This window comes from uncultured Brevundimonas sp. (assembly GCF_937863155.1).
GTDB lineage: Bacteria > Pseudomonadota > Alphaproteobacteria > Caulobacterales > Caulobacteraceae > Brevundimonas.
The window spans coordinates 1-111,087 of record NZ_CALMFB010000069.1 but is presented as its reverse complement, the minus strand read 5'-3'; the positions used below and the strand labels follow the sequence as shown (position 1 = coordinate 111,087).

The following is a 111,087-nucleotide window of genomic DNA, read 5'->3' as shown; positions in this document are numbered from 1 at the left end:
GCCAGGGGCGGGGCCATGAAGGTAAAGCCGTGCCTGGCGGCCGCATCCTCCAGCACCCGCCGGACCGTTCTGTTGGCCGCAACACCCCCCGCCACCACGAACATTCGGTGTTCATGCCCCTCCGCATATGCGGCCATGGCGCGTTCGGACCGTTCGGTCAGCTGGCGGGCGATGGCGCTCTGGACGGCGTCGGCCAGATCGGCGCGGTCCTGGTCCGTTTCGCAGGTCTCGACCAGGCGCGAGGCGGCCGTCTTCAGGCCGGAGAAGGAGAAGTCGCAGTCCTTGCGCCCCAAAAGGGCGCGCGGCAGGGAAAAACGCGACCCGTCGCCCGTCTGCGCCAGCCGCTCCAGCGCCGGCCCGCCCGGATAGCCCAGGTCCATGGCCTTGGCGATCTTGTCGAAGGCCTCGCCCGCCGCATCGTCGATGGTGGTGCCCAGCCGGGTCATGTCGCCGATCCCGCGCACCTCCAGCAACTGGCAATGGCCGCCCGACACCAGCAGCAGCAGGAAGGGATAGGCGATCTGCGCCCCCAGCCGGGCGGACACCGCGTGCCCCTCCAGGTGATTGACCGCGATCAGCGGCAGGCCCCGCGCCAGGGCCGCCCCCTTGGCGAAGCTGAGGCCCACCATCACCCCGCCGACCAGGCCCGGCCCGGCGGTGGCGGCGATGCCGTCCATGTCGGCGTAATCCAGCCCGGCCTGATCCAGGGCGCGGGCGGCGACGCCGGAAATCATCTCCACATGGCTGCGGGCCGCGATCTCGGGCACCACCCCGCCGAAGGCCGCATGTTCGGTGATCTGGCTGTGCACCACCGACGACAGCACCTGCGCCCCGCCCTCGGTCAGACGCACCACGGCGGCGGCGGTTTCGTCGCAGCTGGTCTCGAACCCCAGCACCGTCAGGGGCAGCGCACGCGATCCGACGACGGTTGTCGCCCCGGTCCCGCTGCTATAGTCCGCGCCTGAGTTCATCCGGGTCGAGGTAGCGACCCCCCATCCTTAGCGCAACGGCTCATGATCCCCAGCGACGGCCCCATCCGCATCGGCACCCGCCGCTCGAAACTGGCCCTGGCCCAGTCGGGCATGATGCAGCGGGCCGTCGCGGCGGCGGCCGGCCTGGCGCCCGAACGGGTCGAACTGGTCCAGATCGTCACCACGGGCGACCGGGTCCAGGACCGCCGCCTGCTGGAGATCGGCGGCAAGGCCCTGTTCACCAAGGAGATCGAGGAGGCGCTGCTGGACGGTCGCATCGATCTGGCGGTCCATTCGATGAAGGACGTGCCGGCCGAACAGCCTGCGGGCCTGATGATCGGCGCCATCCCCGAACGCGAGGATGCGCGCGACGCCTTCATCGGCCGCAACGCCGAGACCTTCGACGATCTGCCGCCGGGCGCCGTGCTGGGCACCGCCTCGCTGCGGCGACAGGCCCAGGCGCTGGCTCTCAGGCCCGACCTGAAGATCGAAATGCTGCGCGGCAATGTCGATACGCGGCTGAAGCGGCTTCAGGACGGAGATTTCGACGCCATCCTGCTGGCCGCCGCCGGACTGTCGCGCCTGGGTCTGGCCGGGGTGATCGGCCAGCGGCTGTCGCCGGACGCCTTCCTGCCCGCGCCGGGCCAGGGCGCCCTGGCCATCCAGTGCCGGGCCGAAGACGCCGATGCGCCCTGGCTGACCGCCCTGAACCATGCCGACACCGCCCTGTGCGTCGCGGCCGAGCGCGGGGCCATGACGGCGCTGGAAGGCTCGTGCCGCACGGCCATCGGCGCCCTGGGCGTCATCGCCGAAGGCCACCTGCGCCTGACCGTCGAAATGCTGGCCCCCGACGGCTCGGCCCGCTGGCGCCGCGCCGGAGAGATCGCCCCCGACGCCGGGGCGGACGCGGCCCACGACCTGGGCCTGTCGCTGGGCCAGGCCGTGCGCGACGAGGCCGGCGACCAGCGGATCCCGCTCTGAGCCCGCCCGCCCGCGTCTGGATCACCCGCGCCGAACCCGGCGCCGCACGCACCGCCGCGCGGGTGCGGACCCTGGGCCTGACGCCCGTCGTGGCGCCCCTGCTGCGGATCGAACCCCTGGCGGTCGAGACCCCGCCCACGCCGCATGACGCCCTGGTCTTCACCAGCCCCAACGGCCTCGCCGCCTGGACGGCCATCAGCCCCGACCGCGCCGCGCCCGTGCTGGCGGTCGGCGACGCCACGGCCCGCGCGGCCCAGGCGGCCGGTTTCGGCGTCGTGCGCTCGGCGGGCGGCGACCTGAACGACTTGGCCGCCCTGATCCGCTCCGATCCGGCGCTGAAGGGCGCGCGCCTGCTGCATCCGGGCGCCGAGACTCCGGCCGGCGACCTGAACGCCCTGGTCGCGGGCCATGCGACGGTGCGGGCCCTGCCGGTCTATCGTGCGGTTTCCACCGGGGCGCAGGCGCCGGACGGGTTCGACGTCGTTCTGATCCATTCCCCCCGCGCCGGACGCGCCCTGGCCGACGCCCTGTCGCCGGACCAGGCCAGGGGCCGACAGGCCTGCGCCATCTCGGCCGCCGCCGCCGCGCCTCTGACGGCCCTGCTCGCGGCCATCGCCGTCGCCGCCCGCCCGGACGAGACATCGCTTCTGGCGGCGCTTACGGCCTGTCTTGGCAAGCCGCCCGGCGCCGTATAAAGAGCCGACCTCGCGCCGGGCTTCCCGACGCACCGGGCCGCTTTAGCTCAGCCGGTAGAGCACCTCATTCGTAATGAGGGGGTCGCGTGTTCGAGTCACGCAAGCGGCACCACCTTTCCAGAGCACCACTCGCCTTGACGCCCGGCCGGGACAAGCCGGAGACGCTTCCGCTTGGGAGTTGCGTGGGTATGCGGCCGAAGGCCCTTGGCCCGCATTGCCGGTACGCGGCTGGCCGTATTCGTCATAGGCCAGGGTGAAGGTCGCCGCGCCGGTGGCGTCGGTGATGGCGATGGTCGAGCCCTGGTGGTCCTGCAGGCTCCACAACGGCGTCGAAGCCGTGTCGCCCTGATAGGCGACCAGCACCTCGTCCGGCCACGCCCCCCGGATGATGCGGTTGTTGATGGTGGTCCCGGTCGGGGCCGTCACCACGCCCGCAATCTCGTCGCCATCGTAGAGGTAACGCCCGCCGGTGGTCCCCACCATCTGGGCCAGCCGGTCCAGCGGGTCGTAGCTGAGCGTCGAGGAGCCGGTTCCCGTCAACCGGTTGGCGGCGTCGAAGGTGAAGCCCCGCGCCCCGTCGAAGGTCAGATTGCCGCGCGCATCGGACGTCGCCGCCACGCTATTGACCGTCGTCGGCTGGTTCAGGCCGTTGCGGGTGATCGCCTGGGCGTCCGGCGCCGGGGCGTACAGATAGGCCGGGTTCGACGTCTGGCGCACCACCACCTGGCTGGCGGGATTATAGCTCAGCGTCCAGGTCACGTCCGACCCCGTGCCCGCCGGGTCGTGCGACAGGGTGCGCAGCCGTGACGCCGCGTCATAGGTGTAGGCCGTCGCCACCCCATTGCCCCGCGTCACACCCGTGCGACGCCCCAGGTCGTCATAGGCGAAGGCCGCGATCAGCGACGATCCCCCCTGGCGCACCCGGTTCAGCCGGTCGTCCAGATCGTAGCGATAGTCGATGGCGAACCCGTCGGAATAGAACAGATTGGTCCGTCGCCCCGCCAGGTCATAGGCCATGGTCATGGTCCCCAGGGCCTGTTGCTCGGTGATCTGGCGGCCCAGGGCGTCCCAGGTCATGCAGGTCGCCGTGGTCGTGCCGCACAGGGGCGTGGGCGCCGGCGCGGCATGGCTGGCGTAAAGGCGCCGGTTCAGATTGTCATGGCCGTACCAGACATCGTTCGACCCCACCGGCGCATCGATGGCCGTGATCCGGTTCAGGGCGTCGAAATGGGTGGTGAACACCCCGCCCGAGCGGGTGCGCTTGGTCGTGGGGTTGTCGTTGGCGTCGTAGCCGTATTCCTCATAGTCCAGCGGGTTCGACGCATGCGCCCCCACCGTCGTCGACGGATAGGACAGCCGGCGCACCCGGTCGAAGCCGTCATAGGTGAAGGTCGAGCGGTTGCCCTCTCCGTCCTCCATCCACGCCACGCGGCCGTTGGCGGTCCAGTCTTGGGCCATCAGGGTGCGCTGGTTGGGGGCGCTTTCGCCCTGAAATACGCGGATCAGGCGGTTCACGTCGTCATACAGCTGGGTCGTGATCCGGTCGGGCCCAAAGGCGCCGGGCGTCGTCACCCCCACGCAGGCCGAGGTCGGCAGGGCGCCGAAGGTCGCCGGGTTCATCCGCACGGCCGTGCAGGTCAGCCGACCGACCGAATCATAGGTGTATTGCGTCACCAGCGGATGGGTCGAGCCGTCGAAGGCGGTCTCGCGCACCTTGCGTCCCTGGACGTCATAGTCGGTCAGGGCGGTCTGCAGCGCGCTGAAGCCCGCCCAGTCCAGGTCGCTCTGGCCCGCCGTCGTTCCCTGTTGCACCCGGTCGACCTGGCCGTCGGCGTTGTAGCGGGTGCGCACCGCCGGATAGAGGCGCGCGCCCCCGCCGTCGGGATCGGGGCCGATCGCGCCCACCGCCTGGCGCATGGCGTCATGGACATAGCGGGTGGTGTCCGCCGCGCCGGGCAGGGGGCCGTCCACCGTGCGCACATCGCCGGTCGGCTCATAGGTCGTCGTCACCGAGGCCGTCAGCAGGCCGTCGCCCGACCCGCTGGAGACCACGACCGGCAACAGATTGCTGGCCACGCCGACGCTTCCGGCCTGATAGACGGTGTCGGTCACCACTTCGTCGGCCAGGCCCGCGCAGGTGGTCAGCGTCTGGCAGGACGAGGTCTGGACCGGCAGCCAGATGGCGTTCGCATCCTGGGTGATTACCCCCAGGCTGTCGCGGTCCAGGCGTTGTGCGAGGCATAGGCCGTGCGTGTCTGCGGCTGGACGGCGCCTGGCGTCGGGGCCGGTGCGGTCACGCTCAGAACCCCGCCATGGGTGCTGCTGTAGGTGAAGGTCGTGACCGCGCCGCGCGCGTCGGTGATGGTGGCCGGACGGCCGCACAACGCCGGCGTGGCCGGGCACCCGGCCGTCAGGGTGGCGCCGATCGTCGTGTCGGCCAGGCCCGAGCCCGGCTTGCCCTTGCGCGTCACCGACACCAGGTCGCCACGCGCCGTCCATCCGTATTGCCGGCGGTCGCCTTCGGGATAGGTCACGTCGGCCAGGCGGAAGTCGGGACTTGGATAGTTATACTGGGTGGTGTTGTTCAGATCATCGGTCACCGTCAGGGGCCGCACCACGCGATAGTCGGTCACGCCCATATCGACCTGGGTCGCCGTCAGCACCGCCTCGGTCGTATGGGCCAGGGGATCTCTGACCAGCGTCGTCATCGTTTCCTGGTACGGAGGCGGTGAAACGACCGGCGACGGCGTGTAGGTGTAGCTCCAGGATCCGCTGCCGTCGTTGACCGAGGCGATGCGCGTGCCGCCGGCGTCATAGGTCAGCGACACATTCTGCCCGGTGCTCAGCGTCGGACGGCGCAGACCCGTCAGACGCCCCCCGCTGAACAGCAGCCGCGTGGTCCGGCCCAGGGCGTCGGTCACGCTCTTTTCGCTGGCGCTCTCGGCGAAGGTCAGGCTGGGCCAGGTGCGCGAGAAGACGCAGGTGTTGGCCGTCGGATCGCAGGCATCGACCGCATTGTTCAGCGCCGTGACCGTGACCGTCCGGTACCAGTCGGCGCTCCAGACGTTCGAGGCGTACTGGAAATGGATCTGATAGCCGTGGTTGTTGGTGACCGATTGCAGGCGGCGCGCCTGAAAGCCGCTGGTCATGGTGATGGCGGTGTAGGTGAAGACGATCCGCTCGCCATTAGGCCGCACCAGGGTGCTGATGAGCCCCTCATTGGCCACGAACGGGCTGTAGGTGACCCCGCCGCCGAAGGTGGCCACCGATCCGTCCAGCGCCGTATAGACCATCTGCCCGCCGGGCTTCTCCAGCGTGCCGTCGCCGTCCACCGCCTCGAACGCGCCGCCGACCAGCGGCAAGAAGACGTGCGAGGCCCCCATCACGGTGACGGTGTAATAGGGGTTGGTCGGCGGCGAGCCGGTGAACGGCTGTCTGACCACCATGCCGGCCAGGCTGTTGCGCCACTTGCCCGAGGCGGTGTCGTAACCGGCCGAATAGCTCAGCCCGCCCTGACCCGCCGGTCCCATCGAGATCGGCGTCGTGGTGTAGGCATAGGAGCCCGAATACAGGTTCACCCCCCGCGCATCGACGGGATTAAAGGCGTCCGGCGGCGGAATCTGGGGTCCGGCCTGGGCCTGGGCCGCACCTGCGCCGCACAGGGCCAGCGCGATCCCCGACAGCGCGGCCGCCGCGCGCCGCATCGCCGAAGGAGGGACCGGGGACTTCGCCTTATCGTACATCGCGCCCATCCCCCTCAGTGACAGCAGGTGTGGGTGGCCCACACCGGGGTCGCGCCGTCATAGATGACCGCATTGCCGTCGTTCTGAAGCACCAGTTTCGCACCGGGATGGCCGCTGGTGCCCGAAGACCAGAGCACGGTGTCCGTGGCGCTGTAGAGGACCAGATTCCCCTTCGTCTCCATCCGCAACGACAGGCCCTGACCATTGTTGGTCGCTGAATTCCACAGGGGCGTGGTTCCGAAATTCAGCACCAGATTGCCGTCCACCTGAAAGGAAAAGGTAAAGCGGCTGTCGGTGGAGATCAGGCGCTGGAACGGGACCAGGGTTTCGCCGGGGCGCAGCTCCTGCACGACGGCCAGGACGGGAACGGACACGACTCCGCGCGACAGGCGATTATCGGCGTCGTCATTGCCATAGCCGGTGTAGCTGCCGGCGCTGGCGGTCACCGACCGCGCCACCCCGACCAGCCGGCCATAGGCGTCATAGCGATAGGTGGCCTGTTCCTGGGCGAAACCCGGCGCCGCCATCAGAAGGGCTCCAACAAGCCCCGAGAGGAAGTACCGTCGCATCGGCCGCCCGCCTGTTAAGGCGAAGCTGAGCCGGATCGGAAATCGCGTCAAGCGCGCAACTCGCGAACCGCTGCGTGCATGACTTGCCCGCAGTGAGGGGCTGGAAGGGGTATGCGCAGGGTTGGCGAAAGCCGAATTTTCAACCTCTCACACCCCGAACCACTTCGCGTCCGAACACAGGCAGATGTGTCGGAACCAGGGCTGGGCGGTGGGCGAGTTGTCGGAAAACCGTGCCGGCGACAGCTGCACCAAGATCATGATCTAATTGATTTAAAGGCTTTCGCCCGCCCCCTCACGCCGCCCGCTTCATCGCACCTCTGAGCGGATGAAGGCGCGGGCGCGGGCGACGGCGGGCGCCAGGGTGTCGTCGAAGGGCGCGCCGTCCGCAAGGGCGATGTCCAGCCCCGCGTAAGCCGCCGCGACTGTCTGTTCCAGCGACGTGTCCGGCATGCCGGGCCGGCGATAGGCCGTGCCGGCGTCTTCCAGCCCCAGGCGTTCGGCGATCTCGGGATAAAGAGGCCAGATTCCGCCGGGCAGCAGCCGGTCCGGCGGCGTCGCGACCGGCGTGGTCGCCGTCAGGCCTGCCTGGGCCAGCACCTGGCGGGCCACATCCTCGATCACCGCCGGGACAGGATGGTTGACCGTGTGCATGAAGGGCCGCGCCTGCGGCGCCAGCCAGCGGCAGGGATCCAGGCCCAGGGCGCGCCACTCATCGTCCATCGTCGCCTGGGCCGCGGCCAGGGCGTCGAAATAGCCCAGCCGGGCATAGGTGTAGGCGTTGAACAGGCTAAGGGCCCGATTCTGCGGCAGGCCTTCCAGCGCCGCCGCCGCCGCCAGGGCGGAATGCAGCGGTCCTGCCGCGCCCGGCACGGCCTGGCCCCCATGGAACAGATGCAGGCAGTCGGGATGGAAGCCCCGGAACAGGATCCAAGGCGCCGCCACCACGCGCAGCCCCCGGGCCTCCAGAGCCTCGGGCTCGGGCAGGCCGAAACGGGCGCGGTGCGTCGGCCTGGCCTGCATCACCACCAGCTCGGCCCCGTCCAGCATGGCGTCCAGCGCCGACAGGGCGTCGGCATCACCCGGCGTCATTCCCGTCAGGCTGAAGGCGTGCGCCTGCAGGCCGGGGGACAGGGCCTCCAGCCAGTCGGCCAGGCTCTGGGCCTGGCAGTTGCCGATCACGCAGGCGACCGTCACGGCTCGATCGCCTCTTCGTCGCAGATCACCTGGGCCAGGGCCGCGTGCTGGTCGTCGGCGGGGGGGCGGGGGGCGGATGCGGCAGGCGCGGCCGTCCTCGCCGGCGTGTCGGCCTGGTCCAGATAGGCGCGGGCCAGCTCGGCCATGACCCGGTTCACGCCGGTGGGTGTGACGGTGCGAAGATCCGCCGCCCACAGGCCCGACCCGGCCTGAAGACCGGTGACGATCTCGTAGCTGGGGAAATAGTCCACCCGATCCAGGGCGTCGCAGACCATGCCCGCCGCCGCGCGCAGCACCGCCTTGCTGTAGCCGGTCGAGACCAGGACATGCCGGTCCTCGAACGTCGCCTTCAGCGGCACGGGCGACACGGTCAGCAGCACCCGCAGATCGGGCCGCAGCGCGCGGGCCATGTCGATCAGGGCCGTCAGGTCGTCGACCGTCTGCTGCACCGTGAAATTGTGCGGCCGGATGTGGTCGGCGTCGTCCGGCCCGCCCGCCACGCCGGGCGCCAGCGGAAAGACCGCCCCGTCGCGCGCCGACACCCACCCCTCGGTCAGGCCCAGGGTGAAGACGAAGACGTCCATGGTCTCGAACATCCGCCGCACGGCCGCCAGATGGGTCGCGCGGTCGTCCTGCATCTGCGCCGCATCGGCGAAGCCGCCGGGATGGGCGCGCGGACGGAACGGATCGACCACCCGCCCGTCGCGGGTGCGCCAGGCGCCTTCGTAGGGCGCGAACAGGCCATAGGCGCGCTGGAACAACTGCAACAGCTGGCGGGCGCAATAGATGTTGCCGAACCGGGCGGGAAAGACGCCGTACCCTTGCACCTCCGGCCCCGTCTCGGTGACCAGATAGTCATAGCCCCGCGCGGTCAGGGCGCGGCTGATGTGTTGGGCGAAACAGCTGCCGGCGGTGGCCACCCGGTCGGTCGGCGCGATGGCGAAGCCGGGCTGGACCGCCGGGCGGATGTCGTCGGGCGCCAGGTTGGCGACCGCGCGGGACCAGAATGCGTGATCCGGCGCGCCGCTGTACGGATTGTCGATCATAGGGTGCGCGGGCGCCTCAGGCCTTCAGCCGGGCGTCGAAATGGGCCAGCAGGCGGCGCCAGCCGTCAGCGGCGTCATCGGCGCGGTACGAGGCGCGATAGTCGGCATGGAAGCCGTGCGGCGCGTCGGGATAAAGGTGGATGGCGCTGTCGTCGTCGCCTTCGCGCTCCAGCGCGCGGCGCATGGTCTCGACCGAGGCGTTGGGGATGCCCTGATCCTGACCGCCGTACAGGCCCAGAACCGGCGACTTCAGATCGCCCGCCAGATCGACCGGCCAGGGGCGGCCCATGGCGATCTGGGCCTCATTGGCGTCAGGGGCCGGGGCCAGGCGGCCGTACCAGGCGACCCCGACCTTCAGCGCGGCGAACCGGGCGGCGGCCTGCCACACCACCTTGCCGCCCCAGCAATAGCCGGTGATCCCGATCCGGTCGGCCCGGGCCCACAGCTGGCCGTCGATCCAGTCCAGGGTCGCGGCGATGTCGCCCATGACCTGTTCATAACCGGCGGCGGCGACGATCTCCTGCACCCGGCGCATGTCCGACAGCGGCGCCGGGTCCGCCACGCGCACGAAAAAGGCGGGCGCCACGGCGGCGTAGCCGGCCTGGGCCAGGCGGCGGCAGATGTCGCGGATATATTCGTGCACGCCGAAGATCTCGGACGCCACGATCACCACAGGGAAGGGGCCGTCACCCGCCGGCCGGGCGACGAAGGCAGGCAGATCGAAGCCGTCGGGGGCGGGGAAGGTCACATCCTCCTGAACCAGCCCCTCGGACGAGGTGGTGATCGGCCGGGCGTCCTGGGCCAGGGCGGCGGTGGCGTAGCCGGCGAAGAACAGGCCGCCCAGCAGGCGACGGCTCAGGCGGAAATCGTCGGCGTCGGGGCCTTCGGGACGGTTCAGCACGGTCATGCGGGCCTCCTGTGGCGCAACGGCCGGACTGTGACGACGAGGGCGCGTCGCGTCGAGTCACGATCCGTGTGAAGGCCCGGCCCGCCGCAGCGTCAGGTTCATCCTGCCGCCGCCGGGCATCAGGCCCGATGACCCCGCCAGGATGCGATCCACCCCGTGCCGCGCCAGCCGCGCCGGGCCGGTCAAGGCGCAGATGTCGCCGGATCGCAGGCGGAACGACCGCGTCGGCCCACCCGTCGCCGCCCCGATGCGGAAGACGGCTTCGTCGCCCAGGGAGATCGACAGCACCGGCGCGGTCAGATCGGCCTCGTCCCGGTCCTGATGCAGGCCCATGCGGGCGTCGGCGTCATACAGATTGACCAGGCAGGCGTCCGGGGGCGGTCCGCCCAGCCGTTCGTCCCACAGCGCCAAAAGCGGCGCCGGCATGGGGGGCCAGGGTGCGCCAGTGACCGGATGCGTCGTCTGATAGCGATAGCCCCTCGCGTCGGTGACCCAGCCCAGCGGCCCCAGATTGGTCATCCGCACCGACATCGGCCGCCCGCCCGGCGTGATGGGGCGATACAGGGGCGCAGCTTCGACCGCCGCCAGGACTTCGTCCTTCAACGCCTGCTGTTCGTCAGCAGAAAGGGCTCCCGGCCAAAGCCGGAAGCCCTCGAAACCACTGTCGATTTCACGCGGTGCGCCCATGCCCGAAACATAGGCTGACGCGCCCCGCGCTCAAGCAGCGAACGCCCGCGGCGTGAGCGTAGCGCCCACAGAACGCGCTCAAGCAGCGAGGCTCCGCGAGCCGAGCGTTAGCGCCCGCGCTTAGCGCGTATAATAGTAGTCCGCGATCTGGCAGACGTTGACGTTCATGCGCGTCAGCACCTGGCCATTGGTGAACTCGGCCTTGAAGTCATAGACGCAGGCGCCCGAGCCGTCGTCGACGTTGATGGTGACGCTGCGGCCGTTGCCCAGGACGCTGGAGCCCAGGATGTCTTCTTCCCAGCTGCTCTTGCGCGAGTCCGAGGCGTAGAAGCGCAGCATGGTCCAGCCGGTCTGGTTGTGGATGCGGACGCGGCGGTTGTAGCCATCGCGCGACACCTCGATCACCGCGAATTTGGATTCTGCGGGGGCGGCCGGGGCCGGGGCGAAAGCCATGGCGCCCAGGGCCGTGGCGACTGCGGCGGCGCACAGGGCCGCGGACTTCAGGCGGATCATCATAGTCTCTCCAAGCAAGCGGCCCCGGAAGCGGAGCGGCGATGACGGTGTTATGGCCGATAAGCGGCGCCGTTGCACCTGACGACGCCTGACGGGGCGCAGATAGGCCGGATTCGTCCGCCGGCCCCACAAAGCCCCCATAAAACCCTTGCAGCGGATGAGGGCTTTCCCATATCGGGGCCAACCCGGCGCCCCTGGCGGCGGATTGTGCATCAAACCCCCTGGGGGCGGTCACGCGCGGCGCTTGATCCAAGGCCGCCGCATCGCCCGCCGAATGGAGAAAAACGGAAAGCCCATGAGCAAGATCATCGGCATCGACCTCGGCACCACCAATTCGTGCGTCGCGGTCATGGACGGCAAGAACCCCAAGGTCATCGAGAACGCCGAGGGCGCGCGCACCACCCCGTCGGTGGTCGCCATCCAGGACGGCGGCGAGACCCTGGTGGGCCAGCCCGCCAAGCGCCAGGCCGTGACCAATCCGGCCAACACCTTCTTCGCCATCAAGCGCCTGATCGGCCGCCTGTTCGACGATCCCGTCGTGGCCAAGGACAAGGGGATGGTGCCCTATGAGATCGTCAAGGGTCCGACCGGCGACGCCTGGGTGCGCGCCCACGACAAGGACTATTCGCCCCAGCAGATCAGCGCCTTCACCCTGACCAAGATGAAGGAGGCCGCCGAGGCCTATCTGGGCGAGAAGGTGACCCAGGCCGTCATCACCGTGCCGGCCTATTTCAACGACAGCCAGCGCCAGGCCACCAAGGACGCCGGCAAGATCGCCGGTCTGGAAGTGCTGCGCATCATCAACGAGCCGACCGCGGCGGCCCTGGCCTATGGGCTGGAGAAGCAGGACGGCCAGAAGATCGCCGTCTATGACCTGGGCGGCGGCACCTTCGACGTCTCGATCCTGGAGATCGGCGACGGCGTGTTCGAGGTGAAGTCGACCAATGGCGACACCTTCCTGGGCGGCGAGGACTTCGACCTGCGCCTGGTCGACTATCTGGCCGATGAGTTCAAGAAGGAGCAGTCGGTCGACCTGCGTCAGGACAAGCTGGCCCTGCAGCGCCTGAAGGAAGAGGCCGAAAAGGCCAAGAAGGAGCTGTCCTCGACGGCCCAGTACGAGGTCAATCTGCCGTTCATCACCATGAACGCGTCTGGCCCGCTGCACCTGAACATCAAGCTGACCCGCGCCAAGCTGGAAAGCCTGGTGGAAGATCTGGTCCAGCGCACCATCGAGCCGTGCAAGAAGGCCCTGGCCGACGCCGGCATGAAGGCGTCCGACATCGACGAGGTCGTTCTGGTCGGCGGCATGACCCGCATGCCGATGGTCCAGGAAGCGGTGAAGAAATTCTTCGGCAAGGAGCCGCACAAGGGCGTCAACCCCGACGAGGTGGTGGCCCTGGGCGCCGCGGTCCAGGCCGGCGTGCTGCAGGGCGACGTCAAGGATGTGCTGCTGCTGGACGTGACCCCGCTGACCCTGGGCATCGAAACCCTGGGCGGCGTCTTCACCCCGCTGATCGAGCGCAACACGACCATCCCGACCAAGAAGAGCCAGGTCTTCTCGACCGCCGACGACAACCAGTCGGCCGTGACGATCCGTGTCTTCCAGGGCGAACGCCCGATGGCCGCCGACAACAAGGTGCTGGGTCAGTTCGACCTGATGGGCATTCCGCCGGCCCCGCGCGGCATGCCGCAGATCGAGGTCGCCTTCGACATCGACGCCAACGGCATCGTGCATGTGACGGCCAAGGACAAGGCGACCAACAAGGAACAGTCGATCCGCATCCAGGCCAACGGCGGCCTCTCGGACGCCGACATCGACAAGATGGTCAAGGAAGCCGAGGCCAACGCCGCGGCCGACAAGGAGCGCAAGGAACTGGTCGAGGCCCAGAACGCGGCCGACGGCCTGATCCACTCGACCGAAAAGGCCATGGCCGAACACGGCGACAAGATCGGCGCGGACGAGAAGTCGGCCATCGAGACCGCCGTTGAAGAGCTGAAGGCCGCCAAGGACGGCGCCAACGCCGAGGACATCCGCGCCAAGACCACCACCCTGGCCCAGGCGTCGATGAAACTGGGCGAGGCCATGTATGCGGCCCAGGGCGGCGGCGAGGCCCCGGCCGACCAGCCCGCCGACGACGGCGTGGTGGACGCCGAGTTCGAGGAAGTCTCGGCCGAGTCCGACGCCGGGAACGACAAGAAGGACGCCTGATCGCCTCAGGCGTCACTGGAACCCCCGCTTGCCACGCAGGCGGGGGTTCGTTTTTCATGAAACTTGCATCATTCGCCCCGGTCCCCATGTCTGGTCGGGTCGAAGGTTTCGCGGGCCGCGTCCGGCAAGAGACGCCATCGGGAAACGGGGTAAGAGGATCAACGCCGCATGGCGACGCGTGACTATTACGAGATCCTGGGCGTCGAGCGCACGATCGATGCGGCGGGCCTGAAGGCCGCCTATCGCAAGCTGGCGATGCAGCATCACCCGGACCGCAACGGCGGGTCCGAAGAATCCATGGCCAAGTTCAAGGAAGTGTCCGAGGCCTATGGTGTGCTGTCGGACGAACAGAAGCGCGCCGCCTATGACCGGTTCGGCCATGCGGGCGTGGGCGGCGGGGCCGGGGGCGGCAATCCGTTCGGCGCCGGGGGCGCGGGCTTTCACGACATCAACGATATCTTCTCCCAGGTGTTCGGCGACGCCTTTGGCGACGTCTTCGGCGGCCGCGCCGGCGGCGGACGCCAGAACAGCGGGCCGCGTCGCGGGTCGGACCTGCGCCATGACCTTGAGATCAGCCTGGAGCAGGCCTATCGCGGGGCCGAGGTCGAGATCGCCGTGCCCTCCACCGCCACCTGCGACGCCTGCGACGGCTCAGGCGCCAAGAAGGGCGCCAAGCCCGCCACCTGCACCACCTGCAACGGCGCGGGCCGCGTGCGGCAGGCCAACGGTTTCTTCCAGATGGAGCGGACCTGTCCCCACTGTGGCGGGGCGGGCCAGCGCATCGCGGCGGCCGACGTCTGCACCGGCTGTCACGGCCATGGCCAGGTGCGCCGCACCCGCAACCTCAGCCTGAAGATCCCCGCCGGGGTCGACGACGGCTCGCGCATCCGCCTGTCTGGCGAAGGCGATGCGGGCCAGCGCGGCGGGCCGCGCGGCGATCTGTATGTCTTCCTGTCGGTCAAGCCGCACGAACTGTTCGAGCGCGACAATCTGGACCTGCTGGTCACCGTGCCGGTGCCCATGACCACCGCCGCCCTGGGCGGGATCGTGGATGCGCCCTGCCTGACCTCCGAAGCCTGCGACGGCAAATGCAGGGCCGCGGTCGAAGTGCCGGCTGGCGCCCAGACCGGCAAGACGGTGCGGATCAAGGGCAAGGGCATGCCCCACCTGAACGGCCGCCAGCGCGGCGATCTGGTGGTCGAGCTGTTTGTCGAGACGCCCACCGAACTGACGGCCCGCCAGAAGGAGCTGCTGTCCGAACTGGCCGCCTCCCTGGGCGAAACCCAGACCCCGCGCAACACCAGCTTCACCGGCAAGGCCAAGCGGTTCTGGGCCGACATCCTGGGCGCAGACCAGGATAAGGCGGGCGCCGCGTGACGGCCCTGTTCCATGTCGGCATTTCCGGCGCGCGCGGACGGATGGGCCGCACCGTCTCACAGGTGCTGGACGCCCGCGACGATGTGGTGGTGGCCGCCCGTTTCGACTGGGGCGAGACGCCGGACCTGTCGCTGTGCGACGTGGTGATCGACTTCACCACGGCCGAGGCGTCGGTGGCCCTGGCCCGCGCGGCGGCCGAACGGGGCGGCCCGGCCCTGGTGATCGGCTCGACCGGCTTCACCCCCGAACAGGACGCCGAGATCCAGGCCGCCGCCGAAAAGGTGGCCATCGTCCGCAGCGGCAATTTCTCGCTGGGGGTCAACATCCTGATCGGCCTGGTCGAACATGCGGCCCTGCGGCTGGACGCCCGCGACTGGGATATCGAAATCCTGGAGGCCCATCACCGGCGCAAGGTGGACGCGCCTTCGGGCACCGCCCTGATGCTGGGCGAAGCGGCCGCCAGCGGGCGCGGCGTCGATCTGGCCGAGGTGCGCAATCCGCCCCACGACGGGGTCGGCGAACCGCGCGAGGCCGGGCGCATCGGCTTCGCCGCCCTGCGCGCCGGGGGCATCGTGGGCGAACACACCGTCATGTTCGCCTCGGACGACGAGGTGCTGACCCTGTCGCATTCGGCCATCGACCGCAGCCTGTTCGCCAAGGGCGCCGTGGCCGCCGCCGCCTGGGTGCGCAAGCGCCGGCCGGGCCTTTACGACATGCAGGACGTGCTGGGCTTCCGCCAGGCTTGACGCCTTATCCGCGCGGATGGGCCGAGGCGTAGGCCGCCATCAGATGCGCCGCATCGACAGCGGCGTATTTCTGGGTCGTGGACAGGCTGGCGTGACCCAGCAGCTCCTGAATCGACCGCAGGTCGGCGCCGCCGCCCAGCAGATGGGTGGCGAAACTGTGCCTCAGCGCATGGGGTGTCGCCGACGCCGGCAAGCCCAGCCGCCCGCGCAGCCTTTGCACCGCCGCCTGGACGTGTCGGGCGCTCAAGGCCGCGCCGCGCCGCGCTCGGAACAGGGGATCGTCCGGCGTCATGACGAAGGGCTGGGCCGTCAGATAGGCGTCCACCGCCTGACGCACGGCGGGCAGCACCGGGACCATCCGCGTCTTGTCGCCCTTGCCGGTGATGCGCAGCGTGTCGGGCAGGGGCGCATCGGCGCGGGTCAGGGACAGCCCTTCGGAAATGCGCAGGCCGCAGCCGTACAGCAGCGTCAGCACGGCCCGGTCGCGCGCGGCCTCCCACGGTTCGGCGTCGGGATCGGCGTCGGCTTCCTGCAACAGACCGCGCGCCTGGTCCTCGCTCAAGGGACGCGGCAGGGTCGGCTTGACGCGGGGGCCACGCACCAGGGCCAGCTGCGGCGTCGCCACGCCTAGCCGCCGGTCAAGGAAGGCGTGAAAGCCGCGAATGGCCGACAGGGTCTGGGACAAGGACCGGGCGTTCAGCGGTCGGTCGCCGCCGCGTCTTTGGGCCATGTGGGCCCGCACCTCGGCCGCGGTGACGGCGCCAAGGGCGGCGACGTCCAGCGCCCCTTCGCCGCGATGGGCCTGCAGAAAGCCCAGATACAGCCGCCCGATATGGCCATAGGCCTCCAGGGTGCGGGGCGACAGGCGCCGCTCGTGCGCCAGGTGCGCCAGCCAGTCGGACAGGGCCTGATCGGCCGTCATGCCGCGATCAGGCCAGGACGGGCCAGCGTTCGGCCATCCGTTCGACCACCCGGGTGATGAAGGCCGCCAGTTCGCAGCCCATGGCCGGGGTGAAGCCGTCTTCTTCCGGCGAGCCGAAGGCGCACAGGGCGTGCCGGGCCTCGGCGCCCGCAAACTGGGGCGCCATGCGGATCAGGGCCACGGACTTCACCTGATCCTCTGCCGGGCCGAACAGGTCCAGCCCCGCGAAATTCTGGCCCAGCCAGTGCAGGCCGTCGTCGCCGACCAGGCCATCGACCCGGCCCTCGGCCAGGGGGCGCCAGCCGAAGGGCACGCCGCCGGGTTTCTCAAGCGCGATCACCGCCGAGGCCAGGCCGAATCGCGCCTGGGCCGCCGCATCCAGTCGCCGGGCCAGGTCGGCGTGATTGCGCGCTTCCATCAGGTCCAGGGCGGCGGCGTGGGTCTGGGTCTGGGCGGCGAAATTGGCGCGGGCCACCGCCTCGATCTGCTTGCGGGCGCCCGATTCGCGCTCGACCACCGCCTCTAGCCGGGTCAGAGCGGCGCGGCCCAGATCGACCACCTTGCCGCGCCGGTCCAGGCCCAGTTCTTCCAGCAGGGCGGCGTCTTCGGTCAGGCTGTCGCCATGCGCCTGAACCCAGGCGCGGACCTGGGGCCAGTGCAGGGCCTCGCCGGGCCGGGCGTCCGTTTCCGTCGCAGGGAAGAGGTCCAATGAGCCGCTCAAGAGACCTCTCCGGGAGATCGGATGTTACAGGATGGACTGACCGGTTTTGCCCCAGTCGGCCAGGAAGGCATCCAACCCCTTGTCGGTTAACGGGTGTTTGACCAGGCCCTTGAAAACATCGGCCGGCAGGGTGGCGGCGTCGGCGCCGGCCAGGGCGGCGGCCGAAACATGGCCCGGATTGCGCAGGGACGCGGCCAGAACCTCGGTCTCGAACCCGTGGATGTCATACAGGGTGCGGATCTCCTCCAGCAGGCCCACGCCGTCGGCCCCGTGGTCCTCCAGCCGCCCGACGAAGGGCGAGATGAAGGTGGCGCCCGCCTTGGCCGCCAGCAGGGCCTGGGCGGCCGAGAAGCACAGGGTGACGTTGGTCTTGATCCCCTTGTCCGAAAACGCCCGCGCGGCGCGCAGTCCGTCCCAGGTCAGCGGCAGCTTGACCACCACATTGGGGGCGATGGCCGCCAGCTTGTCGCCCTCCCGGACCATGGTCTCGAAGTCGGTGGCCACGGCCTCGGCCGAAATCGGCCCCTCGACCAGGGCGCAGATTTCAGCGATGACCTCGGCGATGTTCCGGCCCGACTTGGCGATCAGCGACGGATTGGTGGTGACGCCGTCCACCATTCCGGTGGGCAGCATGTCCTTGATGACGGCGACGTCGGCGGTGTCGAGAAACAGTTTCATGTGGGGGGTGATAGCGGAAAGCGCCGGTCTTCGCCAACCGCTCCTTCCCCCCTTGCGGGGGAAGGTGGGCGGCGGAGCCGCTCGGATGGGGGTGCTGTTGGACAGGCCCTCAATCCCCGCTCATCGGCGCGCCGAGAGATCCCCCCCATCCGTCTCGCTCCGCGAGCCACCTTCCCCCGCGCGGGGGGAAGGGATGGATTTCGCATGATCGTCGCCTCCGTCCTTGTGCCGCTGCCGGTGCCCGAAGCCTTCGATTACGAGGTTCCGCAAGGGATGGACCTGGCGCGTGGCGATCAGGTCGCCGCGCCGCTGGGTCCGCGTCTGGTGCGCGGCGTGGTGACCGAGGTTCGAGAGACGACCGGATCGAACCGACGGCTGAAGGCGATCCAGGGGCGGCTGGACGATCCGTCCCTGCCTGAGCGCACCGTGGACTTCGTCGAATGGGCCGCGCGCTGGACCCTGTCGCCGCCGGGCGAGATGGCCGCCGCCGCGCTGAAGGGCCTGCGCGCGCCGCCGCCCCGGCCCGAACGGCGGATCGTCCGCGTCGCCGGGCGTGATCCGGCCCGCGCGACCTCGGCGCGGACGGCGGTGCTGGCGGCGCTGGGCGACCGGTCCATGCCGGCGGCCGAGCTGGCGCGGGCGGCGGGGGTGTCGGCCGGCGTGGTCAAGGGTCTGGTGGACGAGGGCGTGCTGGCGGTGGTCGAGATCACCGCCGAAGCGGTCTTTCCCGCGCCCGATCCCGACCACGCCCCGGCCGATCTGAACCCCGACCAGGCGGCGGCGGCCGACGCCATCGCCTCGGCCCCGGGGTTCGCCCCCTTCCTGCTGGACGGGGTCACCGGATCGGGCAAGACCGAGGCGTACCTGGAGGCGGCGGCGCGGATGGTGCGCGCCGATCCGACGGCGCAGGTGCTGATCCTGCTGCCCGAGATCGCCCTGACCCAGGCGGTGATGGCGCGCATCCAGCACCGGTTCGGCGTCGCCCCGGCCGAATGGCATTCCGCCGTCGCCCCGCCCCAGAGACGCCGGGTGTGGGAGGCCGTGCGCGCCGGGCGCTGTAATCTGGTGGTCGGGGCCCGGTCGGCCCTGTTCCTGCCCTTCGTCAATCTGCGGCTGCTGGTGGTGGACGAGGAGCACGACGGCTCGTTCAAACAGCATGAGGGGCTGGTCTATCACGCGCGCGATCTGGCGGTGGCGCGGGCTCGGATCGAGGGGGCGGCGGTGGTCCTGGCCTCGGCCACCCCGTCGCTGGAGACGCTGAACAACGCCGAGGCCGGGCGCTATGGCTGGCTGCGGCTACGGGCGCGGCACGGGGCGGCGGTCCTGCCGCAGGTCCAACTGCTGGACCTGCGCCAGAACCCGCCCGAGCGGGAGACCTGGCTGTCGCCGCCGCTGAAGGCCGCCATCGCCGAGACTTTGGCGCGGGGGGAGCAGAGCCTGCTGTTCCTGAACCGGCGCGGCTATGCGCCGGTGGTGCTGTGCCGGGCCTGCGGGCATCGGCTGACGGCGCCGGACACCGATTCCTGGCTGGTCGAGCATCGCTATACAGGGCGGCTGGTGTGCCACCTGACCGGCTTCTCGATGCCGCGTCCCAAAACCTGTCCCAGCTGCGGGGCCGAGGACAGTCTGGTCTCGGTCGGGCCGGGGGTCGAACGGGTCGAGGAAGAGGTGCGCGGCCTGTTCCCCGAGGCGCGCACGGCGGTGTTCAGCTCCGACACCACGCCCGACGCCCAGGCCGCGCGCGCCCTGGTCCAGGCCATGACCGACGGCGAGATCGATATCCTGGTGGCCACCCAGGCGGCGGCCAAGGGGCACAATTTCCCGCACCTGACGCTGGTGGGCGTGGTGGATGCGGATCTGGGGCTGAGAGGCGGCGACCTGCGGGCGGCCGAGCGCACCTTTCAACTGTTGACTCAGGCCACCGGACGGGCGGGCCGGGCCGACAAGCCGGGCCGCGCCCTGTTGCAGACCTGGACGCCCGAACATCCGGTGCTGATGGCCCTGGCGGCGGGGGATCGTGACGCCTTCGCCGCCACCGAATCGGCCGAGCGCGAAATGAGCGCCCTGCCGCCGCACGGCCGTCTGGCGGCGCTGATCCTGTCCAGCGAGAATGCGGTGGCGCTGGAGAAGGTCGCCGGCGATCTGGCCGCCGCCATTCCCAATGCCGAGCGGCTGGAGGTCTATGGCCCCGCCGACGCGCCCCTGGCCCTGGTGCGGGGGCGGCGCCGCAAACGGCTGCTGGTCCGGGCCGACCGCGATGTGGACCTGCAAGGCTTCCTGCGCGCCTGGCTGGCGCGGGTGAAGGTTCCCGCCAGCGTGCGGCTGACGGTCGACGTGGACCCCTATTCGTTCCTCTAGCGAGCGATCAGCGCGTCGCGCCGGGCTTCCACAGCACGTCGCCGCCGATGTGGCCGTTGGCGCGGCGGGCGGCGACGAACAGATGGTCGGACAGCCGGTTCAGATAACGCACCGCCTCCATGTTCACGCTCTCGCCCGTCTCGATCAGATGCACGGCCTGGCGCTCGGCCCGGCGAGCCACGGTGCGCGCCAGGTGCAGGTGCGTCGCCAGGGGCGTTCCGGCGGGCAGAATGAAGCTGTCCAGCGGCTTCAGGCTTTCGTTCATCCAGTCGATCTCGGATTCCAGCCGCTCGACCTGGGACGCCACGATACGCAGCGCCTCCCATTTCGGCGGCGGGTCCAGTGGGGTGGCCAGGTCGGCGCCCAGGTCGAACAGTTCGTTCTGGATGCGGGCCAGCATGGCGTCGATGCGGTCGTTCTGGCCCGAATGCAGCCGGGCGACGCCGACCACGGCGTTCAGTTCGTCCACCGCGCCATAGGCCTCGACGCGGGGGTCGGTCTTGGACACCGGCGCGCCGGACGCCAGGCGCGTTTGACCGGCGTCGCCGGTGCGGGTGTAGATGCGGTTCAGCGTCACCATGGCTTCAGCCTCCGTAGGTCGAGCGCCACCACAGGCCGGCCATCAGCAGCACGACCGCCAGCGCCTGCAGCGCCACCCGCAGCCGCATCAGCTTGTTGGACCGGCTGCGTGCCTCCGGCCCGTCGGTGAACAGGGTCTTCAGGCCGAAACCCAGGGTCACGGCCACGGCGCCGATGGCCGCCAGGATCAGGATGTCGAACAGGGTCATGGGGCCTTGATAGGCCCCCCGCGACTGCGGCGCCAGCGCGACACTGCGTGGCCGTTATTGCGACTTAATCGCACACCCCCTTGCCGCTAAGGTCGAAAAGTTATTGAGAAGCGCTCGCAACAAGACGGGCTTCTCCCAGGCCCGCCGCAGACTTCGGGGATTTCACCATGACCGCTTCTCTCTCGACCCGCCGCAAGGCCGCCTGGCTGTGCGGCGCCGCCGGCTTCGCCCTGCTGGCCGCCTCGCCCGCCCTGGCGCAGCAGGCGCCGGCCGCCCCGCCGGCCGAGCTGGAAGAGGTGGTGGTCACCGCCGCGGGCTTCGAGCAGCGCATCGAGCAGGCCCCGGCCTCGATCTCGCTGATCTCGCGCAAGCAGATCGAGGAGATCCGCGCGGTCTCCATCGCCGAGATCCTGACCGACGTCGAAGGCGTGGACGTGGGCGCCGGCGTCGGCAAGAGCGGCGGCCAGACCATCAACATCCGCGGCATGGGTTCGGACTACACCCTGATCCTGATCGACGGCCGCCGCCAGAACTCGGCCGGCAACGTCACGCCCAACGGCTTCGGCGAGACCTCGACCAGCTTCCTGCCGCCGGTGTCGGCGATCGAGCGGGTCGAGGTGGTGCGCGGCCCGGTGGCGACCCTGTACGGCTCGGACGCCATGGGCGGCGTCGTCAACATCATCACCCGCAAGATCGGCGACATCTGGGGCGGATCGGCCACGGCCCACTACACCCTGCAAGGCGATGACGAGTTCGGCGCCATCTGGGGCGCGAATGTCTATGCCGCCGGTCCCCTGATCGCCGACCGGGTCGGCCTGGCCCTGCGTGGGTCGTGGTCCGAGCGCGAGCAGTCGGCCCTGACCTATGAGCGCGTCGATGGAACGGACGCCCCCGTCACCGGCTTCGGCCGCAGCGCCACGGCCAACGAGATCTGGTCGCTGGGCGGGCGCGTGGCGCTGAACCTGCACCCGGACCACGACCTGTGGCTGGACGTCGACACCTCGAACCAGTGGTACGACAACTCGACCGGCCAGATGGGCACGGTCGGCGTGGCCGGCGGCTATGAAACCGCGCTGGAGTTCAACCGCAACCAGCAGGTGCTGGCCCACAACTGGCGTCTGCCGTTCGGGGCCATCGAAAGCACCCTGTCGCGCAACTACACCGAAAAGCTGGGCCGCATCGTGCCGGCCCTGGTGCCGGTCATCGGCGGCACGCCCCGCGCGGTCGAAAGCACCAGCGTCATCTTCGACACCAAGATGTTCTCGCAGTGGCGCAACCACACCTTCACCGTGGGCGGCCAGTACTGGGACGCCGAGATGATCGACGGCGTGGCCCCGGCGCCCTTCACCTTCGAGCAATGGGCCCTGTTCGTCGAGGACGAGTGGCGCTTCACTGACACCTTCGCGGTGACCGGCGGCCTGCGTTACGACGACCACTCGACCTTCGGCGACCATGTCAGCCCGCGCCTGTATGCGGTGTGGAACGCCAGCGACCAATGGACGATCAAGGGCGGTGTCTCGACCGGCTATCGTGCGCCGCGCGTGGAGCAGCTGGCCCCCGGCATCAACGGCTTCGGCAGCCAGGGCCGCCTGCCGCTGATCGGCACGCCGTCGCTGACGCCGGAAACCAGCGTCTCGACCGAGCTGGCGGTCTTCTATGACAACCGCGACAATTTCCGCGCCAGCCTGACGCTGTTCCACAACACCTTCGAGGACAAGATCGCCACGGGCGTGCCGGTGGCCAACTGCACCGCCGGCATCACCCGCGCGGTCTATGACGCCGGGACCTACAACAAGACCAACTGCGTGGACGTTGGCTTCTATCCGACCACCGCGACCTTTGGTCAGAGCGTCAATATCGACGAGGCCGAAACCCAGGGTCTGGAGGCCACCGCCCGCTGGCGCGTCAACGACGCCTGGACGGTTCAGGGCAACTACACCTACACCGACTCCGAGCAGAAGTCGGGCCTGTCGGCCGGCAAGCCCCTAACCGACACGCCCGAGCACATGCTGAACGGCAATGTCCGCTGGGCCGCCACCGAAAAGCTGAACCTGTGGCTGCGCGGCGAGTACCGTTCGGATCGTTATCGCGGCGCCGGCGCGGCCTATGACGCCCATGGCGACTACAAGGCCTACAGCCTGTTCCACCTGGGCGGCGCCTATGACCTGAACGACCGGGTGACGATCAACGCCACGGTGTTCAACCTGTTCGACACCGACTTCGTCAGCCTGCTGCCCTACGGCAATCCGGTGCAGTACACGCCCGAATACGCCAACAACCAGGAGCCCCGTCGCCTGTTCGTCTCGGTGACCACTACCTTCTGATCCCCGACGGAGCGATGCGCCTGTCCTCCTGATCCGGGCGCACCGAAACGGAAGAGCCGGCGGAGCGATCCGCCGGCTCTTTAATTTCGGCCTCAGGCTAGACGCGACGCCCGGACCGTCCGTGGTTTCGGTTCGCCCTGCCGAGCGCCGATCCCGCTGGCCTGAAGGCGGTCAAGAGGATCGTGCAATGGCGATGGGGGCTCAGAGCCCCAGCGCCCGGCGGATGTCGCGCCAGTCGATGTATTTGAAATTCTGCGTGCCGCGGTCGTTCACATCGTCCTGGACCACGACCAGTCCCTCGGGGAAGGGGCCGACCACGCCGCCCAGGGCGTCCAGGCCGTCGGTGCCGGTCACGCCGTCCACGGTCCCGTCATGCACGGCGAAGCGGCCGATCCAGACGGGCTGGCCCTGATCCAGCCGCCAGACGCCGAACCCGGAATCCCCCTGGCTGGAGACGATCAGATAGCGTTTGTCGCCGTCATGGATGACCGTCGCGCCCTCGACATCGGCGGTCAGACGGCCGTCGCCGACCGGCTGGACCAGGGTGCGGGCCGCGCCCGAGGCCGGGCTCAGGCCATAGCGCCACACCCCGACCATTTCTTCGCTGATGAACAGGGCGTCCGAGGCCTCGTCGGCGGCGCAGCCTTCGGAGATGGAGCCAACGGCGAAGCGGCGCACCTCGGTGGCCACCGGCCGGTTGGCGGCATCCGACGCGATCACCGACTGGCGCACCTGACCGTCCTTGCCGATCAGGATCGCATGCACCTGGTCGCCGACCCGGGCCAGGCAGAAGCCATAGGGTTCATCCAGGTCCGAGGCCACGAACCCCCAGGGCCGCACGGCGTTGGCCGCATCGTTCGACGCCGGATCGAACAGATAGAGCGAAATCCCCAGCCGCGTCGCGCCGCGGTCGCTGGCGCCCAGCAGCACCATCGACCGCCCGTCGACGTTCAAGCCCTCGATGACATCGACATTGTTCAGCAGGCCGTCGGGCAGGAACTGCAGCACCGCGCCGTCCAGCCCATAGATGTAAAGGCCGGCCTTCTTGTCCGTGCCGGCGACGAAGCCCTGGATGCGGGCGCCGTTGAACAGGGCGGGCGAACGGGCGGCCCAGATGGCCGGATCGTCGGCGGCGTCTTCGCCCGCCGTGCCGACCGAGGGCGTCTCCAGCGTCGCCATGACCGGGGCGCCGGGGCCGGGACGTTCGACGGTGGCGCAGGCGCCCATCGCGAACAGGGACGCCAGAGCGGCCGAAGCCAGGATGCGGGTGCGGATCAATCGAGCCTCCATCGGTTGGCCGCGCCAGACCATGCATGATGTTTCAGTTCTAGCGCCGGGAGGTGACGGTCTCTGACCGGATCCGTGACAGCTCTTCTGTCGTCGGAGAGTTTGACGCCGATCCTTCCCATGATCGCCACGCCAAGTTCGCTGGATCGTCGCGGCCGCGTCGCCGCCAGAGCCTAGCCGTGCCGTTCAGACCGGGCGCGTGATGCGAAACCCGGCGATCGGGGATGTCTGAAATGAAACTCGCTCTTCTGCTGGGCGCCGCCGCCGCGCCGCTGCTGCTGGCCGCGCCTGCGACGGCCCAATCCATCGAAGGTCCGGCCACGGCTCTGGACGAAGTGATCGTGACCGGTCAGCCGGTGATGCGCAATCGCACCGACGACGTGGTGCCGACCCTGTCCTACGACCTGGAGTATTTCCAGCGCTTCGAGCCGCTGACCGTGGGCGACGCCCTGAAACGCGTGCCGTCGGTCGCCTTCCTGTCGGATGTGCTGGAATCGGACGGCGTGCGCCTGCGCGGCATGGATTCGGGCTACACCCAGATCCTGATCGACGGCGAACGGGTGCCGGGCGCGGGTCTGGACCGGTCGTTCTTCGTGGACCGCATCCCCGCCGAGCTGATCGAGCGGGTCGAGGTGGTGCGCTCCGCCTCGGCCAACCGGTCGGGCGACGCCGTGGCCGGGGCCATCAACATCGTTCTGCGCGATTCCCTGTCGATGGATGGCGGCTATGTCCGTCTGGGCGCCCTGAACTGGGGCGACAGCGAATATGGTCGCTGGGGCGGGACCTATGGCCTGGTCTGGGGCGGCCAGGTCGGGCCGGGCCGTCTGCTGGTCGGCGCCAATGTCCAGGACCGCCGCAATCCCAAGGAGAAGTTCAGCTGGCGCTATGACGAGCCGAACGGAACCCTGGACAATGTCGAGGCCCAGACCGACGTGCGCGACGGCACGGACTATTCGTTCAACGCCGCCTATTCGGTCGATGTCGGGCCGGGCGAACTGGAGCTGTCGGCCGCCTTCGTGCGCACCGACCGGTTCCAGGACGAGGACTCGCTGGAATACGCCGACGGCGTGATGAACGACGCCCATCTGGCCGTGGTCAACGACAATGACCTGGACATCCGCACCGACAACCTGGCCCTGCGCGGCCGGTACAGCTTCGACATGCTGGGCGGCCGCACCCGCATCAAGCTGGGCTACGCCGCCATCGACGACGACCAGTACGAGTTCGAGGCCGAGTCCGAATATCTGCGCGACGCCAATCCCTTCCCGGACGAGGACCGCTTCACCCTGGATTCGGCCCAGGTGAACATCGAGGACCGCGAAACCTCGGGCGCCCTGGAGCACGAACGTGACCTGGCCAATGGCGCGACGCTGGAGTTCGGCGTCCAGTGGAACCTCAAGGACCGCGACACCTGGATCGCCGAGACGCCGCGCATCCGCTTCAACGTGCCGAACGCCCCGGCCCCGCGTCCGGCCATTCCGGCCTTCGGCGCCTTCAGCCCGGTTCCGGGCGGCGAAGGGACGATCGAGGAAACCCGCATCGATCCCTATGTCATGCTGTCGGGCGAAACCGGCGCCCTGAAATGGCAGGCGGGTCTGCGGTACGAAAACACCGAGACCAACATCACCGACGAAACGGCCCCGGCCGCCGACCGGGTGACCGAGACCGACTATGGCTTCCTGCTGCCGTCGGTCAGCCTGCGCTACCAGCTGTCGGCCACGGACCGGCTGATCGTCTCGGCCGCCCGCACGGTGCGTCGTCCCAACTTCGACCGGCTGCAGCCGGCGCTGCTGGAAGAAGAGTATGGCGACAGCGACTTCATGGGCAATCCGACCCTGAAGCCGGAAAGCGCCTGGGGCGTCGACGTCGGCTTCGAGCGCCGCCTGGGCCGTCGCGGCGTGTTCGGGATCAACGCCTTCTATCGTGACGTCACCGACCTGATCGAGGAAGTGAACACCGGCGTCGTCGGTTCGGCCGGTCCCGGAACCTTCGTCTACACGGTCGACAACGTCGGCGACGGCCGCGTCTGGGGGGTCGAGCTGGACCTGTCCACGCCGCTGGACTTCATCGGCATGGAGACGACCGGGGTGTTCCTGAACTACTCCTGGCTGGATTCCAAGGTCGACGATTTCATGGGAACCCGCCGGTTCAACGGCCAGTCGAACTATGTGATGAACGCCGGCTTCACCCACGACATCCCGACCTGGGGCGCGGCCTTCGGCGCCACCTACCGCAAGCAGGGCGACGCCCACGACCGCGTGCTGGCCGAAGAGGTCCGCACCTCGTACGGCGCCGACCTGGAGGTGTTCGTCGAGAAGCGGGTGGCCTCGAACGTCGTGGTCCGCCTGACCGGCTCCAACCTGCTGAACGCCTCCAAGGACGAGGTGTTCGACAAGTTCGGCAGCGTCGCCGATCAGATCAGCCGCGACTATGACGAGTATGAGCTGGAGACCGAGGAAGCCGGTCCCTGGTACCAGCTGGTCATGCGCATCGCCTTCTGACGACAGCCTGATTGACGCGATGAGAGGGCCGGGCGGCGACGTCCGGCCCTTTTCTTCTGTTCGCCGCAAAGTGACCGGCGCCGACTGGACGCCCGGACAGGGGGGCTCTAACTCGCCTGACGCGGGAGGCGCGCCTTAAATGGTTCGCCCTTTGCAGTGTATCTTTCCGAAGGGACACAAGCGTCCCGAAACGGGATGAGGCCAAGGCGTCCGATGGTTCTGGAAGGCGAAGTGAACTGGGTCCTGCTGCTGGCGGTCGTCGCCGGGGTCACGACGCTGATCGCCGTGATCGCCACCATCTTCGCCGTCACGCGCGGGGTGCGCCACGCCAGCGCCTCGGACGAGCTGGATCTGGTCCAGAAGTCCGCCGAGGCCGTCGACCGCCGCATGTTCGAAACCCTGAACGCCGTGCCGGTGGCCTTGGTCGAGACCGACCGGTCGGGCAAATTCGTCTTCGCCAACCGCGCGGCTCACCAGCTGCTGGGCCGCCGCGACGCCGAACTGCTGGGCCTGCGGTTCCATTCGGCCACCTGGGGCGTCACCTATCCCGACGGCCGGCCGGTGCCCGCCGACCTGTTGCCCAGCGCGCGGGCGCTGCGGGGCCAGACGGTCAAGGGCTTCCAGCATCTGATGGCCAATCCGGCCACGCGTCGGAAGATGCTGGTTTCGGTCACCGCCATGCCGATCGAGAACGCCCTGGGCGAGGTCACCGGCTCCATCGCCGCCCTGGTCGAGACCGAGGGTCTGTCCACGCCCGAACCGGCGCCCCAGATCGAAGCCCCGGCGCCGGATCCGGTGCTGGAGCTGACCCGGCGCGTGTTCGAGGCGGCGCCGGGCGCCCTGGTCATCGTCGGCGCCGACGGCGTGGTGCGTCAGGCCAATCCGGTGGCCCAGGCCCTGCTGGCCGAGCCGGTGTCGCCCGCCGGGGGCGACTTCGCCGAACTGTTCCTGGACGAGGCCGCGCGCGGCGCCGGGCGCCAGGCGCTGCATCTGGCCCGCGTCTCGCCCGAGGCCGAGATCGCGCCGGTGACGTCGAACGGCGTCGCCTGGTCCATCCTGCCGCTGGCCAATGCGGACGGGGTGATCGACGCCCTGCTGCTGTCGGGCGAGGCCGCGTCGGAAGCCGCCGAGGCGCCGGCGGAAACGCCCGATATCGCGCCGGACACGGCGTCCCTGGACGCGGCGCTGGCCGAGGCCGCCGCCGCCCATCAGGCGCGTGAGGCGGATCTGGCCGCCCAGCGTGATCAGGCGATGGCTGCGGCCCAGGCCGCCCGCCAGGAGGCCGAAACCGCCCGCCAGGCCGCGCGCGAGGCCGAGGTCCGGGCCGAGGCCGACCTGGCCGGCGGTCGCCGCATGGAGAATGTCGGCCGTCTGACTGGCGGCCTGGCCCATGATTTCAATGCCCTGCTGGCCGTGATGACCGGCGCCCTGGACATGATGCTGCGCCAGGCGGACGATCCGGCGCGCGTGCGGCGCCTGGGCCAGGCGGCCCTGGCGGCCGGTCAGAGAGGCGAGGCCCTGACCCGTCGTCTCAGCGCCTTCGCCCAGGGCGATGACGATACGCCCTCGCTGCAGATTCTGGACGCCGCGGTGCTGCTGAAGGCGATGGAAAGCCGTCTGCGCGCCCTGGCCGGGCCGGGCGTGGACCTGATGATCGAGGCGCCGTCCGAACCCGCCCTGGCGCGGCTGGACCCCGTGGCCTTCGAAGGCGCGGTCAAGGCCCTGACGCTGAACGCCATAGAGGCCGTGGGCGGGGCCGGTTCGGTGGCGGTGCGTCTGGAAAGCCTGCTGGAAGGCGGCCTGCGCCTGTCGGTGCGCGACAGCGGGCCGGGCATGGACCGCGAAATCGCCGCCCGCGCGCTGGAGCCCTTCTTCACCACCAAGCCGGGCGCGGCGGGACTGGGCCTGCCCCAGGCCTATGCCTTCGCGCGCCAGTCGGGCGGCAATCTGTCGATCGATTCCGGTCCCGGCGAAGGCGCCGAGGTGGCCGTGACCCTGCCCGACGCCCCGCGCCCCAGCGACGCCGAAACCCGCGCCGCCTGACAGTCGTGAACGCCGGTCGCCCAAGGCGGCGCGCCGTGTTAACGTTTCGCCGGTCCTGAACGGAGCGGCGTGATGAAGATCCTGCGTTTCCTCTTGGTGCTGACGGTCATCGGCTATGTCGGCTGGCTGGCCTGGCCCGTGGTCGGGCCGATGGTCCAGGGCGGATTCGCCGACGTCGCGGCCGGGGGCTTCGACCTGACGGCGCCGCAGATGTGGCTGTGGATCGGCGCCATCACCCTTTATCTGGTCGCCGCCCTGATGCTCGGTTCGGGCAATCCCAAGGCGGCGGTGGCCTATTTCCTGGGCTTCCTGGCTGACGCCGTGCTGCGGCTGGCGCTGGACAGCCGGGGCGGCGGCTCGGGCGGCGCCTCGGCAGACATGGCCGAACGGTCGATCGAGGCCACCACCATGGCGGCCCCGGCGGCGGGGGGCGTCGATCCGACCTGGGTCGTGCTGGGCGCGCTGCTGCTGATCGGGGTCTTGGTGGTCTTGGTGTCGCGGCGGCGGCGCCGGACGCGGGTTCCGGGCCAGCTGGCGGCCTGATCCGGCCCGTTGAAACCTCGCGTCACGGCTGTTGAGCGCCCATATCCGGCGCGGCGGTTGACCCCGGGGGGCTGATCGCTAGTAAGTCCGGCGCGCCTTCTCCCTTTTGCGCCCCATCCAGACCCGAGGACGACCCGCCATGGCTGACGCCGCTCCGACCTATGACGTTGTGATCATCGGCGGCGGGCCGGGCGGCTATAACGCCGCCATCCGTGCGGGCCAGCTGGGTCTGAAGGCCGCCTGCGTCGAAATGCGCGACACCCTGGGCGGCACCTGCCTGAACGTCGGCTGCATGCCGTCCAAGGCCCTGTTGCACGCCTCGGAGCTGTTCGAGATCGCGGGCCACGAGTTCCCGACCCTGGGCATCAAGGTCGGCAAGCCGGAACTGGATCTCGGCCAGATGATGCAGCAGAAGACCGACAGCGTGACCGCCCTCACCAAGGGCATCGAATTCCTGTTCAAGAAGAACAAGGTCGACTGGCTGAAAGGCCGCGGCCGCATCGCCGGCCCCGGTCAGGTCGAGGTCGAGGCCGCCGACGGCGCCAAGACGACCTATCAGGCCAAGAACATCATCATCGCCACCGGCTCCGAGCCGACCCCCCTGCCGGGCGTGGATTTCGTGGACGGCAAGGTGATCGATTCCACCGGCGCCCTGTCGCTGGACAAGGTTCCGGGCAAGCTGATCGTCATCGGCGCGGGCGTGATCGGGCTGGAGCTGGGCTCGGTCTGGCGCCGCCTGGGGGCCGAGGTGACGGTGATCGAATATCTGGACGCCGTCGGCGCCGGCATGGACGGCGAGGTGGCGACCGCCTTCCAGCGCGGCCTGGCCAAACAGGGCATGAGCTTCCGCATGGGGACCAAGGTCACCGGCGCCAAGGTCGATGACGCCGGCGTCGAACTGACCGTCGAACCGGCGGCGGGCGGCGCGGCCGAGACGGTGCGCGGCGATGTGGTTCTGGTGGCCATCGGCCGTCGTCCCTACACCGCCGGCCTGGGGCTGGAGACGGTGGGGATCGAGACCGACAAGCGCGGCTTCATCGCCAACGATCACTTGAAGACCGGCAAGGACGGCGTCTGGGTCATCGGCGACGTGACCCATGGCCCGATGCTGGCGCACAAGGCCGAGGAAGACGCCGTGGCCGCCGTCGAGACCATCGCCGGCAAGGCCGGGCACGTCGATTACGACCTGGTCCCCAGCGTCATCTACACCAGCCCCGAAGTCGCCTGGGTCGGCAAGACCGAGGAACAGCTGAAAGCCGCCGGCGTCGCCTTCAAGAAGGGCAAATTCCCCTTCGCCGCCAACAGCCGCGCCAAGATCAACCACGAGACCGACGGCTTCGTGAAGGTGCTGGCCGACGCCGCCACCGACCGGGTGCTGGGCGTGCACATCTATGGCCCCCAGGCCGGCGAGATGATCTCGGAAGCCACGGTGACCATGGCCTTCGGCGGCGCCAGCGAGGACATCGCCCGCACCTGCCACCCGCACCCGACCCGCTCCGAAGCCGTCCGCCAGGCGGCCATGGGCGTGGAAGGCTGGACCATGCAGTCCTGAAGGCCGGCAAGGCCGAACCGGGCGACCCAAGACAGCAAAAGGGCCTGATCGCGTATCGCGATCAGGCCCTTGGCTTTTCCGGCCCGTGGACGGCGGCCGAACCGACCGATGTCGGCTTTAGTAGCGGTAGTGGTCCGGCTTGAACGGCCCGGTCTGCGGCACCCCGATATAGTCGGCCTGATCGGCGGCCAGGGTGGTCAGCTTGGCGCCCAGCTTGGCCAGGTGCAGGAAGGCGACCTTCTCATCCAGGTGCTTGGGCAGGGTGTAGACCGACTTGTCATAGGCCTTGGCGTTGGTCCACAGCTCGATCTGGGCCAGGGTCTGGTTGGTGAAGGACGCCGACATCACGAACGACGGGTGGCCGGTGGCGTTGCCCAGGTTCACCAGACGGCCTTCGGACAAGAGGATGATCTTCTTGCCGTCCGGGAATTCGATGTGGTGCACCTGCGGCTTGATCTCGTCCCACTTGAAGTTTTTCAGGCCGGCGACCTGAATTTCGCTGTCGAAGTGGCCGATGTTGCAAACGATGGCGTTGTTCTTCATCGCCCGCATGTGGTCGACGCGGATCACGTCCTTGTTGCCCGTGGCGGTGACGAAGATGTCGGCCTTGTCGGCCACGTCTTCCAGGGTCTGGACCTCATAGCCTTCCATGGCCGCCTGAAGGGCGCAGATGGGGTCGATCTCGGTCACGATCACCCGGGCGCCGCCTTGGCGCAAGGACGCGGCCGAACCCTTGCCCACGTCACCGTAGCCGCAGACCACCGCCACCTTGCCCGACAGCATGACGTCGGTGCCGCGACGGATGGCGTCGACCAGCGATTCCCGGCAGCCGTACAGATTGTCGAACTTGGACTTGGTGACGCTGTCGTTGACGTTGATGGCGGGGAAGGGCAGCTCGCCCCGCTCGGCCATCTGATACAGGCGATGCACGCCGGTGGTGGTCTCTTCCGACACGCCGCCGATGGCGTCGCGGATGGCCGAATAGAAGCCGGGCTTTTCCTTCAGATACCGCTTCATGACGGCGAAGAGGGCTTCCTCTTCCTCGTTCTGCGGGTTGTCCAGGACGCTGGCGTCCTGTTCGGCCTTGGGCCCCAGCACGCACAGCAGGGTGGCGTCGCCGCCGTCGTCCAGGATCAGGTTCGGGTAACCGCCATCGGCCCATTCGAAGATCTTGTGGGCGTAGTCCCAGTACTCCTCCAGCGTCTCGCCCTTGACGGCGAACACCGGGGTGCCGGCCGCGGCGATGGCGGCGGCGGCGTGGTCCTGGGTCGAGAAGATGTTGCACGAGGCCCAGCGCACTTCGGCGCCCAGGGCTTCCAGCGTCTGGATCAGCACCGCCGTCTGGATGGTCATGTGCAGCGAACCGGCGATCCGCGCGCCCTTCAGCGGCTGGGCCGGGCCGTATTCGGCGCGCACGGACATCAGGCCCGGCATTTCGGTTTCGGCGATGGCGATTTCCTTCTGGCCGAAATCGGCCAGGGCGATGTCGCGGATGATGTAATCGGTCATGTCGGGAACGGCCTTGATGTCGTCGTTCGGGGAAAGGTCGCGGCCGTATAGCCCGCCGCCGGGCCGGGGGCAATAAACGTATAAGGATATCCTTATATCAAACCTTGCGAAGCCTTCATTTGCGCCGAACCTGGGTCACTGTCAGCGTGCGGACGGGTAAGGAGCGCTGTCCCATGGGACTGGATCGCAGGGCTGTTCTGCTAGGCGTCGGCGCCAGTTTGACGTTGGGACACGGAGGGCGGGCGGCGGTGGGCGCCGAAACCGGCGTTGATCGAATGGGGCGGATGACGCTTCAGCTCTTCCTGAATGAACGCGGCCCCTTCCGTTTCGCCTTGGACAGCGCGGCCTCGATGTCCATGATCGCGGATGACCTGATCCAGCCTCTGGGGTTGCAGCGGGACGCCGACATCATGCTGCATACGCTGTTGTCGGGTGAACGGGCGCCGACCGTGCGGGCCGAAAGGCTTCGGTGTGGCGCCCTGCATCAGACCCGCCCCCGGATGGCGGTCGGCTCCCGCGTCGGCATGGCGGGCCTGGATGGTCTGTTGAGCGCGGTGGAGCTGGATCGGAAACGGGTGCTTATCGCCTTTCGCGGTGATCGCATGACGATCGGACGCTCGCGGGCGCGAGGGCGTTCGATGTTCGCGACGGACCAGACCGTACCCTTCCGGTCGCCTGAAGGGGTGGGGTTCCACAATCTGGTCATGCTGGATGCGGCCGTCAGTGGCCGTCCAGTCACGGCCATCGTCGATACCGGCGCCCAGTCGTCCATCGTCAACACGGCCCTTATCGACACCGTCGGAGGTTTGCCCGCCTTCGGTCGTGACGGATCGCGCACGCGGCCGGTCCAGTCGGCCACCGGAGAAACCGCCGAGGCGCGAATGATGGTGGTGCGCAACCTCAATTTCGGCCCTTTGAGTCTGGAGCGGGCGCCGGTTCTTGTCGGGGACTTCCACACCTTCGGCGTCTGGGGGCTGGGCCAGGCGCCGGCCATGTTGTTGGGGGTGGATCTGTTGGGGGTGTTCCGCAGCCTGGCCATAGATTTCGGCCGTCGCGATCTGACGTTCGAGGTCTGAGACTTGCCCTGTCCGGCGCTTCGGCGGACACAGCCACGATGACAGCGATTCCCGATCCCGCCCAACCTCGCCACGACTGGACCCTGGACCAGGTCGAGGCCCTGTTCGCCCTGCCGTTCATGGAACTGGTCTATCAGGCGGCCACCGTGCACCGCCGCTGGTTCGATCCGTCCGAGGTGCAGAGAAGCCAACTGCTGTCGATCAAGACCGGCGGCTGCGCCGAAAACTGCGGCTATTGCAGCCAGTCGGCCAGTTTCAAGACCGGCCTCAAGGCCGAGAAGCTGATGGATGCTCAGGCGGTGATCGCCGAGGCCATGGCGGCCAAGGCCGGCGGCGCCGACCGGTTCTGCATGGGCGCCGCCTGGCGCGAGCTGAAGGACCGCGACACGCCCAAGCTGGCGGCCATGATCGCCGGGGTGAAGGCTCTGGGGCTGGAGACCTGCGCCACCCTGGGCATGCTGAACGCCGACCAGGCGAAGCAGCTGAAGGCGGCGGGCCTGGACTATTACAACCACAACCTGGACACCGGGCCGGACTACTATGCCGAGGTGGTGACCACCCGCACCTATCAGGACCGTCTGGACACCCTGGCCCACGTCCGCGACGCGGGCATGCGCACCTGCTGCGGCGGCATTGTCGGCATGGGCGAAGAGCGCCGCGACCGCGCAGGCCTGCTGCACGCCCTGGCCACCCTGCCGGAATATCCCGACAGTCTGCCGGTCAACGCTCTGGTTCCGGTCGCCGGCACGCCGCTGGGCGAGCGGGTGCTGAACGAGGGCGAGATCGACCCGATCGAGTTCGTGCGCACGGTGGCGGTGGCGCGGCTGGTCTGTCCCCGGTCGCGGGTGCGCCTGTCAGCCGGACGCGAGGGCATGAGCGCCGAGCTTCAGGCCCTGTGCTTCCTGGCCGGGGCCAACTCCATCTTCGTGGGCGGGCGGCTGTTGACCACGCCCAACCCGGAACAGGACGCCGACGCCGCCCTGTTCGCCCTGTTGGACCTGAAGCCGGCCGTCGCCGAGCGCGCGACCGCCGCCGCGTAACCGGACCTTAAGCGGGCACGGCCTAGGCTGCGGCCATGGATCGTCGCGCCCTGATCGGATTGTCGAAGCCCGGACCCGCCAAGACGAGCGGCGGAGGCGGCGGCGGCGCGGCCAACGCCTATCTGCCCCTGCCCACCATCACCGCCACGGTGACGCGGCCCGGCGGGCGGCGCGGCGTCTTTTCGGTCGAGACGGGGGTGGATGTGGCGGATGCGGCCCTGCGTCTTCGCGCGGAACAGTCGGCCCCGCGCCTGCGCGCCGCCTATGCCGAAGTGTGCCAGCGCACGGCCCAGGCCATGCTGCCGGGCGCGCCGCCGGACATTCTGGCGCTGTCACGCGATCTTCAGGCCGCGACGGACCGGGTGCTGGGCCGCGCGGGGGCGCGGCTGTTGTTAGGCACCGTGATGGCCGTCTAGAGCAGCAGGCTCAGCGGGGCGCGCGCTTGGCCAGGATGCGTTGCAGCGTGCGCCGGTGCATGCCCAGGCGGCGCGCCGTCTCGGACACATTGTGATCGCACAGCTCATAGACCCGCTGGATATGCTCCCACCGCACGCGGTCGGCGCTCATGGGGTTTTCGGGCGGTTCGGGCGCATCGCCGACCGCCAGCAGGGCCTTGACCACATCGTCGGCGTCGGCGGGCTTTGACAGATAGTCGACCGCCCCGGCCTTGACCGCCGCCACGGCGGTGGCGATGGCGCCATAGCCGGTCAGCATGACGATGCGGGCGTCCTGGCGCCGCTCGCGCATGGCCTCGACCACCTTCAGGCCGTTGCCGTCCTCCAGCCGCATGTCCAGAACGCCGAAGGCGGGCGCCCCTTCACGCAGGATCTGCGTCGCCTCGGCCACCGATCCGGCCAGGGTGACCTGAAAGCCCCGCGCCTCCAGCGCCCGGCCCATGCGGGTGCGCAGGGCCTGGTCGTCGTCAAGCACCAGCAGGGAACGGTCGGGCAGGCCGGCGATACGCGCTTCGAGATCGGACATCGGGATTGGGTCTCCTGGGGCCTCAGGTCGGGTCGATCCTGCGCCCGGTCAAGGTTCAGCCGCCGTCCTGCGACATTTGGGCCGAGGGCGGAACAGCGGTGCCGGACGGCGGATCGGGCGGCGCCTCCAGCGTCTGGCGCGACCAGCGCACGGCCACCCGCGCCCCGCGCGCCGCCCCGCGCCGGCCGGCCTCGGGCGAGGCGGGGCCGACGCTCAGCACCCCGCCGGTCCGCTCCAGCAGCGTGCGGGCGATGAAGAAGCCCAGGCCCATGCCGCCCTGGCTGGGGGCGATGGGTTCGGCGTCTGGCGTCGGCGGCGGGGCCTTGCGGCCGCGCCGGGTGACCGGGCGGGCGGCGGCGGCGGCGATCTGGGCCGCCAGGGCCTGGCGCGCCTTGCCATGCGGACGACTGGTCACATAGGGTTCGCCCAGGCGCGGCAGGATTTCCGAGGCGAAGCCGGGGCCGTCGTCGATGACGGCGATCTCGATCCAGCCGGCGTCCACCGTGGCTTGGACCACCACGCGGCTGCGCGCGAAGTCGGCGGCGTTTTCGACCAGGGTCGACAGGCCGTGGATGATCTCGGGCAGGCGTTTGACGCGCGGCGCGGTGCGGCCGGGCGGTGTCAGCACCGCCACCTCGAACTCCAGGTCAAAGCCCCGGTGCGGCTCGATCACCTCTTCCAGCAGGGCCTTCAGCCCCACATCGGCATACAGTTTGTCGCCCTGTTCCGGCCGCTGGGACAGGCGCTGCAATATGCCCCGGCAGCGCTCGGACTGTTGCAGGATCAGGGCCGCGTCCTCGGCCGCCGGGCTGTCGGGGGGCGAGGCGCGCAGCAACTCCTTGGCCACCACCTGAATGGTCGCCAGCGGCGTGCCCAACTCGTGCGCCGCCGCCGCCGCCAGCCCGCCCAGGGCCGCCAGCCGCTGTTCGCGTTGCAGCACGTCCTGGGTCGTGGCCAGGGCCAGCTCCAGCTTCTCGGCGTCGGTCGCCACCCGCCAGGCGTAGGCGGCGGTGAACACCACCCCTGTCACCAGCGCCAGCCCCATGCCGAAGCGGTACAGCGGCGGCAGGTCCAGATGCTCGCCCATCCGCCACGGCAGCGGCAGAGACCAGTAGAACATCACCCCGGTGGCGATCAGCACCATCAGGCCCAGCAGCATGGCCTGGCGCGACGGCAGGGCGGCGGCCGCAATGGTCACCGGGGCCACCAGCAGCAGGCAGAAGGGGTTCTCCAGCCCCCCCGTCAGGGCCAGCATGGTCGCCAGCTGCAGGATGTCGAAACCCAGGTGGAACGCCGTCTGACGCCCGTCGGGCAGACGGTTGTCGGTGCGCTTCAGATGCGAGGTGGCGGCCAGATTGACCCCGGCGCTCAGCGCGATCACCGCCAGGCACTGCCATAACGGCAGGGGGAAATGCAGGGCGAAATAGGCCGTCAGCACCGTCGCGGTCTGACCCGCCAGCGCCAGCCAGCGCAGGATGATCAGGGTGCGCAGCGACAGGCCCCGCCCCCGGCGCGGCGTCTCGCGCCAGCCGGCCAGGACCGCGGGCTGCGGCTCGGGCTGCGACGACGACAGGGCTTCTTCAAAACTCACCCGCCCTCTATAGACCGCCGCGCACCGAACCGTGAGAGGCCGTCATGCCCCGTCGCTCCATCCTGTTGTTCGCCGCCGCCTGTGTGGTTCTGGCGGCCGTCATCGCCGTGGTGACCATCGTCTCCGCGACCCGGCGCGGCGAGCCTTCAGCCGGCGCGATCGAGGTGTCCCAGACCGGCCAGCCCCAGATCGGCGGCCCCTTCCAGCTGGTCGACCAGGACGGCCGCCCGGCCGACCAGACGATCCTGAATGGAAAATGGAGCGTGGTCTTCTTCGGCTTCACCTATTGCCCCGACTACTGCCCCACCACCCTGGGCGTGCTGAAGGCGGCGCAGGACCGGCTGGGCGACCAGGCGCGCGACCTGCAGATCGTCTTCGTCTCCATCGATCCCGAACGCGACACGCCCCAGACGCTGAAGGACTATCTGTCCAGCGAGGGCTTCCCCCGCGGCGTCATCGGCCTGACCGGCACGCCGGAACAGGTGGCCGGCGCCGCCCGCGCCTATCGCGCCCTGTACTCAAAGGAAGGCCAGGGCGAGGGCTATACGATGCAGCATTCCCTGACCCTGTATCTGATGGGGCCGGACGGCCGTTTCCGCGCCGCCCTGGCGCACGACCTGGGGCCGGAGCGTTCGGCCGACGTCATCCGCCGGGCCATGGCTCGGGGCTGAGGGCGGTGATGGCGGCGGCGATGACGCAGCCGTGTTCATAATCCTTTTGCGCCGATGCGCGTTTTATGTTGCCCTGCAGCAATTGGCGGGGGCCGCGTACAGGATTCCATGCTCTATTCCTTTCATGAGCTCGCCTATCAGTCGGCGGCTCCGTTTCGGATCGGCGCGCAGATGGCGCGGGCTTTCTGGACTTCACCGTTCAATCCTATGGCCGACACCGCCATCGGGCGCACGGCCTATGCCTCGGCCGAACTGTTCGAGAATCTGACCCGCCGCTACGGCAAGCCGGACTGGCGGCTGGAGACGGTCCAGATCAACGACAAGCCGGTGCGGACCGAAGAACAGGTGATCTGGGCCTCGCCCTGGTGCCGTCTGGTGCGGTTCGCGCGCAATCTTGGCGATCTGCGCCGCGCCAGGAAGCCGACGGCGGCGCCCGCCGTGCTGATCGTGGCGCCCCTGTCGGGCCATTACGCCACCCTGCTGCGCGGCACGGTCGAGACCTTCCTGCAGGACCACGACGTCTATGTCACCGACTGGGAGAACGCCCGCAACGTGCCGATGCTGGAGGGCCGTTTCGACTTCCACGACTATATCGACCACGTCCGCACCATGATCGCCAAGGTCGGACCGGGGGCCCATGTGGTCGGCGTCTGCCAGCCGGGACCGCCGGTGCTGGCCGCCTGCGCCCTGATGGCCCAGGACGGCGATCCCAACCGCCCGGCCTCCATGACCTTCATGGGCTCGCCCATCGATGCGCGCCTGTCGCCGACCGTGACCAACCAGCTGGCCGAGGAACGGCCCTTCGCCTGGTTCAAGTCGAACATGATCCACACCACGCCCCTGCCGTATCCGGGCGCCGGGCGGCGGGTCTATCCGGGCTTTGTCCAGCTCTACAGCTTCATGTCGATGAACGAGGACAAGCACGTCGACGCCCATCGCCGCTATTTCGGCCATCTGGTCGCCGGCGACGGCGACAACGCCCAGAAGCACGCGGAATTCTACGACGAATATCTGTCGGTGCTGGATCTGAGCGAGGAATTCTACCTTCAGACCATCGACATCGTCTTCCAGCAGCACCTGCTGCCGCGCGGCCTTCTGGAGCATCGCGGACGCCCGGTGGACCTGGGCGCCATCACCGACATCGGCCTGATGACCGTCGAGGGCGAGATGGACGACATCTCGGGCGTGGGCCAGACCCAGGCCGCGCACGGCCTGACGCCCAACATCCCCGACGACCGCCGCGAACTGTATGTCCAGCCCAAGGTGGGCCACTACGGCGTGTTCAACGGCCGGCGGTTCCGCGACGAAATCTATCCGCGGGTGCGCGACTTCATCGCCCGCAACGAAGAGGCGGCCGGTGGCCTATCAGCACGGCCAGCGACTGCGGCTTGAAGGGCTGACGGCCCGGCCGCTGGACCTGCGGCTGGCGGTCAACGCCCGGGCGCGACGCATCTCGATCCGCATCGACGCCCGCGCGGGCGAGGCGGTGGTCACGGCCCCCAGCGCCCGGCGCCTGGAGGAAGGCGTGGCCTTCGCGCGGCAGAAGGCGGTTTGGATCGCCGAGCGGATGGCGGCGCGACCGGACGGCGCGCCCCTGGCGCCGGATGCCCAGATCCTGCTGCACGGCCGGCCGGTGACCCTGCGGGCGACCGGCGGGGCCGGGGCGGCGCGGCTGGTCCAGACGGACGAGGGGATGCAGATCGTCTCTGGCGGCGAAGGCGAGGCCTTTTCGCGCCGGGTCCAGAACCTGCTGAAGCGCCTGGCGCGCCAGGCCCTGACCGAGCGCACGGACGTGCATCTGAAGACGCTGGGCCAGCGGCCGGTGACGGTGTCGATCGCCGACACCACCTCGCGCTGGGGCAGTTGCAGCCCGCACCGGCGCACCATCCGTTATTCGTGGCGGGTGGTGATGGCCCCGCCTGAGGTGCTGGATTATCTGGCGGCGCACGAGGTGGCGCACCTGGTTCACGCCGATCACAGCCCGGCCTATTGGTCGGTGGTCCAGCGGCTGGTGGGCGATCATCGGCCGCATCGCAAATGGCTGCGCGACCATGGCGGCGCCCTGCACGCCGTGGGGCGCTGAACCCGCCGGTCAGAAGAACAGCGGGTCGGCCTTGGGCTCGGGCGGCAGGCGGGCCTCGGACGGCTGGGGCGCGGTTGGGCGCACCACAGGCTGGGCCGGAGGCGTCGGGCGTTCCGGTTCGGGGCGATAGGGCTCGCCCTGGTTGGGATCGACCGGCTGTGACGGCGCGCCGCCGCCCAGGGCGTCGCCGATCTGGCCCATCAGGTCGCCAATGGGATCGGGCGCCTGCCAGCCTTCGGGCATGGCCGGGCCGTCGGGAATGCGCGGGGCGTTCAGGCGCGGCAGGGCCGCCTCCATGAAGCCCTTCCAGATGGCGGCGGGCGCGGCCCCGCCGGTGACGCCGCGCATGGCGGTGTTGTCGTCCTTGCCGACCCAGACGGCGGCGACGAAGCCGCCGGTGTAGCCGACGAACCAGGCGTCCTTGTAATCCGAGGTGGTGCCGGTCTTGCCCGCCAGGTCGCGCCCGCCAATGGCCACCGACCGGGCCGTGCCGCCGGTCACGACCCCGCGCAGCATCTGGTTCAGGTAATACAGCGACGGATTGTTGATCGCCTGGCCCGAGGTCTCGGGGCTGGCGCTGCGCTGATAGATGACGCGGCCCTGGGGCGTGCGGATGCGGTTGATGCCATAGGCCTCGACCCGGCGCCCGCCGTTGGCGAAGGCGTCATAGGCGGTGGCCATTTCCAGCGGCGACACCTCGACGGCGCCCAGGGCCATGGCCGGTTCCAGACCCACGCGGCTGGTGATGCCCAGGCGCCGCGCGGCGCGGGCCACGCTGTCGCGCCCGATCTGGTCGGCGACCGAGGCGGCGACGGTGTTGGTCGACTGGGCCACGGCCTGGGCCAGGGTCATCTGACCCGCGAAAGTCCCCGAATAGTTGCGCGGCGACCAGTTGCCGATGCGGATCGGTTCGTCCACCACCGGGGTCTGGGGCGTATAGCCGGCCTCCAGCGCCGCCAGATAGACGAAGGGCTTGAACGCCGAACCGGCCTGGCGCCGGGCGTCCACGGCCCGGTTGAACTGGCTGTCGGCATAGCTGGCGCCGCCGATCATGGCCCGCACCCGGCCGTCGCCGTCAAGGGCCACCAGGGCGGCTTGTTGCACGCCGCGCGAGCCGTCGCGGTCCAGAATGCGGCGCACGCTGCGCTCGGCCGCGGTCTGAAGCGTCAGGTCCAGGGTCGTCTCGACGATCAGGTCCTCGGTCGGTTCGCCGACCAGGCCGCGGATCGACTTGTCCAGCCAGTCGATGAAATACTGGGCATGCTGGGTCGCCAGGGTGCGTGACACCCGCACCGGCTCCAGCACGGCGGCGGCGCGTTGCGCGGGCGTGATGACGCCCATGTCCTGCATCTCGTTCAGGACCACCGTGGCGCGGGTGGCGGCGCGTTCGGATTCCGACACCGGCGAATAGCGCGACGGCGCCTTCAAAAGGCCCGCCAGCAGCGCCGCCTCGCCCACTGTCAGATTCTTGGCCTGTTTGTCGAAATAGCGCTGCGACGCCGCCTCGATGCCATAGGCGCCGGCGCCGAAATAGACCCGGTTCAGATACAGGGCCAGGATCTCTTTCTTGCTGAATTTCATCTCCAGCCAGACGGCCAGCATCAGCTCCTGCACCTTGCGCTTCAGGTTCTGGTCTGGCGTCAGGAACAGGTTCTTGGCCAGCTGCTGGGTCAGGGTCGATCCGCCCTGGACCACCCGGCCGGCGCGCATATTGGCCACGATGGCGCGGCTCATGCCGATGGGGTCGAAGCCGGGGTGCCACCAGAAACGGCGGTCCTCGATGGCGATGAAGGCCGCCGGCACATAGTCGGGCAGGGCGTCCAGGTCCGCCGGCGGCGCCATCTGGGTGCCGCGCGTGGCGATCAGGGCGCCGTTGCGATCCAGATAGGTGATCGAGGGCTGGCGATCGACCTGATACAGGCTGGAGGTGTCGGGAAGGTCGCGCGCGAAGACCGCAAAGAAGACGACCAGGAAGATCGCCCCCCACACGGCCAGAACCGCCGACCAGTACAGAAGCTTCTGCAACGGCGACCGCCCTGCGCGCGGTGCGCCCTGCTGCTCGCCTCGACCGAAACCCGCCATCGAAACCCTCAAGACCCTGTCGCCGCGTCCGGTCTAGCCGAACGTCGGTGTCGAGAAAACGCCCAGCCCCTATCACGCGACCGTGAAGGGCGTTTTCGCCGAAAGCATGACCGTGGCCGGGATTAATCTAAAAAGGCGTTCACCTCGGCCGTGAACCGTTCGGGCTGGTCCAGCATGATGAAGTGGGCGCTGTCGTTGATGCGTTTCAGCTGGGCCGACGGCAGGGTCATGAACGACATCCGATAGATGGTGTCCGTGATCTCGGGCGTCATGCCCGGGAATTCGAAGGCGACGTACAGAACCTGAACCGGCGCGGTGATGCGCGGCAGTTCGGCCCGCAGGTCGGTCAGCATCAGCTCGCGATAGGCGTTGGCCGACACGGAGCGGTCGCTGGTCGCCGCATCGCGCAGGGGGCCGGCGCGCAGGGATTCGGTCTTGATCATGCCGGTGACGCTGGCGGCGACCTGGGCGGCGTAGCCTTCGTCGCTCAGGGCCATGGAGCGGGCGTGCATGGCGTCCACGGCGGGGGTCACGGCTTCGACGGTCGGATTGACGCCGGGCGTGGCGAACATGGCGCCGGTGAAGGGGATCATGTCCACCACCATCAGGCGGCCGACGCTGTCGGGGTGGCGCGCCGCCAGCATCATGCCGAAGGTGCCGCCCATCGAATGACCGATCACCGCCGGCTTGTTCAGCCCCTGTTCGGCGATGTAGCGGGCCAGGTCCTGGGCCACCGCGTCCAGGATGGGGCCTGAGGCGTTGTCCTTGGGTTCGGCGCCGGCGAAACCCTGAACATGGATGCGATGCACGCGATAGCGGCCCTTCAGCGTCTCGGTCAGCCCGTCCCAGACGTGGGGCGACGACGACAGGCCGGGGATCAGGATGACGTCGCCGATCGGGTTTTCCGGCCCATCGACGCGGACGTGGAACCGGCCGGACTGGAAGTCGGCATGGGCATGACCATGGCCGGCCGGGGCGGCGGAGCCGTGATCATGGCTCTGGGCCAGGGCGGGCGCCCCGGTCATCAGGGTCGCGGCGGCGGCGAAGGCGATCAGACGGAGGCGCATGGGGCGGTTCCTGGCGGAAGAGGGATGAAGGCGTCACTCAACTTTGCATTTCAAAGTGGATGCGTCAATCGGGCGCCGACAGCCGCGACAGGCCGCGCGGCTCTTGATAAGAACGGGCCATGACCGCTGCTGCAAACGCCCCGGCCGAACCGGCCCGCTCCGCGCCCGAGGCCAAGGCCCCGCCGACCGCCTTCGGCAAGGGATTCGTGACCGACGCCTGGTATTTCGTCGCCCTGTCGCGCGATGTGGCCGACGGTTCGCTGCGCCGGCAGGAGCTGATGGGCGAGCCGGTTCTGATCGGCCGGACCCGCGGGGCGCAGGGCGGGGCAGGCCAGGTCTTCGCCCTGCGCGACATCTGCCCGCACCGGGCCGCGCCGCTGTCGGCGGGCCGGGTGGTGGACAAGCCGGGCGAAGGCCAGACGGTGGAATGCCCCTATCACGGTTGGCGGTTCCGGCCCGACGGCGGTTGCGCGGCCATACCGTCCCTGGTCCAGGATCAGGCGTTCGAGACGGACCGGATCAAGGTGCGCGCCTATCCGGTGCGCGAGAGCCAGGGCATGGTCTTCGTCTGGATGGCGGCCGATCCGCGCAATCCGTCCGAGCCGGACCACGAGCCGCCGGTCTTTCCCGGCGTGGTCGGCGGCGGGGCCAAACTGGTCGAATGGATGGATTTCGACAGCCATATCGACCATGCGGCCGTCGGCCTGATGGACCCGGCGCATGGCCCCTATGTCCACCAGCAGTGGTGGTGGCGGTCCGAACATTCGATGCACGAAAAGGCCAAGGCCTTCGCCCCTAGCGAGCGCGGCTGGGCCATGGTTCGGCACGCGCCGTCGTCGAACAGCCGGGCCTATAAAATCCTTGGCGGGGCGCCGGCGACCGAGATCACCTTCCGCCTGCCCGGCTATCGCTGGGAGCACATTCAGGTGGGCGAAAAACAGGTGCTGGCCCTGACCTGCCTGACGCCGATCACCGAGACGAAGACCCGCATCACCCAGATCTTCTGGTCCGACCACTGGGTGTTCAGCCTGGCCAAACCCTTCCTGCGGATGGGGGTGGTCGCCTTCCTGAAACAGGACGGCGGCATGGTGAATCTGCAGAACGAGGGCCTGCGCTACGACCCGGCCCTGATCTGGATCGACGACGCCGACAAACAGGCCAAATGGTATCAGCAGCTGAAGCGCGAATGGATCAAAAGCCGCGCCGAGGGCCGCGACTTCGTCAATCCGATCCAGCCCACGACCCTGCGCTGGAAAAGCTGATACGAAAAAGGCTGTTCTCACGCTGAGTGCTGCCAGCCTTTCCCCGCATTTCCGCTCATCCCCGCGAAAGCGGGGATCCAGTCCTGTCATCGAGACGCCGGTGTTTCAGGACTGACGATGGCGGATCACAATAATCGATGCATCGCCCAAAGACCTGGATCCCCGCTTTCGCGGGGATGAGCGGTGATTTCGGAGGGGCATGAACGCGCCAGCCTTCAACGCGAATGCAGCCCACGAAAAAGGCCCCCTTGCGGGGGCCTTGTCCGATGATTGGTTCGTGGGATCAGGCGGTGCGCTGACCCTGAAGGACCAGATCGATCTGTGTCCGCAGCCGGGTCTCCAGCTGGGCCAAGTCCAGCCCGTCATAGGCCGCCTGTCGGAAGTTGGACACGAACAGGGTCCACACCAGGCCCGCCAGCAGGGTCAAATCCCCATCCTGGCGCAGTTGGCCGGCGCCGACGCCGTCGCGCAGCACGCCGGCGACATGGTCGATCAGGGGCTGGGTGAAGGTGCGGGCGCGCTGGTCGGCCTCGGCCGGCTGGAACCACGAGCGGGCGATGGTCGCCTGCATCAGCGGCAGCTGGTCCAGCGAGCGGTGGTAACCGGCGCTGAGGGCCGAAACCAGACGGTCGGCGACAGGGCCGTCCTTGGGCGTGCCGGCCTGGACGGCGGTCAGGAGGGCGGCCATTTCGTCGGCCAGGACGGTCTCGAAAAGTTCGGCCTTGTCCTGGAAATTGGCGAAGACGGCGCCGGTCGACATGCCGGCGGCCTTGGCGATGTCGCGGATGGTGGCGGCGTCATAGCCGCGCTCGGCGAACAGGGCGCGGGCGGCGTCCAGAACCTTGCCGCGCGTGCGGATCTTGGCGGCCTGACGGCGGTTCAGGCGCGGCTGTTCGTGGGTGGGGGCGATGTCTGGCATGAAGCGGCGAACTCTACTCAATACGACGGCCGGAGCGCCCGTCAGCGACGGGACCGGACCGGACTGGGGAGGGGCGATCGACGGGGGAGGCGACCGAAGGAAGGGTTCAGATCACGGAACGATGACCAAAATGGGGTGTCCCTATTAACGGACGGTGGCCGTGATCTCCGTCGCGGAAAAATTCGCCGTTCTCAGGCCGGGTCGCGCCGGACGGTGCGGCGCAGCGCCCGGTTGGGCCGCACGCTCCGGCCCTCGGGCGCCGCCGCCTGGAACAGGCTGCGGAACTCGTCGCGCTTCTCGTGGATCGAGGCCAGGACCAGACCCATGGGCACGCCCAGGTCCACCAGGGTGTTTTCGGCCAGCTGCAGGCTGGCTTCGGTGGTTTCGGGCACGGCGTCGGTGACCCCCAGGGCGTACAGCCGCGCCGCATGGCGGTCGTCGCGGGCGCGGGCGATCACGATCATGTCGTCGCGCAGGGCGCGGGCGGCGCGCACCACATCCTCGACCTTGGTCGCGGAATCCATGGTCACCACCAGGGCGCGGGTCGCGGCCACGCCGCACAGGGTCAGAAGCTCCGGCCGCGCGGCGTCGCCGTAATAGGCCTCGAACCCGTCCTTTCGCGCCTGGGCCACCGTGGCCGGATCGCTGTCCAGGGCGATGAACCTCTGGCCGTGTTCGGCCAGCAGTTCGCCGACCAGCCGCCCGACGCGCCCGAAGCCGACCAGGATCACCGCGCCTTCGGGACGCAGGTCTTCGGGCGCCAGGGCCGCGCCTTGAGCCTCCGTTTCGGCCGCCGTGCCCGCCCGGTTCATCGTCTGGCCCAGATAGGCCAGCAGGGGGACGCAGAACATGCTGATGGTCGCGGCCGGCAGGACCGTGTCCGCGAACTGGGCCGACACCACCCCCTCGACCGTGCCGGCGGCCAGGATGACGAAGGCGAACTCGCCCGCCGGGCCCAGCACCAGGGCCGTCTCGGCCGCCGCCCGCACCGACAGGCCCCACAACCGCGCCAGATTGAAGATGATGGCGATCTTGGCCCCGGTGATCAGGGCCGCCAGGCCGAAGACCCCCAGCGGGTCGGCGGCCACGGCGTCCAGGTCCAGGCTCAGGCCCACGCCGACGAAGAAGACGCCCAGCAGCAGGCCCTTGAACGGCTCGATCGAGACCTCGACCTCGCGCCGGTATTCGGTTTCGGCCAGCAGCACCCCGGCGACCAGGGCGCCCAGGCTCATCGACAGGCCCGCCGCCTGGGCCGCGACCCCGGCGCCGACCACGACCAGCAGGCCCGCCGCCAGGAACAGTTCGCCGCCATGGCCCGGCCGCCGCGCCCGCGCCACCAGGCGGAACAGCGGCCGCAACACCAAACGCCCCAACAGCACCAGCAGCGCCAGCCCCACCGCCGCCGGGATCAGGGTGAACAGGGCCGACCCCAGCACATGCGGGTCCAGGTCGCCGCCCGCCTGGGCCAGGGCCGCCAGCACGGTGACGGTGATCAGGATCGGCGCGACCGACAGGTCCTGGGCCAGCAGCACGGCGAAGGTGGATCGCCCCACCGCGCCCTTCAGCCGTCCGCGCTCGGCCAGGACCGGCATGACCACGGCCGTGGACGACAGGGCCAGCCCCATGCCCAGCACCGCCGCCCCGGCCAGGGGCTGGTCCATCAGCATGAAGACACCCGCCAGGACCACGGCGCACAGCACGACCTGCAACAGGCCCAGGCCGAACACCAGCCGCCGCATGGCGCGCAGCCGCTCCCACGACAGCTCCAGCCCGATCATGAACAGCAGAAAGGCGACGCCCAGCTCGGACAGCTGGCGCATCTGGGCCTCGTCGCCGATGGTCAGGTAACGCAGCCACGGCAGGGTGTCGGCGAACCGCCCCAGCCCGTCCGGCCCCAGCAGCACCCCCGCCGCCAGGAACCCCAGCACCGGGCTGACCTTGAACCGGTTGAACAGCGGCACCAGAACTCCGGCCGCCGCCAGAAAGACCACCAGGTCCTTGTAGTCGCCCGCCCCGTGTCCGGTCATCCGCCCTGCCTTGAAAGTCGCGCCATCATCGCAAACCGGCCCGAGGGGGCGCCAGAGGTTTTCGCGGGCGCGGCGCGCAAAAAGCGTCAGCGCACCACGGTGAAGCGCCGGCTTTCGAACACGCGCAGAACCTGGGCCAGGTCGCGGCCGCGTTTCAGAATCTGGCCGCCCTCGCCGAACACCGCCCACTGGCCCTGGCGAGTCTGAAGCGCGGGACGTTTCTCAATGCGCCAGGCGGGGGCGTCGCCGGTGCGGCGAAAGACGGCGAACTCGGCCGCCTCGCGCCCATCGGACAGGGCGTAGTCCCGCGCCTCGGCCGCCGCGACCAGTCGCCCATAGACCGACAGAATCTGCGTCAGTTCGCGCCGGTCGAAAAAGACCGGACCGGGCAGGGGCGGCGCGCCGGAGACGTCGAAGCTCATGACCCTGAGATTAGGCGGGCGCCGGCCCGGCGCAACCGTCCGACCGCCGATTTCACGCGCGAAGGGCCCTTAACGAAACCGACACGAAAAGGCCCTGTTTCGGTCCTTCGCCCGCCTGTTTGGGGGCCGAGGTTTCAATCATCGGCTCGCCGGAGTTCGGAACGGTCCCGGATCCTGAACAGCCCCCCCAGCCCCCTGGATCTTCCATCTAAGGGCTTCGGCGGGCCGATGCTTCCTCCAAGCGAGACGCCCGCTCCGCCACCCTCCCCCTCCCGGCCGAGCGGGCGTTTTGCTGTCTGGCCCTATCCCGAAATCGTCAGGTCCAGGGTTTCGCCGCCGCGCCGAACCGTCAGGGTCACGCTGTCCGAGGTGGCGCCCAGGGCGGCGGCCAGGGCGGCGCGGTCGCCCACGGCCCGGCCCGCGACCGAAACGATCACATCCCCCGCCTTCAGTCGGCCGGTGGCGGCGGGCGATCCGCCCTCGACCGACAGAACCATCAGGCGGCCGTCGCGGTCGCCGATCTGGGCGCCCAGGGCGGCCACGACGTCGCGGCCGGCCACGACGCGCGGCGTCTCGCCCGCCTCGACCGCCAGAGAGGCCGAGGTTTCCTGACCGTCGCGCAGATAGACGATGCGCAGGCTGGTTCCCGGCGCGGCCATGCCCACGCCCGTCTGCACCGATCCGGCGTTGGCCACCGGCCGGTCGCCCAGGCGCACGATGACGTCGCCGCGCCGCAGGCCCGCCCGCTCGCCCGGCGAACCGGGGGCCACGTCGTCCACCACCGCCCCGCGCACGATCCGCAGACCCAGGGCCTGGGCGCGCTTGGCGTTCAGCGAGCCGACGATGACGCCGGCCTTGCCGCGCCGCACCTCGCCATGGGTGCGCAGTTGATCGACCACATGGCGCATGATCCGGGTCGGCACGGCGAAGGCGATGCCGTCGTTGCCGCCGCCCAGGCCGCCGGACAGGATCGAGGTGTTGATGCCGATCAGCCGCCCCCGGCTGTCCAGCAGCGGCCCGCCCGAATTGCCCGAGTTCACGGCCGCATCTGTCTGGATATAGTCCTCGATCGCGTCGCCCAGGCCCGAGCGGTTCAGGCCCGAGATGACGCCCATGGTCAGGGTCTGGTCCAGCCCCAGCGGATAGCCGACGGCAAAGGCCAGGTCGCCGGTGCGCAGGGTGTCGGAATCGATCGTCTCGACCTGGGTCAGGCGTTCGCCTTCGATCTTCAGCACGGCGATGTCGGTGGCCGGATCGGCGCCGATCAGCACCGCATCGAACAGCCGGCCGTCGATCAGATCGACCGTGTATTTCTGGCCGCCCTTGATGACGTGGTTGTTGGTGACGATGATCCCTTCGGCCGCATCGACGATGACGCCCGATCCGCCCGAGATGGGCGAGGGTTCGCCGCCGCCCGTCGTCGGCCCCTGCGACACGCCCAGGGTCGTCACCTGCACCACGGCCGGCAGGCTGCGCTCCAGCCCGGCGGCGAAGCTGAACACCCCGCGGCTGCTGTCATAGGGCATGGGGAATTCGCTGGTCGCCGGCGCGCGCTGGATCGCCTGCTGATAGGCGGTCTGGGCCATGGCCCCGCCCGACAGGCCGGCGGCGATGACAAGGCTCAGGATCGAAACGGTCGGCAGGCGGCGCATGGGAACCCTCATGTTCGGACCCCTACCCTAGCGGGGGAAATGCGCCGTGACGACTGCTCCCGGCGCGGCGTCATCAACCGTCAGCCGTCCGCCGTGGCGATGCACCACCGCCCGCACGAACGGCAGGCCCATGCCGTGGCTTTCCACCCCCTCGACGCGGCAAGGGGCGGCGGGATCGAACCCTGTCCCCTGATCGGTGATCGAGACGCCGCAGCCCGTCTCGTCGCGCCAGGCCCGCAGGATCACCCGCCCGCCGTCGGGGGAATGTTTGACCGCATTGTCGACCAGATTGGCCAGGGCCCGCTGCATCAGGGTGCGGACCCCCAATATGGTCACCGGCCCGTCCGCCTGGACCGTCATCGCCCCGCCGCGCGCCTCGATCAGCGGCTCATACAGTTCGGCGACCTGGTGCAACAGCTGGTCCAGCCGCACGTCCTCGAACACCCAGGCCGCGCCGTCACGCAGCGCCAGGGCGTCGTTCATGGCGCGGGTCAGGGCCATCAGGTCTTCGCCCGCCTCTTGGGCCAGGGCCTTGCGACGGGCCGCGCCGGTCGCGTCCTGCAACTGCTCCAGCCGCGCCGTGGCCCGCGCCAGGGGGGTGCGGAAATCATGCGCCAGCTGGTCCGAGGAATCCCGCATCCAGGTCAGCAGCTCCTGCAACCGGTCCAGGGTGCGGTTGACCTTGGCCGTCAGCTCGGTCAGTTCGGGGGCCACCCCGACCTCGGGCGCGCGGCGCGACAGGTCGCCGGTGGCGGCGCGGTCCAGCGCCTCGCTGACCTCGGCCAGGGCGCTGGTCAGGCGACGTCGGGCGAACAGGGCGGCCGCCAGTCCCGACCCCAGGATCACCGCCCCGGTCGCCAGGACGGCCAGAACGGCCCAGCCCCAGGCCTCGCCCGACGGTTCCACCACCCGGCCGACGATGATGTTCAGCGACCCGGCCGTACGGCGCACCACCACCGCCTCGACGGCGCGGTTGGAGCACAGCGATCCCTTGTCCAGCTGCACCAGATAAAGGTCGGGGCCCAGGCGCGGCAGGCGTTCGGCCCGGCCGGTCTCCAGCGCCGCCAGGCCCGCCGGCTTGCCCACCGGCGCGCGGATGAAGCGCACGCCGGCGCCGCCCCGGCCGGTGCGGCAGGTCTCTTCCAGGCTGCGCTGGTCGCGGGTCGGGCCGTTCTGGAAAGCGCTGAGCCAGGCCGACAGGAAGGCCGCGTCGCCCGGCGTCAGGGCCTCGGTCGTCAGGGTCGCCTGTTCGCCCAGCTTGGAGACCATGGCGCCATAGTCGTCCAGCGCCGCCAGGGCCGCCTGCTCGCGCTGGTCCATCCGCGCCGCCAGGCCGGTGGCGAACAGCGAGGCCGACAGGGCCGCCGCCGCCAATATGGCCAGGGCGGCCGACAGCTGGGTCGTGGTGCGTCGCCCGATCCAGCCGCCCACAGCACCGATCAGGGCGCGGAACGGCGTCACCTCAGGCCCCGTCCAGGTCGCGGAACACCAGGCTCTGGCTGCGGGCCGAGACGATCAGCGGATGCCATTCCTCGGGCAGTTCGGGCGCCTGTTCCTTCAGGCGGCGACGCAGGGCCGAAATGCGGGCGTCGATGATGTTGACGAAATTGTCGGGCAGGAAATTCCACTCGATCCAGCACCGGTCCCACAGCATGGTCTTGGTCACCGGCTGGCCGCGCGCGGTCATCAGCTCGGCCACGATGGCGAACTCCAGCGGCGACAGGTCGATCAGGCGGCTTTCGCCGTTCCGTTCCAACTTCAGGGTGCGCGGGCCGGGCGCCAGGCGGAACGGGCCGTTGACCACCTCGCCGCCGCCGGCCGCCTTGGCCGGGCGCGCGGCGCGGCGCAGCTGGGCGGCGATGCGGGCCACCAGCTCCTCGTCCCCCACCGGCTTGGCCAGATAGTCGTCGGCTCCGCCCAGCAGCCCCTCGACCTTCTGCCGTTCGCCGCCCAGGGCGGTCAGCATCAGGGCCGGCGCCTCGGCCGACGGCCCGCCGCCGGCGCGCAGGCGACGCAGGGTCTCCAGCCCGTCCAGCCCGGCCGTCAGCCGGTCCAGGATCAGCACGTCATAGGTCTGGGCGGCGACGGCGTTCAGCACATCCTCGCCCCGGTCGAACCGGTCCACGGCCTCGAACCCGGCGGTCAGCAGCCGTTCGGTGACGTGCTCGGACAGGGCCGGGTCGTCTTCCAGCACCAGGGCGCGGCGGCCGGCGAACACCTCGCGCAGCTGGGCGAAGGCGTCGTCTTCGGGCGCGGTTTCGATGGCGTCGTCGGTCAAGGCGGCCTCCCCCGCATTCCCCGCGACGATACGGCCATGCGCCGAAACGACAAGATCGCGGGTCGCGCAGGTCTTATCGCGGGCGCGCGGGGCTTTCGCCTGACCGTTGCTGACGCCTCAGAACGCGCTCTGCCCCGTGATGGCGCGGCCCAGGATCAGGGCGTGGACGTCGTGGGCGCCTTCGTAGGTGTTGACGGTTTCCAGGTTCATGGCGTGGCGCATGACGTGCATTTCCCCGGTGATGCCGGCGCCGCCGTGCATGTCGCGGGCCTCGCGGGCGATGGCCAGGGCCTTGCCGCAGTTGTTGCGCTTCATCATCGAGATGGCCTCCGGCACCCAGGCGCCGGTGTCCAGGAGCCGGCCCAGGGCATAGGCGCCCTCGAACCCCAGGAAGATCTCGGTCTGCATGTCGGCCAGCTTCTTCTGCACCAGCTGGCGCGCCGACAGCGGCCGTCCGAACAGCATGCGCTCGGCCACATAGTCGCGCGTGGCGTGCAGGCAGAACTCGGCCGCCCCCATGGCCCCCCAGGCGATGCCGTAGCGGGCCTTGTTCAGGCATGAGAACGGCCCGCGCAGGCCCTGGACCCCCGGCAGCAGGTTCTCTTCGGGCACCAGCACGTCGTTCAGGCCGATGTCGCCGGTGATGGAGGCGCGAAGCGACAGCTTGTCGCCGATCTTGTCGGTGGTGAAGCCGTCCATGCCGCGCTCGACGATGAAGCCGCGGATCTTGTCGTCCAGCTTGGCCCACACCACCGCCAGGTCGGCGATGGGCGAGTTGGTGATCCAGTATTTGGCGCCGTTCAGCCGGTATCCGCCCGCGACCTTCTCCGCCTTGGTCTTCATCGCCGCCGGGTCCGAGCCGCCGTCGGCCTCGGTCAGGCCGAAACAGCCGATCAGCTCGCCCGCCGCCATGCGCGGCAGAAAGCGCATCTTCTGCTCCTCCGAGCCGAAGGCGTAGATCGGATACATGGCCAGGGACGACTGCACGCTCATGGCGCTGCGATAGCCGCTGTCGATGGCCTCGATCTCGCGCGCGATCAGGCCATAGGCCACGTGGCTGGCGCCCGAGCCGCCATACTGTTCCGGCAGCATGGCCCCCAGAAAGCCCATCTCGCCCATCTCGGTCATGATGGCCCGGTCGAAGGTCTCGTCGCGGAAGGCCGGCACGATGCGCGGCAACAGCCGGTCCCGCGCATAGGCGCGCGCGGCGTCGCGGATCATCGCCTCGTCGTCGGTCAGGCGACCGTCCAGGTCCAGCGGGTCGTCCCAGCGAAAGGTCTTCTGCGAGGCGTCGGTCATCGGTGGGGCGGTCCTGCGCGATCGGGAAACGGCGCGCTTTAAGCCAAATCGTCACGCTCGGGTAGTGGGATGCGCCGGACCGGGTTACAGTCCCGGTCCATGAAGGGCACGCTGAACCGTCTGTTTCTCGATCACCCGCGCGAGGTGAAGGAGAGCTATTTCGAGCATATGGCCGCTTCGTCGCGATTCGGCCTGCACCTGATCAAGCTGGCGGCCTGCGCCTTCGCCCACGCCGTGGTGCCGGGGGTGCACAAGGCCACCGTTTCGACCGCCATCTGCAAGCTGGCGACCGAGATGAACGGCCGCGCCGAAGAAGCCCGCGACTGCCGCATGCGCGACGCGGGCGTCTGGGATCCGGGGTTGTAACGCCCCTTCCGATCATCCCCGCGAAAGCGGGGATCCAGTAAGAGCCGCGCGTTCAGAAGCCTGGATCAGCCCGAGCGAAACGCCCCGAAGCCGCACCGCCCAAAGGACTGGGTTCCCGCTTTCGCGGGAATGAGCGGATGTTCCGGTTACTGCGCCGTCATGCCGCCGTCGATCTTGAACTCGGACCCGGTGATGAACCGCGATTCGTCCGACGCCAGATAAAGGACGCAATAGGCCACATCGTCCGGTTCGCCGATCCGCTTCATCGGGATGCCGCGCGCCAGCCGTTCGTGAGTCTTGGCCTCGTCGCCGCCGGCCATGGCGATGAAGGGCTCCAGGATCGGGGTGTTGATGAACACCGGGTGCACCGAGTTGCAGCGCACGTTCCAGTCCTGTTTGGCGGTCTCCAGGGCGACGGCCTTGGTGTACATCCACACCCCTGCCTTGGTGGCGCAATAGGCGCCCATGCCCGGCGCGGCCGCCAGCCCGGCGATCGAGGAGATGTTGATGATCGAGGCCGGGGCGCTGGCGCGCAGGTGCGGCATGGCGTGCTTGCAGCCGAACATCACCGACCGCAGGTTGATCTCGTACTGGCGTTGCCAGTTCTCGGCCGTGTCGCTGTCGGCGAAGGCCAGGGCGCCGCCGACGCCGGCGTTGTTCACCAGCACCGACAGCCCGCCCATCTGGGTCACGGCGGCGGCGATGACGGCGGCCCACTGGTCCTCGTCGGCCACGTCATGGGCGTGGGCGAAGGCGGCGCCGGGGATCTCGGCGTTGATCGCCTGGGCCAGGTCGGCCGCGCGGGCGCCGTCGATGTCGGTCACGGCCACGCGGGCGCCGTGCCGCGCCAGCATCCAGGCCATGGCCGCGCCCAGGCCGCCCGCCGCGCCGGTGATCAGCACGGTCTTGCCGGCGACGCGGCCCTGTTTGACGGCGCTCATTTCGCGTCTCCGGCGATGGAATCGATGAATCGGGCCAGGGCGACGTCCTTGTCGGTCACGCCCCCGGCGTCATGGGTGGTCAGCAGCACCTCGACCCGGTTGTAGACGTTCGACCATTCGGGATGGTGGTCCATCGTCTCGGCTTTCAGGGCCACGCGGTTCATGAAGCCCCAGGCGGCGTTGAAGTCCGCGAAGGCCAGGCTGCGGGCGATGGCCGGACGCGGATCGTCGGCGCGACGCCAGGCGGGCAGATCGGCCAGGGCCTGCGGAACCTCGATGACGGAACTGGACATGGCGGCGCCTCCCCGGACAGCGGATGTCATTGGGGTTAGCGGTCGCCGCGTCCGGCGGCAAGCCGCGGGCGGGACTTGGCGGATGCGGCGAAATCCGCTCAAGCTGCATCCATGACCGAACCGGCGACCGAAGCCCCGATCCGACGCCATCCCTTCGCGCGCTGGCGGCGCTGGCTGCCGCGCGCGGTGTTCGAGAGCGTGCTGATCGTCTTTTCGGTGATCCTGGCCCTGGCTCTGACCAACTGGGCCGAGGAACGGCGCACCGCCCATCGCGTGGCCGAGATGCGGGCCTTCCTGATTCAGGAGATCACCGCCAACCGCGCCGAACTGGGGTCGGACTACTACATCCCCCATCATCGCCAACTGAAGCGGGCCTTCGCCCAGGCGGGGGGCATGCCCGACGCGACCGAGGTGACGCGCAAGACGGCCGAGCCGGCCATCCAGGCCCTGTTCGGCGGGTCCGGCCTGCATCTGGCCGCGCTGCGCGACGCGGTGTGGACCAGCGTTTCGGCTAATGACCTGTTCGAGCACATGGACGCCGAGGAGGTGTTCATCCTGGCCCAGGTCTATCGCGCCCAGGAAAGCCTGGAGAGTATCAATCGCGCCGGTTACGACAACGCCGTGGGTCTTCTGGACATCCTGACCGACGAGGGCGACGCCCACCGTCAGATGCTGCGCATGACCCTGTATCTTGAAGATCTGATCCAGCAGGAGACCAATCTGGTGCGCCTGTACGATCAGGCCCTGGTGCGGCTGGGTGCGCCCATCCCCGTTTCGCCGCCGGCGCGACGCCCCGCGACGACGGCGAAGGATGACGGGGCCGCGCCGAAAGGCTAGACCCGCCTGCATGAGCGATACGGCCACATCCCCCTTCGGTTTCAAGGACGTCGAGGCGCGCGAGAAGGTGCGTCTGGTGCGCGGCGTCTTCGACAGCGTGGCCGGCAAATACGATCTTATGAACGACCTGATGAGCGCGGGCGTTCACCGGCTGTGGAAGGACGCGGCGGCGGCCAAGCTGAACCCTCGTCCGGGCGAAGTGATCCTGGATGTTGCGGGCGGCACCGGCGACATGGCGCGGCGTTATTCCAAGATGGCGCGCGGTGCCCAGCAGAGAATGGGCGGGGCCGACGCCTCGGTCATTGTCCTGGACTACAACGCCGAGATGATCCTGGCCGGGGTCGAAAAGGGCGGCGAGCCGGAGATGAGCTGGACCGTCGGCGACGCGATGGCCCTGCCGCTGCCCGACGCCTCGGTCGACGCCTATTCGATCAGTTTCGGCATCCGCAACGTCTCGGACGTGACCGGCGCCCTGAAGGAGGCGCGGCGGGTGCTGAAGCCCGGCGGACGGTTCCTGTGCCTGGAGTTTTCGCGCCCGGTCGCGGGGCCGGTGCGGCGCACCTATGACGCCTGGTCCTTCCACGCCATTCCGCGCATCGGCGGCTGGGTGGCGGGCGACCGCGACAGCTATCAGTATCTGGTCGAGAGCATCCGCCGCTTCCCGGATCAGGCGACCTTCACCCGCATGATCGAACAGGCGGGCTTTTCGCGCGTCACCTGCACCAATCTGTCGGGCGGCATCGCGGCCCTGCACCACGGGTGGGCGATCTGAGCCGGCTGAACGTCAAGACCCCGCCCCAGGCGCCGCGCGCCCTGCCGGTGCGCGATCCGCTGGGCGCGGCCCTGCGGCTGGTCGGCTGGCTGGGCGTCCTGATCCGCCACGACGCCCTGGCCCCGCGCGAGATCACGCCCCTGCTGCCGGTTTCGGTGCGCTGGATCGCCCATCTGCTGCATCTGTTCGCCGGGCGTCAGGCGCGCCAGGGGCGGCCGGGCGAGCGGCTGGCGCGGGCGTGCGAACGCCTGGGGCCGGTGGCGATCAAGCTGGGCCAGGTGCTGGCCACGCGGGCCGACATCTTCGGCGCCCAGTTCGCGTCCGATCTGGGGCGGTTGAAGGACCGGCTGCCCCCGTTCCCGACCGATCAGGCCCGGGCCGAGATCGAGCGCTCGCTGGGCCGGACGGTCGAAAGCCTGTTCATCGACTTCGGCGAACCGGTGGCCGCCGCCTCCCTGGCCCAGGCGCATCCGGCCTGGCTGGCCGACGGCCGCAAGGTGGCGGTCAAGGTGCTGCGCCCCGGCGTGGAACAGCGGGTGACCAAGGGGCTGGACGCCATGCGTCTGGCGGCGCGGCTGGCGCATCGGTTCGTGCCGGTGGCCCGGCGGCTGGAGCCGGCGGCCTTTGTCGAGACGGTGGCCCGCGCCCTGCAGCTGGAACTGGACATGCGGCTGGAGGCGGCGGCGGCGTCGGAGCTGGGCGACATCATGCGCGCCTCGGCGGCGGACGGCGGCGGCCATATGTCGGCGCCGGGCGTGGTCTGGGACGGGGTCGGACGCCGGGTGCTGACGCTGGAATGGGCGCCGGGCCTGCCGATGACCGATCCGGCCGCCGCCGACCAGCCGGGCCTGGACCGCAACGCCCTGGCCGACAACATCGTGCGCGCCTTCCTGAGCCAGGCGCTGGATCACGGCGCGTTTCACGCCGACCTGCACGAGGGCAATCTGTTCGCCCGCGCCCCGGCCGAGGTGACGGCGGTGGATTTCGGCATTGTCGGCCGCCTGGGTCCGGCCGAGCGCCGCTATCTGGCCGAGATCCTGTGGGGGTTCCTGAGCCGCGACTATGACCGCATCGCCCGCGTCCATTTCGAGGCTGGATATGTCCCGCCCCACCATTCGGTCGACGCCTTCGCCCAGGCCCTGCGCGCGGTGGGCGAGCCGGTGATCGGCCGCCAGGCGTCCCAGGTGTCGATGGGTCGGCTGCTGGGCCAGTTGTTCGAGATCACCGCCCTGTTCGACATGCATCTGCGGCCCGAGCTGATCCTGCTGCAAAAGACCATGGTGTCGGTCGAAGGCGTGGCCCGGCGGCTGAACCCCGACCACGACCTGTGGAACGCGGCCCGGCCGGTGGTCGAACGCTGGATCCGGCGCGAACTGGGCCCGGCGGCCCAGGCCAAGGAGGCGCTGGACGAGACCCTGGCGGCGCTGAAGGCGATCTCGCGCCTGGTGCAAAACCCGCCCCAGCCCCAGACGGTGGTGATCGAACGGGTGCGCGGTCCGGGCTGGGTCGCGGCGGTTCTGGCGGTGCTGCTGGGCATGACGGCGACCGCCCTTGTCTTGTCGCTTTGGCCGGGCATTGTGGGCTGAACCTCGCGGAGACCCGCCCATGAAGACCCTGATCGCCGCCGCCGTCCTGAGCCTGTCCGCCGCACCGGCCCTGGCCGTCGCCCAGGAGACGCCGCCCGCGGTGCCCGCCGCCGCCGCGCGCCTGCCCAACGCCTTCGATGATCCGGCGGCCCAGGCCGCCGCCGCGGCCGCCATCCAGACGCCGCCGCCGATCCAGGCCGAGCAGATCGGGCCGGACGTGAAGCGGGCCGAGGACGCCCTGCGCGCCGTGGTCGCCGCCGCCCAGGGGGCGGGCCTGGACTATGCGGTCTTCAGCGCCGACCTGGCCGAACGCATGCGCGGCCAGGAGGCCCGGCTGATCCCGATCATCAAGGGGTTCGGCGAACTGCAGGAGGTGATCTATGTCGGCCAGGAACAGGGCGCCGAGCTGTTCGCCCTGGATTTCGCCAACGCCCGGACCCAGTGGATCATCGCCTTCAACGCCGAGGACGAGATCGCCCTGCTGCTGTTCCGCCCGGCCCAGGCGCAGTAGGCGGCCCAGTCAGCGGTTCAGTCAGCGGTTCAGTCCAGGCTGGGCTTGCTGCGCCCGCTCTTGATGCCCGACCGTTTGGACTTGGCCTCCAGCCTTCGTTCCTTCGAGGCGCGGGTCGGACGGGTCGGCACGCGATAGGTCGGCGCCACGGCCGCCTGGTCCAGCAGCCCCTGCAACCGCTCTATGGCGTCGGCGCGGTTGCGCTCCTGGGTGCGGAAACGCACGGCGTTGATCAGGATGGCCCCGTCCAGGGTGGCGCGCGATCCCGCCAGTTTCAGCAGCCGCGCCTTGACCGCCTCGCTCAGGCTGGGCGAGGCGCGCACGTCGAACCGCATCTGCACCGCCGTGGCCACCTTGTTGACGTTCTGGCCGCCCGGCCCGCCCGCGCGATAGAAGCGGAACTCCAGCTCGTCTTCCGGCACGGGGATCATCGGACGGCCTTCATCGCGCGCACCACGGCCGCGTCCAGGCCCTGAAGAAAGCGCGAGCGGTCGGCGGGCGAGAACGGCGGCGGGCCGGATGTGGCCGTTCCCATCGACCGCAGATGCTCGCCGATCATCCGCCCCGCCAGGGCCGAACCGATGGAGTCCGTGCTGTACGCCTGTCCATTTGGCCGGATCGCCTGGGCGCCCGCCTTCAGACAGCGGTCGGCCAGGGGAATGTCTTGGGTCACGACCACATCGCCGACACCCGCCCGTTCGGCGATCCAGTCGTCGGCGACATCGGGGCCGGCGTCGACCACCACCTGTTCGATCAGTGCCTCGCGCGGGACATTGATCCAGGCGTTCGACACCACGAACACCTTCAGTCCATAGCGGCGGGCGACGCGATAGGCCTCTTCCTTCACCGGACAGGCGTCGGCGTCGATGTACAGGATGGGGGACGCGCTCATCCCCCTTCCTTAGCCTACCCGGCCTCAAGCCGCGAACGACCGCGTCGTGAGCCTAGGCGGCGATCATGCCTCAAGCCGCGAACGACCGCGTCGCGTTACCGGCTATAGGCGGGTGGCAGGGTTCCCGGCCGGGCGTAGCGGTCGCGCAGCAGGAACTGGCGGCTGGTCATCGGCTGTTCCTCGCCGTCGATATAGACGGCTTCGGCCAGGCTCAGCGGCTCCAGCGGATCGCCGGACCAGACCACCACATCGGCCGCTGCGCCGGGGCGCAGCTCGCCAAAGCGGCCGTCCATGCCGAAGATGCGCGCCGGGTTCACCGTGATGGCGCGGATGGCGGCGGCGTAGGGCAGGCCGTGCGAGACGGCGTTGCCGGCGTTGTACCGCTGTTCCCGCGCCCGATGGGTCGAGCCTTCGGCCCCCTTGATGGCGATCACCACCCCGGCGGCGTCCAGAACGGCGGCGTTCTGCATGCGGGCGGCCCGCATCTCCAGGTTCGAGGGCAGGTTGTTGGTCACGTCCAGCAGCACGGGAACACGCGCGGCGGCGATCTCTTCGGCCACCAGCCAGCCTTCCTCGGCGCCGTCCAGGATGATCTTCACCCCTTCCTCGCGGGCCAGGCGCAGCACCTGGCGGATGTCGGCGGCGCGACGCACGGTGACGATCAGCGGCATCCGCCCCTCGACCACCGGGATCAGGGCCTCCAGGTCGGCGCGCGACAGGCTGAGATCGCGCAGGGCCGCCCGGTCGTAGGCGGCGCGGTTGCGAGCGTACAGGCGCACCTCGGCCAGGGTTTCCTTGAACTGGACGAACTGGGCCCCGCGGGCGCCGCCGGCGATGCCGGCCCCGGCCTCGCCGAACGGGGCCACCATGGCCACGCGCGGCTGGACCAGGATTTCTCCACCCTGGCCCAGGTCGATGATCGCCGCCTGGCCCGCGAACAGGCCCGGCGACTGCAGGCCGGCGTGGCCGACGCCGGCGAAGTCGCTGTCGTCATGGGCGTGGGCGCCGCCGCCGCCGCCCGCATGGCTGGGCGTGACCACGGCGCGGGTCACCCCGCCCAGGCGCGCCACCGGCAGGGTGAAGGACCAGGGGTCCAGCCCATAGGAGACGTCGAACGAAGCCGAGATGGAGTTGGCGCTGTTGCTCAGGTCGTCGGACCCGCGCACGGAGCCGATCTCGGACCCGCCCAGGCCGGAATCCACGGCGACGAAGCCGGGGGTCACCGTCTTGCCGCGCGCGTCGATCACGCGGGCGCCGCTGGGGGCCGGGCCGGTTCCGACCGAGACCACGCGGCCGTTCTGGATCACCACCGTGCCGTTCTCGATCACCGAGGTTCCGGTCAGCACCCGGCCGCCGGTGATGGCGGTCAGCGACTGGGCGGCGGCGGGCGCGGTCAGGGCGAGGGCGCCCAGAATCGCAGGAAGGGCTGCGCCCAGGATGAGGCTCTTGAGGCGCATCAGCGGGCTCCCTGATCGACGTTGGCGGCGGCGATGCCGAAGCCAGGCTGGCCCAGCTCGAAGTCCGACACGGGCTGATAGGCGGGGTTGGCGCGATCAAAGGTCAGCGACCCGTCGATGAACACCTGGTCGGCGCGGGCGTAGACGCTGAACGGATTGGCGCTCCAGATCACCACATCGGCGCGCTTGCCAGTCTCCAGCGATCCGGTCTGGTCGGCGATGCCAAGCGACCGGGCCGGGTTCAGGGTGATCCAGGCGATGGCCCGTTCCTCGGGGATGTCCATGCCGATGCGGCGCCCGGCGGCCAGGGCGGCGGCGGCCTCCTGGTTCAGGCGCTGGGTCAGCTGGGCGTCGTCGGAATGGATGACGGCGCAGCTGTTCGGCTGGGCGTCGACGATGGCGGCGTTGGCCTCGATGGCGTCCAGGGCCTCCATCTTGAAGCCCCACCAGCCGGTCCACATGTCGGCGCAGATGCCCGCCCGCGCCAGTTGCGGCGCCAGCTTGTAGGCCTCGATGGCGTGGTGGAAGGCGGTGATGCGGAAGCCGAACTCGGTCGCCAGGTCCATCATCATGGCCATTTCATCGGCGCGGTAGCAGTGGTTCTGGACCAGGATCGATCCGTCCAGCACGCCGGTCAGGGTCTCCAGCTGCAGGTTGCGGGTCGGGGGCGAACCCTGGCCGTCCTCGCGCCATTTGTCCCACCGGGCCTTGTACTCGCGCGCGGCGATGAAGGCGGCGCGATAGCCGGCCATATTGCCCATGCCGGTGGCCGGCGAGCTGTTGCGCCCGCCATAGACGCGGCTGGGGTTCTCGCCGCAGGCCATTTTCAGCCCATAGGGGGCGCCGGGGAATTTCATGCCCTGCATGGTGATCGAGGGCACATTGCGCACGGTCACGCCGCGACCGCCGAACAGATTGGCCGAGCCGGGCAGGATCTGAAGCGTGGTCACCCCGCCGGCGCGGGCGGTGTTGAAGCCCGGGTCCTGGGGCCACAGGCTGTGTTCGGCCCACACCTGGGCGGTGTTGGGGCTGGTTGCCTCGTTGCCGTCGCTCATGCCCGTGACGCCGGGCGAGGGATAGACGCCCAGGTGGCTGTGGGTGTCGATGACGCCGGGGGTGACGAAGCGGCCGCGCGCATCCACGACGCGGTGACCGGCCGGAACCGGCGTCTGGGCGCCGCCGACGGCGGTGATGCGCCCGTCGGTGACCACCACCACGCCATTGTCGATCTTCTGGCCCGCGCCGGTCAGCACGGTGGCGCCGACAATGGCCATGTTCTCGCGCGGCAGGGCGGCATAGGTGGACGGATAGGGATCGGGGTTGGCCGCGACATCCAGGCCGGGGGCCAGGGCCTCGCGCGGCTTGGGCGCGGCGGCCCCGGATGACGAATCTCCAGCGGTCGAGCCGGTGGTGGCGCAGGCGCCCAGCGCCAGGGCCGACAGCACGGCCAGGCTGGCGCCGGTCAGGCGGTATGATCTCATCGGAAACGCTCCCCCACGCCATGCCGAGGCTGCATGGCCGAGGCGATAGAAGGCCGTGACGGATCGTCCGTCAAAGGCGGATTTCATTACATTGCTGTAATGCGACGTTTAACCTCGGCCTGATCCAGCCCGGCGATGGCCAGGCGCTTCAGCCGCGACTGGCCCCCGCGTTCCAGCGTCACGGCCGACCGGGGCACGTCCAGGGCCGGGGCCAGCAGCCGGATCAGGGCGTCGTTCGCCGCCCCGTCCACCGGCCGGGCGCGGACCCGCACCTTCAGCACCGGCCGTCCCTCGGGATCGGTCTCCCAGCCTTCGATCCGGTCGGCCGAGGCGCCGGGTTGCAGCTTGACGAACAGATCGGCCATGGCCGCGTACAGACCAGATCGGACCCGTTACGGCAAATGGACGCGCCCGTGTCTTGCCTGTCTGGGCCGGCCTATATATGTTTCATATACGAAACGCTTAGTCGAGGGTCCGCCATGGGCATCGTCAATATCGAGGACGATCTGCACGAACAGTTGCGCCGGGCCAGCCGCGCCTCATGCCGCTCGATCAATGGCCAGGCGGCTTTCTGGATCAGGATCGGCATGCTGTGCGAACTGAATCCCGGCCTCAGTTTCCAGGAACTGGCGGCGCGCGAACTGGCGGCGGCGGGGGTGGGCGCGCCCGATCTGGCGGCATGACCAAGACCCCGCAGGAGGTCGAGCAGATGGCCGAGGCCGGGCGTCTGCTGGCCTCGGTCTTCACCCATCTGGACGGGCTGACGTTGGCGGGCATGAGCACGCTGGAGATCAACGACCGGGTCGAGGCCTTCATCACCGACGACCTGAAGGCCCGGCCCGCCAGCAAGGGCCAGTATGGCTATGGCTTCGTGCTGAACAGCTCGCCCAACGCCGTGGTCTGTCACGGCGTGCCGTCCAAGGACGAGATCCTGAAGGACGGCGATATCGTCAATCTGGACATCACCCTGGAGAAGGGCGGCTGGATCGCGGATTCCAGCAAGACCTATCTGGTCGGCCAGGTGGGGCCCCAGGCGCGGCGGCTGGTGCGCACCACCTATGAGGCGATGTGGAAGGGTATTCTGGCGGTGCGGCCCGGCGCGACCCTGGGCGACATCGGCCACGCCATCGAACGCCATGCGACGCGGGCGGGCTATTCCATCGTGCGCGACTATTGCGGCCACGGCATCGGACGCGAAATGCACGAAGACCCCCAGGTGCTGCATTTCGGCAAGCCGGGGCGCGGACTGACGCTGAAGGAAGGCATGGTCTTCACCATCGAGCCGATGCTGAATCAGGGCGTCCGCTCGGTCCGCACCCTGGACGACGACTGGACCGTGATCACCGGCGACGGAAAGCTGTCGGCCCAGTTCGAGCATACGGTGGCCGTGACCCGCGACGGGGTGCGGGTGCTGACCCTTCGGCCGGATGAGGTGCGGGGCTGAGACGACCTCTTCGATCAGGCGTCTCAAAATGCGTGCGGGTGATCATTTTCGCTGGTTGGGGCGGACGCACCTGTTAGGCGTGACCGTAAGGCTTCTGATCGAGGGGGCCACGGGGCGGCGGAATGTTTGGAAAATGCATCGGAATTATGGGTGCGCTGATCATGGCGTTAACCCTGGGGCTGGCCGCACCGTCAGCCCGGGCCCAGACAACCATCGGCAGCACCGGCAACTCACAGCATGTGGCGATCCACGACGCTCAGCGACCTGGCCAGGTTTTTACGCCGCCCACAAACACGGCTCTGACCAGCTTCACCGTCCACCTGGCGCGCACTACGCCGAACCTTGAAGTCACACCGTCGATCTATGAATGGACCGGCTCGGGGACGTCCGGGCCGCCGGTCTGGACCGGCACGCCTACTCTGGTAACGCTATTGAGCGTCGAGCCGTTCACATGGACCCCGAACGTGGTCCTCGATCCGGCAAAGAGCTATATTTTCTGGCTGGATCGGCCTGGCGGGCAGAACGGCGTCATCGCCGCCGACGCCATGGACGTCAGCCCGGACTACTATCTCGCCATATACGATGGGATCGGGTGGGTCAGTTATCCGACGTTCGAAACCCAGTTCAGCGCAACCTTCGCCGCCCCGGTCGCTGTCGTGCCGACCCTGTCGGAATGGGCGACGATCCTGTTGGCGCTAATGCTCGCGGGGGGCGCGACACTGGTGATCCAGCGGCGCCGCGCGGCGGTCTGATCCGAAGGGGCGTCTGATCGGCAAGACGGCCTCGCCGATGACAGGCGGGGCCGTCGCCTGACAGCGAAAAAGGGCGCGGGCCTTTCGGCGCCGCGCCCTTGATGTTTCAGCCGGACGGACCGTCTCAGCCCAGGGCGGCCATCAGTTCCGGCACCGCCGTCTTGTAGTCGGCGACCAGGCCATAGTCGGCGACCTGGAAGATCGGGGCGTCGGCGTCCTTGTTGATGGCCACGATGACCTTGGAGTCCTTCATGCCCGCCAGGTGCTGGATGGCGCCCGAGATGCCGATGGCGATATACAGCTGCGGCGCCACCACCTTGCCGGTCTGGCCGACCTGATAGTCGTTGGGGGCGTAGCCGGCGTCGACGGCCGCGCGGCTGGCGCCCACGGCGGCGCCCAGCTTGTCGGCCAGGGGGTCCATCACGGCCTGGAATTCCTCGGCCGAGCCCAGGGCGCGACCGCCCGAGACCACGATCTTGGCGGCGCCCAGTTCGGGGCGGTCCGACTTGACCATTTCCTCGGACACGAAGGCCGACTTGGCCGCCTCGCCCGCCGTCACGGTCTCGACCGGTGCCGAGCCGGCCTCGGCGGCGGCCGCGAAGGCGGTCGGGCGCACGGTGATGACCTTCTTGGCGTCGGCGGTCTGGACCGTCTCCAGCGCATTGCCCGCATAGATCGGGCGCACGAAGGTGTCGGCCGAGACGACTTCCACGATGTCCGAGATCGGCGCCGTATCCAGTTTGGCGGCGATGCGCGGGGCGAAATTCTTGCCGTCGGTGTTGGCGGGGGTCAGCACGGCGTCATAGCCGCCGGCCAGCGGCAGGACGGTCGCCTCGACCGCCTCGGCCAAGCCATGACCCACGGCGTCGCCTTCAGCCAGCAGCACCTTGCGCACGCCCGAGATCTTGGCGGCGGCGTCGGCCACCGACTTGCCGGCGCCCTTTTCGCTGAGGACCAGCAGATCCACGTCGCCCGACAGGGCCAGGGCGGCGGTGACGGTCTTGTGCGTCGTGTCGCGGACGGCCGAGCCGTCGTGATCGGCGATGACGAGAACGGCCATTACAGCACCCCCGCGGATTTCAGCTTGGAGACCAGTTCGGCCGCATCGGCGACCTTGACGCCCGCCGACCGCTTGGGCGGCTCGGCGACCTTCAGAACCTTCAGGCGCGGCGCGGTGTCGACGCCGTAGTCGGCGACCGCCTTCATGGCGATCTCCTTCTTCTTGGCCTTCATGATGTTGGGCAGGGAGGCGTAGCGCGGGGTGTTCAGCCGAAGGTCCACGGTGACCACCGCCGGCAGGGTCGCCGCCACGGTCTGCAGTCCGCCGTCGACCTCGCGGGTTACGGTCGCCTCACCCCCGCCGATCACAATCTTTCCGGCGAAGGTGGCCTGGGGCCAGTCCAGCAGGGCCGCCAGCATCTGACCCACGGCGTTGTTGTCGCCGTCGATCGACTGTTTGCCCATCAGGATCAGGTCGGGTTTTTCCTCATCGACCACGGCCTTCAGGATCTTGGCGATGGCCAGGGGCTCCAGGTCGGCGTCCGACTGGACCAGCAGGCCGCGGTCCGCGCCCATGGCCAAGGCGGTGCGAATCGTTTCCTGAGCCTGGGTCACGCCGATGGAGACGACCATGATCTCGGTCGCCGTGCCGGCGGCGTGGTGATCCTTGCCTTCCTTCAGGCGCACGGCCTCTTCGACGGCGATTTCGTCGAAGGGGTTCATGCTCATCTTGACGTTGGCCAGATCGACGCCGGTCTGGTCCGCCTTCACACGGGCCTTGACGTTACTGTCGATCACCCGTTTGACGGGGACGAGTACCTTCATTGCGCTATTCCATAAGCTGGCCGGAATCTTGCGGCAGGGATTGGACCGGCCGAAGGGGCCTGTCAACGTAACGCCGGGTAAACCGTCATGATGAAACGCCTTCTGACCCCGGCGCGACTGGGCATTCTGTTCTTCGTGGTGTTCGGCCTGCTGGCCGGCGGGGCGGGCCTGTATCAGGTCTATTGGGCCCAGCCGGGCGACCGCTGCGAGAAGTCGGGCCGCTGGTGGTGGGCCGAACAGCGGCGATGCGTCACGCCCGTCGCCGTCGCCGACATCACGGGCCGCCAGCCGGGCCAGAGCCGCGCCGAGGCCTCGGCCCAGAACAACCGCGAACTGGTGGCCATCGAGGATCGCCTGGCCGCCGAGAAACAGGCCCGCGACGCGGCGACCCGCGCCGAACGCGCGCGGGTCGAGGCCGAAACCGGGCGCTAGACCCCCGGCTCGGCCTTTTCGCGGTCGTTCAGCGCTTGCGCGGTTCCTGAGCCGCCGCGGCTTCTGCCTCGACGGCGCGGGCCTCGGCGGCATCGGCTGCGGTGCGCAGGCGAGCGGCCTCGTCACGCTTCGATGTCGCACGCCGGGACCACATGTTCAGCATCTCGACCCCGGCCGAGAAGGCCATGGCGGCGTAGATGTAGCCCTTGGGCACATGGGCGCCGAAGCCCTCGGCGATCAGCACCATGCCGATCATCAAAAGGAAACCCAGGGCCAGCATGACCACGGTCGGGTTCTTGTCGATGAAGTCGCCCAGAGGGTCGGCGGCCACCAGCATGACGGTGATCGCCACCAGCACGGCCACGACCATGATCGGCAGGTGCTCGGTCATGCCCACGGCGGTCAGGATCGAATCGATCGAGAAGACGATGTCGATCAGGATGATCTGAAAGATCGCCGCCCCGGCGTTGTTGATGACGATGTCCTTCTTGTCCTTCTCCAGCAGGTCCTTGCTGGGGGCGGGATCGACCGAGTGGTGGATTTCCTTGGTCGCCTTCCACACCAGGAACAGGCCGCCCAGGATCAGGATCACGTCCTTCCACGAGAAGGCGTTGCCGAACAGGGTGAAGATCGGGGCCGTCAGGGTGACGATCCAGGCGATCGTCGACAACAGCGCCAGGCGCATGACCAGCGCCAGCGAAATGCCGATGCGCCGGACCTTGGAGCGATGCTCAGGCGGCAGTTTGTTGGACAGGATCGAGATGAAGATCAGATTGTCGATCCCCAGCACGACCTCCATCACGATCAGCGTGACCAGGGCCGCCCAGGCGGCGGGATCGGAGAACAGCGGGATGATGCTGTCGAACATGCGGTGTCCTGAATAGAAATGGGGGGCGACCGCGCCCCTCCGGCGCTTGCCCAAGCGTCTTTCTAGCGTCGCGGTTCCCGGTCCCGCAATCCGGCCCCCCTGCGACCCGCCGCCTCGGTTGCGGTTTGGGGGGATAGGTGCTATCCGGCGCCCGGCTTTGCATGGGGGCACGTCGAAAGACGCGCTCCCGATATGCTTTCTGCAAGCATTTCAAGCCTTTGACCGACCGGCGCTTGTGCTGGTCAACCCCGAACGCTAACCCGCGCGGACATTATATCTGTGGCTGACGATTTCAGGACGACGGAAGTCGGCGAGCGCTATGCACAGGCGCTGTTCGACCTGGCAGACGAGACCAAGGCGCTGGACGCCGTGCGCGCCGACCTGAAGTCGCTGCGCGCCGCCTTCGTGGACAGCGCCGACCTGCGTCGCCTGCTGACCTCGCCGGTCATCGCCGCCGAGGACCAGGCCAAGGGTCTGGTCGCCATCGCCGACAAGGCCAAATTCAACGCCACGACCCGGAAATTCCTGGGCCTGCTGGCCGCCAACGGCCGCGCCCGCGACCTGACGGCCGTGATCGGCGCCTTCGAGGCTCTGTACGCCAAGAAGACCGGCGTGGTCGCCGCCGAGGTGGTGTCGGCCCAGGCGCTGAGCGCCGCCCAGCTGAAATCGGTCCAGGCCGCCCTGCGCGCCGCCCTGGGCAAGGATCCCGAAACCACCGTCCGCGTCGATCCGTCGATCCTGGGCGGCCTGAAGGTCAAGGTCGGCTCGCGGCTGTTCGACGCCTCGCTGAAGACCAAGCTCGACCAGATGAAGTTCGCCCTGAAGCGCGCTTGACGCGCTTCAGAACCAATAATGCAGCGCGCGTAAGCGCGCTCCGACTATGAATGCAGCGGGCCTGACGGCTCGCCCCAGAAGACGAAGACAGAGAGATCCCCATGGATATCCGCGCCGCTGAAATCTCGGCCATCCTGAAGTCGCAGATCGCCAATTTCGGCGTCGAGGCAGACGTCTCGGACGTCGGCCAGGTGCTGTCGGTCGGCGACGGCATCGCCCGCATCCACGGTCTGGACAACGTCCAGGCCGGTGAAATGGTCGAATTCCCCAAGGCCGGCGTGAAGGGCATGGCCCTGAACCTGGAACGCGACAACGTCGGCGCCGTGATCTTCGGCGCCGACACCGCCATCGGCGAGGGCGACGAGGTCCGCCGCCTGGGCGAGATCGTGGACGTGCCGGTCGGCAAGGGCCTGTTGGGCCGCGTCGTCAACCCGCTGGGCGAGCCGATCGACGGCAAGGGCCCGATCAAATTCACTGAGCGCCGCCGCGTGGACGTCAAGGCGCCGGGCATCATCCCGCGCAAGTCGGTGCACGAGCCGATGCAGACCGGCCTGAAGGCCATCGACACCCTGATCCCGGTCGGCCGCGGCCAGCGCGAGCTTATCATCGGTGACCGTCAGGTCGGCAAGACGGCCGTCGCCATCGACACCATCCTGAACCAGAAGTCGGTCAACGCCGCAGGAGACGCTTCTGGCGACGAGAGCGCCAAGCTGTACTGCATCTACGTCGCCATCGGTCAGAAGCGCTCGACCGTGGCCCAGATCGTCAAGACGCTCGAGGAATCGGGCGCGCTGGAATACACCATCGTCGTGGCCGCCACGGCGTCGGAGCCGGCCCCGCTGCAGTTCCTGGCCCCGTTCGCCGGCACCGCCATGGGCGAGTTCTTCCGCGACAACGGCATGCACGGCCTGATCGTCTATGACGATCTGTCGAAACAGGCCGTCGCCTATCGCCAGATGTCGCTGCTGCTGCGCCGTCCGCCGGGCCGCGAAGCCTATCCGGGCGACGTCTTCTATCTGCACAGCCGCCTGCTGGAGCGTTCGGCCAAGCTGAACGGCGACTATGGCTCGGGCTCGCTGACCGCCCTGCCGATCATCGAGACCCAGGCCAACGACGTGTCGGCCTATATTCCGACCAACGTGATCTCGATCACCGACGGCCAGATCTTCCTGGAATCGGACCTGTTCTATCAGGGCATCCGCCCGGCCGTGAACGTCGGCATCTCGGTGTCGCGCGTGGGCTCGTCGGCCCAGACCAAGGCGATGAAGAAGGTCGCCGGCTCGATCAAGGGCGAACTGGCCCAGTATCGGGAAATGGCCGCCTTCGCCAAATTCGGCTCGGACCTGGACGCCTCGACCCAGAAGCTGCTGGCCCGCGGCGCGCGCCTGACCGAGCTGCTGAAGCAGCCGCAATACGCCCCGCTGACCATGGAAGAGCAGGTCGTCTCGGTTTACGCCGGCACCCGCGGTTACCTGGACACCGTCGCCGTGGCCGACATCGGCCGCTTCGAGACCGAGCTGCTGGCCCGCATCAAGTCGTCGAACCCCGGCCTGCTGGACGGCATCCGCACCAAGAAGGATCTGACCGCCGAGCTGGAAGCCGAGCTGAAGGACGTTCTGGCCGCCTTCACCAAGACCTTCGCCTGAGCCTGATCTGACCGAGAAGCGAGAGTAGCGCCGAATGGCCAGCCTCAAGGAAATGCGCGATCGGATCGGAAGCGTGAAATCCACGCAGAAGATCACGAAAGCCCTGAACATGGTCGCCGCGGCCAAGCTGAAGCGCGCCCAGGAACAGGCTGAAAGCGCCCGTCCCTACGCCAAGAAGATGGCGGCGGTGATCGCCAATCTGGCCGCCGGCGTGTCGGGCGAAGGCGCCCCGCGCCTGCTGGCCGGCACCGGCGCGGACCACAAGCACCTGATCGTGGTCGCCACCGGCGACAAGGGTCTGGCGGGTGGTTTCAACACCAACGTCATCCGCGCGGCCAAGGAGCGGATCAACAGTCTGCTGGCCTCGGGCAAGGACGTGCGCATCATCGCCGTCGGCCGCAAGGTCCGCGACGGCCTGAGCCGCCAGTTCGGCGACCGCGTCATCCGCACGTTTGAAATGAGCGACCACAAGGTGGTGGGCATGCCCGCCGCCGAGCCGATCGCCGCTCTGATCGCCGAGGAGTTCGAGGCCGGCAACGCCGATGTGGTGACCCTGTTCTACAGCCGGTTCCAGTCGGTGATCGCCCAGATCCCGACCCCGCGCCAGCTGATCCCGGCCGTCATCGACGCCGACGCCCCGCCGATCGACCTGAACGGCGCGGTCTATGAATATGAGCCGTCCGAGGAGGAAATCCTCGAGACCCTGCTGCCGCGCAACATCACCACCCAGATCCTGGCCGCCCTGTACGAAAACCAGGCCAGCTTCTTCGGGGCCCAGATGGGCGCCATGGACAACGCCACCCGCAACGCGGGCGACCTGATCAACAGCCTGACCCTGCAATACAACCGCAAGCGCCAGGCCCAGATCACCACCGAACTGATCGAGATCATCGCCGGCGCCGAAGCGCTCTGATCCGATACCGACACGACCTTCCGAACGGAACGCACCGATGACCGACACCACCGCCAAGAAACCCGCCGCCAAGAAGCCGGCCGCGCCCAAGGCGCCCGCCGCCAAGAAGCCCGCCGCCGCCAAGGCTGCGCCCAAGGCCGCCATCGCCGGCGCCAACGGCCGCATCGCCCAGGTGATCGGCGCCGTCGTGGACGTCGAGTTCGACGGCCATCTGCCGGCCATCCTGAACGCGCTGGAAACCCAGAACGTCGACCAGAAGACGGGCGAGCCCTTCACCCTGGTCCTGGAAGTCGCCCAGCACCTGGGTGAGAACATGGTCCGCGCCATCGCCATGGACACCACCGAGGGCCTGACCCGCGGCCAGCCGGTCACCGACACCGGCAACTCGATCCAGGCGCCGGTCGGTCCGGGCACCCTGGGCCGCATCATGAACGTGGTGGGCCAGCCCATCGACGAACAGGGCCCGATCAAGACCGACCTTTACCGCCCGATCCACCGCGAGGCCCCCAGCTTCGAGGAACAGTCGACCTCGGCCGAGATCCTGGTCACCGGCATCAAGGTCATCGACCTGATCTGCCCCTACACCAAGGGCGGCAAGACCGGCCTGTTCGGCGGCGCCGGCGTGGGCAAGACCGTGACCATGCAGGAACTGATCAACAACATCGCCAAGGCCTATGGCGGTTATTCGGTTCTGGCCGGCGTGGGCGAACGCACCCGCGAAGGCAACGACCTGTATCACGAGATGATCGAGTCCAACGTGAACGTGGACCCGACCAAGAACAACGGCTCGACCGAAGGCTCCAAGTGCGCCCTGGTCTATGGCCAGATGAATGAACCGCCGGGCGCCCGCGCCCGCGTCGCCCTGACCGGCCTGTCGATCGCGGAATATTTCCGTGACGAGGAAGGCAAGGACGTGCTGCTGTTCGTCGACAACATCTTCCGCTTCACCCAGGCCGGTTCGGAAGTGTCGGCTCTGCTGGGCCGCATCCCGTCGGCGGTGGGCTATCAGCCGACCTTGGCCACCGAGATGGGCAACCTGCAGGAGCGGATCACCTCGACCAAGAAGGGTTCGATCACCTCGGTCCAGGCCATCTATGTGCCCGCCGACGACCTGACCGACCCGGCGCCGGCCGCCTCGTTCGCCCACCTGGACGCGCGCACGGTTCTGAGCCGCGACATCGCCGCCCTGGCCATCTTCCCGGCCGTGGACCCGCTGGATTCGTCCAGCCGGATCATGGACCCGCTGGTGATCGGCGAGGAGCACTACAACGTCGCTCGTCGCGTTCAGGAAATCCTGCAGCAGTACAAGGCGCTGAAGGACATCATCGCCATCCTGGGCATGGACGAGCTGTCGGAAGACGACAAGCTGGTCGTGTCGCGCGCCCGCAAGATCCAGCGCTTCCTGTCGCAGCCCTTCTTCGTGGCCGAGCAGTTCACCGGTTCGCCGGGCAAGTTCGTGGAGCTGGCCGACACCATCCGCAGCTTCAAGGCCATCTGCGATGGCGAATACGACCACCTGCCGGAAGCGGCCTTCTACATGGTCGGCCCGATCGAGGAAGCCGTCGAGAAAGCCGCCAAACTGGCCGCGGAAGCCGCCTGATCCATGGCTGGCAAGCTGCAGTTCTCGCTGGTGTCGCCTGAACGCGAGGTCTTTTCGGGCCTCGTGGATCAGGTGGACGCGCCCGGCGTCGAAGGCGACTTCGGCGTGCTGGCCGACCATGCGCCCTTCATGACCGCCCTGCGCGAAGGCGTGGTCACGGTGATCGACGGCGCCCAGCGCCGCCGGTTCCAGGTTCAGGGCGGTTTCGCCGACGTCACCCCGGCCGGCCTGACCATCCTGGCCGAACAGGCCTCGGAACTGGCCGAGGCCTGATCCCGCCTGGCTCGACGCGCCCGCGCCGTCGTGCGACATAGCGGCGGAACGATCGCCGCCGCGCCGGCCGTCGGGCGAGGGGCCGCATGAAGCGTTTGGTCATCGATCTGGACGACACCCTGACGGTGCACGCCTCGTCCGATTCCTATGCCGACAAGGCGCCGAACTCGGCCGTCATCGAACGCCTGCGCGAATACAAGGCGCTCGGCTTCGAGGTCGTGATCTTCAGTTCACGGAACATGCGCACCTATGAGGGGGCGGTGGGCAAGATCAATGTCCATACCTTGCCGGTCATTCTGGACTGGCTGAGCCGTCACCAGGTGCCGTTCGACGAGGTGATCGTGGGCAAGCCCTGGTGCGGCCACGACGGCTTCTATGTCGACGACCGGGCCGTGCGCCCGTCGGAGTTCGTGGCCATGAGCCCAGAACAGATCCGCGCCCTGCTGGGCGATACGCAACCGTGAGCGCGGCCGCTGTCGGCCTGATCCTGTCGGCCGCCTATATCGATCAGGAACTGAGCGCCGAGTTCGGTCCCCTGCCGCCGTGCTTCCTGCCGGTCGGGGATCGGCGGCTGTATGCGCTTCAGGTCGAGCGGATGGCGGGGCTGGAGGCCCTGTATCTGACCCTTCCGGCCGGTTTCGAGACGCCCGCCGCCGACCGCGCCTGGCTGGAGGCGGCCGGGGTGCGACTGCTCTTCATCGAGGAGGGGCTGAGCCTGGGCGAATCGCTGGTCCGGGCCATCGAGGCGGTGGGGCCGATCACGGGCGATCTGGTCATCCTGCACGGCGACACCCTGGCGACGCCGTCCGCCGCGCCGGGCGACAGCCTGGGCGTCAGCGCCGAGACGGACGAATACGCCTGGGCCGAGGTGGCGGTCGACAGCGGCCGCGTGACGCGATTGTCGGTCGTGGACGCCGCCGGCGCGGGCGACGAGGCCGCCAGCGTGATCTGCGGCGTCTTTCGCGTGGCTGACGCCGAGGCTTTGAGCCAGGCCATCGCTGATGCGGACGGCGATTTCATCCGTGGCCTGAACGCCTACGCCCTGAGCCGGCCGGTCCGCGCCGAGCCGGCGCCTGACTGGCTGGATTTCGGCCACGTCCAGACCTATTTCCGCGCCCGGCGGGTCGTATCGACCGCCCGGTCGTTCAACCGCCTGAGCATTGACGACCGTGTCGTGACCAAGGGCGGCGACGACCACGCCAAGATCCGCGCCGAGGCGGCCTGGCTGGGCGGGGTTCCGGCGACGATCCGCCCCTTCTGCGTCCGCCTGGTGGATGTGCAGGACGTCGAACCGGGGCCGCGCTACGTCACCGAATACGCCTATGCGCCGACCCTGGCGGACCTGTCGGTGTTCGGGGCGCTGGGGGCCGCACGCTGGGGCCGTATCTTCGCCTCGTGCCAGGCGTTGCTGGACCTGTGCGCCCAGGCGCCGGACCCGGAAGGCGCGCGGGGGACGGCCGATGCGGCGCTGGAAAGCCTTGTCCGCGGCAAGGCGCGCGAGCGGCTGCTGGCCTATGCGGCGTTCGGCGGCCTGCCGGTCGACCGGCCGATGCGTTACGCCGGCCGCATCACGCCCTCGCTGCTGGAGATCGCGGATCGGGTCGCCGACATCGCCTGTGCGCCGACCGGCGCGATGGCCACGGTCATGCATGGCGACTTCTGCTTCAGCAACATCCTGTACGACCTGCGCGCGCGCCGCATCCGGGTGCTGGACCCGCGCGGTTTCGTTACGCCGGGTCGGCCCAGCCTGTACGGCTCGCCCCTATACGACCTGGGGAAACTGGCCCATTCCGTGATCGGACGATATGATGAGCTGATCGCCGGACGCTATGCGCTGGACGACGGCGCCGAGGGCCTGGCGCTGCAGTTCGCGGCGCCCGAGCGGCCCTGGATGCGCGACATGCTGGGCGGGGTGCGCGCCGGCGACGTCAGCGGGCTGGATCCCGCTGTTCAGGCGGTGATGGTGTCGCTGTTCCTGGCCATGCCGCCGCTGCACGCCGATCGGCCGGACCGGCAGAAGGCCTTCATCGCCAACGCCCTGCGGCTGTTCCTGGAGATGGAGGCGGCATGATCGTCATCCCCATGGCCGGGCGGTCCAGCCGCTTTACCGCCGCCGGATACGACCGACCCAAATACGAACTGCCCATGGGGTCCGGGACGGTCTTCACCCATGCGGTCGGCGGTTTCTCGGCCTATGCGGCGGACACGCCCTTTCTGTTCATCGCCTCGGCGGCCCTGGCGCCCGCCGACTTCATCGCGTGCGAGGCGAAGGCGCTGGGCATCAGGGACTGGCGCCTGGTCGAACTGGACCAGCCCACGGCCGGTCAGGCCGAGACGGTCGAGCGGGGGCTTGACGCCATGGGCGCCGCCGACGCCGCGCCCCTGACCATCTTCAACATCGACACCTTCCGCCCCGGTTTCCGGCACCCCGACACCGACTGGATGGCCACGGCCGACGGCTATCTGGAGGTGTTCCGGGGCGAGGGGGCCAACTGGTCCTATGTCCGCACGGCGCCGGGGTCGGACCGGGTGATCGAGACGGCCGAGAAACGCCCCATCTCGGACCTGTGCTGTACCGGCCTTTATCATTTCGCCCGCGCCGGAGACTTCCGTCGCGCCCTGGCGGCCGAACGCGCGGCAGGGGGGTGGAGCGAACTGTATGTGGCGCCCCTGTATAATCATCTGATCGCCGAGGGAGCGGACATCCGTCATCGGATGATCGGGCCCGACGAAATCATCTTCTGCGGCGTGCCCGACGAATATCTGGAGGCGCGGCGTCGCCTGGGTTGATCCGGCTTGGCGCGGGTCCGTTCAGGGTCTAAGCGATGGCCCGAGTTCATCGGGGTAAGACGTGAAGCCGACCATCGCCGTCTGCGTTTCCGGCCAGCTGAGGCAATCCGACGCCGGCCTGGAAAGCCTGGCCCAGGCGATCCGGGGGCTGGATGCGACGGTCGTCGTCTCGCTGTGGAGCCGGGCCGGCCGCAAGCTGGACGGCGCGGTCAACCTGCCCCAGATCAGCCGCATCCTGGAAGAGGACGCCTGGGTCCGTCTGCCGTGGGCCTGGTTCGACTATCGCGAGTTCTGGCCCATGCTGCCGGGCCTTGCCGAGACGCTCAGCGCCGGCGCCACCGATCAGGCCGAGGCGGTCCAGGCGCGGGTGCGCCGCTGGCTGCCTGACGCCGTGATCGACCTGGAAGCGCCGGACGTGCTGGACCTGGGGTTCGATACGCCGCGCGAAGACGCCAATACGCTGAAGATGCTGTACCGCATCTGGCGGGCCAATGAGATCAAGCGGCGGCTGGAACGCCAGGCGGGCCGCCGTTTCGATCATGTGGTGCGCACGCGGCCCGATCTGGTGCTGGAACGCCTGAATATGGCCGCGATCGCCGAGGGAACCGGGCCGGGCCGCATCCTGGTGGACGCCTATCGCCCGGCGGGCCATTTCGTGTCGGACCTGTTCGCGGTCGGCGGCTCGGTGGAGATGGACCGCTACGCCACCCTGTTCGGCCGCGCCATCGCCGATCCGGGCGCGTGGCGGCACATCCATGTCGACATGCATGCCCATCTGGAGGCGTCGGGCCTGGCCTATGACGCCTATCCGCATGTGGGGGGGCTGACGGTCGACAGCCTGGGCACGCGGGTCATGGCGGTCGCCGCCCTGAAGGGAGAGGCCGCGCCGTCGCCCGCTCAGGCCGTGGCTTTGGCGGCTCTGGACGCACAGGGGCCGGACGCCTTGGATCGCCTGATGGCGGCGCCCGTCGAGGCCGTGTCGCCCCAGGTGCTGGACGGCTGGCTGTTCGCGGCGGGCGAGGCGCTGATCGACGCGGGACAGATGGCGGAGGGGCTGTCGGCCCTGCTGGCCGGACTGGCGCTGCGGCCGCGCGACATCAACTGGCAGGGGGCGGCCGCGCGTCTGGCGGCGCGGGCCGTGGTGCAGCTGGCGGCGGACGACGGGGTCGGCGCCCTGATGTCGCGCGTGGCCGACAGTGCGCCGCCGTCGGTCGTGGCGGATGCGGTCGCGCGGGCCTGGGCGTGGCTGGACGCCGAGGCGTCGCCCCTGGATCAGGCGACGGGACAGCTGGCGCGGCTGGCGGCGGCCGGCCTGCTGCAAGACGGGTTGGCGCGGGTGATGACGCCGGCCAAGGCCGTACGACTGGCCAAGGACATCGAGGCCGCGCTGGGCGCCGCCCTGAGCGCGGACGCGCTGATGCGGCTGGAACGCCGGGCCGAGACGGCGGTGCGCGCCGAGGCGGATCGGGCCGTGATCGCCGAACTGGCCCCGATCAGCGCGGCAGGCCAACTGGGGCCGCACCGCAAATTCATGCTGGCCGACGCCTACAAGCGCCTGGGCCGGCTTGAAGAGGCCGAGCGGGAGCAGACGGCGGCGCTGGAGCGGGTGGACCACATCGGGGGGGGCTGGCGCCAGCTGGCGGAAATCCAGTCCGGCCTGGGCCGGTTCGAGGCGGCCGTGGCGGCGGCGCGCCGCGCCTATGCTCTGGAGCCGGACGGGCCGGGCCACGGGCTGTTGCTGGCCTATTGCCTGATGCGGGCGGGCCAGGCCGAAGAGGCCCGCGCCCTGGTCGCGGCCATGCCGGATGACTGGCTGGCCCCTGCCGCGGCCCTGGCGGCGCCGGATCTGGTCGCCGTGCTGGGACCGCTGCGCCCCGCGGCCCTATAGGCCGTTCAGCGGGATTTTCAGGAACCGTTGGCCCGACGTCTCGGCCGGCGGCAGTTCGCCGGCGCGGATGTTCACCTGAAGCGCGGGCAGCAGCAGGGCCGGAACCTTCAGCGTCGCATCGCGCGCCTCGCGCATGGTGGTGAAGTCGTCTTCCGAACGGCCGCCGCCGACATGGATGTTGTGCGCCTTCTCGTCGGCCACCGTGGTTTCCCAGCGATAGTCGCCGCGCCCCTCGGGCAGATAGTCGTGGCCCACGAACACGCGGGTTTCGCCCGGCAGGTTCAGGATGCGCTGGATCGAGCGATACAGGGTCCGCGCATCGCCGCCGGGAAAGTCGCACCGCGCCGTGCCGTAGTCGGGCATGAACAGGGTGTCGCCCACGAAGACGGCGTCGCCGATCACATAGCTGACGCAGGCCGGGGTGTGGCCGGGCGTGTGCATCACCTGGACCGTCAGCTCGCCCAGGTCGAACCGGTCGCCGTCGCCATACAGGGCGTCGAACGCGGCGCCGTCGGGCCTGACGTCCGTCGCCTCGAACAGGTCGCCAAAGGTCTTCTGCACCCCGCCGATGCGGTCGCCGATGCCGATGGGGACGCCGGTGCGGACCTTGATCTCGTGCGCCCCGGTCAGGTGGTCGGCGTGGGCGTGGGTCTCCAGCACCCGGTCCAGAGTCCAGCCGCGTTCAGCGACGCGCGCCAGAACGGCCTCCAGCGAACCGACGCCGGTGCGGCCGCTGGCGGCGTCATAGTCCAGCACCGGGTCGATGACGGCGGCGCGCCCCGTGGCGGGGTCGGCGACGATATAGGTGATGGTGTGGGTCGTCGGATCAAACAGGCCTTCGACGATGGGGGAGGCGGTCATGGGGAGGCTCCTCTGTTGCGCCCAATATATTAGGTATTGCTAAATTAGCAAGTACTGATATATAGGCGCCATGATCGAACTTCAGCAGATCGGCCTGGACGCCTTCAAGGCGCATGCGGACGAGGCGGCGCGCCTGATGAAGGCGCTGTCGAACCGCAACCGCCTGATGATCCTGTGCCGCCTCACCGATGGCGAACGTCAGGTCGGCGACCTGGCGGCCGAGGTCGGCCTGTCGCAATCGGCCCTGTCCCAGCATCTGGCCCTGTTGCGCCAGGACGGGCTGGTCGCCGCGCGTCGCGACGGCGTGGCCATGCACTACGCCATCGCCGACCCGGCCGTGGCGCGGGTCATCGCCCTGCTGGCCGAGATCTACTGTCCCCCCAAAAACTGAGAGTGTGCGCGATGAGCGTCCTGATCCCCCTGTCCCCGGCCGATGTGGCCGACCGGCTGAAGCGCGGCGACGCCGTGCTGGTCGATATCCGCGAGCCCGACGAGGCGGCGCGCGAACGCATCGCCCAGGCGACCTCGGCGCCCCTGTCCGCCTTCGAAGCGGCGCATCTGGAGCTTCAGCCCGGCCGCGAGGTCGTGTTCATGTGCCGGACGGGAAACCGCACCGGCGTCAACTGCGACCGTCTGGCCTCGCGCGTCCTGGGCGACGCCTATGTGCTGGAAGGCGGGCTGGAGGCGTGGAAGGCGGCGGGCCTGCCCACCGTGGTGAACCGCAAGGCGCCGCTGGAACTGATGCGCCAGGTGCAGATGGCGGCCGGCGCCCTGGTGCTGCTGGGGGTGGCCCTGGGCCTGTGGGTGCATCCGGCCTTCTGGGCGCTGGCGGCCTTTGTCGGCGCGGGCCTGTTCGTGGCCGGGGCCACCGGCTTCTGCGGCATGGCGCGGTTGCTGGCGGTCATGCCGTGGAACCGACCGGCGGCGCGGACGGCCTGACCTCATGACGACGGGGCTGGAGCCGTTGGTGGCGGCGGGGGTCAGCGGCGCGGTGGTCGCCGCCCTGCTGACCGTGTTCGGCGGCGGCGGCTCTGTGCTGGCCGTGCCGCTGTTGCTGTATTTTGTGGGGGTCAAGGATCCGCACGCGGCCATCGGCGCCTCGGCCGCCGGAGTGGCGCTGAACGCCCTGACGGCCCTGGCCGGTCAGGCGCGGGCGGGACGGGTGAAATGGCCGTGCGCCGCCCTGTTCGCCCTCGGCGGGGTCGCGGGCGCCGTGGCCGGGTCCAGCCTGGCCAAACGGATCGACGGCGACGCCCTGTTGTTGTTCTTCGCCCTGGCCATGGCGGTAGTGGGATTGGCCATGCTGAGACCGCGCCCGGTCGATCCGGCGGCGGATGCGGTGCGTCTGACCCCCGCCCTGGCGCCGCGTCTTGTGGCCGGCGGCGCGGGCGTGGGACTGGCGGCGGGATTTTTCGGCATCGGCGGCGGCTTTCTGATCGTGCCGGGCCTGATGGCGGCGACGGGCATGGGTCTGGTCGCGGCCCAGGCGTCGTCCCTGCTCAGCGTCGCGGCCTTCGGCGGGGCCACGGCCCTGAACTATGCGGTTTCGGGCCTGGTCGACTGGGCCGTCGTGGGGGCCATGGCCGTCGGCGGTGCGGCGGGAACCCTGGCCGGCCTGCCGATCGCGCGGCGTCTGGGCCAGCGCGCCGTGCTGGGCCGCCGGCTGTTCGCCGGGTTGATCCTGGTCGTCGCGGCCTATGTGGCGATCCGGGCGCTCGGCGCGCTTTAACGCCCGCCCGCACGCAGCCACGCCTCGCGCGCGGCGGTCAGTCGGGCGGGCACCAGCCCCCCCAGCCGCGTCTGGCGCTGGCGTTTCAGCCCTGCCTCAACCCCCTGGCGGCGCACCACGCGCCCTTCGTGCGCCAGGCCGGCGCCGACCTCGACCACGATCACCTCGTCGGGCAGGGCCAGGTTGCGACTGAGGCGGATGCGCATGCCCTGGTCGGACACGTCCACGATGGTGCAGCCCAGCTCCAGTCCCGGCCCCACCACCACGCCCGCCACATTGGCCGGGCGGCGCGGCTCGGTGCGGCGCTCGGGTCTGTCGGAAGGAAAAAGGGCCATGGGCGCATAGATCATGAGGAAGATGGACGCCCGGTGAACGCCCAAAGGCGCCAGAAGGTCGCATTGCCCCGCCCGGCCGCGCCCGGCCATAGTCCGCGACCGGTTCAAAAACGAGGGGGAGTTTCAGCCATGTCCATCATCCTGCGTCGCCTGACGGCCGCCGTCGCACCCGCCGCCCTGGCTGTGGTTCTGGCCGCCCCATCCTTCGCCGCCGAAGCCCAGGCGTCCGGCCGCCGCGCCGCCGCGCCCGCCGTCGCCAGCCCCCGGGTCGCCGCCGCGCCCGCGCCGCGCGCCGTCACCTTCGCCGATCAGGCGCCGGCCGAGGCGGGCGTTCTGGTGCTGGCCCTGTCGTCGGCTGCCGATCTGGACGTGCGCGGCGCGGACCTGAATGCGGCTACGCGCGCGGCGGCGGCCCGCGCCCTGACTTCGGCCCGCTTCAACTATCGGGCGCGCCAGACCCTGTCGCTGCGCGGGGTGGGCGACTGGGACCGGGTGCTGATCGTGGGCCTGGGCGAGACGCCCGGCGAATTCGACATCCAGATCGCCGGGGCCGTGGCGGGTCGCGCCATCCTGTCCGACGCCGGCACTGTGACGGTGCCCGCCGCCGGTCTGAGCGCGGCCCAGGCGTCCGGCTTCATCACTGGCCTGGGCATCGGCGACTATCGCTCGGACCTGTATCGCACCAGCGGGCGCGACAGCGCCGAACGCGGACCGGTGGTCGTCACCGGCGCGGCCGAGGGCGCCCAGGCCCTGTACGACCATCAGGGCGCGGCCCTGGTCGAGGCCATGACCTGGACCCGCGACATCTCGAACGAGCCGGCCAATGTCGTCTATCCCGAGGTCTTCGTTCAGCGCGCCCGCGCGGCGCTGCAGGGCGTGGCCGGGGTCAGCATCGAGGTGCTGGACGTTCCGACCATGGAGCGGCTGGGCATGGGCGCCCTGCTCAGTGTCGGCCAGGGCTCTCCGCGTCCGTCGCGGATGCTGATCGTCCGCTATCAGGGCCAGGGTGCGCCCGAGGGGGCGCCGATCGCCCTGGTGGGCAAGGGCATCACCTTCGACACCGGCGGCATCTCGATCAAGCCCAGCGCGGGCATGGGCAATATGAAGATGGACATGTCCGGCGCCGCCAGCGTGGTGGGCGCCGTGCTGTCGCTGGCCCGGTCGGGCGCGCCGGTGAATGTGGTCGCGGTCGCCGCCCTGGCCGAGAACATGCCCGACGGCGCCGCCAGCCGCCCCGGCGACGTGGTCACCGCCATGAACGGCAAGACCATCGAGATCATCTCGGCCGACGCCGAGGGGCGGATGGTGCTGGCCGATGCCCTGGCCTGGGTCGAAGCGAACGTCCAGCCGGCGGCCATCGTCAACATCGCCACCCTGACCGGCGCGGTCGGCGCGGCCCTGGGCGACGACTATGCGGGCCTGCTGACCCGGCACGACGCCCTGGCGGACCAGCTGACCGCCGCCAGCCGCGCGACGGGCGAAGGGCTGTGGCGCATGCCGCTACACCCCGCCTATGCAGGAGAGATCGCCTCGACCATCGCCGACATCCGCAACTCGGGCGATGGCCCGGGCGTGGGCATGGGCGGCCAGTTCCTGAGCAATTTCGTCAAGCCGGACACGCCGTGGGCGCATCTGGACATTGCGGGCATGGCCTATGGCGGCCCCAACGACTGGAAACCCGCCGGATCGGCCGGTTTCGGCGTGCGGTTGCTGGACCGGTTCGTGCGCGACTACAGCGCCATTCCGCGCGGCGAGGCGACCGGGGGCCGCTGAGCCCCGGTCAATCGACGGCGACGATCTCGACCGACTGGCCCGCCACGGTCGCTTCGTCGCCCACGCCCTTGCCCATCAGGGCGCGGGCCAGGGGCGAGACATGGCTGACGCTGCCTGCGGCGGGGTCGGCCTGATCCTCGCCGACGATGCGCCAGGTCTGGGTGCGGCCGTCCTCGCGTTCGATGGTCACGGCGCCGCCGAAGCGGACGCGGCCGTCGGCTTCAGTCTCGACCAACTGGGCCGAGGCGCGCCGCGCCGACCAATAGCGCAGGTCGCGCGTGGCCCGCGCCATGGCGGTGCGGTCCGCCTCGATCGAGCCTTTCGCCTGGGCGGCGGCGTAGGCGGCGCGCGCGGCGGCCAATTCGGCTTCGATCGCCGCCAGCCCTTCGGCCGTGACCAGGTTGGGATGCGGCGAGATCGGCCGGTCCGGCAGGTCGGCGGCCGTGGCTTCCAGATCTTCTTCGCGGGTGAAGGCGACGCTCATGATGCATCAGCGTATGCCGCGCCGGGCCGTTCCGGTCTAGGAGAGGAGGATGAACACCTCCGCCCCCCGCATACATGTCATCGGCGCCGGCCCCGCCGGGCTGATGGCGGCTGAACGGCTGGCCCGGGGCGGGGCGCAGGTGGTGGTGCACGAGGCCATGCCCTCGGTCGCGCGCAAGCTGCTGATGGCCGGGCGTGGCGGGCTGAACCTGACCCATTCCGAGCCGCCCGAGCGGTTCGTCGAACGCTATGGCCCGGCGCAGGGGCTGGTCGAGGACTGGCTTGCGGCCTTCACGGCGGCGGACCTGAGGGCCTGGGCCGACGATCTGGGCGCCGCCACCTTTATCGGCTCGTCGGGGCGGGTGTTTCCCCGCGCCATGAAGGCCTCGCCCCTGTTGCGCGCCTGGCTGGGGCGGCTGGAGGGACTGGGGGTCGAGGTGCGCACCCGCAGTCGCTGGACCGGCTGGCGCGACGCAGCCCAGACCTTCGCCACGCCCGACGGCGAGCGGACCGAGCGGCCCGATGCTGTGGTTCTGGCCCTGGGCGGCGCCAGCTGGCCCCGGCTGGGTTCCGACGGCGGCTGGCGGCCCTGGCTGGAGGCGCGGGGCGTGGCCGTGACGCCGTTCGCCCCGTCCAATGTCGGCTTCGATGTCGCCTGGTCTCCGGTCCTGATCGACCGGTTCGCGGGCCAGCCGGTCAAGGGCGTCGCCCTGACCCATGGCGACCGCACGGTGCGCGGCGAGATGATGCTGACCCGCTATGGCGTCGAGGGCGGGGCCATCTACGCCCTGTCGGCCGGCCTGCGTGAGGCCCTGGCGCGCGACGGGACGGCGATGCTGAGCGTCGATCTCAGGCCCGATCTGTCGGTCGAGGCGCTGGCCGCCCGCCTGGCCCGGCCGCGCGGCAAGGACAGCGTCACAAACTGGCTGAGAAAGGCCGGGGGCCTGTCGCCCGCCGCCGTCGCCCTGTTGCGCGAGATTCCCGGAGAAGTCCCTCTGGGCGCCGACAAGCTGGCCCGGCGCATCAAGGCGGTGCGCCTGACCCTGACCGGCATCCAGGGCCTGGAGCGGGCCATCTCCTCGGCCGGGGGCGTGGCGCGGGACCAGGTGGACGGGCGGCTGATGCTGAAGGCCCTGCCCGGCGTCTTCGTGGCGGGCGAAATGCTGGACTGGGAGGCGCCGACCGGCGGCTATCTGCTGCAGGCGTCGTTCGCATCGGGCGTCGTGGCGGCGGGGGGTGCATTGGACTGGCTGGCCCAAGGGGGTAGAGGCGACGCATGACCGACATCCACGGCCTGTGCCCCGACCGTTTCGCCGGCGTCCGCGACGCCTTCGCCGCCAACTTCACCGACGCGCCCGAGGGGCTGGACGAACTGGCCGCGCGCTTCAGCGTCTGCATCGGCGGCGAGACGGTGCTGGACCTGTGGGCCGGGCATGCCGACACGGCCAAGTCCCGCCCCTTCACCGACGACACGTTGGTCCCCGTCTTCTCCACCGGCAAGGCGGTGATGAGCCTGCTGATCGCCACGGCGGTCGAGCGCGGCCTGTTGGACTATGACGCCCCGGTCGCGCGCTACTGGCCCGCCTTCGGACAGGCGGGCAAGGATCAGGTCACGGTGGGCCAGATGATGTCGCACCAGGCGGGCTTGCCGGGGTTCACGGACGGGGTGGAGCCGACCATCTGGTTCGACCGCCAGGCGGTGCTGGACAGCCTGTGCGCCCAGGCGCCGATGTGGCCGCCGGGCACGGCCAGCGGCTATCACCCGATCACCATCGGTTATCTGGCGGGCGAGCTGTTCCGCCTTGTCGACGGGCGGACCATGGGGACCGCGTTGCGCCAGGACTTCCCCGGCCTGGACCTGTGGATCGGCCTGCCCGAGGCCCAGCATGGCCGGGTGGCGCAACTGCGCAAGCCCGCCTCTGCGCCCGATCTGGGCGTCATCGATGTGGTCAAGAAGGCCGCCTTCCTGGATCGCGGCTCGGCGCCCGGCGGGCGCGGTTCGGCCGAATGGCGGATGGCGGAAATCCCCTCGGCCAATCTGCACGGGACGGCGCGCGACCTGGCGCGCATCCTGGCGGTGATGAACGACGGCATGTTCGAGGGGCGGCGGGTGCTGTCGGCCGCGACGCTGGAGGCTGCGCGGCGCCCGCGCATCCACGGCCAGGACCGGGTGCTGCCCTTCGTCATGGGCTGGGCGGCCGGATGGACGATGAATGCGGGCCTGGACATCTTCGGCCCGAACGCGGGCGCCCTGGGCCACTGCGGCTGGGGCGGATCGTGCGCCTTTGCGGACCCGGAAACCGGGGTGTCGGCCGCCTATGTCATGACGCGCCAGTCGCCGCATCTGATTGGCGACCCGCGCGCGCTGCGGCTGATCCAGGCCCTGTACGCGGCGCTCTAGATCGGCTCGGCGCTGGCGGCCAGGGCCCGGCGCTCGGCCCGGTGACGCAGAACGGCGCCCAGGGCGAACACCGCCGCCCCGCTCCAGATGAAGACGAAGCTGATCGCTCTGAGCGGCGTCAGCGCCTCGCCCGCCATCACCCCCACCGCGAACTGCAGCGTCGGGGCCAGGAACTGGATGAAGCCCAGGGTCGACAGGGGCATGCGCCGCGCCGCCCAGGCGAACAGGGCCAGGGGCAGGACCGTGGCCGGTCCGTTGGCGACAGCCCACAGCGCGTGGACCGGATCGTCGAAGGCCACGCCCTGACCCGTCTGGGCCAGCCAGATCACCCACAACAGGCCGAACGGCGCCAACAGCAGGCATTCGACCAACAGCCCCGCCTGGGCCTCGACTGGCACGCGCTTGCGGATCACGCCATAGCTGGCGAAAGACACCGCCAGGAAGATCGAGATCCACGGCGGCCGCCCCAGGGCCAGGGCCTGCAACAGAACCCCGACCGCCGCCAGGGCCACGGCGGCCCAGCCGAACCGGTCCATCCGCTCCCGGAACAGCCACAGCCCCACCACCATGTTCAGCAATGGATTCAGATAATAGCCGAGGCTGGCCTCCAGCGTCGCCTGATGGGTGGTGGCCCAGACATAGACGCCCCAGTTGGTCCCGATCAGCAGGGTCGACAGCGCCAGCCAGCCCAGGGTGCGACCGTCGCGGAACACCGCCGCCGCCTGCCCGCCCTGACGCGCCGCCAGCACCAGCAGCAGGGCCACAGGGGCCGCCCACACCGTGCGGTGGGCCAGAATCTCCAGCGCGTCGAACCCCGCCGCATGCTGGCCCATGAACAGCAGGGGCATCAGCCCCCACATGACATAGCAGCCGAAGGCGGAAGCCAGGGCGGCGCGGCCCTGATCCGGGCCGGGGGAGGGGGTCATATTGCCTCCTTCGCCGGGGGGGCGGCGAAGCGGTGGGGTGGGATCAGACGGTGATCGAGCGATAGCCGCCCGAGGGCTTTATGGTCCCGGTCTCGTCCAGCAGCTGGGCGATCTGGACCGCGTTCAGGGCCGCGCCCTTGCGCAGGTTGTCGGACACCACCCACAGGCTCAGGCCGTTGGCCACGGTCGGGTCCTTGCGGATGCGGCTGACATAGACGGCGAACTCGCCCGCCGCATCGACGGGGGTGACGTATCCGTCGTGCTCCTGCTTGTCGATCACCTGGATACCGGGCGCGTCGCGCAGGATGGCGCGGGCCTCGTCCGGGGCGATCGGGCGGTCGAACTCCAGCGTCACCGCCTCGGAATGGCCGACGAAGACCGGCACCCGCACGCAGGTGACCGTCAGCCGGATGTCGGGGTCCAGCATCTTGTGCGTCTCGGCCCACATCTTGGCCTCTTCGTCGGTGTAGCCGTCGTCGCGGAAGTCGCCGATGAAGGGGATGACGTTGAAGGCGATCTGCTTGGGAAACTTCTTCGGCGTGGCGTCGCCCAGGCCGTAGATGGCCTTGGTCTGGGTCCACAGCTCGTCCATCCCTTCCTTCCCGGCGCCCGAGACGGACTGATAGGTCGAGACCACCGCGCGGGTGATCCTGGCCGCGTCATGCAGGGGCTTCATCGCCGTGACCAGCTGGATGGTCGAGCAGTTGGGGTTGGCGATGATGTTCTTCGTCTTCGCGTCCTTCACCGCGTCGGGGTTCACCTCGGGCACGATCAGCGGCACGTCCGGGTCCATGCGGAAGGCGCTGGAGTTGTCGATCACGATCGGCCCGGCCTTGCCAATCTTCTCGGACCAGGCCTTGGACACCTCCTTGCCCGCGCTCATCAGCACGATGTCGACCTTTGAGAAGTCGAAAGCCTCCAGATCCTGGCATTTCAGCGTCTTGTCGCCGAAGGCCACCTCCATCCCCTTGGACTTGCGCGAGGCGATGGCGTGCATTTCCGAGACGGGAAACTGCACCTCTTCCAGGATGTTCAGCATCTCCTGGCCGACATTGCCGGTGGCGCCCACGACGGCGACGCGATAGCTCATTGTTGATCGGTCCTTCGGACGCCCTAACGCTCGCCGCGCGGCGGCTCGCTGCTTGAGGGCGAAGTTTGTGCGGAAAGTCCGATGTAGGCTTTCGCAGGCGCGAAGCAATCGCTTTTCAGCGGCGGCGGGCGCCTTTATGCGGGGGCCATGCCCTCCCGCATCCGCCGCGCCTTCGACCAGCGTCTGAAAGACGGCCGGCTGACGCCCGATCCGGCGCAGGCGTCGGCGCTGGGCGTGCTGGAGCGGCTGGAGCGCGACCTGTCGAAAAAGGGCCTGTTCGGCGCCCGGCCCGAGGTGCGGGGCGTCTATCTGTGGGGACCGCCGGGGCGGGGCAAGTCCATGCTGATGGACCTGTTCTTCGCCTGCGCGCCCGAGCCGAAGAAGACCCGCGCCCATTTCCACGCCTTCATGGCCCGCGTCCACGACCTGATCGGCCGATGGCGCAAGGGCGACCGCAAGACGCGCCAGGCGGTGTTCGGCCAATCGAAAGGCGACGACCCCATCGCCCCGGTCGCGGCCTCGATCGCCTCCGAGGCGCGGCTGCTGTGCTTCGACGAGCTTCAGGTCACCGACATCGCCGACGCCATGATCCTGGGCCGGCTGTTCGAGGCGTTGTTCGAGCGGGGGGTGGTGCTGGCCGTCACCTCGAACCGCGAACCCGGCGACCTGTATCACAACGGGGTCAACCGCCAGCTGTTTGAACCCTTCATCGCCCTGATCCGCGAACGGTGCGAGGTGGTTTCGGTGGCGGGCGAGCGCGACTGGCGCCGGGCGCGCCTGGCCGGCCGCCAGGTCTGGTTCAGCCCCGATGACGCCGCCGCGCGCGAGGGGTTCGAGGCCCTGTGGGCCGAGCTGAAGGGCGATGAACCCGAAGAACCCGCCGTCCTGCCGGTCCTGGGGCGCGAGGTGCAGGTCGATCGTACGGCCGGGGGGCTGGCGCGGGCGACCTTCGCCGATCTGTGCACCCGTCCTCTGGGACCGCAGGATTATCTGGCGCTGGCGGGCCGGTTCCACACTCTTTTCCTGGACCAGGTTCCGCTGCTGACCTCGGACCGGCACCATGAGGCGCGGCGGCTGGTGACGCTGATCGACGCGCTGTACGAGGCGAAGGCGCGGCTGGTGGTCCTGGCCCAGGCGGCGCCGGACGCCCTGTATCCCACCGGGATCGGCGCCTTCGAATTCGAGCGCACGGCGTCCAGATTGACCGAAATGTCAGGCGCCGACTGGCTGGCGCCAGAGGCGGCTTGATCCTAAGAAAGCCCCGAGCAAGGAGCAGACCCATGAAGCCGATTTCGACCCTGGCGCCGATGGCGGCCGGCCTGAGCCTTATCCTGGGCGGCGCGGCGATGGCGCAAGAGCCCGAGGCGCCTTCCGCCCAGACGGCCGAAGAGGCCGAGGCGGCGATCCTGGCCAAGCCGGGCGTGACCCTGGCCGAGGCCGCCGCCTGGCTGACGACGGCGGGGGCGACGGTGGGCGAACCGGGCGAGGCGTCGGGCCGCATGTATCTGCCGGTCAACGACGGCGTCCTGACCTGGACCCTGTGGTTCTATGGCTGCCCCGAAGGCTTCTGCGACGACCTGCAGTTCGGCGCGGTGTTCAAGGGCCAGGGCGTGACGCAGGAGAAGATCAACGCCTGGAATCGGGACAACCGTTTCCTGAAGGCCTTCTTCGTGCCGGGCGTCGAGGGCGAAGAGCCGCGCGCGGCGGTGCAGTACGACGTGGTGCTGACCGCGCCGGGCATGCTGCATCTGAGCGAGCCGGCCGGTCTTTGGATCGACATGCTGAAACAGTTCGCCCGCGCCATGGGTTTCGCCGCGCCGACCCCGCAGGACGCGGCCGACGCGCCTTCGGAAGCCCCCTCCGAAGCGCCGACCCAGCCCTGATCGAGGGCCGCATCATTAGGGCTTTGCCGTGAAGGCCCGGCGGCGCTACCGTTCGCGCACAGAGGCGTAACGTCCCAGGGGGAAATCCATGTCCGACCAGGCCCAGGCCGCCGAACGCGCCGAGCGTCCGGGCTACCGCTACTACGTCCTGGCGGTGCTGATCCTGGTCTATATGCTGAACTTCCTGGATCGGCAGATCATCGGCATTCTGGCCGCGCCGCTGAAAGAGCATTTCCAGCTGACGGACAGTCAGTTCGGCCTTCTGGGCGGCATCGCCTTCGCCTCTGTCTATTCGACCCTGGCCATTCCCCTGGCCTGGCTGGCCGACCGGTTCAGCCGGGTGTGGATCATGACCGGCGCCCTGGCGGTGTGGTCGGGCTTCACCGCCCTGTGCGGCGTCGCCGGCTCGTTCGGCCAGCTGTTCCTGTTCCGCATGGGCGTCGGCGTGGGCGAGGCGGGCGGCGTGGCCCCGGCCTATTCCCTGATCGCCGACTATTTCCCGCCGCACCAGCGGGCGCGCGCCCTGGCCGGCTTCGCCTTCGGCATTCCGCTGGGCACGGCGGCGGGCACCCTGGTGGGCGGCCTGCTGGCGGCGGAATACGGCTGGCAGACCGCCTTCATCGTCGTGGGCCTGGCCGGTCTGGTGATCGCGCCCATCCTGCGCCTGACCGTGCGCGATCCGAAACGCGGCGGTACGGACATCGCCAAGCCGGTTCCGGCCGAAGGCGCGGCCGCGCCGGCCGTCGCCATCCCCGGCAAGGGCTGGCTGGCCGGTCAGATCATGCTGGGTGTCGGCGTCGCCCTGATGCTGCTGGCGGCGGCGGGACAGTTCGGCGTTCTGGCCGTCGGCAATCCGCTGGTCATCGCCTTCGCCGGCGGGCTGAGCCTGGTCATTTCGGCGTCCTTCTTCATCGCGCACCGGACCTGTGCGGTCATCATGCGCAAGCCCAGCTTCTGGCTGCTGGCGCTGGGGGCGGCGTCGTCTTCGGTGTGCGGCTATGGGGTGGCGGGCTGGCTGCCGCTGTTCTTCATGCGCAGCTTCAACCTGACCCTGCCCCAGGTCAGCTGGTACTATTCCGGCATCGCCCTGATCGGCGGCCTTCTGGGCATCTGGCTGGGCGGGATGATCGCCGACAAGCTGTCGAGGCGCGGCAAGGGCGCCTATCCGCTGACGCCGGCGGTGGCCTTCATGATCTCGGCCCCGCTGTTCATCGCGGCGATGAATTCGCCGTGGATCATCGGCCTGGTCCTGCCAGGCGGGGGTACGCACGCCCAGCAGCTGGCCCTGGCCTTCGTCATCTTCCTGGTGCCCACGGGCCTGAACCTGGCCTGGCTGGGGCCGGTGACGGCGGCGGTGCAGCATCTGGCCCCGGCGCCCATGCGCTCGACGGCGTCGGCGGTGTTCCTGCTGCTGAACAACCTGTTGGGGATCGCGGTCGGCTTCTACTATTTCGGCTGGATGAGCGACCTTCTGGCGCCGCGTTTCGGCGACGAGAGCCTGCGCTGGGCCATCTACACCGGCATGGGCTTCTATGCGCTGGCCTCGGCGCTGCTGGTGGGGGCGTCGCGGACGCTGAAACGCGACTGGGTGGATTGATCGCCGCTCTGCCGGTTGCACCTGCGAAGGCGGCGCGCCTATAAGCGGCCCCGACCTTCCTGACCAATCGGCGGCGATCCCATGAATATCCACGAATACCAGGCCAAGCAGCTTCTGAAGGGCTATGGCGCCCCCGTCGCCGACGGCGTGGCCATCACCGCCGCCGATCAGGCCGAGGCGGCCGCCAAGCAGCTTCCCGGCCCGCTGTATGTCGTGAAGTCCCAGATCCACGCCGGCGGGCGCGGCAAGGGCAAGTTCAAGGAACTGGGCGCCGAGGCCAAGGGCGGCGTGCGTCTGGCCTTCTCGATCGAAGAAGCCGTGGCTCATTCCAAGGAGATGCTGGGCAACACCCTGGTGACCGCCCAGACCGGCGACGCCGGCAAGCAGGTCAACCGCCTGTATATCGAAGACGGCGCCGACATCGACCGCGAACTGTATTGCTCGCTGCTGGTGGACCGCGGCACGGGCCGGGTCTCGTTCGTCGTCTCGACCGAGGGCGGCATGGACATCGAGGCGGTGGCCCACGACACGCCCGAGAAGATCGTCACCGTCGACATCGACCCCGAGGCGGGCGTGACGCCGGCGAACGTGGCCGAGATCAATGCGGCGCTGAAGCTGGACGGCGCGGCCGCCCAGGACGGCGAGCATCTGTTCCCGACCCTGTATCGCGCCTTCGTCGAGAAGGACATGAGCCTGCTGGAGATCAACCCGCTGATCGTCATGCAGAACGGCCGCCTGCGCGTGCTGGACGCCAAGGTCAGCTTTGACGGCAACGCCCTGTTCCGCCACCCGGACATCCGCGAACTGCGTGACGTGACCGAGGAAGACGCCAAGGAGATCGAGGCCTCGGAATGGGACCTGGCCTATGTCGCCCTGGACGGCAACATCGGCTGCATGGTCAACGGCGCCGGCCTGGCCATGGCGACGATGGACATCATCAAACTGTACGGCAAGGAGCCGGCCAACTTCTGCGACGTCGGCGGCGGCGCCAGCAAGGAGAAGGTCGCGGCGGCCTTCAAGATCATCACCAAGGACCCGGCGGTCCAGGGCATTCTGGTCAACATCTTCGGCGGCATCATGCGCTGCGACGTCATCGCCGACGGCGTGGTCGCGGCCGTCAAGGAAGTGGGCCTGAAGGTGCCGCTGGTCGTGCGCCTGGAAGGCACCAATGTCGCCGAGGGCAAGCGCATCCTGAACGAATCCGGCCTGGCCATCACGGCCGCCGACGATCTGGACGACGCGGCCCAGAAGATCGTCGCGGCGATCGGCTGATCGTGAACCCCGCCCTGACCCTCGCAGGGCTGATGCTGCTGACGATCACCGGATCGTCGGCGGCCCAGACGCCTGCGCCGGACCAGATCGCCGACCTGAACCGCATCTGCATCGCGGCCCAGGGCGACAGGGCGCGTGCGGCGGAACTGGCGCAGGCTGCGGGCTATTCGCAGACCCCGCCTGAAATGGTCCCTGAACGTCGCAACATGCGCGACATGGTCGGCTTCATGAAGACCGACGCCGAACAGGCGCGGATTGTCCTGCTTGGACGCAGCACCCGCCGTCTGGGACGTGAGACCGTCACCCTGAACCTGTGCGCCGTTTCGGCGCGACCTGCCGATTATCGCGCCTTGCAGACGCGGTTGCGCCAGATGATCGGCTTCGACGAAGTGCGCGAAGGCGGCGGCGATGGCGACACCTGGGCCTGGCTGGCCCAGGATGGCGGCCGCGCCCCGGTCCGCAATCTGAATGACGCCAACGCTTCGAGCCTGGCCGCGACCGGCCGATTGCGCATCGTCAATCTTCAGCGTGAAGGCCCAGGCGCCGCCCTGATCTACGCCACCGCCGTCGCCGAAGACTGATCGGCCCGAAATTTCTCCCGACAACGAGCACCCGAAATGTCCATCCTCGTCGACAAGAACACCCGCGTCATCGTCCAGGGCCTGACCGGCAAGACCGGCACCTTCCACACCGAACAGGCGCTGCGCTACTACGGCACCCAGATGGTCGGGGGCGTGCATCCGGCCAAGGGCGGGACCAACTGGAGCGGCTCGGAAGGCGAAACCCTGCCGATCTTCGCCTCGGTCGCCGAAGCCCGCGAAAAGACCGGCGCGGACGCCAGCGTCATCTATGTGCCGCCGGCCGGCGCCGCCGACGCCATCATCGAGGCCATCGACGCCGAAGTGCCCTTCATCACCTGCATCACCGAGGGCATTCCGGTGCTGGACATGGTGCGGGTCAAGGCGCGGCTGGACCGTTCCAAGTCGCGCCTCCTGGGCCCCAATTGCCCCGGCGTCCTGACCCCCGAAGAGTGCAAGATCGGCATCATGCCGGGCAGCATCTTCAAGAAGGGCAATGTCGGCATCGTCTCGCGTTCGGGCACCCTGACCTATGAGGCCGTGTTCCAGACCACCAACGAGGGCCTGGGCCAGACCACGGCCGTCGGCATCGGCGGCGACCCGGTCAAGGGCACCGAATTCATCGACGTGCTGGAGCTGTTCCTGGCCGACGACGCGACCGAATCCATCATCATGATCGGCGAGATCGGCGGCGGGGCCGAGGAAGACGCGGCCCAGTTCCTGATCGACGAGGCCAAGAAGGGCCGCAAGAAGCCGATGGCCGGTTTCATCGCCGGTCGCACGGCGCCTCCGGGCCGCACCATGGGCCACGCCGGCGCGGTCGTCTCGGGCGGCAAGGGCGACGCCGAATCCAAGATCGCGGCCATGGAGGCGGCGGGCATCCGCGTGTCGGCCTCGCCGGCCCGCCTGGGCGCGACGCTGGTGGAAGTGCTGAAGGGTTAAATAGGGCCTTTCCGGGTCGGGCGCGGCGCGCATCCCTCTCCCGCTTGCGGAAGAGGTGGCCCGTCGATCGCGTAGCGATCCAGGGTCGGAGAGAGGAGTCTTCTTGTCTTGAAGGCATTCCCCCATCGTCATGCGTCCCGCTTCGCGTGACGGCACGACACTTCCCCCGCAAGCGGGGGAAGGATGTGCGCCTGTCGGTTCGGCCGTCGGTTTTCGAAAGTGGCCGCCCATCGGGCCTGCGCCTAGTCTCGACCTGAACCTTGGAGGGCGGGCGATGATCGGCATCTGGGCGGCGGCCATTGTGCAATCGGCGGCGATGTCGCCGGCGACCACGGGCGATCTGGCCCTGGATACGTTCCGCGCCGCCTGCACGCCGTATCGCCAGGATTACGCCGCCATGAACGCCGCCCTGGAGGCCGAAGGCTGGCGCCGGGTCGGCGAAGACGATCATCCCGAACTGGCGGCGGTCCAGGCCGCCGCGCGCGCCGAGATGGACGACCCGGACATGCCGGAGATGACGCTGGACCAGACCCTCTGGGGCCGGACCGTCCAGGGGCGTCGCTTCTATGTCGTCACCAGTCGCATGGACGCCCTGATCGGCGAAACCCGGGATCGGGACGGCGACGGCGTCATCGCCGAGCACGAACAGGCGACGGAGTTCGATCAGATCAGCTGCGGCCTGTGGGATTTCGATGCGGTCGAACCCGTCGCGCCCGGCGCCATGACGGTGTGGACGGCCAGCCTGCCGGTGCAGAGCTTCGACCTGCCGGGCCAGATGATCGGCGGAACCTGGAACGTCTATGACATGATGCCGGGCACGGCCGAGATCCATGTCGGCTTCATTCCCGAAGGCAGTCCCTTCGTCGAGCGCGTGCGGTTCACCGGCCTGTCGATTGTCATGTCCAGCGCGCCGCTGGACGACGAGACCGGAACGAAGGGCGAAAATCCGTAATCGGACGCGAAATTCCGGTTCCCGACGGTGAAATTGTCCCTCTTGGCCCCCATTCGGCCATGACCCCTGAGGAAACACGGCCTATATGGTCAGGGTCGCCACGCGCGCACGGGCGCGCGCCCTCCTGATCGGGCGACATGGGACTGACGAGAACGATGGCTGACGACGCCGGGCGGCTGAACCAGGTCTTTGCCGAGACCTCCTTCCTCTACGGCTCGAACGCCGCCTTCATTGAGGATCTGCATGGCCGATGGGCCGCAGACCCGGCCTCAGTGCCGGGCGAATGGCGCGCCTTCTTCGACCAGCTGCGCGACAATGCCGAGGTGGTTCAGGCCGCCGCCGGCGCGGGCGGCTGGGGCCGTTCGGTCACCGCGGATCCGACCGAGGAGACCGGCGTGTTCGACGGCCGCTGGCCGGCGCCGAAACCGGACCCGAAGGCCGCGGCCAAGCCTGCCGCCGCCCCTGCTGCGGCTGCGGCTCCGGCGATGTCGGCCGACGCCGTACGCGCGGCGGCCCAGGATTCGATCCGCGCCCTGATGCTGATCCGCAGCTATCGCGTGCGCGGCCATCTGGGGGCGACGCTGGACCCGCTGGGCATCGAACTGCCGGCGAACAACCCCGAGCTGACGCCCGAATTCCACGGCTTCACCGCCGCCGACATGGACCGGCCGATCTTCCTGGACGGGGTTCTGGGGCTTGAGACCGGCACGATCCGCGAGGTGATGGCGCGGCTGAAGGCCACCTATTGCGGCAATATCGGCGTGCAGTTCATGCATATCGCCGAGCCGGAGGAGAAGGCCTGGCTGCAGCAGCGGTTCGAGGGCGACGCCCGGTTCGACCGCAACACCTTCACTCGTGAAGGCAAGCTGGCCATCCTGAACAAGCTGATCGAGGCCGAGGGCTTCGAGCGGTTCCTGCACAAACGCTTCCCCGGCACCAAGCGGTTCGGCCTGGACGGCGGCGAGGCCATGGTTCCGGCGCTGGAGCAGGTGATCAAGCGCGGCGGCAATCTGGGCGTCGATGAAATCGTCCTGGGCATGGCCCACCGGGGCCGCCTGAACGTGCTGGCGGCGGTGATGGGCAAGCCCTATCGCGCCATCTTCCACGAGTTCCAGGGCGGCTCGACCGTGCCCAGCGACATCGACGGATCGGGCGACGTCAAATACCATATGGGCGCCAGTTCGGACCGGTCGTTCGACGGCAACAAGGTCCACCTGTCGCTGACCGCCAACCCGTCGCACCTGGAAATCGTCAATCCGGTCGTTCTGGGCAAGTCGCGCGCCAAACAGGCGTTCGACATCCGCGAGGCCAACGCCGGCGAGCCGGAGGAAAGCTGGGTTCTGGACCGCACCAAGGTGGCGCCGCTGCTGATCCACGGCGACGCGGCCTTCGCCGGCCAGGGCGTGGTGGCCGAATGTTTCGCCCTGATGGGGCTGAAGGGATACCGCACCGGCGGCACCCTGCATTTCGTCATCAACAACCAGATCGGCTTCACCACCAGCCCGCGCAACTCGCGCAGCTCGCCCTATCCATCGGACGTGGCCCTGATGGTTCAGGCGCCGATCTTCCACGTCAACGGCGACGATCCCGAAGCCGTGACCTTCGCCGCCAAGGTGGCCACCGAGTACCGCCAGAAATTCCACAAGGACGTGGTGGTGGACATGTTCTGCTACCGCCGCTTCGGTCACAACGAGGGCGACGACCCGACCTTCACCCAGCCGGTCATGTACCGGAAGATCAAGGACCAGCCCTCGACCCGCGAAATCTATTCGCGCCGTTTGGTCGCCGAAGGCGTGATCACCGAGGCCGAGGTCGAGGCCGAGCTGGCCCGGTTCGAGGCCTTCCTGGACGCCGAGTTCGACGCCGGCAAAGGCTTCGAGGCTAAGAAGGCCGACTGGCTGGACGGCCAATGGACCGGCATGGGCCTGGCCGAAGGCGAGGAGCGTCGCGGCCAGACCGCCGTGCCGGCCGAAAAGTTGCAGGACCTGGGCGCGCGGCTGACGACCATTCCGAACGCGGTCGACACGCACAAGACGCTGAAGCGGGTCATCGACGGCCGGCGCGAAGCCGTGTCCAGCGGCCAGAACATCGACTGGGCCACGGCCGAGAGCCTGGCCTTCGCCAGCCTGCTGGACGAAGGCTTCCCGATCCGCCTGTCGGGCCAGGATTCGGTGCGCGGCACTTTCAGCCAGCGCCATTCGGGCATCATCGATCAGACGACAGAGGCCCGCTATGTCCCGCTGAACAACCTGCGCGAAGGTCAGGCCTATTTCGAGGTGATCGATTCGGCCCTGTCCGAAGAGGCGGTGCTGGGCTTCGAGTATGGCTACTCCCTGGCCGACCCCAACACCCTGGTGATGTGGGAGGGCCAGTTCGGCGACTTCGTGAACGGCGCCCAAGTGGTGATCGACCAGTTCATCAGCTCGGGCGAACGCAAATGGCTGCGGATGAGCGGCCTGACCATGCTGTTGCCGCACGGCTATGAGGGCCAGGGGCCGGAGCATTCGTCGGCCCGTCTGGAGCGGTTCCTGCAGGCCTGCGCCGAAGACAATATGCAGGTCGCCAACTGCACCACCCCGGCCAACTATTTCCACATCCTACGTCGCCAGATGCAGCGGCCGTTCCGCAAGCCGCTGATCCTGATGACGCCCAAGTCGCTGCTGCGGCACAAGAAGGCGGTCTCGACCCTGGCCGACATGGCCGAAGGCTCGGCCTTCCACCGCGTGCTGCACGACGACGCCCAGACCCGGCCCGATGTGGCGGGGATCAGCCTGAAGGCCGACGCCGAGATCCGCCGTGTCGTCCTGTGTTCGGGCAAGGTCTATTACGACCTCTTGGAGCGCCGCGAGAAGGACGCTGCCGAGGGCAAACCGGTCAACGACGTCTACATCCTGCGGCTGGAGCAGTTCTATCCGTGGCCGATGAAGTCGCTGATGACCGAACTGGCCCGCTTCCCCAACGCCGAACTGGTGTGGTGCCAGGAAGAGCCCAAGAACATGGGCGGCTGGACCTTCGTCGATCCCTGGCTGGAGCTGACGCTGGACAAGCTGGACATCAAGGCCAAGCGCGCCCGCTATGTCGGCCGCCCGGCCTCCGCCTCGACCGCCGCCGGCCTGATGAGCCGGCACCTCGCCGAACTGAACGCCTTCCTGACCGAAGCCTTCGCCTGACCTGAAAGCGCAAAGACATGGCCGATATCCTGACCCCCGCCCTGGGCGAATCCGTCACCGAAGCCACCATCGCCAAATGGACCAAGAAGGCCGGCGATCCGGTGCTGAAGGACGAACTTCTGGTCGAGCTTGAGACCGACAAGGTGTCGCTGGAAGTGGTTTCGCCCGCCGGCGGCGTGCTGAGCGCCATCAACTTCAATGAAGGCGACACGGTCACGCCGGGCGCCGTCCTGGGCGTGGTGTCCGAAGGCGACGTCGCCGCCCCGGCCAAGGCCGATAAGCCCGCCAAGGCCACCAAGGCCGAGGCCAAACCCGCCGCCGCCGCTCCGGCCGCCGCCAGCGTCGACATCCCGGTGCCGACCATGGGCGAAAGCGTCGCCGAAGGGACCATGGGCGCCTGGAACAAGAAGTCCGGTGACACGGTGGCCAAGGATGAGCTGCTGGTCGAGATCGAGACCGACAAGGTGGCCGTCGAGGTGTCGGCCCCCGCCGCCGGCGTGCTGACCATCACCGCCGACACCGGCGCCAGCGTCACGCCCGGCCAGTCGATCGGCAGCATCGCGGCTTCGGATGGCGGTCAGGCCGGCAGCGGCGCGCCGGCGGCCGCCGCGCCCGCCAACACCGGCTCGGCCCAGGTCGCCGCTTCGGACGGCCCGCACCTGTCGCCCGCCGCCGCCCGCGTCGTGGCCGAAAACAACCTGGACCCCAAGGCCATCGCCGCCACCGGGCCCAAGGGCAACATCACCAAGGGCGACGCCCTGAACGCCATCGGCGCCGCTCCCGCCGCGGCGGCGGCGGCCCCGGCGCCTGCGCCCGCCGCTCCGGCCGCGCCGCGCGCCGACCAGCCGCGCGAGGAGCGGGTGAAGATGACGCGCCTGCGTCAGACCATCGCCCGTCGCCTGAAGGAATCGCAGAACACGGCCGCCCAGCTGACCACCTTCAACGAGGTGGACATGACCAATGTCATGGCCCTGCGCACGCAATACAAAGACGTCTTCGAGAAGCGCCACGGCGTGAAGCTGGGCTTCATGAGCTTCTTCACCAAGGCGGTCGTCGCCGCCCTGCACGAAATCCCGGCCGTCAACGCCGAGATCGACGGCACGGACATCATCTACAAGAACCACTACGACATCGGCATCGCCGTCGGCACCGACAAGGGTCTGGTCGTGCCGGTGCTGCGCGATGCGGACACCCTGTCGCTGGCGGGGATCGAAAAGGGCATCGCCGCCCTGGGCAAGGCGGCCCGCGACGGCGCCCTGACCCTGGACCAGCTGCAGGGCGGCACCTTCACCATCACCAACGGCGGCACCTATGGCTCGCTGATGTCGACGCCGATCCTGAACGCGCCGCAGTCGGGCATCCTGGGCATGCACAACATCGTCCAGCGGCCGATGGCCATCAACGGCGAGGTCAAAATCCGCCCGATGATGTATCTGGCCCTCAGCTATGATCACCGCATCGTCGACGGCAAGGAAGCCGTGACCTTCCTCGTGCGGATCAAGGAGCTTCTGGAAGACCCGCAGCGCGCCCTGCTGGATCTGTAAGGCCGGACGGCCGGAGGGCGGGCGATGGCGCTGGTCGAGATCGCCCGTTTCCAGGACGTCTATGAGGCCGATCTGGCCGCCGCCTTCCTGGCCTCGCACGGGGTCGAGGTGACGGTGACCGAGCGGCTCCAGACCACCATCGACCCCCTGATGCAGCGCGCGCTGGGCATCCGCCTGATGGCGCCCGCCGCCATGGCCGACGCAGGCCGCGACCTGCTGGCCCGCGCCCAGGCCGGAGAGTTCGCTTCGGACGAGGGTGACGACCTGCCGCCGCGATCCTTCGCCGCCGGGACGGCGGGCGTTCTGATGGCTGCTGCCGCCTTTGCGGGCGGCGGCTTCTGGGGCTCCAGCCTGCCGCGCCGGTTCCGGCCCTTTCCCTGGCTGGGCATGGGCTTGTCGATCCTGCTGTTCTCGGCGGGCGTCGGGGTGATCTGGGTCGCGACGAAGCTGATTCTCGACCCGCCCTGAACGCGCCTGTCGCCGTAACACGGCCAATGTCGAGAAAGTACTTTACACTGCAAAGTTCTTGGCGCATCTATTCCGGCATGGAGCGCGGTCGATATCGCGCCAGGAGGATCGACATGACCCACGAGAACGACATCGCCGACATCGCCTATGTCCGCGCCATGGCCGAGGAAGGCCGCTACGCGCCGCCGTTGAACGGCCCGATCATGGTGGCCGCCGCCCTCATCTTCGGCGCCGCCAGCCTGGGCCAGTGGGCGATCCAGAGCGGCCTGGTCGACGTCACCCCCTGGGCGCAGTTGTGGGTCTGGCTGGCGGCGGGCGCCGCCTTCACCGTGGCCCTGGTCTTCCTGATCCGCAGCGCGCGGCGCAAGCCGGGCGCCGACACAGTGCGCAACAACGCCATCAGCGTGGCCTGGTCGGGGGTGGGCTATCTGATCTTCACCGTCTGGCTGTCGATGATGGCGGTGGGCTTCAGCACCGGCGACTGGAACGCCATGAAGCTGATGCCGTCGCTGGTCTTCGCCGCCTATGGCGCGGCCTGGCTGGTCGCGGCGGCCATGAGCGGGATCAAATGGATGAACGCGGTGGCCCTGTTGTCGTTCGGCGGCGCTGTGGCCATGGGCGCCATGGCCGACCGGGTCGAACTGTATCTGGTCTTCGTCGGTCTTCTGATGCTGGTCGCCCTGCTGCCTGGACTGGTGCTGATGCGTCGGGAAGCCGCGCGGGGCGTCTGACCATGGCCGATGATTTCGACATCGGCCGGATCGACGATGTGATCCATGGCCGGATGCGCCTGGGGATCATGGCCTATCTGTCCACCGCCGAATGCGCCGACTTCGGCACGCTGAAGGCCCGGTTGCAGGCCACCGACGGCAATCTGTCGGTCCACCTGCGCAAGCTGGAGGAGGCGGGCTTCATCGCCGTGACCAAGAGCTTTCAGGACCGCCGCCCCCTGACCCAGGCGCGGATCACCGAGGCGGGGCGCAGCGCCTTCGTGGCCTATCTGGACGCCATGGCGGGCCTGGTTGCGGGACGGGCGGTTCAAGACTGACGCGCGTTGGGATAAGCAGGCGCCATGACCGCGCGCCTGCACCCCTTCGACGCCATCGACAACGCCCGCGACTATGGCGACTACGCCACCGCTGCGGGCCGCCGCATCCGGCCCGGCGTGCTTTACCGCACCGCCCACCACGCCCGCGCCAGCGATGCGGATCTGGCGCGGATGGGCGGATGGGGACTGGACGCCGTGGTGGACCTGCGCCGCCCCAGCGAACGGCGCCAGCAGCCGTCGCGCCGCCCGCCGGGCTTCGCCGGACAGGTGCTGGAGATTTCCCACGACGACGGGGGCGAGGCGCCGCACATCGCCTTTTTGAAGTCCGCCGACCTGACCGAGGATTCGGGCCGCGCCTTCATGACCCGCGTCTATCGCAAGATGCCGTTCGACCCCGGCCACCGTGATGTGTTCAGCCGCTATTTCCGCGCCCTGGGCGAGGGGCAGGGGGCGGTGGTCATCCACTGTGCGGCGGGCAAGGATCGCACCGGCCTGCTGGCGGCCCTGACCCATACGCTGCTGGGGGTGCACCCGGACGACCGGGTTCAGGACTATCTGCTGACCAACACCGCCGTCGATCTGGCCGGACGGGCGCCGGCGATCGCGCGCCAGATTCGCGAAATGACCGGACGCGACGCCTCGGACGCCGCCGTCACCGCCTTTCTGGGAGTCGAGGCCGCCTATCTTGAGGCCGCCTTCGCCGCGCTGGATGATCAATACGGCTCGGCCGAGGCCTATCTGGAACAGGCGCTGGGGGTGGACGCGGCCCTGCGCAACCGGATCGCGGCGCGGCTGGCGGCCTGATGACGGTCACGGTCCGGCGGCCCCTGGCGTGGCGCGAGCCCCTGGCCGTTGCGGCCGGACTAGCGCATCGGGACGGGGCGCTGGCGCTTCTGTCGGACGGCGGGCCACACGGGCGCCGGACCTGGATTGGGGCCGAGCCGGACCGGGTCTTCGTCGGCGATGCGGACCCGCAGGCGCCGTTCGATCATCTGCACGATTTCGGGCCGGGCACGGTGGGGTTGGCGTCCTATGACCTGGGGGCGCGGCCCGCGACCGGCGCGCGTCAGGCGGTGTGGCCGGACCTGATGCTGGCGCGATATTCGGCCCTGCTGGCCTTTGATCTGCATGACCGCCGCCTGATCGCCATCGGCCAAGGCGACGACGAGCCGGCCGCCCAGGCCGCCGCCGACCGCGCCGCGGCCTGGTTGGAAGCCGACGTCATCCAACCGCCGCCGCCCGCCGAAACCTTCGCGGCCGAGGCTGACGGCGCCGCCTATCGCGCGGCCGTGGCCGATGTGGTGGCCCGCATCGGGGCGGGCGAACTGTTTCAGGCCAATATCGCCCGCGCCTGGAGCGGGCGGCTGAAGCCCGGGGCCGATCCGTTCGACGTTTTCCTGCGGCTTCAGGCCGGACGGGCGTCCGCCTATGGCGCCTTCTGGCGGATGGGAGATCGGGTGCTGGTGTCCAACTCGCCCGAACTGTTCCTGGATTTCGACGGCGAGCGTATCGTCACCCGGCCGATCAAGGGCACGCGGCCGCGCGGAGCCGATGCGGCCGCCGACGCCGCCCTGAGCGCCGAACTGGCCGCCAGCGCCAAGGACCGGGCCGAGAATTTGATGATCGTCGATCTGATGCGCAACGACCTGGCCCGCGCGGCCCGGCCGGGCACAGTGCAGGTCGAACGCCTGTTCCAGATCGAAAGCCTGCCGACCGTGCATCATCTGGTCTCGACCGTGACGGCCCAGGCGGCGCCCGGCGTCGGCCCGGCCCAGGTTCTGGCCGCCGCCTTTCCGCCCGGCTCGATCACCGGGGCGCCCAAGCATCAGGCCATGAAGGTGATCGCCGCCCACGAGGCGCCGCGCGGCGCCTGGTGCGGGTCTTTGTTCCTGTTGGCGCCCGACGGCGGGCTGACGGCCTCGGTGCTGATCCGCACGGCGACCTTCACCCGTGATGAAGGCGGCTGGGGCTTCCGCACCCTGGCCGGGGCCGGCATCGTCGCCGACAGCGACCCGACCGCCGAACTGGCCGAAACCGACGCCAAGATCCGCGCGATCCGCGAGGCGCTGACCGGCGACTAGTTGGTGTTCAGCGTGACCTGTTCGGTCAGGCGCGGGCGCAGGTAATAGGTGTGCGAGAAGCGCGTGATCTTGGGCATCAGATAGTCGACGGGCGAATCGTAGTCATAGGTCGCCTCGCTCATGATGATGCTTTCGCCCTTGTCGATCAGGCCGTCGGGAAGGGTGACGACCTGATCCTTGGCCCGCGCGCTCCAGCCCTTGCCGCGGCTCCAGCTGACCTTGGCCACCCCCTTGCTGTCGCGCGTCACCTGCGAGATGCGCAGCTTCAGCGGCGTGGCCGAATAGGGCTTCATGATCAGGCCGCCGATCTCGAAGGCGTCATCGACCTGGGCCGGGCTGATCATGTCGGCCTGGGCCACCAGATCCGCCACCATGGCCGATGCGTGGCCCATCCGCTTCTGGGCCATATAGCCCTGACAGAATTCGGCCAGGCCGAAATAGAAGGCGATCATGATCGGCGCCAGAAGCGCGAACTCTACCGCCGACACGCCGCGACGGTCGCCCAGCAGCCGCCGCGCCAGCCCCGCGCGCCTGTGAACCCGCGCCGCCATCAGTCGTAAGGCTCGTTGCGGAAGGCGGTGGTGGCGGTCAGCATGGACTTGCCGTCCTTCAGTTTCGACAGGCCCTGAGACAGGAAGGGCGTCAGAAGGGTGTGCTGATACCAGGCGCGCACCAGCATGATGTCGCCCGGCTTGCCGCCGTCATAGTCGGCCACGGCCGGGTTGAATCCGGCGCCCGACAGGGGGTCCGGCACAGTCGGGTTCTTGAACTGAGGGATGCGGCGCACATCGACCGTCACCTTGGACGCGCAGTCGCCCGAGAAGATGCTCATGCGGCTGCACAGGCTGGTTTTGAATTTGGCGGCGTTGAAGCTCTGGGCCTCGGCCTGGCCGGTGCGGACCAGCCGGCCCGTCTCGATGGCGGCGTTTTCCAGCACCGAATCCAGCACGAAGACCAGCGCCAGCTCCAGCACCGCGAACATCATGAAGAAGAACGGCAGGGCGACCATGGCGAATTCGACCGCCGCCGACCCCTCGCGGGCGCGACGGCGGCGACGCTGATCCAGGCGGAGGCCGCGCCCCATCGCGATCAGGGGACCGGCGCGGCCGCCGGCGTCGCGGCGCCGGGGGCGGAGCGGATGCTGGGCGCGCACGAGGCGCCACAGGCCATCTCGGTCACCTGGGCGCCGCGCCAGACGCGCACGGCGCCGGTCGATCCGCCGGTGACGACGACCTGACTTTGAAACAGCGGACGGCCGATGGCGTCGACGGCCACGACCTCGGTCACGCCATAGCCCTTGCCGGTGATGTACAGGGTGTTGGCGTCCACCACGGTGACGTCGGCGATCGCGGGATTGCCGACGATGACCGATGTGGCGGCGCCGCGCAGGGTCACCCGTTCCGATCGGTCGATCTCGACATTCATGGGCCGGCTTTGCGCCACGGCGGCCGAGGCGAGGGCGGTCGCGACCAGGGCGGCGACGAAGGGCAGGGGTCTCATGGGCCGGGCTCTTTGACAGGCTGCGCATGCGCGCGAAGACCCGCGCAAGATCGCGCGCAAACCTCAACAAATCCTGAAATGCGCAGCGTAATAGTAAACGCGGCGAAAACCATTTCTGAAAACTATGAGCTTACGTTTGCTTTACTTGGCTTTAAGTCGGCTGCGGCATGGTGGGGTCACACGGGGAAAGGCGGACCAACCGACCCGCCCCGATGGTGGAAATCGAAGAGTTCGCTGACAGAAGGATGTTACCCATGACCAAGTTCGTTTCGCGTTTCATGCAGGACGAGTCGGGCGCCACGGCCATCGAGTACGGCCTGATCGCGGCTCTGATCGCCGTCGTCATCATTTCGGCCGTCACGGCCCTGGGCGAGACCATCAAGGTCAAGTTCAATGAAGTCGTGACCGGCATGGGCGGCACCGCCGGCGCCTAAGGCTCCGACGACACGTCTTGAAACCGGCGAGGGCCGGGGTGGAAACGCCCCGGCCCTTTGCTTTTCCGGTCTCGAACAATATTCGTGGTGAATATCCAAGTAACCAATCCCGAAGACCTGACCTTAACGCATATGGGCGAAAGTCACCGTGCGTTTTGGGGGTCAACGGGTGACCGGCTCCTCCCCCAGTCAGTTGCTCCAAGACCTCATCGAGAAGGATATAAAATGACCAAGTTCGTTTCGCGTTTCATGCAGGACGAGTCGGGCGCCACGGCCATCGAGTACGGCCTGATCGCGGCTCTGATCGCCGTCGTCATCATTTCGGCCGTCACGGCCCTGGGCGAGACCATCAAGGTCAAGTTCAATGAAGTCGTGACCGGCATGGGCGGCACCGCCGGCGCCTAAGGCTCCGACGACACGTCTTGAAACCGGCGGGGGCCGGGACGGAAACGTCCCGGCCCTTTGCTTTTGGGCGCGGACGGCAACCCGGCCTTAACGCGCCCGGGTCTAGGGTGATGGCCATGGATATGCTGACGCTCCTGTTGCTGGCGGTCATGCCGGCCCTGGTCATCGTGGCGGGCCTGCGGGACCTGACGACCATGACGATCCCGAACTGGATTTCGGCCGCTCTGATCGTCGCCTTCTTTCCGGCCGCCCTGGCCAGCGGTCTGGACTGGGCCTCGGTGGCGGCGCATGTCGGCGTGGCCCTGGCGGCCCTGTTCGTGGGGGCGGGCATGTTCGCCCTGCGCTGGATCGGCGGGGGCGACGCCAAGCTGATCGCCGCGGCCTGCCTGTGGCTGGGGGTCACCGGCTCGGGCATGTTCCTGCTGTGGACCGGTCTGGCGGGCGGAATCTTCTGTCTGATGCTGATCTTCGCCCGCGCCTACGCCCGGCCCTATGTGGTCGGGGGGCAGGGCTGGTTTCCGCGCCTGATGGAGCCCAAGGGCGACATTCCTTATGGGGTGGCCATCGCCATCGGCGCCCTCTTGGCCTATCCGGCCTGCGATCTGGTGGCCGGTTTCGCCTCAGGCGTGTGAGCCGGCGGCGGTTTAGGAGCGCGTTAACCCGCGACCTTCACTCTCGTTAACCGGCAGGAGTCGCGCGAATCGCGGCCCGGCCGGAGATCGCTGATGAAACCCGCCAAGATCGCCGTAATCTGCATCGCCGCCGTCTCGGCCATCGGCCTGGCGCTGGTGGTGCGCGCCATGGGATCGTCCGGCCAGCCCGTCTCGGCCGCCGCCGCCGCCCCGCCCGCCGATGTTCGTCCCATGGCCAAGGTTCTGGTCGCGGCGCGCGACCTGACGCCGGGCCGCCGCCTGACCGACGCTGATCTGGCCTGGAAAGACTGGCCGGTGGACGAGGTGAACCCCGCCTTCATCACCGACGGATCCGTTCCCATTCCCGCCGCCGAAGGCGACGCCGAGGCCAAGCCGGCCGCCGCCGCCGCTGCTCCGCCTCAGGGCGCCGTGGCCCGCGTGGCCCGGGCCGCCGCCAATGTCGCCAGCGGCGGCGCCAAGTCCGACTATTTCGGTTCGGTCGTGCGCGAGCCGATCCTGGCCGGCGAACCCATCGTGGGCCGCAAGATCGTGCGCGCCGGGGACAGCGGCTATATGGCCGCCTATCTGGAGCCGGGCATGCGGGCCATGGCCATCCGCGTCAATGTCGAGACGGCGGCGGGCGGCTTCATCCTGCCGGGCGACCGGGTCGATCTGGTGCTGACGCGCGAGACCAATCTGGCCAACATCGGCGCCAGCGAGGGCGACCGGTCCAAATTCACCTCGGCCACCGTGCTGCAGAACATCAAGGTCCTGGCCATCGACCAGTCGACCCGCGCGGGCGACGAGGAGCAGGCCGTGGTCGGCGCCACCGCCACCCTGGAGCTGGGGCCGCGCGACGCCGAGGCCCTGGCCCTGGCCAAGTCCGAGGGCGAACTGAGTCTGGTGCTGCGTTCCTATGCCGACGCCACCGGGCCTTCAGGCCGGGTGCAGGCGACCCGCCAGGCCAGCGCCGTTCGGGTCTATCGCGGCGGCGCGCCGGAAGTGGTGGTGGTCCAATGAGCCGTTCGGTCAAAGCCGTCTTCGGCGCCGCCCTGATCGCCCTGGCGGGCATGCCGCCGTCGATGGGCCTGGCCCAGACCCGGTCGGCCGTGGTCGCGGGCGAACAGCCGCGCCTGATCAACCTGCCGCGCGGATCGTCGTTCGCGGTCGATCTGCCGGGCGATGCGCGCGACGTCATCGTGTCCAATCCGCAGGTGGCCGAGGCCATGCTGCACAGCCCGCGCCGGATCACCGTGATCGGCCTGGCGCCGGGCGAGACGGACGCCGTCTTCCTGGACGCCGCCGGCCGCACCATCCTGGCCCTGAGGGTTCGGGTCGACGCCGGGACCAGCGCGCTTCAGGACACCCTCAGCCGCATCGCGCCGGGCAGCGACATCCGCGCCGAAGCGGTCAACGACACCATCATCCTGACGGGCCTGGCGGCCAGCCCGGCCGACGCCGCGCGCGCCCAGCAGGTGGCCCGCGCCTTCGTCTCGGCGCCGGAAAAGGTGCTGAACATGATCAGCATCGCCGGTTCGGATCAGGTGACGCTGAAGGTGCGCGTGGTCGAGATCCAGCGCACAGCCATCAAGCAGCTGGGCTTTGACACCAACGCCGTTCTGGGCCGGGTGGGCGAGGCGCAGGGCATCTTTGGCCAGGCGGCGACCTTTGCGGTGAACGGCGGCCTTCTGGGCGGTTTCACCGGCGGCTATTTCAACGATTCGACGGTCCAGCCGCAGATGCTGGTGCCGTGCTCGGGCGGGCTGGATCCGAACGCGCAGTGTTTCCAGATCATCCGCGGACCCAATGATCCCGGCGGCATCGGCAACTGGGATACGGCTCAGCCGCGCGCGACCGTCGGCGACGACGGGCTGAACAAGGGCGAGGCCACCATCAAGGCCTTTGAACGGGTCGGTCTGATCCGCACCCTGGCCGAGCCGAACCTGACCTCGGTCAATGGCGAAGAGGCGTCCTTCCTGGCGGGCGGCGAGTTCGCCATCGTGGTGGGCCGCGACGATCGCGGCACCATTCTGACGGAATACAAGCCCTATGGCGTGAACCTGTCGTTCCGGCCGATCGTGCTGAGCGAGGGCCGCATCTCGATGCAGATTTCGGTCGAGGTGTCGGAGCTGACCAACGCCGGGGCGGTGACCATCGGCGCCGGCACGCCCAACGCCATCAGCCTGGCGGGCCTGAATGTCCGGCGGGTCCAGAACACGGTCGAGCTGCCGTCGGGCGGCTCGATGATGATCGCGGGCCTGCTGCAGGAAAACACCCGCCAGAACATCGACAGCTTCCCCGGCCTGATGAGCGTGCCGGTTCTGGGCAGTCTGTTCCGGTCGCGCGACTATCAGTCCGGCGAGACCGAGCTGGTGGTCATCGTCGAACCCTACATCGTCCGGCCGACCGCTCCGGGCCGGATGCAGACGCCGGCCGACGGCCTGCGCATCGCCTCGGACGCCCAGACCATCTTCTTCGGCCAGCTGAACCAGGCCTATGGTTCGCCCGCGCCGACCGCCCAGGGAACCGGCTGGCAGGGCCCGGCCGGCTATGTGATCGAGTGAGGACGCCCATGATCCGTCGCATCCGTCCGACCCTGCTGCTGGCCAGCCTGGCCGCCCTGACGGCCGCCTGCGGAGGCGCGCCGGCCGATCTGGGGCTGGAGCAGCCGCTGACGCCGCTCAGCCGCTATACGCTGCAGGTCGAGCCGGGCGTGGACCGCATCGCCCTGGCCGTGCACGACGGCGGCATGTCCGCCAACCAGCAGGCACATCTGGCCCAGCTGGTCAGCCGGTTCCTGGTCGAAGGCGCCCCGTCCATCGTCATCGAGACGCCCCAGGGCGGCGACCCGGTCGCCAACGACATGGGCTGGCAGGTGCGTAGCGCGCTGATCGCCGCCGGCGCGCCCGAAAGCCGCGTCCAGATCGTCAGCTACGCCGCGCCCGATCCGCGGGCGCCGGTCCTGGCCGGGTTCGAGACGGTGCGCGCCGTCGTGCCGCAATGCGGAACCCAGTGGGGCAATCTGACCCGCTCGGCCAACAACACCACCTCGGCCAATTTCGGCTGCGCGGTCACGGCCAATCTGGCGGCCCAGATCGCCAATCCCCGGGACATCGTGCAGCCGCGCGGCATGACCCCGGCCGATGCGGGTCGCCGCTCGGTCGTCTTCGACAGCTATCGCGCGGGCGAAAGAACCGCCGCCGAACGGGAAGAACTCCTGACCAACCGACGTGTCTCACGAGCGGTGGAATAGGAATGAGCAACGCCTACGCGCAAAACCCCTACGACGCCTTCGACGAGTTCGACCTGGACGCCGATTTCGCCGATGCGTCGGCGCCCGGCGGCTTTCCGGCGGCCGATGGCGACATCAATCCGCGCGAGCCGCTGCAGTTCACCGCCATGGGCGGGGCGCCGGCGACGGTTCCGGCCCAGCCCGCCGCGCCGGCCTTCAATCCTGTGGGCGAGCTGGTGGCCGGCGCGTCCCAGGCCCTGGCGCCCGCCGGGCCGGCCATCGGCGAAGTGTCGGTGCCGCGCATCGCCATCCATGTCTTCGCCGAACGTCAGGACACCCTGGCGGCGGCCGAGCGTGCGGGCCAGGACCGTCGCCTGTCGCGCGCCACGACCCAGATCCGCGTCGGCGGGGTCGCCGCCGCCGTCGAGGCCTATCAGCACGAACCCACCCCGCCCCTGATCGTGGTCGAAAGCCTGGCCGATCCGCACAGCCTGCTGCACGAGGTCGATCGCTTGGCCGAGGTCTGCGATGTCGGCACCAAGGTGATCGTGGTCGGACCGACCAACGACATCATCCTGTTCCGCGAACTGATGCGGCGCGGGGTCAGCGAATATCTGGTGGCGCCTCTGCAGCCGCTGCAGCTGATCTCGGCCATCGGCGGCCTGTTCGCCGATCCGGCCCAGCCCTTCGTCGGCCGGTCGATCGCCTTCGTCGGCGCGCGCGGCGGGGCCGGCGCCAGCGCCGTGGCCCACAACACCGCCTATGCGATGAGCGAGCGGATCGGCGCCAATACCGTCATCGTCGACTATGATCTGCCGTTCGGCACCGCCGGGCTGGACTTCAACCAGGACCCGCTGTCGGGCGTGGCCGACGCCCTGGGCCAGCCGGACCGTCTGGACGCCACCCTGCTGGACCGGATGATGGTCCGCTGCACGGATAAACTGAGCCTGTTCGCCGCGCCCGCCACCCTGGACGCCGACTGGGACATCGGGGCCGACGCCTTCGAAGAGGTGACCACCCGCATCCGCGCCACGGCGCCCTTCGTGGTGCTGGACCTTCCGCACCTGTGGTCGTCGTGGATGCGCCGCACCCTGATCTCCGCCGACGAGGTGGTGGTGGTGGCGACGCCGGATCTGGCTTCCTTGCGCAACGCCAAGAACATGATCGACCTGATCCGTCACGGCCGTCCGAACGACGCGCCGCCGCGCCTGGTGCTGAACCAGGTCGGCATGCCCGGCCGCCCCGAGATCCCGGCCAAGGATTTCGGCGAGGCGCTGGGCGTCCACCCCAGCCTGATCATCCCCTTCGACGCCAAGGTCTTCGGCGCGGCCGCCAACAACGGCCAGATGATCCTGGACGCCGCCGCCAAGTCCAAGGTGGGCGAGGCCTTCCAGACCCTGGCCCAGATCGTCTCGCGCCGCGAGATGCCGCTGCTGTCGGCGCCCGGCAAGGCCAAGGGCGAAAGCAAGTCGTTGTTCGCCAATCTGTTCAAGAAGAAGGGCTGACGAAAGCCCGTGTTCGGCAAGCGCACAGGAGCCCCCGGCGGACCCGCACCGGCGCCCTATCCGGCGCCGGCCGAGCCTGCGCACGCCCCGGCCCAACCGCAACAGGGCGTCCAGACCGAAGCCTTCGCCTTCGGCGCCGAGACCGCCCTGGCGCCCGAACCCGCGCCGGTCGCGCCGCGCCCTGAAGCCGCCGACCGGCTGGACGCCCTGGCGGCCCGGCCCAAGCCCCAGCCCGCCGCCGCGCCCACCCCGGCCAAGCCCGGCGCCGGCCCCAAGCCGACCGCCGGCCTGGAGCAGCTGAAGAAGGCCCAGGCCGTGGCCGAGATCGTCCGCGAGCAGTCGGACTATTACCACGCCACCAAGACGACCATCTTCAACGCCTTGATGAACACGATCGATCTGGCCCAGCTGGCCCAGCTCGATCCCAAGGCGGCGGCCGAGGAAATCCGCGACATCGTCGCCGAACTGGTGGCGATTAAGAACGTCTCCATGTCGGTGGCCGAGCAGGAGCATCTGGTCCAGGACATCGTCA

At 69.3% G+C, this 111,087-nt stretch carries 108 protein-coding genes, 1 tRNA gene and 2 pseudogenes (1 of these 111 only partly in view); 66 read left to right on the top strand and 45 right to left on the bottom strand.

The window, feature by feature from the left end; genetic code table 11:
* Positions 1-971, bottom strand: the 5' portion of a protein-coding gene (gene tsaD, locus Q0581_RS11575) for a tRNA (adenosine(37)-N6)-threonylcarbamoyltransferase complex transferase subunit TsaD (protein ID WP_298700454.1). Its footprint begins 172 nt before the window's first position; the window shows 971 of its 1,143 coding nt (coding positions 1-971); it begins with the start codon at positions 969-971; the stop codon falls past the left edge of the window.
* A 42-nt stretch (positions 972-1,013) separates the two neighbouring features.
* On the opposite strand from tsaD, the gene hemC reads away from it, so the two are divergent.
* The 3 genes from hemC (at position 1,014) to Q0581_RS11560 (ending at position 2,759) form a co-directional block, all read left to right on the top strand.
* Positions 1,014-1,952 carry a hydroxymethylbilane synthase gene (gene hemC / locus Q0581_RS11570; protein ID WP_298700453.1) on the top strand — a complete coding sequence of 313 codons (939 nt, stop codon included), beginning with the start codon at positions 1,014-1,016 and terminating at the stop codon, positions 1,950-1,952.
* Positions 1,949-2,647, top strand: a complete 699-nt coding sequence (locus Q0581_RS11565; RefSeq protein ID WP_298700565.1) for a uroporphyrinogen-III synthase — start codon at positions 1,949-1,951, stop codon at positions 2,645-2,647. The genes hemC and Q0581_RS11565 overlap by 4 nt, the downstream gene beginning before the upstream one ends.
* A 36-nt stretch (positions 2,648-2,683) precedes the next feature.
* Positions 2,684-2,759, top strand: a tRNA-Thr gene (locus tag Q0581_RS11560).
* A gap of 668 nt (positions 2,760-3,427) precedes the next feature.
* On the opposite strand, the pseudogene Q0581_RS14740 reads toward Q0581_RS11560, so the two are convergent.
* A pseudogene (locus Q0581_RS14740) lies at positions 3,428-3,664 on the bottom strand (RHS repeat domain-containing protein); the annotation flags it as partial.
* Here Q0581_RS14740 and Q0581_RS11555 point away from each other — a divergent pair.
* Positions 3,663-3,785, top strand: a complete 123-nt coding sequence (locus Q0581_RS11555) for a hypothetical protein (RefSeq protein WP_298700451.1) — start codon at positions 3,663-3,665, stop codon at positions 3,783-3,785. The pseudogene Q0581_RS14740 and the gene Q0581_RS11555 sit on opposite strands and share 2 nt — an antisense overlap.
* 1,063 nt (positions 3,786-4,848) lie before the next feature.
* Here the strand turns inward: Q0581_RS11555 and Q0581_RS11550 are convergent.
* From Q0581_RS11550 to Q0581_RS11520, 7 genes are all read right to left on the bottom strand, one after another.
* The gene (locus tag Q0581_RS11550) at positions 4,849-6,390 is read right to left on the bottom strand and encodes a hypothetical protein (protein WP_298700450.1); all 1,542 of its coding nucleotides are present in this window, start codon (positions 6,388-6,390) and stop codon (positions 4,849-4,851) included.
* Positions 6,391-6,404: 14 nt separating this feature from the next.
* Positions 6,405-6,917: a hypothetical protein gene (locus Q0581_RS11545; protein WP_298700448.1), complete on the bottom strand. Its 513-nt coding sequence runs from the start codon at positions 6,915-6,917 to the stop codon at positions 6,405-6,407.
* Positions 6,918-7,265: 348 nt separating this feature from the next.
* Positions 7,266-8,153, bottom strand: a complete 888-nt coding sequence (locus Q0581_RS11540; RefSeq protein WP_298700447.1) for a WcbI family polysaccharide biosynthesis putative acetyltransferase — start codon at positions 8,151-8,153, stop codon at positions 7,266-7,268.
* Complete coding sequence (locus Q0581_RS11535) at positions 8,150-9,199, bottom strand: GSCFA domain-containing protein (RefSeq protein WP_298700445.1); 1,050 nt, start codon at positions 9,197-9,199, stop codon at positions 8,150-8,152. The genes Q0581_RS11540 and Q0581_RS11535 overlap by 4 nt, the downstream gene beginning before the upstream one ends.
* Before the next feature lie 16 nt (positions 9,200-9,215).
* On the bottom strand, positions 9,216-10,106 hold the full coding sequence (locus Q0581_RS11530; protein WP_298700443.1) for a dienelactone hydrolase family protein: 891 nt from the start codon (positions 10,104-10,106) through the stop codon (positions 9,216-9,218).
* A gap of 57 nt (positions 10,107-10,163) precedes the next feature.
* Complete coding sequence (locus tag Q0581_RS11525) at positions 10,164-10,793, bottom strand: alpha-ketoglutarate-dependent dioxygenase AlkB (protein WP_298700441.1); 630 nt, start codon at positions 10,791-10,793, stop codon at positions 10,164-10,166.
* A 120-nt stretch (positions 10,794-10,913) separates the two neighbouring features.
* The gene (locus tag Q0581_RS11520) at positions 10,914-11,306 is read right to left on the bottom strand and encodes a hypothetical protein (protein WP_298700439.1); all 393 of its coding nucleotides are present in this window, start codon (positions 11,304-11,306) and stop codon (positions 10,914-10,916) included.
* Between the two features lie 295 nt (positions 11,307-11,601).
* Here Q0581_RS11520 and dnaK point away from each other — a divergent pair, with 295 nt between their 5' ends.
* From dnaK to dapB, 3 genes are all read left to right on the top strand, one after another.
* Entirely contained in the window at positions 11,602-13,515 is a 1,914-nt protein-coding gene (gene dnaK, locus Q0581_RS11515) for a molecular chaperone DnaK (RefSeq protein WP_298700438.1), read from the top strand.
* A 168-nt stretch (positions 13,516-13,683) separates the two neighbouring features.
* A complete protein-coding gene (gene dnaJ, locus Q0581_RS11510; protein WP_298700436.1) occupies positions 13,684-14,892 on the top strand; it encodes a molecular chaperone DnaJ in 1,209 nt (402 codons plus the stop codon).
* The gene (dapB, locus tag Q0581_RS11505; protein WP_298700434.1) at positions 14,889-15,638 is read left to right on the top strand and encodes a 4-hydroxy-tetrahydrodipicolinate reductase; all 750 of its coding nucleotides are present in this window, start codon (positions 14,889-14,891) and stop codon (positions 15,636-15,638) included. The genes dnaJ and dapB overlap by 4 nt, the downstream gene beginning before the upstream one ends.
* Before the next feature lie 4 nt (positions 15,639-15,642).
* Here dapB and Q0581_RS11500 read toward each other — a convergent pair whose 3' ends face one another.
* Genes Q0581_RS11500 through fsa form a run of 3 tightly spaced genes read right to left on the bottom strand, consistent with a single transcriptional unit; the run spans position 15,643 to position 17,959 of the window.
* Positions 15,643-16,560 carry a tyrosine recombinase XerC gene (locus tag Q0581_RS11500; RefSeq protein ID WP_298700433.1) on the bottom strand — a complete coding sequence of 306 codons (918 nt, stop codon included), beginning with the start codon at positions 16,558-16,560 and terminating at the stop codon, positions 15,643-15,645.
* 7 nt (positions 16,561-16,567) lie between these two features.
* Positions 16,568-17,269, bottom strand: coding sequence for a DUF484 family protein (locus Q0581_RS11495; RefSeq protein ID WP_298700431.1), 702 nt, complete (start codon positions 17,267-17,269; stop codon positions 16,568-16,570).
* Positions 17,270-17,305: 36 nt separating this feature from the next.
* Positions 17,306-17,959: a fructose-6-phosphate aldolase gene (fsa, locus tag Q0581_RS11490; protein WP_298700429.1), complete on the bottom strand. Its 654-nt coding sequence runs from the start codon at positions 17,957-17,959 to the stop codon at positions 17,306-17,308.
* A gap of 204 nt (positions 17,960-18,163) precedes the next feature.
* On the opposite strand from fsa, the gene Q0581_RS11485 reads away from it, so the two are divergent.
* A complete protein-coding gene (locus tag Q0581_RS11485; RefSeq protein ID WP_298700428.1) occupies positions 18,164-20,317 on the top strand; it encodes a primosomal protein N' in 2,154 nt (717 codons plus the stop codon).
* 7 nt (positions 20,318-20,324) lie between these two features.
* Here Q0581_RS11485 and Q0581_RS11480 read toward each other — a convergent pair whose 3' ends face one another.
* Together Q0581_RS11480 and Q0581_RS11475 are read right to left on the bottom strand one after the other, a co-directional pair.
* Positions 20,325-20,897 carry a cob(I)yrinic acid a,c-diamide adenosyltransferase gene (locus tag Q0581_RS11480; protein ID WP_298700426.1) on the bottom strand — a complete coding sequence of 191 codons (573 nt, stop codon included), beginning with the start codon at positions 20,895-20,897 and terminating at the stop codon, positions 20,325-20,327.
* Positions 20,898-20,901: 4 nt separating this feature from the next.
* Entirely contained in the window at positions 20,902-21,105 is a 204-nt protein-coding gene (locus Q0581_RS11475) for a twin transmembrane helix small protein (protein ID WP_298700424.1), read from the bottom strand.
* 167 nt (positions 21,106-21,272) lie between these two features.
* Here Q0581_RS11475 and Q0581_RS11470 point away from each other — a divergent pair, with 167 nt between their 5' ends.
* Positions 21,273-23,429 carry a TonB-dependent receptor gene (locus tag Q0581_RS11470; RefSeq protein ID WP_298700422.1) on the top strand — a complete coding sequence of 719 codons (2,157 nt, stop codon included), beginning with the start codon at positions 21,273-21,275 and terminating at the stop codon, positions 23,427-23,429.
* A gap of 201 nt (positions 23,430-23,630) precedes the next feature.
* On the opposite strand, the gene Q0581_RS11465 is transcribed toward Q0581_RS11470, so the two are convergent.
* Complete coding sequence (locus Q0581_RS11465) at positions 23,631-24,707, bottom strand: phytase (RefSeq protein WP_298700421.1); 1,077 nt, start codon at positions 24,705-24,707, stop codon at positions 23,631-23,633.
* A 242-nt stretch (positions 24,708-24,949) separates the two neighbouring features.
* On the opposite strand from Q0581_RS11465, the gene Q0581_RS11460 reads away from it, so the two are divergent.
* The 4 genes from Q0581_RS11460 to lpdA all read left to right on the top strand — a co-directional run bounded on the left by Q0581_RS11460 (position 24,950) and on the right by lpdA (position 31,355).
* Positions 24,950-27,217: a TonB-dependent receptor gene (locus tag Q0581_RS11460; RefSeq protein ID WP_298700420.1), complete on the top strand. Its 2,268-nt coding sequence runs from the start codon at positions 24,950-24,952 to the stop codon at positions 27,215-27,217.
* A 231-nt stretch (positions 27,218-27,448) separates the two neighbouring features.
* The gene (locus tag Q0581_RS11455) at positions 27,449-29,260 is read left to right on the top strand and encodes an ATP-binding protein (protein ID WP_298700418.1); all 1,812 of its coding nucleotides are present in this window, start codon (positions 27,449-27,451) and stop codon (positions 29,258-29,260) included.
* Positions 29,261-29,332: 72 nt separating this feature from the next.
* Positions 29,333-29,803, top strand: coding sequence for a hypothetical protein (locus Q0581_RS11450; protein WP_298700417.1), 471 nt, complete (start codon positions 29,333-29,335; stop codon positions 29,801-29,803).
* 139 nt (positions 29,804-29,942) lie between these two features.
* Positions 29,943-31,355, top strand: coding sequence for a dihydrolipoyl dehydrogenase (gene lpdA, locus Q0581_RS11445; protein WP_298700415.1), 1,413 nt, complete (start codon positions 29,943-29,945; stop codon positions 31,353-31,355).
* Between the two features lie 117 nt (positions 31,356-31,472).
* Here lpdA and ahcY read toward each other — a convergent pair whose 3' ends face one another.
* The gene (gene ahcY / locus Q0581_RS11440; protein ID WP_298700414.1) at positions 31,473-32,864 is read right to left on the bottom strand and encodes an adenosylhomocysteinase; all 1,392 of its coding nucleotides are present in this window, start codon (positions 32,862-32,864) and stop codon (positions 31,473-31,475) included.
* 284 nt (positions 32,865-33,148) lie between these two features.
* Here ahcY and Q0581_RS11435 point away from each other — a divergent pair, with 284 nt between their 5' ends.
* From Q0581_RS11435 to Q0581_RS11425, 3 genes are read left to right on the top strand one after another with little or no spacing between them, the layout of a single operon-like run.
* Positions 33,149-33,940: an aspartyl protease family protein gene (locus tag Q0581_RS11435; RefSeq protein WP_298700413.1), complete on the top strand. Its 792-nt coding sequence runs from the start codon at positions 33,149-33,151 to the stop codon at positions 33,938-33,940.
* A gap of 38 nt (positions 33,941-33,978) precedes the next feature.
* Complete coding sequence (bioB, locus tag Q0581_RS11430; RefSeq protein ID WP_298700412.1) at positions 33,979-34,980, top strand: biotin synthase BioB; 1,002 nt, start codon at positions 33,979-33,981, stop codon at positions 34,978-34,980.
* 35 nt (positions 34,981-35,015) lie between these two features.
* The gene (locus Q0581_RS11425) at positions 35,016-35,396 is read left to right on the top strand and encodes a Tat pathway signal protein (protein ID WP_298700411.1); all 381 of its coding nucleotides are present in this window, start codon (positions 35,016-35,018) and stop codon (positions 35,394-35,396) included.
* Between the two features lie 10 nt (positions 35,397-35,406).
* Here the strand turns inward: Q0581_RS11425 and Q0581_RS11420 are convergent, their stop codons facing one another.
* Positions 35,407-35,961 carry an ActR/PrrA/RegA family redox response regulator transcription factor gene (locus Q0581_RS11420; RefSeq protein ID WP_298700410.1) on the bottom strand — a complete coding sequence of 185 codons (555 nt, stop codon included), beginning with the start codon at positions 35,959-35,961 and terminating at the stop codon, positions 35,407-35,409.
* Between the two features lie 55 nt (positions 35,962-36,016).
* Positions 36,017-37,552: an ActS/PrrB/RegB family redox-sensitive histidine kinase gene (locus Q0581_RS11415; RefSeq protein WP_298700408.1), complete on the bottom strand. Its 1,536-nt coding sequence runs from the start codon at positions 37,550-37,552 to the stop codon at positions 36,017-36,019.
* 44 nt (positions 37,553-37,596) lie between these two features.
* Between Q0581_RS11415 and Q0581_RS11410 the strand changes: the two genes are divergently transcribed.
* From Q0581_RS11410 to Q0581_RS11400, 3 genes are all read left to right on the top strand, one after another.
* Positions 37,597-38,223, top strand: coding sequence for an SCO family protein (locus tag Q0581_RS11410; RefSeq protein WP_298700407.1), 627 nt, complete (start codon positions 37,597-37,599; stop codon positions 38,221-38,223).
* A 108-nt stretch (positions 38,224-38,331) separates the two neighbouring features.
* Complete coding sequence (gene phaZ, locus Q0581_RS11405; protein ID WP_298700405.1) at positions 38,332-39,615, top strand: polyhydroxyalkanoate depolymerase; 1,284 nt, start codon at positions 38,332-38,334, stop codon at positions 39,613-39,615.
* The gene (locus Q0581_RS11400) at positions 39,581-40,306 is read left to right on the top strand and encodes a M48 family metallopeptidase (protein WP_298700403.1); all 726 of its coding nucleotides are present in this window, start codon (positions 39,581-39,583) and stop codon (positions 40,304-40,306) included. The genes phaZ and Q0581_RS11400 overlap by 35 nt, the downstream gene beginning before the upstream one ends.
* 9 nt (positions 40,307-40,315) lie before the next feature.
* Here the strand turns inward: Q0581_RS11400 and Q0581_RS11395 are convergent, their stop codons facing one another.
* Positions 40,316-42,388 carry a transglycosylase domain-containing protein gene (locus Q0581_RS11395; protein ID WP_298700401.1) on the bottom strand — a complete coding sequence of 691 codons (2,073 nt, stop codon included), beginning with the start codon at positions 42,386-42,388 and terminating at the stop codon, positions 40,316-40,318.
* A gap of 122 nt (positions 42,389-42,510) precedes the next feature.
* A complete protein-coding gene (locus Q0581_RS11390; protein ID WP_298700399.1) occupies positions 42,511-43,455 on the bottom strand; it encodes an alpha/beta hydrolase in 945 nt (314 codons plus the stop codon).
* Positions 43,456-43,574: 119 nt separating this feature from the next.
* Here Q0581_RS11390 and Q0581_RS11385 point away from each other — a divergent pair, with 119 nt between their 5' ends.
* Positions 43,575-44,717, top strand: a complete 1,143-nt coding sequence (locus Q0581_RS11385) for an aromatic ring-hydroxylating dioxygenase subunit alpha (protein ID WP_298700397.1) — start codon at positions 43,575-43,577, stop codon at positions 44,715-44,717.
* 283 nt (positions 44,718-45,000) lie between these two features.
* Here Q0581_RS11385 and Q0581_RS11380 read toward each other — a convergent pair whose 3' ends face one another.
* The 7 genes from Q0581_RS11380 to Q0581_RS11350 all read right to left on the bottom strand — a co-directional run bounded on the left by Q0581_RS11380 (position 45,001) and on the right by Q0581_RS11350 (position 53,314).
* Positions 45,001-45,636 (bottom strand): TetR/AcrR family transcriptional regulator, encoded by a 636-nt coding sequence (locus Q0581_RS11380; RefSeq protein WP_298700395.1) that lies wholly within the window; start codon positions 45,634-45,636, stop codon positions 45,001-45,003.
* 191 nt (positions 45,637-45,827) lie between these two features.
* The gene (locus Q0581_RS11375; RefSeq protein ID WP_298700393.1) at positions 45,828-47,663 is read right to left on the bottom strand and encodes a cation:proton antiporter; all 1,836 of its coding nucleotides are present in this window, start codon (positions 47,661-47,663) and stop codon (positions 45,828-45,830) included.
* Positions 47,664-47,749: 86 nt separating this feature from the next.
* Positions 47,750-48,085: a DUF2794 domain-containing protein gene (locus tag Q0581_RS11370; RefSeq protein ID WP_298700391.1), complete on the bottom strand. Its 336-nt coding sequence runs from the start codon at positions 48,083-48,085 to the stop codon at positions 47,750-47,752.
* Between the two features lie 302 nt (positions 48,086-48,387).
* Complete coding sequence (locus Q0581_RS11365) at positions 48,388-49,737, bottom strand: trypsin-like peptidase domain-containing protein (RefSeq protein WP_298700389.1); 1,350 nt, start codon at positions 49,735-49,737, stop codon at positions 48,388-48,390.
* A 27-nt stretch (positions 49,738-49,764) separates the two neighbouring features.
* Positions 49,765-51,198, bottom strand: coding sequence for a HAMP domain-containing sensor histidine kinase (locus tag Q0581_RS11360; protein ID WP_298700387.1), 1,434 nt, complete (start codon positions 51,196-51,198; stop codon positions 49,765-49,767).
* 1 nt (position 51,199) lies between these two features.
* A complete protein-coding gene (locus Q0581_RS11355) occupies positions 51,200-52,015 on the bottom strand; it encodes a response regulator transcription factor (protein WP_298700385.1) in 816 nt (271 codons plus the stop codon).
* Positions 52,016-52,132: 117 nt separating this feature from the next.
* Positions 52,133-53,314, bottom strand: coding sequence for an acyl-CoA dehydrogenase (locus Q0581_RS11350; protein ID WP_298700383.1), 1,182 nt, complete (start codon positions 53,312-53,314; stop codon positions 52,133-52,135).
* Between the two features lie 99 nt (positions 53,315-53,413).
* Here Q0581_RS11350 and Q0581_RS11345 point away from each other — a divergent pair, with 99 nt between their 5' ends.
* The gene (locus Q0581_RS11345) at positions 53,414-53,680 is read left to right on the top strand and encodes a DUF6356 family protein (protein WP_298700382.1); all 267 of its coding nucleotides are present in this window, start codon (positions 53,414-53,416) and stop codon (positions 53,678-53,680) included.
* 146 nt (positions 53,681-53,826) lie between these two features.
* On the opposite strand, the gene Q0581_RS11340 is transcribed toward Q0581_RS11345, so the two are convergent.
* Together Q0581_RS11340 and Q0581_RS11335 are read right to left on the bottom strand one after the other, a co-directional pair.
* Positions 53,827-54,621, bottom strand: coding sequence for an SDR family oxidoreductase (locus Q0581_RS11340; protein WP_298700380.1), 795 nt, complete (start codon positions 54,619-54,621; stop codon positions 53,827-53,829).
* The gene (locus Q0581_RS11335) at positions 54,618-54,914 is read right to left on the bottom strand and encodes a 4a-hydroxytetrahydrobiopterin dehydratase (protein ID WP_298700378.1); all 297 of its coding nucleotides are present in this window, start codon (positions 54,912-54,914) and stop codon (positions 54,618-54,620) included. The genes Q0581_RS11340 and Q0581_RS11335 overlap by 4 nt, the downstream gene beginning before the upstream one ends.
* A gap of 111 nt (positions 54,915-55,025) precedes the next feature.
* Here Q0581_RS11335 and Q0581_RS11330 point away from each other — a divergent pair, with 111 nt between their 5' ends.
* The 4 genes from Q0581_RS11330 to Q0581_RS11315 are packed head-to-tail and all read left to right on the top strand — an operon-like array spanning position 55,026 to position 58,620.
* The gene (locus tag Q0581_RS11330; protein WP_298700376.1) at positions 55,026-55,751 is read left to right on the top strand and encodes a hypothetical protein; all 726 of its coding nucleotides are present in this window, start codon (positions 55,026-55,028) and stop codon (positions 55,749-55,751) included.
* 10 nt (positions 55,752-55,761) lie between these two features.
* Positions 55,762-56,523 carry a class I SAM-dependent methyltransferase gene (locus Q0581_RS11325; RefSeq protein ID WP_298700374.1) on the top strand — a complete coding sequence of 254 codons (762 nt, stop codon included), beginning with the start codon at positions 55,762-55,764 and terminating at the stop codon, positions 56,521-56,523.
* A complete protein-coding gene (gene ubiB / locus Q0581_RS11320; protein WP_298700373.1) occupies positions 56,511-58,109 on the top strand; it encodes a 2-polyprenylphenol 6-hydroxylase in 1,599 nt (532 codons plus the stop codon). Before Q0581_RS11325 ends, ubiB begins: the two co-directional genes overlap by 13 nt.
* Positions 58,110-58,128: 19 nt before the next feature.
* Positions 58,129-58,620, top strand: coding sequence for a hypothetical protein (locus Q0581_RS11315; RefSeq protein WP_298700372.1), 492 nt, complete (start codon positions 58,129-58,131; stop codon positions 58,618-58,620).
* A 29-nt stretch (positions 58,621-58,649) separates the two neighbouring features.
* On the opposite strand, the gene arfB is transcribed toward Q0581_RS11315, so the two are convergent.
* The 5 genes from arfB to Q0581_RS11290 form a co-directional block, all read right to left on the bottom strand.
* A complete protein-coding gene (arfB, locus tag Q0581_RS11310) occupies positions 58,650-59,051 on the bottom strand; it encodes an alternative ribosome rescue aminoacyl-tRNA hydrolase ArfB (RefSeq protein ID WP_298700370.1) in 402 nt (133 codons plus the stop codon).
* The gene (locus Q0581_RS11305; RefSeq protein ID WP_298700368.1) at positions 59,048-59,512 is read right to left on the bottom strand and encodes a YaiI/YqxD family protein; all 465 of its coding nucleotides are present in this window, start codon (positions 59,510-59,512) and stop codon (positions 59,048-59,050) included. The genes arfB and Q0581_RS11305 overlap by 4 nt, the downstream gene beginning before the upstream one ends.
* Before the next feature lie 95 nt (positions 59,513-59,607).
* The gene (locus tag Q0581_RS11300; RefSeq protein WP_298700366.1) at positions 59,608-60,969 is read right to left on the bottom strand and encodes an amidohydrolase family protein; all 1,362 of its coding nucleotides are present in this window, start codon (positions 60,967-60,969) and stop codon (positions 59,608-59,610) included.
* Positions 60,969-62,450 (bottom strand): amidohydrolase, encoded by a 1,482-nt coding sequence (locus Q0581_RS11295; RefSeq protein WP_298700365.1) that lies wholly within the window; start codon positions 62,448-62,450, stop codon positions 60,969-60,971. The genes Q0581_RS11300 and Q0581_RS11295 overlap by 1 nt, the downstream gene beginning before the upstream one ends.
* Positions 62,451-62,536: 86 nt before the next feature.
* Positions 62,537-62,815, bottom strand: a complete 279-nt coding sequence (locus Q0581_RS11290) for a DUF167 domain-containing protein (protein ID WP_298700364.1) — start codon at positions 62,813-62,815, stop codon at positions 62,537-62,539.
* Between the two features lie 114 nt (positions 62,816-62,929).
* Here Q0581_RS11290 and Q0581_RS11285 point away from each other — a divergent pair, with 114 nt between their 5' ends.
* The 3 genes from Q0581_RS11285 to Q0581_RS11275 all read left to right on the top strand — a co-directional run bounded on the left by Q0581_RS11285 (position 62,930) and on the right by Q0581_RS11275 (position 64,646).
* Complete coding sequence (locus Q0581_RS11285; protein ID WP_298700362.1) at positions 62,930-63,133, top strand: ParD-like family protein; 204 nt, start codon at positions 62,930-62,932, stop codon at positions 63,131-63,133.
* Complete coding sequence (gene map, locus Q0581_RS11280) at positions 63,130-63,894, top strand: type I methionyl aminopeptidase (RefSeq protein WP_298700360.1); 765 nt, start codon at positions 63,130-63,132, stop codon at positions 63,892-63,894. Before Q0581_RS11285 ends, map begins: the two co-directional genes overlap by 4 nt.
* 146 nt (positions 63,895-64,040) lie before the next feature.
* A complete protein-coding gene (locus tag Q0581_RS11275; protein WP_298700359.1) occupies positions 64,041-64,646 on the top strand; it encodes an IPTL-CTERM sorting domain-containing protein in 606 nt (201 codons plus the stop codon).
* Positions 64,647-64,770: 124 nt separating this feature from the next.
* On the opposite strand, the gene Q0581_RS11270 is transcribed toward Q0581_RS11275, so the two are convergent.
* Entirely contained in the window at positions 64,771-65,706 is a 936-nt protein-coding gene (locus Q0581_RS11270; RefSeq protein ID WP_298700357.1) for an FAD-binding protein, read from the bottom strand.
* Positions 65,706-66,470: an electron transfer flavoprotein subunit beta/FixA family protein gene (locus tag Q0581_RS11265; protein WP_298700356.1), complete on the bottom strand. Its 765-nt coding sequence runs from the start codon at positions 66,468-66,470 to the stop codon at positions 65,706-65,708. The genes Q0581_RS11270 and Q0581_RS11265 overlap by 1 nt, the downstream gene beginning before the upstream one ends.
* A gap of 87 nt (positions 66,471-66,557) precedes the next feature.
* Here Q0581_RS11265 and Q0581_RS11260 point away from each other — a divergent pair, with 87 nt between their 5' ends.
* Positions 66,558-66,902 carry a hypothetical protein gene (locus Q0581_RS11260; protein WP_298700354.1) on the top strand — a complete coding sequence of 115 codons (345 nt, stop codon included), beginning with the start codon at positions 66,558-66,560 and terminating at the stop codon, positions 66,900-66,902.
* A 28-nt stretch (positions 66,903-66,930) separates the two neighbouring features.
* On the opposite strand, the gene Q0581_RS11255 is transcribed toward Q0581_RS11260, so the two are convergent.
* On the bottom strand, positions 66,931-67,770 hold the full coding sequence (locus Q0581_RS11255) for a TerC family protein (protein ID WP_298700352.1): 840 nt from the start codon (positions 67,768-67,770) through the stop codon (positions 66,931-66,933).
* A gap of 279 nt (positions 67,771-68,049) precedes the next feature.
* On the opposite strand from Q0581_RS11255, the gene Q0581_RS11250 reads away from it, so the two are divergent.
* The 9 genes from Q0581_RS11250 to Q0581_RS11210 all read left to right on the top strand — a co-directional run bounded on the left by Q0581_RS11250 (position 68,050) and on the right by Q0581_RS11210 (position 77,714).
* Entirely contained in the window at positions 68,050-68,604 is a 555-nt protein-coding gene (locus tag Q0581_RS11250) for a F0F1 ATP synthase subunit delta (protein WP_298700332.1), read from the top strand.
* 101 nt (positions 68,605-68,705) lie between these two features.
* Positions 68,706-70,250, top strand: a complete 1,545-nt coding sequence (gene atpA / locus Q0581_RS11245) for a F0F1 ATP synthase subunit alpha (RefSeq protein ID WP_298700330.1) — start codon at positions 68,706-68,708, stop codon at positions 70,248-70,250.
* A 34-nt stretch (positions 70,251-70,284) separates the two neighbouring features.
* On the top strand, positions 70,285-71,163 hold the full coding sequence (locus Q0581_RS11240) for a F0F1 ATP synthase subunit gamma (RefSeq protein WP_298700328.1): 879 nt from the start codon (positions 70,285-70,287) through the stop codon (positions 71,161-71,163).
* 37 nt (positions 71,164-71,200) lie between these two features.
* Positions 71,201-72,763, top strand: coding sequence for a F0F1 ATP synthase subunit beta (atpD, locus tag Q0581_RS11235; protein ID WP_298700326.1), 1,563 nt, complete (start codon positions 71,201-71,203; stop codon positions 72,761-72,763).
* A 3-nt stretch (positions 72,764-72,766) separates the two neighbouring features.
* The gene (locus Q0581_RS11230; RefSeq protein WP_298700325.1) at positions 72,767-73,036 is read left to right on the top strand and encodes an ATP synthase F1 subunit epsilon; all 270 of its coding nucleotides are present in this window, start codon (positions 72,767-72,769) and stop codon (positions 73,034-73,036) included.
* A gap of 86 nt (positions 73,037-73,122) precedes the next feature.
* Positions 73,123-73,500: an HAD-IIIC family phosphatase gene (locus Q0581_RS11225; RefSeq protein WP_298700324.1), complete on the top strand. Its 378-nt coding sequence runs from the start codon at positions 73,123-73,125 to the stop codon at positions 73,498-73,500.
* Positions 73,497-75,107 (top strand): hypothetical protein, encoded by a 1,611-nt coding sequence (locus tag Q0581_RS11220; protein WP_298700323.1) that lies wholly within the window; start codon positions 73,497-73,499, stop codon positions 75,105-75,107. Before Q0581_RS11225 ends, Q0581_RS11220 begins: the two co-directional genes overlap by 4 nt.
* Positions 75,104-75,826 carry a capsular biosynthesis protein gene (locus Q0581_RS11215; protein ID WP_298700322.1) on the top strand — a complete coding sequence of 241 codons (723 nt, stop codon included), beginning with the start codon at positions 75,104-75,106 and terminating at the stop codon, positions 75,824-75,826. The genes Q0581_RS11220 and Q0581_RS11215 overlap by 4 nt, the downstream gene beginning before the upstream one ends.
* Positions 75,827-75,887: 61 nt before the next feature.
* The gene (locus tag Q0581_RS11210) at positions 75,888-77,714 is read left to right on the top strand and encodes a tetratricopeptide repeat protein (RefSeq protein ID WP_298700321.1); all 1,827 of its coding nucleotides are present in this window, start codon (positions 75,888-75,890) and stop codon (positions 77,712-77,714) included.
* Here Q0581_RS11210 and Q0581_RS11205 read toward each other — a convergent pair.
* On the bottom strand, positions 77,709-78,575 hold the full coding sequence (locus Q0581_RS11205; RefSeq protein ID WP_298700320.1) for an MBL fold metallo-hydrolase: 867 nt from the start codon (positions 78,573-78,575) through the stop codon (positions 77,709-77,711). The two genes, Q0581_RS11210 and Q0581_RS11205, sit on opposite strands and share 6 nt — an antisense overlap.
* A 70-nt stretch (positions 78,576-78,645) precedes the next feature.
* On the opposite strand from Q0581_RS11205, the gene Q0581_RS11200 reads away from it, so the two are divergent.
* From Q0581_RS11200 to Q0581_RS11190, 3 genes are read left to right on the top strand one after another with little or no spacing between them, the layout of a single operon-like run.
* Positions 78,646-78,966: a metalloregulator ArsR/SmtB family transcription factor gene (locus tag Q0581_RS11200; RefSeq protein WP_298700318.1), complete on the top strand. Its 321-nt coding sequence runs from the start codon at positions 78,646-78,648 to the stop codon at positions 78,964-78,966.
* A gap of 11 nt (positions 78,967-78,977) precedes the next feature.
* Entirely contained in the window at positions 78,978-79,514 is a 537-nt protein-coding gene (locus Q0581_RS11195) for a rhodanese family protein (RefSeq protein ID WP_298700317.1), read from the top strand.
* Positions 79,515-79,518: 4 nt separating this feature from the next.
* Positions 79,519-80,304: a sulfite exporter TauE/SafE family protein gene (locus Q0581_RS11190; RefSeq protein WP_298700315.1), complete on the top strand. Its 786-nt coding sequence runs from the start codon at positions 79,519-79,521 to the stop codon at positions 80,302-80,304.
* Here the strand turns inward: Q0581_RS11190 and Q0581_RS11185 are convergent.
* Positions 80,301-80,639: a PilZ domain-containing protein gene (locus tag Q0581_RS11185; RefSeq protein ID WP_298700313.1), complete on the bottom strand. Its 339-nt coding sequence runs from the start codon at positions 80,637-80,639 to the stop codon at positions 80,301-80,303. The genes Q0581_RS11190 and Q0581_RS11185 overlap by 4 nt on opposite strands.
* A 129-nt stretch (positions 80,640-80,768) precedes the next feature.
* On the opposite strand from Q0581_RS11185, the gene Q0581_RS11180 reads away from it, so the two are divergent.
* Complete coding sequence (locus Q0581_RS11180) at positions 80,769-82,412, top strand: leucyl aminopeptidase (protein ID WP_298700311.1); 1,644 nt, start codon at positions 80,769-80,771, stop codon at positions 82,410-82,412.
* A 7-nt stretch (positions 82,413-82,419) separates the two neighbouring features.
* On the opposite strand, the gene greA is transcribed toward Q0581_RS11180, so the two are convergent.
* Positions 82,420-82,896 carry a transcription elongation factor GreA gene (gene greA / locus Q0581_RS11175; protein WP_298700309.1) on the bottom strand — a complete coding sequence of 159 codons (477 nt, stop codon included), beginning with the start codon at positions 82,894-82,896 and terminating at the stop codon, positions 82,420-82,422.
* A 49-nt stretch (positions 82,897-82,945) separates the two neighbouring features.
* Here greA and Q0581_RS11170 point away from each other — a divergent pair, with 49 nt between their 5' ends.
* Positions 82,946-84,175: a TIGR03862 family flavoprotein gene (locus tag Q0581_RS11170; protein ID WP_298700307.1), complete on the top strand. Its 1,230-nt coding sequence runs from the start codon at positions 82,946-82,948 to the stop codon at positions 84,173-84,175.
* Positions 84,172-85,296: a serine hydrolase domain-containing protein gene (locus Q0581_RS11165; RefSeq protein ID WP_298700306.1), complete on the top strand. Its 1,125-nt coding sequence runs from the start codon at positions 84,172-84,174 to the stop codon at positions 85,294-85,296. The genes Q0581_RS11170 and Q0581_RS11165 overlap by 4 nt, the downstream gene beginning before the upstream one ends.
* Here the strand turns inward: Q0581_RS11165 and rarD are convergent.
* Together rarD and Q0581_RS11155 are read right to left on the bottom strand one after the other, a co-directional pair.
* Positions 85,293-86,222, bottom strand: a complete 930-nt coding sequence (gene rarD / locus Q0581_RS11160) for an EamA family transporter RarD (RefSeq protein WP_298700304.1) — start codon at positions 86,220-86,222, stop codon at positions 85,293-85,295. The two genes, Q0581_RS11165 and rarD, sit on opposite strands and share 4 nt — an antisense overlap.
* A 43-nt stretch (positions 86,223-86,265) precedes the next feature.
* Complete coding sequence (locus tag Q0581_RS11155; protein ID WP_298700302.1) at positions 86,266-87,312, bottom strand: aspartate-semialdehyde dehydrogenase; 1,047 nt, start codon at positions 87,310-87,312, stop codon at positions 86,266-86,268.
* Between the two features lie 147 nt (positions 87,313-87,459).
* Between Q0581_RS11155 and zapE the strand changes: the two genes are divergently transcribed.
* The 14 genes from zapE (at position 87,460) to Q0581_RS11085 (ending at position 102,847) form a co-directional block, all read left to right on the top strand.
* Positions 87,460-88,560, top strand: coding sequence for a cell division protein ZapE (zapE, locus tag Q0581_RS11150; RefSeq protein WP_298700300.1), 1,101 nt, complete (start codon positions 87,460-87,462; stop codon positions 88,558-88,560).
* A 32-nt stretch (positions 88,561-88,592) separates the two neighbouring features.
* On the top strand, positions 88,593-89,195 hold the full coding sequence (locus Q0581_RS11145) for a YbjN domain-containing protein (RefSeq protein WP_298700298.1): 603 nt from the start codon (positions 88,593-88,595) through the stop codon (positions 89,193-89,195).
* 88 nt (positions 89,196-89,283) lie between these two features.
* A complete protein-coding gene (locus Q0581_RS11140; RefSeq protein WP_298700296.1) occupies positions 89,284-90,792 on the top strand; it encodes an MFS transporter in 1,509 nt (502 codons plus the stop codon).
* A gap of 81 nt (positions 90,793-90,873) precedes the next feature.
* Positions 90,874-92,064, top strand: a complete 1,191-nt coding sequence (gene sucC, locus Q0581_RS11135) for an ADP-forming succinate--CoA ligase subunit beta (protein WP_298700294.1) — start codon at positions 90,874-90,876, stop codon at positions 92,062-92,064.
* Positions 92,065-92,066: 2 nt separating this feature from the next.
* Positions 92,067-92,645 carry a hypothetical protein gene (locus tag Q0581_RS11130; protein WP_298700292.1) on the top strand — a complete coding sequence of 193 codons (579 nt, stop codon included), beginning with the start codon at positions 92,067-92,069 and terminating at the stop codon, positions 92,643-92,645.
* A gap of 36 nt (positions 92,646-92,681) precedes the next feature.
* Complete coding sequence (gene sucD / locus Q0581_RS11125; RefSeq protein WP_298700290.1) at positions 92,682-93,584, top strand: succinate--CoA ligase subunit alpha; 903 nt, start codon at positions 92,682-92,684, stop codon at positions 93,582-93,584.
* 274 nt (positions 93,585-93,858) lie between these two features.
* Positions 93,859-94,536, top strand: coding sequence for a hypothetical protein (locus Q0581_RS11120; protein ID WP_298700288.1), 678 nt, complete (start codon positions 93,859-93,861; stop codon positions 94,534-94,536).
* A 155-nt stretch (positions 94,537-94,691) separates the two neighbouring features.
* Entirely contained in the window at positions 94,692-97,706 is a 3,015-nt protein-coding gene (locus tag Q0581_RS11115) for a 2-oxoglutarate dehydrogenase E1 component (RefSeq protein WP_298700286.1), read from the top strand.
* A 17-nt stretch (positions 97,707-97,723) separates the two neighbouring features.
* On the top strand, positions 97,724-99,250 hold the full coding sequence (gene odhB / locus Q0581_RS11110; RefSeq protein ID WP_298700284.1) for a 2-oxoglutarate dehydrogenase complex dihydrolipoyllysine-residue succinyltransferase: 1,527 nt from the start codon (positions 97,724-97,726) through the stop codon (positions 99,248-99,250).
* A gap of 24 nt (positions 99,251-99,274) precedes the next feature.
* Positions 99,275-99,718: a hypothetical protein gene (locus Q0581_RS11105; protein ID WP_298700282.1), complete on the top strand. Its 444-nt coding sequence runs from the start codon at positions 99,275-99,277 to the stop codon at positions 99,716-99,718.
* Positions 99,719-99,831: 113 nt separating this feature from the next.
* Positions 99,832-100,449, top strand: a complete 618-nt coding sequence (locus Q0581_RS11100) for a hypothetical protein (protein ID WP_298700280.1) — start codon at positions 99,832-99,834, stop codon at positions 100,447-100,449.
* Between the two features lie 2 nt (positions 100,450-100,451).
* Positions 100,452-100,766 (top strand): transcriptional regulator, encoded by a 315-nt coding sequence (locus Q0581_RS11095; protein ID WP_298700279.1) that lies wholly within the window; start codon positions 100,452-100,454, stop codon positions 100,764-100,766.
* A gap of 24 nt (positions 100,767-100,790) precedes the next feature.
* On the top strand, positions 100,791-101,570 hold the full coding sequence (locus tag Q0581_RS11090) for a tyrosine-protein phosphatase (RefSeq protein ID WP_298700278.1): 780 nt from the start codon (positions 100,791-100,793) through the stop codon (positions 101,568-101,570).
* Positions 101,570-102,847 (top strand): anthranilate synthase component I family protein, encoded by a 1,278-nt coding sequence (locus Q0581_RS11085; protein WP_298700276.1) that lies wholly within the window; start codon positions 101,570-101,572, stop codon positions 102,845-102,847. Before Q0581_RS11090 ends, Q0581_RS11085 begins: the two co-directional genes overlap by 1 nt.
* Here Q0581_RS11085 and Q0581_RS11080 read toward each other — a convergent pair.
* From Q0581_RS11080 to Q0581_RS11070, 3 genes are read right to left on the bottom strand one after another with little or no spacing between them, the layout of a single operon-like run.
* Positions 102,844-103,398: a TadE/TadG family type IV pilus assembly protein gene (locus Q0581_RS11080; protein ID WP_298700275.1), complete on the bottom strand. Its 555-nt coding sequence runs from the start codon at positions 103,396-103,398 to the stop codon at positions 102,844-102,846. The genes Q0581_RS11085 and Q0581_RS11080 overlap by 4 nt on opposite strands.
* Positions 103,398-103,931, bottom strand: coding sequence for a TadE family protein (locus tag Q0581_RS11075; protein ID WP_298700273.1), 534 nt, complete (start codon positions 103,929-103,931; stop codon positions 103,398-103,400). The genes Q0581_RS11080 and Q0581_RS11075 overlap by 1 nt, the downstream gene beginning before the upstream one ends.
* 5 nt (positions 103,932-103,936) lie before the next feature.
* The gene (locus Q0581_RS11070) at positions 103,937-104,347 is read right to left on the bottom strand and encodes a pilus assembly protein N-terminal domain-containing protein (protein ID WP_298700271.1); all 411 of its coding nucleotides are present in this window, start codon (positions 104,345-104,347) and stop codon (positions 103,937-103,939) included.
* Between the two features lie 254 nt (positions 104,348-104,601).
* Here Q0581_RS11070 and Q0581_RS11065 point away from each other — a divergent pair, with 254 nt between their 5' ends.
* From Q0581_RS11065 to Q0581_RS11030, 8 genes and pseudogenes are all read left to right on the top strand, one after another.
* Positions 104,602-104,781, top strand: a complete 180-nt coding sequence (locus Q0581_RS11065; RefSeq protein ID WP_298700268.1) for a Flp family type IVb pilin — start codon at positions 104,602-104,604, stop codon at positions 104,779-104,781.
* Positions 104,782-105,006: 225 nt separating this feature from the next.
* Complete coding sequence (locus tag Q0581_RS11060) at positions 105,007-105,186, top strand: Flp family type IVb pilin (protein ID WP_298700268.1); 180 nt, start codon at positions 105,007-105,009, stop codon at positions 105,184-105,186.
* Between the two features lie 116 nt (positions 105,187-105,302).
* A complete protein-coding gene (locus Q0581_RS11055) occupies positions 105,303-105,818 on the top strand; it encodes a prepilin peptidase (RefSeq protein ID WP_298700266.1) in 516 nt (171 codons plus the stop codon).
* Between the two features lie 93 nt (positions 105,819-105,911).
* Positions 105,912-106,838: a Flp pilus assembly protein CpaB gene (gene cpaB, locus Q0581_RS11050; RefSeq protein ID WP_298700264.1), complete on the top strand. Its 927-nt coding sequence runs from the start codon at positions 105,912-105,914 to the stop codon at positions 106,836-106,838.
* Positions 106,835-108,382 carry a type II and III secretion system protein family protein gene (locus Q0581_RS11045; protein WP_298700263.1) on the top strand — a complete coding sequence of 516 codons (1,548 nt, stop codon included), beginning with the start codon at positions 106,835-106,837 and terminating at the stop codon, positions 108,380-108,382. The genes cpaB and Q0581_RS11045 overlap by 4 nt, the downstream gene beginning before the upstream one ends.
* Before the next feature lie 8 nt (positions 108,383-108,390).
* Positions 108,391-109,071 (top strand): CpaD family pilus assembly protein, encoded by a 681-nt coding sequence (locus Q0581_RS11040; protein ID WP_298700262.1) that lies wholly within the window; start codon positions 108,391-108,393, stop codon positions 109,069-109,071.
* A gap of 2 nt (positions 109,072-109,073) precedes the next feature.
* Complete coding sequence (locus Q0581_RS11035; protein ID WP_298700260.1) at positions 109,074-110,555, top strand: cellulose synthase operon protein YhjQ/BcsQ; 1,482 nt, start codon at positions 109,074-109,076, stop codon at positions 110,553-110,555.
* 147 nt (positions 110,556-110,702) lie between these two features.
* A pseudogene (locus tag Q0581_RS11030) lies at positions 110,703-111,087 on the top strand (CpaF family protein); the annotation flags it as partial.

Excerpts from the sequence above, each read along its gene's own strand:
- dnaK (WP_298700438.1), top strand. The coding sequence starts at position 11,602 with ATGAGCAAGATCATCGGCATCGACCTCGGCACCACCAATTCGTGCGTC.
- Q0581_RS11340 (WP_298700380.1), bottom strand. The coding sequence starts at position 54,621 with ATGAGCGCCGTCAAACAGGGCCGCGTCGCCGGCAAGACCGTGCTGATC.
- Q0581_RS11055 (WP_298700266.1), top strand. The coding sequence starts at position 105,303 with ATGGATATGCTGACGCTCCTGTTGCTGGCGGTCATGCCGGCCCTGGTC.
- Q0581_RS11255 (WP_298700352.1), bottom strand. The coding sequence starts at position 67,770 with ATGTTCGACAGCATCATCCCGCTGTTCTCCGATCCCGCCGCCTGGGCG.
- Q0581_RS11230 (WP_298700325.1), top strand. The coding sequence starts at position 72,767 with ATGGCTGGCAAGCTGCAGTTCTCGCTGGTGTCGCCTGAACGCGAGGTC.
- Q0581_RS11100 (WP_298700280.1), top strand. The coding sequence starts at position 99,832 with ATGACCCACGAGAACGACATCGCCGACATCGCCTATGTCCGCGCCATG.
- Q0581_RS11500 (WP_298700433.1), bottom strand. The coding sequence starts at position 16,560 with ATGACGGCCGATCAGGCCCTGTCCGACTGGCTGGCGCACCTGGCGCAC.
- Q0581_RS11120 (WP_298700288.1), top strand. The coding sequence starts at position 93,859 with ATGATCGGCATCTGGGCGGCGGCCATTGTGCAATCGGCGGCGATGTCG.
- Q0581_RS11305 (WP_298700368.1), bottom strand. The coding sequence starts at position 59,512 with ATGAGCGCGTCCCCCATCCTGTACATCGACGCCGACGCCTGTCCGGTG.
- Q0581_RS11270 (WP_298700357.1), bottom strand. The coding sequence starts at position 65,706 with ATGGCCGTTCTCGTCATCGCCGATCACGACGGCTCGGCCGTCCGCGAC.
- Q0581_RS11375 (WP_298700393.1), bottom strand. The coding sequence starts at position 47,663 with ATGACCGGACACGGGGCGGGCGACTACAAGGACCTGGTGGTCTTTCTG.
- Q0581_RS11530 (WP_298700443.1), bottom strand. The coding sequence starts at position 10,106 with ATGACCGTGCTGAACCGTCCCGAAGGCCCCGACGCCGACGATTTCCGC.
- Q0581_RS11195 (WP_298700317.1), top strand. The coding sequence starts at position 78,978 with ATGAGCGTCCTGATCCCCCTGTCCCCGGCCGATGTGGCCGACCGGCTG.
- Q0581_RS11105 (WP_298700282.1), top strand. The coding sequence starts at position 99,275 with ATGGCGCTGGTCGAGATCGCCCGTTTCCAGGACGTCTATGAGGCCGAT.
- Q0581_RS11065 (WP_298700268.1), top strand. The coding sequence starts at position 104,602 with ATGACCAAGTTCGTTTCGCGTTTCATGCAGGACGAGTCGGGCGCCACG.
- Q0581_RS11370 (WP_298700391.1), bottom strand. The coding sequence starts at position 48,085 with ATGAGCTTCGACGTCTCCGGCGCGCCGCCCCTGCCCGGTCCGGTCTTT.
- Q0581_RS11090 (WP_298700278.1), top strand. The coding sequence starts at position 100,791 with ATGACCGCGCGCCTGCACCCCTTCGACGCCATCGACAACGCCCGCGAC.
- Q0581_RS11070 (WP_298700271.1), bottom strand. The coding sequence starts at position 104,347 with ATGAGACCCCTGCCCTTCGTCGCCGCCCTGGTCGCGACCGCCCTCGCC.
- Q0581_RS11325 (WP_298700374.1), top strand. The coding sequence starts at position 55,762 with ATGAGCGATACGGCCACATCCCCCTTCGGTTTCAAGGACGTCGAGGCG.
- Q0581_RS11140 (WP_298700296.1), top strand. The coding sequence starts at position 89,284 with ATGTCCGACCAGGCCCAGGCCGCCGAACGCGCCGAGCGTCCGGGCTAC.
- Q0581_RS11275 (WP_298700359.1), top strand. The coding sequence starts at position 64,041 with ATGGGTGCGCTGATCATGGCGTTAACCCTGGGGCTGGCCGCACCGTCA.
- Q0581_RS11525 (WP_298700441.1), bottom strand. The coding sequence starts at position 10,793 with ATGGGCGCACCGCGTGAAATCGACAGTGGTTTCGAGGGCTTCCGGCTT.
- Q0581_RS11165 (WP_298700306.1), top strand. The coding sequence starts at position 84,172 with ATGACCGACATCCACGGCCTGTGCCCCGACCGTTTCGCCGGCGTCCGC.
- Q0581_RS11520 (WP_298700439.1), bottom strand. The coding sequence starts at position 11,306 with ATGATCCGCCTGAAGTCCGCGGCCCTGTGCGCCGCCGCAGTCGCCACG.
- Q0581_RS11240 (WP_298700328.1), top strand. The coding sequence starts at position 70,285 with ATGGCCAGCCTCAAGGAAATGCGCGATCGGATCGGAAGCGTGAAATCC.
- hemC (WP_298700453.1), top strand. The coding sequence starts at position 1,014 with ATGATCCCCAGCGACGGCCCCATCCGCATCGGCACCCGCCGCTCGAAA.
- Q0581_RS11060 (WP_298700268.1), top strand. The coding sequence starts at position 105,007 with ATGACCAAGTTCGTTTCGCGTTTCATGCAGGACGAGTCGGGCGCCACG.
- Q0581_RS11475 (WP_298700424.1), bottom strand. The coding sequence starts at position 21,105 with ATGACCCTGTTCGACATCCTGATCCTGGCGGCCATCGGCGCCGTGGCC.
- Q0581_RS11410 (WP_298700407.1), top strand. The coding sequence starts at position 37,597 with ATGCCCCGTCGCTCCATCCTGTTGTTCGCCGCCGCCTGTGTGGTTCTG.
- Q0581_RS11045 (WP_298700263.1), top strand. The coding sequence starts at position 106,835 with ATGAGCCGTTCGGTCAAAGCCGTCTTCGGCGCCGCCCTGATCGCCCTG.
- Q0581_RS11260 (WP_298700354.1), top strand. The coding sequence starts at position 66,558 with ATGATGAAACGCCTTCTGACCCCGGCGCGACTGGGCATTCTGTTCTTC.
- Q0581_RS11265 (WP_298700356.1), bottom strand. The coding sequence starts at position 66,470 with ATGAAGGTACTCGTCCCCGTCAAACGGGTGATCGACAGTAACGTCAAG.
- Q0581_RS11040 (WP_298700262.1), top strand. The coding sequence starts at position 108,391 with ATGATCCGTCGCATCCGTCCGACCCTGCTGCTGGCCAGCCTGGCCGCC.
- Q0581_RS11035 (WP_298700260.1), top strand. The coding sequence starts at position 109,074 with ATGAGCAACGCCTACGCGCAAAACCCCTACGACGCCTTCGACGAGTTC.
- Q0581_RS11425 (WP_298700411.1), top strand. The coding sequence starts at position 35,016 with ATGGATCGTCGCGCCCTGATCGGATTGTCGAAGCCCGGACCCGCCAAG.
- Q0581_RS11390 (WP_298700399.1), bottom strand. The coding sequence starts at position 43,455 with ATGCGCCTCCGTCTGATCGCCTTCGCCGCCGCCGCGACCCTGATGACC.
- Q0581_RS11365 (WP_298700389.1), bottom strand. The coding sequence starts at position 49,737 with ATGCGCCGCCTGCCGACCGTTTCGATCCTGAGCCTTGTCATCGCCGCC.
- Q0581_RS11435 (WP_298700413.1), top strand. The coding sequence starts at position 33,149 with ATGACGCTTCAGCTCTTCCTGAATGAACGCGGCCCCTTCCGTTTCGCC.
- Q0581_RS11085 (WP_298700276.1), top strand. The coding sequence starts at position 101,570 with ATGACGGTCACGGTCCGGCGGCCCCTGGCGTGGCGCGAGCCCCTGGCC.
- map (WP_298700360.1), top strand. The coding sequence starts at position 63,130 with ATGACCAAGACCCCGCAGGAGGTCGAGCAGATGGCCGAGGCCGGGCGT.
- bioB (WP_298700412.1), top strand. The coding sequence starts at position 33,979 with ATGACAGCGATTCCCGATCCCGCCCAACCTCGCCACGACTGGACCCTG.
- Q0581_RS11075 (WP_298700273.1), bottom strand. The coding sequence starts at position 103,931 with ATGGGGCGCGGCCTCCGCCTGGATCAGCGTCGCCGCCGTCGCGCCCGC.
- Q0581_RS11170 (WP_298700307.1), top strand. The coding sequence starts at position 82,946 with ATGAACACCTCCGCCCCCCGCATACATGTCATCGGCGCCGGCCCCGCC.
- Q0581_RS11335 (WP_298700378.1), bottom strand. The coding sequence starts at position 54,914 with ATGTCCAGTTCCGTCATCGAGGTTCCGCAGGCCCTGGCCGATCTGCCC.
- ahcY (WP_298700414.1), bottom strand. The coding sequence starts at position 32,864 with ATGACCGATTACATCATCCGCGACATCGCCCTGGCCGATTTCGGCCAG.
- Q0581_RS11185 (WP_298700313.1), bottom strand. The coding sequence starts at position 80,639 with ATGGCCCTTTTTCCTTCCGACAGACCCGAGCGCCGCACCGAGCCGCGC.
- Q0581_RS11295 (WP_298700365.1), bottom strand. The coding sequence starts at position 62,450 with ATGAGATCATACCGCCTGACCGGCGCCAGCCTGGCCGTGCTGTCGGCC.
- Q0581_RS11395 (WP_298700401.1), bottom strand. The coding sequence starts at position 42,388 with ATGGCGGGTTTCGGTCGAGGCGAGCAGCAGGGCGCACCGCGCGCAGGG.
- lpdA (WP_298700415.1), top strand. The coding sequence starts at position 29,943 with ATGGCTGACGCCGCTCCGACCTATGACGTTGTGATCATCGGCGGCGGG.
- Q0581_RS11205 (WP_298700320.1), bottom strand. The coding sequence starts at position 78,575 with ATGACCGCCTCCCCCATCGTCGAAGGCCTGTTTGATCCGACGACCCAC.
- dnaJ (WP_298700436.1), top strand. The coding sequence starts at position 13,684 with ATGGCGACGCGTGACTATTACGAGATCCTGGGCGTCGAGCGCACGATC.
- sucD (WP_298700290.1), top strand. The coding sequence starts at position 92,682 with ATGTCCATCCTCGTCGACAAGAACACCCGCGTCATCGTCCAGGGCCTG.
- atpD (WP_298700326.1), top strand. The coding sequence starts at position 71,201 with ATGACCGACACCACCGCCAAGAAACCCGCCGCCAAGAAGCCGGCCGCG.
- Q0581_RS11290 (WP_298700364.1), bottom strand. The coding sequence starts at position 62,815 with ATGGCCGATCTGTTCGTCAAGCTGCAACCCGGCGCCTCGGCCGACCGG.
- Q0581_RS11350 (WP_298700383.1), bottom strand. The coding sequence starts at position 53,314 with ATGACCGACGCCTCGCAGAAGACCTTTCGCTGGGACGACCCGCTGGAC.
- Q0581_RS11315 (WP_298700372.1), top strand. The coding sequence starts at position 58,129 with ATGAAGACCCTGATCGCCGCCGCCGTCCTGAGCCTGTCCGCCGCACCG.
- cpaB (WP_298700264.1), top strand. The coding sequence starts at position 105,912 with ATGAAACCCGCCAAGATCGCCGTAATCTGCATCGCCGCCGTCTCGGCC.
- Q0581_RS11095 (WP_298700279.1), top strand. The coding sequence starts at position 100,452 with ATGGCCGATGATTTCGACATCGGCCGGATCGACGATGTGATCCATGGC.
- Q0581_RS11555 (WP_298700451.1), top strand. The coding sequence starts at position 3,663 with ATGGTCATGGTCCCCAGGGCCTGTTGCTCGGTGATCTGGCGGCCCAGG.
- Q0581_RS11485 (WP_298700428.1), top strand. The coding sequence starts at position 18,164 with ATGATCGTCGCCTCCGTCCTTGTGCCGCTGCCGGTGCCCGAAGCCTTC.
- sucC (WP_298700294.1), top strand. The coding sequence starts at position 90,874 with ATGAATATCCACGAATACCAGGCCAAGCAGCTTCTGAAGGGCTATGGC.
- greA (WP_298700309.1), bottom strand. The coding sequence starts at position 82,896 with ATGAGCGTCGCCTTCACCCGCGAAGAAGATCTGGAAGCCACGGCCGCC.
- Q0581_RS11550 (WP_298700450.1), bottom strand. The coding sequence starts at position 6,390 with ATGTACGATAAGGCGAAGTCCCCGGTCCCTCCTTCGGCGATGCGGCGC.
- Q0581_RS11200 (WP_298700318.1), top strand. The coding sequence starts at position 78,646 with ATGATCGAACTTCAGCAGATCGGCCTGGACGCCTTCAAGGCGCATGCG.
- zapE (WP_298700300.1), top strand. The coding sequence starts at position 87,460 with ATGCCCTCCCGCATCCGCCGCGCCTTCGACCAGCGTCTGAAAGACGGC.
- Q0581_RS11380 (WP_298700395.1), bottom strand. The coding sequence starts at position 45,636 with ATGCCAGACATCGCCCCCACCCACGAACAGCCGCGCCTGAACCGCCGT.
- Q0581_RS11470 (WP_298700422.1), top strand. The coding sequence starts at position 21,273 with ATGACCGCTTCTCTCTCGACCCGCCGCAAGGCCGCCTGGCTGTGCGGC.
- Q0581_RS11155 (WP_298700302.1), bottom strand. The coding sequence starts at position 87,312 with ATGAGCTATCGCGTCGCCGTCGTGGGCGCCACCGGCAATGTCGGCCAG.
- phaZ (WP_298700405.1), top strand. The coding sequence starts at position 38,332 with ATGCTCTATTCCTTTCATGAGCTCGCCTATCAGTCGGCGGCTCCGTTT.
- Q0581_RS11190 (WP_298700315.1), top strand. The coding sequence starts at position 79,519 with ATGACGACGGGGCTGGAGCCGTTGGTGGCGGCGGGGGTCAGCGGCGCG.
- atpA (WP_298700330.1), top strand. The coding sequence starts at position 68,706 with ATGGATATCCGCGCCGCTGAAATCTCGGCCATCCTGAAGTCGCAGATC.
- Q0581_RS11215 (WP_298700322.1), top strand. The coding sequence starts at position 75,104 with ATGATCGTCATCCCCATGGCCGGGCGGTCCAGCCGCTTTACCGCCGCC.
- Q0581_RS11180 (WP_298700311.1), top strand. The coding sequence starts at position 80,769 with ATGTCCATCATCCTGCGTCGCCTGACGGCCGCCGTCGCACCCGCCGCC.
- Q0581_RS11450 (WP_298700417.1), top strand. The coding sequence starts at position 29,333 with ATGAAGATCCTGCGTTTCCTCTTGGTGCTGACGGTCATCGGCTATGTC.
- Q0581_RS11080 (WP_298700275.1), bottom strand. The coding sequence starts at position 103,398 with ATGGCGGCGCGGGTTCACAGGCGCGCGGGGCTGGCGCGGCGGCTGCTG.
- Q0581_RS11225 (WP_298700324.1), top strand. The coding sequence starts at position 73,123 with ATGAAGCGTTTGGTCATCGATCTGGACGACACCCTGACGGTGCACGCC.
- odhB (WP_298700284.1), top strand. The coding sequence starts at position 97,724 with ATGGCCGATATCCTGACCCCCGCCCTGGGCGAATCCGTCACCGAAGCC.
- Q0581_RS11330 (WP_298700376.1), top strand. The coding sequence starts at position 55,026 with ATGACCGAACCGGCGACCGAAGCCCCGATCCGACGCCATCCCTTCGCG.
- Q0581_RS11420 (WP_298700410.1), bottom strand. The coding sequence starts at position 35,961 with ATGTCCGATCTCGAAGCGCGTATCGCCGGCCTGCCCGACCGTTCCCTG.
- Q0581_RS11535 (WP_298700445.1), bottom strand. The coding sequence starts at position 9,199 with ATGATCGACAATCCGTACAGCGGCGCGCCGGATCACGCATTCTGGTCC.
- Q0581_RS11545 (WP_298700448.1), bottom strand. The coding sequence starts at position 6,917 with ATGGCGGCGCCGGGTTTCGCCCAGGAACAGGCCACCTATCGCTATGAC.
- Q0581_RS11460 (WP_298700420.1), top strand. The coding sequence starts at position 24,950 with ATGAAACTCGCTCTTCTGCTGGGCGCCGCCGCCGCGCCGCTGCTGCTG.
- arfB (WP_298700370.1), bottom strand. The coding sequence starts at position 59,051 with ATGATCCCCGTGCCGGAAGACGAGCTGGAGTTCCGCTTCTATCGCGCG.
- fsa (WP_298700429.1), bottom strand. The coding sequence starts at position 17,959 with ATGAAACTGTTTCTCGACACCGCCGACGTCGCCGTCATCAAGGACATG.
- Q0581_RS11385 (WP_298700397.1), top strand. The coding sequence starts at position 43,575 with ATGACCGCTGCTGCAAACGCCCCGGCCGAACCGGCCCGCTCCGCGCCC.
- Q0581_RS11300 (WP_298700366.1), bottom strand. The coding sequence starts at position 60,969 with ATGCGCCTCAAGAGCCTCATCCTGGGCGCAGCCCTTCCTGCGATTCTG.
- Q0581_RS11145 (WP_298700298.1), top strand. The coding sequence starts at position 88,593 with ATGAAGCCGATTTCGACCCTGGCGCCGATGGCGGCCGGCCTGAGCCTT.
- rarD (WP_298700304.1), bottom strand. The coding sequence starts at position 86,222 with ATGACCCCCTCCCCCGGCCCGGATCAGGGCCGCGCCGCCCTGGCTTCC.
- Q0581_RS11480 (WP_298700426.1), bottom strand. The coding sequence starts at position 20,897 with ATGGTGACGCTGAACCGCATCTACACCCGCACCGGCGACGCCGGTCAA.
- Q0581_RS11285 (WP_298700362.1), top strand. The coding sequence starts at position 62,930 with ATGGGCATCGTCAATATCGAGGACGATCTGCACGAACAGTTGCGCCGG.
- Q0581_RS11115 (WP_298700286.1), top strand. The coding sequence starts at position 94,692 with ATGGCTGACGACGCCGGGCGGCTGAACCAGGTCTTTGCCGAGACCTCC.
- Q0581_RS11345 (WP_298700382.1), top strand. The coding sequence starts at position 53,414 with ATGAAGGGCACGCTGAACCGTCTGTTTCTCGATCACCCGCGCGAGGTG.